The sequence below is a fragment of the Bacillus sp. NSP9.1 genome, from assembly GCF_000465465.2.
In the GTDB taxonomy this organism is placed as follows: domain Bacteria; phylum Bacillota; class Bacilli; order Bacillales; family Bacillaceae; genus Bacillus; species Bacillus sonorensis_A.
Map to the genome: position 1 here is coordinate 1608256 of NZ_CP048273.1, position 115343 is coordinate 1723598.

Consider the following 115343-nt stretch of genomic DNA (forward strand, 5'->3'; position numbering starts at 1 on the left):
TGGCGATGCCGGCCGGAATGGAGATGGCGTGGCGCACCACGGGGATGAACCGGGCTGAAAAGACAACGCCGCCGCCGTATTTTTCAAACCATTTTTCCGCTGTTTCGATATGATGCTTTTGGATGAATAAGTATTTTCCGTATCTATATAAAAACGGACGTCCTCCGTAGTAGCCGAGCCAATAAAGAAACAATTGGGCAATCGTTCCCCCGATGACGCCGGCGATCACGGCTCCGGTGATGGTGATCGTTCCGTTTGAGACCATGTATCCTCCGTAAGCGAGCACGATTTCACTGGGGATGATCTCGATCATTAAACCGATTGCAATCCCGAGGTATCCGAGATCGGTCAGCCACATTAAAATATCATTCACTATGCTTCCCATTTTCTTTTTTTCACCCTGCCTTTACACTTTCATCAGCCGAACTTTCAGGCCAGCTGCAGAAATGCCTGCCGCTAATGACGGAAACAAGCGAATGTTAAAACCCGCTCGGATGAGCTTTATGCCATTCCCAAGCGCTTTGAATAATGGTTTCTAAATCGCTGTATTTCGGCTTCCACCCGAGCTGTTCCTGCAATTTCCCGCTGTCTGCCACAAGCACAGGCGGATCTCCCGCTCTCCGCCCGTCCGTTTTTTTCGCAATGATTCGTTCTGTTATCGTTTCCGCAGTTTCAATGATTTCTTTTACGGAATGTCCGGCTCCTGTCCCTACATTATAAACATTTTGTTTCAGTCTGTCTTCATATATCCCGGAAAGAGCTGAAAGATGGGCCGAAGCTAAGTCCAAAACATGAATATAGTCCCTGATGCACGTCCCGTCCGGTGTCGGATAATCATCACCGAAGATGGAGATGGCCGCCCGCCGGCCCAGGGCTGTTTGCAGAACGAGCGGGATGAGGTGGCTTTCCGGATTGTGGTCTTCGCCGATGGCTCCGTTTAAGGCGGCGCCTGCCGCATTGAAATAGCGGAGGGCGGCCCACTTCACACCGTGCTTTTTGCCGACCCAATGGAGATACTTTTCAATCATCAGCTTTGATTCGCCATAAGGATTGACCGGTGCGAGCGGATCGGTTTCTTTAATCGGTTTGTTTCCGGTTATACCGTAGACGGCAGCGGTTGAAGAAAACACGATGTTTTTGATACCTGCACCGATAATCGTTTCAAAAAATGCACATGATTTCATCGTATTTTCCCTAAAGTAGTGCTCCGGCTTTTCGATTGATTCTGATACAAGGCTCTTTGCGGCGAAATGGATGACAGCATCGACCTCATGCCGCCTGATCATCGCTTTGACCAATTCGCTGTCGCTGATATCGCCTTCGTAAAAGTGGGGGGCATGAACAGCTTCCCTGTGCCCTGTAGACAGATTGTCAAGAACGACAGCGGCTATGTTTTGTTTTTTGAGTTCGAGAACGGTGTGGCTGCCGATATATCCGGCACCACCGGTGACCAGCACTGTTTTCATCGCAAAGCTCCTTTCTGCATCTCCCTTTTTAAGACGCTTTCCAAGTAGGCTAACAGGTTTGGCCGCATTTCCTCGCGCATCAGGCCGATCTCCGTGCTCGCTTTAAAACAGCCGAGTTTGTCACCGATATCGAAACGGCTTCCTTCCAATTGCCGGGCATAAATGTTTCGTGTTCTGCAGATTTCCCTGAGTGCGTCGGTCAATTGGATTTCGTTTCCCGCGCCCCTTTTCGTATGTTCGAGCACCGGGAAGATCGCAGGGTCCAAAATATAGCGGCCCATCACCGCAATATTGGAAGGCGCTTCTTTGACCGAAGGTTTTTCGACGAGATCCTGAATATCATAGACTTTATTTTTTTGCACGGTCGTCTGGATGATCCCGTATTTGCTGACATCTGCCGGTTCAACCGTCTGAACGCCGATGACTTCTGTCTGGTATTGTTCATAGACATCGATGAGCTGCTGGAGAGCCGGCTTTTCCGAAACCATAATGTCATCGCCGAGCAGGACGGCGAACGGTTCATCACCGATGAAGTGACGTGCTGACAACACCGCAGCCCCGAGTCCGAGGGGCTCTTTTTGTCTGATGTAATGGATGTTTGCCATGTCGGCAATGTCCCGTATTTCCTTTAATGTTTCAGTTTTTCCTTTGTTTAATAGACTTTGCTCCAGCTCAACCGACCGGTCAAAATGATCTTCAATCGAGCGCTTATTTCTTCCTGTAATGATCAAAATATCTTCTATTCCTGATTGGACGGCTTCTTCGACAATATATTGTATGGCCGGTTTATCGACAATCGGCAGCATTTCCTTCGGCTGCGCTTTTGTCGCCGGGAGAAATCTTGTTCCCAACCCCGCTGCTGGGATGACGGCTTTTTTTACTTTCATATTCCTTCACTCCTGTTCATTTTTGTTTATCGATTTGTTTCCGGGTCCTGAAACACCCAAAGCCGGTTACCGGCAAAATTGACCGCCATGCCGAGAACAGTTGCTGCTATTTTGCTGATCACAAGGGACAGCCCCCTTTGTTGAAGAGCGTATAGAAGCAGAAAAGTCATGGCTGACGCTGCTAAATTGATGATGATAAATCGGAAAACTTCCTTTCCGTGGGCTTTTTCTTTGACTTGAAACGTCCATGTCCGATTCCAGATATAGCTGTTAGCCACCCCTGCCGAATAGGAGAAAATCTGAGCGATAAGGTAGGGGACATGGAGTGACGTCAGGAGGAAAAATACGCCGAAATCAATGAGTGTGTTTCCGACTCCGACGGTTCCAAAACGAAATAATGTGACGAGCTTCTGTTTGATCATAGCGGCATTCGATTTTGACCTCCCATCGGATTTTTAGCGCTTCCTTCAAAGCTTAAAAACAACTTTAATGGATAATGTTGAATAAACGATAAACAAAAGATGAACAAACTATGAAATGTTTTTCCGGGAAAAGAAAAACCGTTCCAATTTGACTTGGAACGGTTACTTTTTCACCATTTTCACATGGGGAATATTCGCGTCTAAAAATTCCTCTGAAACGACTTTGTAGCCGTGTTTTTCATAAAATGGGACGGCCTGCGTCTGGGCGTTCAGCATAAATTGATGAGCCCCCTGTTTCCGGGCTTCCTGTTCGAGCGCTTCAATGATCAGGTTGCCTATGCCAAGCGAGCGGTGGCTTTTGAGGACGCAGATCCGTTCAAGCTTGCCGAAATCGTCGACAAGGCGGAGACGCCCGGCTCCGATCGGCTCTTTTCCGTCATAGATAACAAGATGTGAAGACTCTTGATCGAGATGATCCATTTCTTCTTCCGGAGATACGTTTTGTTCTTTGATAAATACTTCTTCTCTTACAAAAAATGCGTCTTCCAGCTGTTGTTTATTCTTCGCGATGACGGCTTCCACTGGGACTCATCACTCTCCTAAAATAAAAGTTTCATACACTGTCCACGAGCCGTTGTCCAATTGGTAAAGCAGGTGAAAGCGGTCAACGGTTTCTTCGTGTGACGCATCTCTCATTTTCAGCGAGCCGAGGACATCGGAATGCTCGTCATTTGACAGGTTTTGGGCGATCGTGACATGGGGAACAAACGCATATTCCGGTTTGTCTTCCAAAACGCCGCTGTACATTTTTTCGTGAAGCTCTGTCAGCTCCTCGTTCGGTTCGGCTTTCATGTAGATGACATTGTTCACGGGAGCGAAAGAGCTGAATTTCGTGATTTTGAGCGGGATCGGCTTGAGTTCTTTTGCCAGTTCTCGCAACTGCTGCACGACTTGGCCGATTTTTTCTTCAGACGCTTCAAAAGATGTTCTTAGTGTAAGATGAGGCGGGATTAAAGCGTAATTCGGATCATAGCGTTTTCGATAGGAATTTGCAATATCCTGAAGTTTTTTTGATGGAAATAACACAATACCGTATTTCATTTTGTTCCCTCCTTAAACAATTTATATGGTTTAGTATATCAAAGATAGGCCGATATACGGAGAGCTAGAGCATTTTTTTTAAAGCAGGGGTGATCAGAGGCTGCCAGTACGTCCACTTATGATCACCATCAAATGTTTCAAAGTCATAGTCCGCCTTCTTTTGTTGAAGCAAGTCTTTCAGTTTTTGGTTGGGCTTCGTAAAATCGAGTATTTGCTCATCTGTTGTGTGAACTTCGGTTTCTTTTGTGCCGATTTGGTGGCAGATGGAGATCAGCTGCAGGGAATCGGAGTGCAGCACCTTGTCCAATACATGGTCATCGACATAAGGGGACTGCATGATGACATTGCCGAACATATTCGGGTAATCAAGCGCTGTCATCAAGGAGACCGTCCCGCCGAGCGAATCACCAATCAGGGTCCGCCCTGATCCGACCTGGTATGTCGGATATTCACGGTCTGCGAAAGGAACAAGTTCATGTGCGAGAAAGCGTTTGTAAGCTTCAAACTTCGAGCCCTCCGGATGGTATGTAAGCCGTCTTTCCTGCACGTTTTTGTAAGGAACGCCGATGATGATGGACCGTTCGATTTCACCGTTGTTAAGCAGTTCCTCAAGCTGGCGGCTGATGCGGCCGAGCCGGAAATAGTCGTGCCCGTCCTGGGCGATGATGACATGGTATTTGTAGAGCGGGGAATAGGAGGCGGGCAGATAGACCAAAAGCTCCATTTCTTCGCCGAGCTCTTTTGAAAAAAGCTTTTTTTCCTGAATGACTCCTGTTTTCATAGCCAAGGTGAATTCCTCCAGAAATGATGTTGTGAACGTTTCCATACATTGTAACACGAATTTCACAAAAATTCTCTTGCGAAACGCAATTTTCGCTTATCAAAAAGGCCGCCGGAAATCGGCAGCCTTTCAGCGTTTTTTCTCATACCAGGGGGTGGACGGTCGATCCGCAGGATATCCGTATTGCTCGCGGTATCTTTTTCTTTCTTCTGTGAAATCCCACCAGCTTTTCCCGCTTCCGGGTTTGTTGGCGTAATAGACGATACAGCGCAGCGCATCTTCTGCACAAGGGTCTTCCCAATAGCCTTTTCGCTTTTCGAGGCGGATGATCAAATCCGCACCTGTCTCATCTTTGATGTCAGCGAGCGAATAAAAGCCTAAATCGATGACCTCCTGAGCGATTTTCGGGCCGATGGAAGGAACCGTTTGGAATTGGGCGAGCGCTTTGATGTATTTGGCCCGCGCCATAGTTGAACCGAGCGCTTGAGCAAGGCTTTTCACTTCCATTTCCGCTGTGTCTTTTACTTTGACCTTGGCGGCTCTTAACCCGGAGCGTTCTTTGTCTGTAAGAGGAAGCTTCATATCAAAATCACCTTCATTCAAATATAGAGATCGAACATGCTGACTTGATAACCAAGCTGTTTTAAATAGTTGAACAGCTGGGCGCGGTGGTGGAAGATATGGGTGAGTGTTTCCGCCAGCCAGCGGCTTTGGGTCATGCCTTCTTCAAGATAAAACGGTGTTGTTTTCTTTGTTAACAATGCTTGATCTGACATGGAGACGAAATAGGTTTTCAATTGTTCAAAGCCTGTTTTCATGGCTTGCGTCATGTCATCCGCAGATTGGAAGTCCCCATAGCGGTTTTCAATGACAGCGATATCGCTTTGCTTTTTTTCCTGCATAATCGCCAGGTCTGATTCCGGTATGGCGGCAAGGTGGCAAGCGAGCTCTTTCAGACTGCGCATGTTGTCGGCGGGGCGGTAGGACCAGTCAGATTCCTTCACCTTTTCGAAAAGAAGGCATGTCGATCGCACCCCCGTTTCCATTTCGTGCAAGAGAACATCTCGCATTGTGTGAACAGCATTCATCAGCGTCACCCTTTCTACGTGAATATACCTTGATCTTACCACGCAATCCTGACAGCTTTTGTCATGGTTCGAAAAAATCAGCTGTAGCGCACCAAAAGCTCAGCCGCTTTTTGTTTTAGGCGCTCTTTGATTTCCGCCGGTTTGATCACAACAGCTTCAGCGCCTAAATTCCATAATAGGTCAGCAATATAGTCCATTTCCGCTGTTGGAATATCTGTATTGATCGAGCCGCTTCCGTCTTCATTCATGGCAACGATTTTCGCCAAATCAAGGTCAGACATCGCCTGTCTTACGCCGGCCGGCGTCAATTGTGCACATAAACGAACGGGGTCCGGACACTTGCTTTCAGAAGTCTGAATCCAGCTGAGAACGGATTGATATGGAAGAGAGAGGGCTTGTTCGTCTGTTGTTTTTTCCGCTTTGACAATGCGGTCTGCGCGAAACAGCCGGAAAGCCCGCCTTTTAAAACAGTATGCCGGCAAATACCAGAAACCATTCCAGCTGTATAAGCCGATCGGCTGTATTGATCTTTTCGTTTCTGCCGCTCCCTCATAATGGATGGTTAAAACGGATTGCTCTACAGCGGCATCCAGCAATGTGATTAAATGCTCTGCCGCCTTTGGACGATGCGGATTCCAGAAGACGATCCTGTCCTTCATCGCATCGATCCGCTTTTGCGTGTTTTCCGGGAGGTGATGATAAAATTTTTTTAAAACCGTCCTCGTTTCCGTTTCGAAGGGCAGCGAGCCAAAAAACTGCAAAGATTGATAGGCGAAAAACATGGCGGCTGCCTCAGATTCTGTGAAAAAAAGCGGGGGCAGCATCGGCTCATTCAGCAAATAATAGCCTCCATTGGCGCCTGTTTCGGAATAGATGGGGACACCGAGCGCGCTCAGCTCGTCCAAGTCCCGGAGAATGGTGCGGTAGGAAACCCCGAATTCGGCTGCAAGCTCCCCGGCGGTGAATTTTCGCTTTGTTTGAATGGTCATCATCAATTCGATTAATCGCTGTGTTTTAGGCATCGCTTCCTCCCACTGGCCGTTTTTTTCATCATACCACTATGTAGGCGGTCGAAAGGTAAAAAAAAGACCCTTGAAAAATGTCCTGAATTAGTTTAAAGTAAAGAACAATCAGAAAATTAAACAGATTTCTTATCACGAGAGGTGGAGGGACTGGCCCTTTGAAACCTCAGCAACCGGTCTGCACTGAACTTTGTCCAGTGTACCAAGGTGCTAAATCCAGCAAGCGAATGCTTGGGAGATAAGAAGAAGCGCATAATCCCCCTTCTTCTTATGAAGAAGGGGTTTTTACTTTTTAAAGGATGGTGTCATATGACTGAACATGTACAAACAACATTGGCGCAAATCGGAAACCGCAGTGATGAAATAACGGGAACCGTCAACCCCCCCGTTTATTTCTCGTCCGCCTACAGGCATAAAGGAATCGGGGAATCAACCGGATTTGACTATATCCGCACAAAAAATCCAACAAGACAGCTTGTGGAAGATGCGATCGCGAAACTCGAAGGGGGGACGCGCGGCTTTGCGTTCAGTTCGGGTATGGCCGCCATTCAGACGATCATGGCTCTGTTTCAAAGCGGAGATGAGCTGATTGTTTCCTCGGATTTATACGGAGGAACATACCGTCTGTTTGAAAATGAATGGAAGAAATACGGTCTGCGCTTTTTGTATGATGATTTTGCAGATGAAGACTGTATCAAATCAAAGATCACGGCGAACACAAAAGCGCTTTTTGTGGAAACCCCGACTAACCCGCTGATGCAGGAAACCGATATTCAAAAAGTCGCTGGAATCGCCAAAGCCCATGATTTACTTCTGATTGTCGACAATACGTTTTACACCCCGGTGCTGCAAAAGCCGATTGAACTGGGAGCTGACCTTGTTATCCATAGTGCGACAAAGTATTTGGGCGGCCATAACGACCTTTTGGCAGGGCTTGTCGTCGCCAAAGACGAAGAGCTGGCAGAAGAGATGTTTCAGCATCAAAACGCCATCGGCGCAGTATTGTCACCGTTTGACTCCTGGCTTTTGATGAGAGGCATGAAGACGCTGGCCCTCAGAATGAAGCAGCACGAGGAAAACGCGCGTGAGCTCGCGGCCTTTTTAAAAGAGCAGGAGGAAATTGCCGATGTTCTTTATCCGGGAAAAGGCGGCATGCTGTCATTCCGTGTCCAAAAGGAGGAATGGGTCAACCCGTTTCTTCAAAACCTAAAAACAATCTGCTTCGCCGAAAGCCTTGGAGGTGTTGAAAGCTTCATCACCTATCCGGCGACACAGACCCATATGGATATACCGGAAGAAATCCGCATCGCCGGCGGCGTCTGCAACAGGCTCCTTCGTTTTTCGGTCGGAATTGAGCATGCAGCGGATTTGAAGGATGACCTCAAGCAGGCATTGCAGAAAGTGAAAGAGGAGGCGGTTGGCCGATGAGTAAGGGAAATTGGACACTCGAGACAAAGCTTGTCCACAATCAGCATAAAACCGATGGAACAACAGGAGCCGTCAGCGTACCGATCCAGCATGCCTCCACCTTTCATCAAAGCTCATTTGACCAGTTTGGCGAATATGACTACAGCCGTTCAGGAACGCCGACAAGGAAGGCGCTTGAAGACGCGATCGCCGAGCTGGAAGGGGGGACGCGCGGCTTTGCGTTTTCTTCGGGAATGGCCGCCATTTCCACCGCTTTTCTGCTTTTGTCCAAAGGGGATCATGTCCTGGTCACAAAGGATGTCTACGGCGGAACGTACCGGATGATTACAGACGTGCTGAGCCGCTTCGGGATTGAGCACACATTCGTCGATATGACGGATTTAAATGAAATTGCTTTAAACATCAAGGAAAACACAAAAGTCATCTACTTAGAAACACCGTCAAATCCGACGCTCGGCATTACCGATATCACCGGCGTCGTCAAGCTGGCGAAAGCGCACGGCTGCCTGACGTTTCTCGATAACACGTTCATGACCCCGGCGCTTCAGCGTCCGCTTGAGCTCGGCGTTGATGTCGTGCTCCACAGCGCAACGAAATTTTTAAGCGGCCACAGCGACGTTTTATCAGGGCTTGCCGTCGTCAAAGACGAAAAGCTCGGGGAAGACCTTTATAAACTGCAAAATTCGTTTGGCGCGGTCCTCGGTGTTCAGGACTGCTGGCTTGTGCTGAGAGGGCTGAAAACGCTCCAGGTGCGGCTTGAAAAAGCGAGCAGGACGGCTCAGCAGCTCGCCGAGTTTTTCGTGAACCATCCTGCCGTCAAACAAGTGTATTATCCGGGACTGTCTTCACATCCGGGCGCTTCGGTTCACAAACAGCAGGCGAACGGCGCCGGCGCGGTGCTTTCCTTTGAGCTGGAGGATGCGGAAGCCGTCAAACAGGTTGTGGAACATGTCTCTCTCCCCGTCTTTGCCGTCAGTCTTGGAGCGGTAGAATCGATTCTCTCCTATCCGGCGAAAATGTCGCATGCCGCCATGCCGAAAGAGGAGCGCGCAAAACGGGGCATTACCGACGGACTTTTGCGACTGAGCGTCGGTGTCGAACATGCCGATGATTTACAGGCGGACTTCGCACAAGCCTTAGAAACCGTAACGGAGACGCTCTTCCGCACGTAGGAGACGAAAAAGCCGGGGATTCCCCGGCTTTTTTGCATCACAGAAGTGATGAAAACCATGTTCCAAGCATTGTTCCGACATAATTGCCGATCAGATAGCCGAACGTGCCGACGAGCATGATCGGGGCGATGAGCTCCCGCCAGCCTTTTGCAATTGCCATTGCAGCCGCCGTCGTCGGACCGCCGACAGAGGCGTTCGTCGCAAGCAAAACTTCTTCAAGCCGAAAACGGAGGATTTTTCCCGCTGCCAGCGAGACGAGCAGATTGGACATGGCAATGATAAAGACAAACGCTAAAAGGAGCGGAGCATTCATGAGGATGATCCGCAAGTCTGCGGGGATGCCGATCACCACAAAAAATAAATAAATCAAATAAGTGCCGATTTCCTGAGTACCCTTTAGCTTTTCAAACCAGCGCGGAAAGGCGAAGGTTAAGAAAAGCGTCAGCGTTGTCAAAAGCAGATACTGATCGCCGAGAATGCCGGAGATGAACTGGGCGAAAAACGACCCGCCGTCGGAAGCGAGCCGTTCTTTAAAATAAGCCGCCGCTTTCACGGAAACGACAACGATCGCAAAAGCAGCTCCCAGTCCTAAGGCGATATCCTGCAATGAGATTTCTTTTCGTTTCCAATAGGCTTCCGCCTCGTTTTGTCTCGGCGCCGCCGCTTTCCCTCCGGCAAAGCGATTTTGAAACCATTTCACCGCCGGTATGCCCATTAAAATGAAAAAGAGCAGCGCCATCATGAAGTTATCAGCGACAACTGTCGATGAAACAAATTCTCCAGGAGGGGAAAATTTCGCCGCCATCGCCGCGAAATTCACCCCTCCTCCAATATAGGAAGCACTGATCATTCCGCCGATTTTGTCAAGGTGTGGAATCTGCTCTTTAAAAAGAAAAAATGCGAAAATGCTTCCGATCATTGTACCGATCGCACTGATGCAAAACATAAACAGAAGCCGGCCGCTTTCCCGGAGAATTTTCCGGAGGTTGATTTGAAAAAGCAGCAATGGAATCGCCAGCGGAACGACATATGTCCAAACCGCGTCATAAACAGGCGATTCGGTCGGCAGGATCCCCACATTCGTAAACAGCATCGCCCCGGCAAGCGCCAGCACCGCGCCTGACACCGCCGCCGCCCAGCGAAACCGCTGCTCCAAATAAATGCTCACCGCCGCCCAAACCGCAATAAATCCCCAAAGCATCCACACATCATCCGCTGAAATGACTGAATTCATAAAACCCCTCCTGTCTTTATTTTGAATTATCTGATAATTATAAGTTGGAAGGCAGATTTGATCAATAGGGAACAGAAGAACACTGAGAGAACGATCCCATTAAGAATTGAAAGTTTGTGTTCAACCTCATTTTAGGTCTAAAGTATCTTTTTGAATTTCTCGAATTGTGAATCGATATGATCATTCCTGTCGTTTAGAGATTTGGAATGGACAAGAAGTTAATCGTTTTGGATCATTTTTATTTGCAGAAAAATTTGTATACTAAGTTCATGAAAGGAGGGTGAGAAAAACGGTTACAGTTGTTTTGTCTTAATGCAAATAGAGATGAATTGCAGAAATACATAAGTTAACGATGACGTTTTAGATGATGTTGGTGTCCAGGCAATCTTCAATGCAATTATCAATATCCTTCTGTAAAATGAATGGAAAGGAAGTTGAGAATGAAGAAAATCGCATATGTGCTTTTTTTGTCTGTTTTGGCTTTTGTCGGCTTAACACCATCAGCAAACGCAGCGGTCATCGATCATGACAAAGTGATAGGCTTCAAAGAAGTAACACCTGTTACCGTTACGCAAAAAGCGGCGAAACGCTTTCAGCCATATTTAAAGGTGGCCAGCGGATGTGTGCCCTTTCCCGCAGTAGACGCGCAGGGCAATACGAGCGGGGGATTAGAGCCTACCGGAGCGCCGGAAGGCCACTGCAGCAAAAGCGTCGGACAAGTATATTCGCGATCTGCGTGGTACAACGGGGTATGGGCCATCATGTATGCTTGGTATTTTCCGAAAGATTCACCGATCGCCTTAAAGCCATTTGGCCATCGACATGACTGGGAAGGCATCGTCGTATGGATTGACAACCCGGCCAATCAAAATCCGAAGGTACTGTCAATCGCCTATTCACAACACGGCAAATTTGCAAAAACAGCTCCAAACAGTCATATCATGGATGGCGATCATCCTAAGATCAGATATGACGCTCCTCAATCACCGATCAATCACAGCTTATACGTTGACAGCGCAAAAGGCGGAATGCAGCCTTTAATCGGCTGGGAAGACTTAACACCTGCTGCAAGAAACGCATTGAATACAGCGGATTTTGGAAGTGCAAACGTTCCTTTTAATGATCCAAACTTTATGAATCATTTAGGGAAGGCTTGGTTTAGATAAAGAAATTTATTAGCCGGTTGGACAAACAGCTCATATCCATCCTTCAAAGACAAGATGTATTCTTGTCTTTTTTTAGTTGAAACCTTTAATTTCCATATGTGTATAAAAAGAAAGGAGGTGAAGAAGTGAAACAGAAAAAAAGAGAACAGCTTGTCCATCTGTTTCGTGTGTTGAATAAAAGAAGTCCTATCAATGCGGCAGTGTTAGTTGCTGAAGACGGTGACATTCTCTATCAAAACGCCTTCGGCTATGCAAACCTGGCAGATAAGCGTTTGTTACAGGAACATTCCTTATTTGAATTAGCATCGCTATCCAAGCCGTTCACCGCCTTGGGGATCCTTCAATTAGCACAGCAAGGGGCATTGAATATCGAGGATCCCATAGAACGGTGGATGACGGGATTCCCCTATCAGGGCGTAACGATTCACCATTTATTGACACATACGTCAGGGCTGCCCGATTATATGGAATGGTTTCTGCAACATTGGGATCACAACAAGATTGCTGTTAACCAAGATATCGTTGATATGCTGGTGAATCATCAGCCGCAACGCTATTTTGCCCCGGGTGAAGGTTGGCTGTACAGCAATACGGGATATGTGCTGCTTGCGGTTATCATTGAAAAGGCATCAGGTCTGAGTTTTGCCGAATATATGAAAAAAAGTATCTTTGAACCGGTGGAAATGCGGAACTCAAGGGTGTATAACAGAAGGCTTCAGCCTGAAACCATTGAGAACTATGCGTATGGATATGTGTATGACGTGCATACAGAACAGTACGTTCTGCCTGATGACCTTGAAGAAACAAAATATGTCTGCTATCTTGACGGGATTCAGGGGGACGGAACCGTAAACTCAACCATTCATGATTTATATTTGTTCGACCAGGCTTTATATACAGACCATTTAATCAATCAAGCCTCAAAAGAGCTTGCTTTTCCCCCGCTTTTCTGAAAAACGGAGAGTCTGTAGATTACGGGTGCGGCTGGGTGCTTCGGGACAGTCCTGAAACAGGGCGAATTGTCGGTCACAGCGGAGGCTGGCCAGGCTATTCAACCGTAATGATCCGATATATCGATCAACGAAAAACCTTCATTTATTTGAGCAATGTGGAACAGGATGATGAATATGAACAGGCCATCTTTGAAGCCGTTGAAAATATCCTGTTTGACAAGGCCTGCAAAATCCCTGATCGCCCTGCCGATCAAAAGAAAAAAGAGATCGATCCGGCCATTTACAAAAGATATGTCGGAAGTTATTCACTTCAGGATGGCGCCGCCGCTCATGTGACAGTTGATAAGGACCGGCTTTATATGCAAATCACCGGACAGATCCGTTTTGAATGATTTCCAGCCTCGGAAACGCGCTTTTTCCTCAGGTCATTGTCTGTTGAAGTGGTATTTATTCTGGAGGATGGTGTGGTAACTCGCTTGATTATTTATCAAAATGGTGCAGAGGAAGAAGCGGTGCGGATAGTGGAATCAAACAGCAAGATATGACCGTTTTGCTTGAGCGTTTGGCGGCCTGGCTCTGTTGTCTGTCAGGAGGAAATTTATCGTTGGAGGTTGATTATGCAATATGGAGATATCTGTCCGTGATGAGCATCTTTCGGATATTCATGGTAAAGGTGCACCACTCTAAGGAGGTTCATGAGGCTGAACAAATTTAATTTTATAAAAAATAGTCATCATGAGTTTTATGAGCTAAAAGAAAACGATCTAATAAAAGCGGAAGATAGACTTGGTTTTCTATTTCCTAAAGAGCTCAGAGAATTTTATTTAGAGATTGGGTACGGGTTTATAAATGGGAATAATAATGCAATAAACAGATTTTTAGACCCCGCTACTATCGCAGATATCACTTTAAGGGAAGATATTTACGAATTTGACCCTGATTTAGATGGTATATATGAAGATGAAGACAAGCTTGTTTTTTATGAGGTAAATGAAGGTGTATATTTAACGCTTGATTTAAATGATCCCGATAAGTCTCCAGTATTCTTTTTTGATAAAAAAACAGCTGACTCTCTAGAGGAATTTATTAAAAAAGTTGATCAAAATGATCGATATTTTGAAGATATGGCGGATTAAATATTTTTTTGCCTTTCAAGACTTTCTTCCAAAAAGGAAAATGGGGGCACTTTTATGCTCGGTTTTGTTATACGTATATGTAGGAGCTGTTGTTTGGTACCTGAATGGCGGCTCTTTTTTATTCATAACGAGCCCTGGATGATGAATGTAGTGGCATGATCATTTTGAATGAATCGTTTATATAGCTACTGCTAAAATAACAGTAAAAACCAAGCAGAAAACATCTGCTCGGTTTAAAAACTAATACTTCGGCCAGCCTTTGGAATCCCAGTATAAATCATTGATCAGCAGCTTAGGCGCTCCATTGTCAAGCGCATCATAACCATGTCTGACGATGATGTTGCCGTTCACGATATCCGCGCCGCCTGGGCCCTTCCATTGGTCGTTTCCGGAGTCGAGGATTGTGCCTCCGCCTTCCGTCATTTTCTTGCCGCTTTTGTCATAGTAAGGTCCCGTAATTTTTGTTGAGCGGCCGTAAGCGATCTTATACGTGCTGTTCACACCTTGACAGCATTTATCGAACGAAACGAATAAATAATAGTAGCCGTTTTTATATGTGATAGACGGCGCTTCAACCGCTCCGCCATGGCTCGGCCTTGATGCGATGGAATAAACCTTCCCTGTAGGTTTCATCGTTTTTTTATCAAGCTTTGTCAGCTTGATGCCGCTCCAAAACGAGCCGAAGGACAGCCACGGATTTCCTTCTTTATCAATGACTAACTCAGGGTCGATCGCATTATAATTGTTAGCGGTCGTCGTCCGGGTGACAAGTCCGTCATCGCGCCAATTCCCGGAAGAGATTCGGTCTGTTGAAGCCAGTCCGATCGCCGAAGTATTCGAGCCGAACGCGGATACCGCATAATAAAGCCAATAGCGACCATTATAATAGCTGATATCAGGCGCCCATTGGTTTTTTTCATGGTTTGGCACGTACTGTTTCCACCATGATAATGGAGTTGTAAAAATACTTGGTGCTGCGCTCCACGTTTTTCCATCTGTCGATTTAATGACGCGGATTCCATTGCCGATACCAGTACCGAATGTATACCATGTATTTCCTTCTTTAATCATGGAAGGATCATGAATAATGTTGTCTCCTTTTGTATTCCAAAAAGCCGCTGATGTTGGTTCAGCTGCCGAAAAAATAAGCAGAAAAAATAAAATAAAACCAGAAATGATAGACTTAGCCACAATTGTTCTCCTTTCAAATTTCGATGTCCTTTAACAATCGGCCCTCCCTTTTAGAGAAATATTTCCCAACAACACGCATTTTATTTTAGCAGGGGTTCGCCCTCCCTCAATCAGACAAAGGACTTGTTTTTTAGTCCTGAAATAAAACTTAAAAACAAAAAAACAACTGTTGTTAAAAATCAATCAGTCAAATGTTATTTAATTACATAAACGTTACAGGATTAACATAATCGTTTTGGCCTAAGTTTAGAATGTTACGGATGGGGAGGAACTGGAACTTTTCAATTTCTTTGAGGAAAATGCAGGGGAAAACAATTAGAGATCAATTCATAGCCCTCCAGATGCCGGTTGAAGAAACGGCACTGGAACAGTGACCTTCTGCAAATTCAGACTTATTCGCAGGATTTTATATCCTAATGTAGATAAAGATTAAATGATGTGGGGCTTTTGGAAATAGTTCCACTGACATCATGTTGAACTAACTATTTCAGCACCAATACGAAAAAAGGTTATAAGAACATAAATTGAGGTTTTCCAAAAGTCCGTTGACAGACAGAACCACTATAATATTATCAATATATTATCAATAGCTATAAAAAAATATTTTTTGTACAATTATAATAAATCAAAATAATGTGCTGGCACATCTTATGGGGAAATACTGAAAAGATAAGAAGAGGAATCGCGAATGAAATATAGAGAATTAATCCAAGACATGACGTTAGAAGAAAAAGCATCATTAATGTCGGGAAAAGATTTCTGGCAAACTCAGAACATAGATCGTCTAGGTATCAGAAGCATGCTTCTGGCAGACGGCCCCCATGGGATTCGGAAGCAGGCAGTCGGATCAGAACAACCTGGGCTCAATGCCGGGGATCCTGCAACTTGTTTTCCAACAGCTGCAACGATAGCAAATAGTTGGAATGAAGATCTGGCCGAAAAGATGGGGGAGTATCTCGGAAAGGAAGCGGTTACGCAAAATGTGAATGTCTTATTGGGACCTGGTATTAATATAAAGAGAAATCCTTTATGCGGCAGAAACTTTGAATATTTCAGTGAAGATCCGTATCTAGCCGGAAAACTTGCCGCAGGTATGATTAAAGGTATTCAATCACAAGGAATCTCCGCTTGTGTGAAACATTTTGCGGTAAACAACCAAGAAGAAAGACGTATGACGATTGATGCAATTGTCGATGAAAGAACCCTTAGGGAAATCTATCTTACCGCCTTCGAAATTGCGGTCAAAGAAGGTAAGACTAAGTCAATCATGACGTCGTATAATCGGTTAAACGGAACTTACACGAATGAACATTTACATTTAATGCAGGGTATCTTGCGTAGCGAATGGGATTTTAAGGGGGTTGTTGTCACCGATTGGGGAGGAAGCAATGACCGAATTGCAGGATTGATTGCTGGAAATGAGTTGGAAATGCCGACTACTGCAGGAGAGACCGACCGGGAAATTCTCCAAGCAGTCAGAAGCGGTAAGATGAAAGAAGAAGTGTTAGACGAATGTGTTGATCGATTACTAGAGCTTATTTTTACTACAAATGAGGTATTTAATAAACCTCACTCCGAATTTAATGTGGAAAAGCATCACAGGGTTTCGCAGAAGGCTGCCGAAGAATCAATAGTCCTTCTTAAAAATGAAGACCATATCTTACCCATCCGGTTTGGCAGAAAAGTTGCCGTAATTGGGGATTTTGCCAAAGATGCCCGTTACCAGGGAGCAGGGTCATCTATCGTTAATCCAACAATACTGGATCACACTCTCAACTGTTTCGAGGAGTCTGGAATTGTCAGTATCGGCTTTGAAACCGGCTTTGAACGATACGGGAAGAGAGATCAGAAGAAAATCGAAAAAGCATGTGAACTCGCCAAAAAAGCGGATGTTGTTCTTCTGTATATTGGTCTGGATGAAGTGACAGAGGCTGAAGGTTTGGATAGGCATTGTATGAAGATCCCAAAAAACCAGATCGATTTATTGAACGCGTTAAATGAAGTAAATCCGAACATTGTGGCCGTTCTTTCTTGCGGTTCTGTGGTGGAAATGCCATGGATTAATAAAGTAAAAGGCCTTGTACATGGCTATTTAGGCGGACAGGCGGGAGCAAGATCCATCCTTAGAGTGTTGTCAGGTGATGTGAATCCTTCCGGGAAATTGGCTGAAACCTATCCAATTCGCTATGAGGATACACCTTCCTACCATTTTCCAGGAAAGGAAGTGAGCGTTGAATATCGAGAAGGTCCATTTATTGGCTACCGTTATTATGATACAGCTGAGCTTAATGTTCTATTCCCTTTTGGATTTGGGCTTAGTTATACAACCTTTGAGTATTCCGATATTCAGGTTAATCATGAGGGTGTCAGTTTTAAAATAACAAATACCGGGAAAATTGCCGGGATGGAGATTGCACAACTCTATGTGGGGTGCAAATCCAAGGATATTTTCAGACCGAAAAAGGAATTAAAGGGGTTTTCCAAGATTTTCATCAATGCAGGTGAAACAAAAACAGTAACGATCCCTTTTGATGATAAAACATTCCGGTATTTTAATATTAAGACGAATAACTGGGAAATCGAAGAAGCCGAATACGACATTATGGTTGGCGCATCGTGTACCGATATCCGATTAGCGGATACCCTTTTTGTAGAAGGTACAGGCGCGCCTCTTCCATACGACAAGGAGGAACTGCCAACCTATTACTCCGCAAATGTACATAATATCAGTCTGGAAGAATTTGAAACCCTGTTGGGAGGGAAGGCTCCCAACCCGAAATGGGACCGGACAAAACCGTTGGGCTACAACGATACTATAGAACAGTGCCAATATGCAAAAGGGGTTTCAGGAAGACTTATTTATTTTGCGATCATTTTTGTTCATTGGTTTTTGCGAAAAATAGGAAAAAGAAGTATTGCCAATTTGATTATGATGTCATTCTATCACATGCCATTCAGGGGAATTGCCAGAATGACAGGCGGGATCGTAAATATGCCGATGCTGGATGGGATCTTAATGATGGTAAATGGTCGTTTTCTTAAAGGGCTTGTTCATATATTGAAAGAAAGAAGCAAGATGAAAAAGAGCCGTAAGACAGGAAATATAGGGAAGAGAAAATTATGAATAAAGAGGTATTAGAATATTTCATCAAAGTCTATGAAAAGAAAAGTATTACTGCTGCCGCTAAAGACTTATTTATTACCCCACAAGGGCTCAGTAAGACGATTAAACAACTTGAAATGGATTTGGAGGCAAAATTGTTTATTAGAGGGTCGCATGGAATGGAAGCGACAGAATGCGGTGAATTATTGTTTGCCCGAGCTAAACATATCTGTTATTTAATGGATGACTTGGTGAAAGAGATTAGTATAATGAGCGGTAAAGATGGCATATTAAATGTCGTGGTTACCTTCTCAACAACGATAATGGTTCCTGCAGAAATTCTGTTTGCCTTTTCGAATCAGTATCCCGATATCCAGATGAAATTAAGAGAGCTGCCGGATGAATATCCTTTAGGTGACTTGTTTCAAGAAGAAGCAGAAGTAGGCTTAATCATGGGCAGTGAAGAAATTGAAAATTGCGACTGCGATTTGATCGGAACCGGAGAAGTTGTAATCCTTGTTTCTAAAAGGCATCCCCTGGCAGCTAAAGACGTGATCTCCATAACTGATTTACAAAATGAAACGTTAGTGATTAAATCTGTTGAAAAGGGGAAGGAGCACAGCTTGATCGATAAATGTTTGGAACATGGCTTCACTCCGCATATTGTTCATGAGTTTGGAAATATTAAAACGGCTCACTCCCTTTGTGAGGCAAACGGATATGTTGCAGTATCCGTGGACTTTGTTGAAGAGGCGCATCATGACGATAGGCTTAAACTCGTTCGATTGAAGGAAAAAATCCCTCAGAATATTTACCTGGTCAGCAGGAAAAGAGACATAGAATCAAAGTCCGTATCTTTATTCAAAAATTATATAAAGGATTATTGCAAAGATAAAGTTGAGCGGTTTTGATGGGCGAACAGCCAGTTAAAACGGCTTTTTTTTATAATCAACGAAAAGTTTATGCCCCGGAACTTTTCGTTGATATGCACCGTTTGATCTATATGGTAAATTCAAGTAAAGCAATTAATTTAAGCGCGCCCACAATTAAATGCTAAGTATGTAAGCGTATTCAGTTTGAGTAGCTAAATTGACATAGTCCATATAGTCCGCTTACTAAGTTTAATTAAATGGTGGAGGAAAAACATGAAAAAAACGAAAAAAATATCAAAGCCCGCAGCCATTATTTTATATATAGTAAGTGCGGTGCTGATTATAGGGGTTATTGTAGGGGATATTTATGCCAAAAATTATTCGCAGATTATCTCAATCTATTTAAGTCATCCGACCAGCAAAATTGTCACTGATGATAAAGATAAGGAAGACAATGAATATTATAAGAGTTCGTTTGCTTCTGCAGACAAACAGAAAGCTCGCGCAGAAGAGGTAGTGCAGAAACTTGTAGAAGAGGGCATTGTGCTGTTGAAGAATGAAAACAATGCATTGCCGCTTAAGTCTAAGGGAAAAATTACTGTTCTTGGTCAGAACTCAATTGACCTCGTTTATGGAGGCGGCGGTTCCGGTTCTGTTGAAACTGCAAAAGTACCGGATTTGAAGGCTGTGCTTGCACAATCCGGATTCGAAGTCAATAAAACGCTTTGGGATTTCTATCAGACCGGCGCAGGTTCTTCTTATCGAAAGAAAACACCGGACATAGAAGGGAAGGGATCTTTTGAGGTAAATGAAGTTCCGCGGAGTGTGTATACCGATAAGGAAATCAATAGCTTCAAAGATTACAATGACGCTGCACTGGTTGTGATCGGCCGATCCGGTGGAGAGCACTCTGATCTTGCAACCGACAAGCTTTCTACAGGATATCATTATCTTGAAATTGACAACAATGAAAAAGACATGCTTAAGCTTGCAAAAGAAAACTTTGAAACTGTTGTGGTTCTAATCAATTCATCTAACCCTATACAATTAGGCTTTTTAGATGAATATAACATTGATGCTGCTATTTCGGTCGGTGCTCTGGGACAGACCGGTGCATATGCAATCGGTGAGGTATTGAATGGAAGCGTCAATCCATCGGGAAATTTAGTTGATACCTATGCGTATGATGCATTTAGCTCTCCTGCAATGGCTAATTTCGGGAATTACAAAATAGCTAACAGTCAAGTTGATAAGGGCAATTCATACATGGTTTACGGTGAAGGCATTTATGTCGGATATAAGTATTATGAGACTCGATATGAGGATGTAGTCCTAGGTAACGAAAAGGAAATCGATTACAATTATTCCGAGCAGGTTCAGTTCCCATTCGGATATGGTCTTTCATATTCGCAATTTAAGTGGTCCGATTATCGAGTAAAGGAAAAAGATGATAAATATGAAGTTTCTTTAAAAGTGATGAACACGGGTTCTGTTCCGGGAAAAGACGTTGTTCAGATTTATATGCAATCCCCTTATACAAAATATGACAAAGATAACGGCATTGAAAAGGCGTCTGTTGAGTTGGTAGGATTTGCAAAAACTTCGGAAATGAAAGCAGGCAAGTCAGAAACCGTTACGATTGAAGTGGATAAAGAAGAAATGAAAACATACGATGCCAACGGCAAAGGGACATACATTGTGGATGCTGGAGATTATTATTTCACAGCAGGTGAAAACGCACATGATGCCTTGAATAACATACTCGCAGCAAAGGGTAAAACTACTAAAGACGGTATGGATTATGATGGTAATCCGGCATTAGTACAGAATTTTACTGTTGATACTCTTGATTCTACAACTTATGCGGAGTCTGCAGTAACGGGTAATAAAATATCCAATCAGTTTGATGATGTTGACATCAAACATTATGATTCTTCTTTTAAATATCTTTCCAGAAAGGATTGGAAAGGTACATGGCCTTCCACCTATGAGGATGGTTCCTTAACCGCATCAAAGGAATTGCTTGACGATCTTGCCATCTCATACACCGAAGACAAGGATGCTGTCATGCCTGAAACAGGTGTCATTAGTAAAGAATTTGGAGAATTAAATGCTGCCATGTTTATAGGACGTGATTATGACGATAAACTTTGGGATGTCTTGCTGAATCAACTGACTGTTGATGAAATGACTAAACTTGTCAGAATGGGCGGGTATGCCACTGTACCGATTAAATCAATCAACCTACCCGGAACGTCAAATTTGGATGGCCCTGCAGGAATCTCCAATACGCTTGTGGGCGGAAATAAACAGGGGATGGCTTATCCGGCGGAAGTCGTAATGGCTTCGACATGGAATGTGAAACTCATTAAAAAAATGGGAGAATCAGTCGGGGAAGATGGCATTAGAAATGAGGTTGCAGGTTGGTATGCTCCAGGTGTTAACACTCACCGCACCCCATTTGGTGGAAGAAATTTTGAATACTTCTCTGAAGACGGCTTTCTATCAGGTAAGTTAAGTGCAAGTGAAGTTAAAGGTGTTCAATCAAAAGGCACTTTTGTATATATGAAACATTTTGCACTGAATGATCAGGAAACGAATCGTCTAGGCGGCGCCATGTTTGCAAATGAACAGGCGATGCGCGAAATCTATTTAAAACCCTTTGAAACCACTGTCCGTGAAGGAGATGCTCGCGGTGCTATGGCAGCCATGAATAGAATTGGGGCTCGTTGGGCAGGCGGCCATAAAGGCCTTATGACGGAAACTCTTCGAAATGAGTGGGGCTTTAAAGGTACTGTCGTAACCGATCAGGCATCCCTCTCTCACTTCGCCTACCAGGATCTGAGAGAAGGAATTGAAGCTGGAACCAACCTCTGGTTGAACACAGATTCCAAACTGTGGAAGCTGAGTAATGATCAGTTAACTCCTGCAGTGGTCAATCATTTAAGAGAATCTGTTCACAATATTCTCTATTCCATTGTCAACAGCAACGCTATGAATGGAATATCTACAAGTTCCAGAATTGTTGAAATTACGCCTTTATGGCAGTACTGGCTGATTGCTGCAAATGTTGTCATTCTACTTGCAGCTCTTGCGATCATTGTATTCGTCACTAGAAAACTGAAAAAGCAGAATAAAGTCAATATTTCAGCCTGAAAACGTTTGAATATAAGTTTCATTAAAAAATAGACTGATGAATTGTACGATCAAAAACAATGTTTCGGCAGTACTTCCTGGTACTGCCGAAACTGCAAATGAGGAATCGAGATGAAACATAAAGATTTAATTAGAAAGATGACATTAGAAGAAAAAGCATCTTTAATGTCAGGCAAAAATTTTTGGCAAACCCAGAACATCAATCGCCTAGGCATTAATAGTATGTTTCTTGCCGATGGCCCCCATGGAATTCGCAAACAGGCAGCAGCTGCCGACCATTTAGGGCTGAATCCCAGTATTCCGGCGACTTGCTTTCCAACGGCTGCAACGATTGCAAATAGCTGGAATGTGGAGCTGGGAGAGAAGATGGGTGAATATCTGGGGGAAGAAGCTGCAGCCCAGAAAGTGAATGTCCTTCTTGGGCCTGGGGTCAACATGAAGAGAAGCCCATTGGCAGGAAGAAACTTTGAGTATTTCAGTGAAGGTCCGTATCTGGCCGGGAAACTGGCCGCGGGAATGATTAAAGGTATTCAATCAAAAGGGGTAGCAGCTTGTGTGAAGCACTTTGCGGCAAACAATCAGGAAGAAAGACGTATGGCGATCGACACTATCGTCGATGAAAGGACGCTAAGGGAAATCTATTTGACCGCATTTGAAATCGCTATTAAAGAAGGTAAAGCAAAGACCATGATGTCTTCCTATAATCTGTTAAATGGTGCTTATACGAATGAGAACATCCATTTGATGAGGGATATCCTCCGGGATGAATGGGATTTTCAAGGGGTTGTTGTGACCGATTGGGGCGGAAGCAATGACCGGGTTGCCGGATTACTTGCCGGTAATGAGCTGGAAATGCCATCGACTTCAGGGGAGACCAATGGGGAAATTGTCAAGGCTGTTGAGGCGGGGAAGATTAAAGAAGAAGTTCTAGACGGATGTGTAGACAGGTTATTGGACCTTATTTTTACGACAGAGGCGGTTTTTGAAGCAGAGTATAAAGAGATTGATGTGGAAAAGCATCACAGAATGGCGCAGCAGGTTGCAGAAGAGTCGATAGTTCTATTGAAGAACGAGGATCACATATTACCGCTGAAAAAAGGAAAAAGAGTGGCTGTGATCGGAGACTTCGCGAAGGAAGCGCGATACCAAGGCGCCGGCTCCTCAATTATTAATCCTACTAAACTAGACAGAACACTAGATTTTCTAGATCAATCAGGAATTGACAGTATCGGATTCGAACCTGGCTTTGAGCGCTATGGAAAGAAGAATAAGAAAAAAATAAATAAAGCGTGTGACCTTGCAAAAGAGGCGGATGTTGTTCTTTTATATATTGGTCTTGATGAAGTAACAGAAGCCGAAGGACTTGATAGGCAAAACATGAAGATTCCAGAGAACCAGATTGAGCTATTACATGCATTATATAAAGTAAACGCAAATATTGTTGCCGTTCTGTCTTGCGGTTCCGTGGTGGAAATGCCATGGATTGATAAAGTAAAAGGGTTGGTCCATGGGTATTTAAGTGGGCAGGCTGGTGCTAGTGCCATATTGCGGGTATTGACTGGTGAGGTCAACCCGTCCGGTAAATTGGCGGAAACCTATCCGATTCGCTATGAGGATACGCCTTCCTTTTATCATTTCCCTGGTAAAGAGATTAGCGTTGAATATCGGGAAGGTCCCTATATCGGCTATCGCTATTATGATACGGCGGGAGTGAAGGTTCTTTTTCCATTTGGATATGGGTTGAGCTATACATCATTTGAATACACGGATATTGAGGTTGGTAACGAAAGTGTGGTGTTTAAAATAACAAATACCGGTCATATCGCCGGAATGGAGATCGCACAACTGTATGTAGCATGTAAATCCAAGGCGATATTCAGACCGAAAAAGGAATTAAAGGGATTTGCAAAAATATTGTTACAACCCGGAGAAACCAAAACCGTAACCATTCCTTTTGATGATAAAACCTTCCGCTATTTTAATGTGAAAACAAATAAATGGGAAATTGAACAAGCCGATTATGAAATTTTGATCGGTGCATCAAGTATAGATATCCGTTTAAGAGACACTATTTTTGTGGAAGGTACAGGTGCCCCCATTCCATATGACAATGAGAAACTTCCTTCCTATTATTCAGGTCATGCAAACAATGTCAGTGAAGAAGAATTTGAAAACTTGCTTGGATATAAAGTTCCTGAATCCAAATGGGATCGAACAAAACGACTGGGGTACAACGATACCATTGCACAGTGCCAGTATGCCAGGGGGGCATTTGGGAAATTGGCGTTTTACTCGATTATCTTTACCCACTGGTTTCTACGAAAAATAGGAAAAAGAAGCACTGCAAATCTCATGATGATGTCTATATATCATTTGCCGTTCAGGGGAATTGCCAGAATGTCAGGAGGAATCGTCAATATGCCAATGGTCGATGGTATCTTGATGATGGTGAATGGCCGATTTTTTAAGGGGGCCAGTCATGTGTTAAAGGAAAGAAAAAAGGTGGTAAAGTCCGCTAAATAAATAACCCCAGCAGAAACAGCGGCAAAGGAGATGTAAAATTGAATGGGTAACACCGATACAAAAAATAAAAAATTAGTTGCAGGAACCGCAGGTTTTTGGAATTCTTATAAAGAAAGGCATCCAAATATTGCCCAATTCCTTTTGTTTTTTATGATAAGTAATGGTGTGACTTTACTGCAGCTTGTTTTGATGCCTATTTTTAAAAGTTTATTCGAACATACGTCATTGGTTTCAATTAGTTTTAAAGTGTTGCAGTTTGGTCATAACTTTGATGGAACGCCTTATTATGTATTTGACTATGCAGCCGGCTCGCTTACCGCAGGCGGCGGGGGCGGGCTTGCCTATTTCCTTGCAGTCCAAATCACAATTGCGATAGCGCAGATTATCAACTTTTTTGTCCAAAGAAATATTACATTTAAATCAAACAGCAACATTTGGAGAGCGGCGTTTTGGTATCTTGTCGCATACATTGTCATCACGATAGGTGCGGCGGCGGCCCAAGGCTTCTATAAAGCGCCGATATATCATATGTTTATGAATACATGGGGCTCAACCGGTGAAACAGCAGCTGATATTATTACAATGATAATTAACAGCGGAATATCTTTTTTGGTATTCTTCCCGATTTTTAAAATTATTTTTAAACAAGAACCTGAAAAATAGGCAAAGAAAAGGTAGTGAATGTAATGAAATTATTATCAGTAGTTATTCCTTGCTATAATTCACAAGAATATATGAGGTATTGCATCGAGTCTCTATTGCCCGGGGGCGATGACGTAGAGCTACTGATAGTTAATGACGGCTCCTCAGATCAAACAGCAGACATTGCCAATGAATATGCAAAAAAATATCCAACCATCATCAAAGCAATTCATCAGGAAAACGGAGGACATGGAGAAGCCGTAAATACGGGTATCCGAAATGCTTCCGGATACTACTTAAAGGTAGTGGACAGTGATGACTGGGTAGATACTCGGGCATATCTAAAAATACTTGAAAAGATACACGACTTTATAACAAGAGAAAAATCAGTGGATATGATGATTAGCAATTTTGTTTATGAAAAAGAAGGCACAAAATACAAGAAGGTTATGAAATATGAAAATGTCCTGCCGGAAGGAACCATTTTCACTTGGAATGATATAGGGCAATTCCGAAAAGGACAGTATCTTTTAATGCATTCTGTTATTTACAGAACGCAGCTGCTGAAAGAATGCGGTCTTGAACTGCCTAAGCATACGTTTTATGTGGATAATTTATTTGTATACAGACCACTTGAACATGTACAGAAAATCTACTATATCAACGTTGATTTTTATCGGTATTTGATCGGCAGGGAAGACCAGTCGGTGAATGAGCGTGTCATGATTCAAAGGGTTGACCAACAGATTAAAGTTAACAAGCTTATGATAGAACAAGTGAATCTGGAAAACGTGACAAGTCAAAAGCTCCGAGAGTATATGCTTCACCATCTGGAAATCGTTACGATCGTTTCTGCCATTTTATTAATACGTTCAGGAACAGCAGAGAATCTGAAAAAGAAAAAAGAATTATGGGAGTATATTAAAGAGAAGGATATAAATTTTTATTACCATCTCAAATACGGGATTTTGGGTCGGACCATTAACTTACCCGGCCGGGTTGGACGAGGGATTTCCGTGTCGGTATACAAAATCTCGCAAAGATTGGTCGGATTTAATTAATTGAAGAATGAAAACAGCTTATAAGAAATAAAAATCATAGAAAGTCATTTTTGTAATAAAAAAAATCAATGAAAAAACTCTTAGGAGATCGACTTTTATGAAACCGAAATATGATTTTTTGATTGTAGGCGCGGGTCTATATGGAGCCGTATTTGCCCACGAAGTAAAAAAAGCCGGAAAATCATGTCTCATAATTGATAAACGCGGCCATATTGCTGGCAATATTTATACGGAGAAAGTGGAAGATATACAGGTGCATAAATATGGGGCCCATATTTTCCATACAAGCAATAAAAAAATCTGGGATTATGTTAACCGGTTTACCGAATTCAACAGATATATCAATAGTCCAATCGCTAATTATCATGGTGAAATTTATAATCTGCCGTTTAACATGAACACGTTTAACAAGATGTGGGGCGTTGTAACACCAGATGAAGCAAAGGAAAAAATCCGACAGCAATGCAAAGACCACTATGTGGAAGATCCGCAAAACTTGGAAGAACAAGCTATTAATCTCGTTGGACCGGATATTTATGAAAAACTCATTCGCGGTTACACCGAAAAGCAGTGGGGGCGTCCATGCACAGAACTTCCTGCCTTTATCATTCGCAGGATACCGGTAAGGTTTACATATGACAATAATTACTTTTACGATACCTATCAGGGAATACCAACTGACGGGTATACGGCTATGGTTGAGCGAATGATAGAAGGAATTGAGGTAAAGCTCCATACGGATTATTTGGAGGATAAAAGCTATTGGAACAGTGTTGCAGAAAAAGTAGTTTATAGCGGACCTATTGATGCTTATTTTGATTATAAATACGGTGTTTTGGGATACAGAAGCTTGCGGTTTGAAACTGAGGTGTTGGAAATGCCTGACTACCAAGGAAATGCGGTCGTTAATTATACAGACCGAGAAACTCCTTTCACACGTATCATTGAACATAAGCACTTTGAATTTGGAACACAGCCTAAAACCATCATAAGCAAGGAATATGGTATGAAATGGCAAATAGGAGATGAACCTTATTATCCGATCAATGATCGTAAGAACAGTGGATTGTATCAAAAATATAAAGCGTTAACCGAATCAGAAAACAATGTCATCTTCGGCGGCCGTTTAGGTGAATACAAATATTACGATATGGACAAAGTTGTCGGGGTTGCTTTGAGAAAAGTAAGAGAAGTCTTAGGCTAATGTTTCCAGACCGCTCTTTTTGTTAAAGAAGAAGGAATATGTATTCAGTTCCGCTATTGTCGAATGGTGAAAAAAACAAAGCCTGCAACAGATAAATCATAACATCTTAAACTTAATCAAGGAAACGATTGGCTTTGTGAATAAGGAAGGAAAAAAGATGAAAAAATTAATCGGAATTGATTTAGGCGGCACTACCGTAAAATTTGCTATTCTCACGGCAGAAGGGGGGATTCAACAAAAGTGGAGCATGGAAACAGATGTTCAAAATAAAGGGGAGAATATTATTCCCGAGATTATTCATTCCATTAATCACCGGTTAAATTTATACGGTCTGTCGGCTGATGATTTTTTAGGTATCGGTATGGGTTCACCTGGAGCCGTCGATATCGAAAAAGGAACTGTTAGTGGGGCATTTAATTTAGGCTGGAAAACGCTGCAGCCAGTTAAAGAAAAGGTTGAAGCTGGAACCGGAATTCCTTTCTGCATCGATAATGATGCGAATGTCGCCGCATTAGGAGAGCGTTGGAAGGGGGCGGGTGAAGGTTGTGCCAATTTAGTCTTTATTACGCTTGGCACAGGTGTTGGCGGAGGTGTGATTGTTGAAGGCCACTTAATTCATGGAAAAGGGGCTGCAGGAGAAATAGGCCATATGATTGTGGATCATGATGGTTATCCATGTACATGCGGCAATCGCGGTTGTTTGGAAACCGTAGCTAGTGGAACAGGTGTGGTTCGATTAGCGCGGGATTTATCAGAAGAATTTGCTGGTGAATCAAAGCTGAAATGGTTAATTGATGACGGTCAGGAAGTAACGGCTAAGATTGTTTTTGACCAAGCAAAACAAGATGACAAATTAGCACTCATGGCAGTAAATAAATTTTATTTTTACTTAGGATTTGCTTGCGGGAACATCGGGAACTTGTTGAATCCTGATGCAATTGTGATTGGAGGCGGCGTATCCGCTGTAGGAGAAACCCTTCTAAAGGGAATAGAGGAATACTTCCATGAATTTTCCTATCCACATGTCCGAACCAGTACAAAAATTAAACTAGCGCAGTTAGGAAATGATGCAGGAGTCATAGGGGCAGCCTCGTTAGTCAAAACTCGGAAGACTAAGAAAACAATAGCAGGCAAAGCTAAATAACAATGTACCCTCATTGTTATTTATTTTATGATTCAGAGCTGCAATTGCTGTTGTTTAAAAATCCCCAAAATAAAACGTCAGTTTCGCGAAAAAAACTTTGACGAGATTTTTGGAAATGTTGAAAGAAGGAGCACCTTGTGGGAGAATTCGAATTGGTTTTAAAGGTTTTATTCATGAAACTAGTTTATAGTTGATTTAGTGGGTTAAAATTGCTAATATGAATTTGAATATAGACGATTTATAATCTTCCGCGGCGTGATGCATTTCAAAATGAAAAGCGCGCCAGATGTATTTCTCCTTTAAGAAATGCATAAAATAAAAAAGACCCGACTGCGCCAACAGTCGAGTCGCGTGTACAAAGCGGCCCAACAAGGGCTTGGCTCAGTCATTTTAAAATAGACTTTCCCTATGAACTTTACCAGGGCTCAAGGGAAGTCTATTTTTCTTTCTTCGACAACACGGCAATTAACATGCCAAAAGCAATCATTAACGAGATTGTTTCGTATGTTGTCATAAGCATCACCCCCTTTCATAGGGGATGAGCCAGCTTCCCTTGAGTGAGCCCAAACTTTGTACAAAGAATATTTTACCATAACTCTTTCAAACACTGAGGCTGTTTTTTGTTAGAATGATGAGGTGGGATAGAGGAGTATTGAAGAAAAAATTAAACGCAAAAACGGCAGAAAACCCGTTGAAACTCAACGTTTTCCTGCCGTTTCGATTCGGTATGATTCCGACTGGGCTCGAACCAGCGACCTCTACCCTGTCAAGGTATCCGACTATAGTCCGATAAGTCAACAGTAAGTCAAACGTTGGTATATTAACGATAAGTCATGCGGTAATGACCGTATTCTTATAAACGCTCTTATTCTATTAATTCCGATTATAGACTACAACACCTTTACCCCGCAAGAACTTTCGTGAGAGTTTAACGAAAAAGGGTGCCGATCAAGCAATCTGCTTTAAACTTGTTTTTCTTTTCTGAGGCGACCTTTCGTCCTCTTTATTTTGTTTAAATGTCGAGAATCGTATTGTTTTACAAAATGATCAAAGGCTTCTATAAAACACACACAAGCAACTACTACATGTAATTGGAGGTGTTCCGTTACCGTAAGTAATCCATTTGCAACGTACCAAATACCTTTTACTATGCTAGAGTAATGAAAACCCGCCGTCCGTTCCAATAATCGAAATATAGGGTAGAACAGAGCACTAAACGGCGTTAGAAATAAGCCTAAATCCATACCATAGTTTGCAAATCTCATAATTATTTCTTCCATCTCTTTCACCCGATTCACTTTTTATATAACCCCTGTATTTAATAGAACATCTATAACAATCGACATGTCTCGTTCTTTCTTGTATATTTCATCCTTCGGTGTTCTGTTTAAAAAAGGGCGCCGTCACTGGCGCCTTCATCTCGTCTTAAACCCGTTCACAAAGCTTTCTCCGTCCTGCTCCGTGTTAATAAGCTGCTGGGCGCTTTGGCTGATCCGTTGTGCCAGCGCCTGCTGCGCTTTCCCTTTGAAACTGTAGAGAAGCGATGAATAGACGCTGTTCATTTCTTTCTGAATCTCGTCTACTTTAAATTTCGGTCTGAGGGTATTTCGCACGGATTCGAGCTTGGCTCCTGCCGTGCCTCTCATACCGGATTTCAGCATATTAAGCTGCCTTCGCTTTTCCATTGGGTCGTTTTGCTTTTGAATGAAGTTATCTAATGTATCCATTTATTCCACTCCTAAAGTTTTAGCCAGTTAGCGAGCATTTTATCTTTTGCTTTAAAATCCTTTGCGATTTGCGCAAGGTAGCCGCTGATGTCTTCCAAATCGGAAATCGTATTTTGCAATGAAGCAATGTATGCTTTTTCAGCATGGACATCGTAAAACAGCGGATTTCCTTTTTTGTCAAACGACTGTGCCAGATCATTCAGCGTATTGTTTACGTCATCGAGCGTAAGCTGATCGTATAAACCGTGCCCGACCTGGCGATAGGTCTCGTGTTTCAGATCGTTTATCGAGGCGTCGTGCTCCTGATAAGCGTTTTCCGCTTCTCTTTTCATTGTGCGCAGGTCATTGATGATCGCGTTTACCTTTTCCGCGAGCTGCTTCGCGACTTCAGGCGTGACTTTAATCGCGTCGCTTCCAGAAGTAACCTCCGGTGGAAGCATCGCTTTTAAATTTTTGTCATACACAAGTTCATCGCCTTCTATATTTTGAATGTTGCCGCTTTCGTCGAAGGTAAAGTTTGAGTTATTGATGCCGTGTGTGTCCGGATTTTGAAAGATGAGCGTATTAGCGAAATATAGGAGATTTCTTCCTACCTGTTGAAGCTTGTTACCGTCGAGTCTTTCTTCGCGATTTGCTTCAGCGAGAGAAGGGTCTTTTGTGTAAATAGTGGTACCGTTATGGCGGTCATACTCATCCCACCAGCCGGAACCGACCATGTCGTCCGGATTGATGATCGATTTCACATATGAATTATAATTGCCGTTATTGATCTCCTTCTGTTTTTCCTCGGAATGCAGATGAACGATTGAAGGACTGTTGAAAGCAACGGCGTAAATATCATTGTTGACCGCGCTGTATTCCGCCTCTGCGCCGCCGAGGGAGTGCCCCGTCGTAGAAACAATCGTCGATGTTCCTTTATACTTTTGTTTGACTTCTTTAACTAACCGATCAGCCTGATCGATTTGAGTCGTCTTTGTAATGACTTTATAGTTTCCGGATTCCATCATCTGAAGTTGTTCCATCGATCGTGTATACACACCGAGCGTTTTGGACGTATCTTTTGCGTCTTTTTCGATTATATATTCAGTTTCCTGTTTAGGATCTAACCCAACAACGACATTTTCAAGATCTGCTTTTGCTCCGTCTGCTTCCAGATTTTTTCCGAGATCAGTTCCTGCGAAGGATACGACAACATTTTTTGGATTATCGGATTTTACCCATTTGCCGTTTTTATTTTCGGCTTGTGACAGAACAACCGCATCAAGTCCGGTGTCATCGTCTGTTTTAATTTTATCAACATACCAGTAGGTGGCTCCGGAAACAGATGAATTAATCCGTATGTACTCTTTGTTTTTTAATTTTTTTCTGAGATAATCATAGTTGTAAGATCGCTGGCTTATACGATAATAAGTCTCATCAGTAAGATTTGACTTTTTTATTTTGTTACTCACGATACACAACACCTTCCGTGTAATGGTAAAATAATAATAGGAAAGGAATGAATTTCATTTGAAAAAATACATTATTATCCTACTATTGTTAATTATAGCAGGTGGAGGGTTGTTTATGAAGCACCAATATGATGTCAAAAAAGAAGAGGCTGCACTTTTTGAGAAAGCAAAAACTAAGATGACTGAATATCTACATAATGAGTATAAAGGTATAGAAAAGATTGCTTATTATGATGATTATTTTATTGATCCAACCGGAGCTATCACCGTTGAAGGGTATTTAAATGGTGATAAGTCTAAAGAGTTCGATGGTTTATATGATCCGGCGAGTGATAAAATAGGAAGCTCGTCTGTAGACGCAGAAGAAAAATAGAAATAGCCCGCTCGACAGAGTCGGGCTTTTTTGTATACTTATTCGTACGTAACCACCGTGTTTTCTACGCGTTCAACTGGACGATCTCTTCGATCGGGCAATCCAAGTATTCGTATATTTGCGCGATCACCTTCAAGGCAACAAACTCTCCGCCAGTCATCTTCGCCAATGTTGACGACGATATACCCAAGTCGTTTCTAAGATCCGTTTTATTCTTCTACCTCAACTAAACTTATAATTTCACTGATTTCTTTAATGTTAAAAGTGTTAGCGATTCGCTCAATATGTCCAAAATTGATATTTTGTCTCTTCCCATTCATTAATTCACTAAGCGCAGCGTGTCTTATCCCGCATTTATCAGCAAGACCCCTAAGTGAAAGATTTTCTTTTTCCATAATAGACCCGATATTCACACTGACTTTTTTCATTTTTGCCCTCCAGTTGCATTTTTTTTTCTTGACTTTACGTAATAGCGTACCATATAATCCTAACTAAGGTGGTACTCGAAAGCGTAACAAAATCTCGAGGAGGAATACAAATGCAAATTCGTTATGTTCGAACTGTTGTGGGATGGTGGAATGTCTATCCCGCAGGATCAGACGATCAATTCGTTAACTTAAATCCGGAGGAATTCGCTGAACTCTTGCCGCAAGTGTCCCGGAGAGCATTCGCAGGCTGCGCCGAAATCGGCGTCACGGCAGCGCGAGAACTATTCGGTGAGGAGGTTTGGACGGCATGATGGCTAAATTTCAACCGCAGGCAGTAAAGCTGCATTATCATGGTGAAACGTTCGATACAAAACAAGAAATACACGAAATCTCGGACGCCTGGTTAATCGCGGCCGACGTCGTTGGAATGTATTCAGATGACGGACTGGTGTTTTACGATACTGACCGATTAGAAAAAAGGAGCGATGGATACCACCTTTACGAAAATAACTATCCTCGGTTTTTTATGGTAGACACGTCAAAGGTCGACGCAGACCTCCGCAAAATCGATGTTTCTGAGCTCGCAAATATGTCGTTTACTGATTTCGTTCGGATTGGCTTTAAATTGGGGAGGGAAAACTATGGAGAAATTTAACGTTTCTAAAGCGGCAGTTAAAAAAGCAACGGTACGCCTCGGCCTTTCAAAAACGCAGGCACAAAACGTACTGCCAAAATATGCTCAAGGTGCCTCGTTCGTCTGGTCACTCGAATCAACTAGCGGCAGCCAGTCCGTTTATGATAATCCTCGCGAACAGGTGCGCCTGGTCATTGCGGAAAATGGAACGGTTTTAGATGTTTTCCCAGCGGACTATGCGCTTCAGTCTCCGCACGCTTTGTCCGATCACGTCTTACAGTCGTTGAAAGAAGCGACACGTAACGCCTTAATTGCGAAAAGGGACGAAGTTCATCGCAAATGGTGCGAGGTAGAGGTCGAATTTCATTCGAATAGCTACGAGATTGCTAGGCGGCGGCTGGCTTTAATAGAGGCGGCCGGTGACGATGAGCTGCGAATAAAAAGACGCCTGGCCCAGCTTTGTGCCGAAAACAAACGGCTGCACAACGAAAGGTCTGCGTTGAGGAAGGAAAGGACCGAGTTGGAACGCGCGCTTGTGCCTTATATCTAAAATGTGCCAATCCGGAAGTGTATTTGTAGTTAATAATGAGGGGGTAATTGCCGATGTTTAGAGTAGGCGAAAAAGTACGTTATTGGGGAACGCGATCTGACGGATTGACGTGGCTTTCGTCAAAGGCGATGGTTGGCCGGATTAAAGGACGCAGCCGAAACGACTACATTATAGAAGGGCGATCCGGGGCTACGCATGTAGTTCCGGTTAGTCTTATCGATGGTATGACGCTGAGAAGTAAGGCCTAGCGTCCAACTTCGCCACTTAAACCGTGGCTCCGTTGTCCGCGGATATTCATTTATTTTCTATCGCGATTAATATCTTTTAAAAAATAATGGCGCGTCCGAATGAGCGTAAGCGAATGAGGGCGCTAGGGTTTGAATTTCTATCCGTATCCTCTTGTTGCGATTTAGTTTTAAAGATATGATATGACTGATATACATATCCTAAACCAAAGGAAAATGGCTGAAATCGTTGGCGCTCTAAGGATTCTGAATGGTTATGTCCACACCGAAAAAGCAGGGTAAATAGCCAAAAAAACACCGAAAAAGCAGGGCATTTAAGAGGGGGAATAAAATGTCGGAGTTCATAAATAAAATCAGAGTATTTCAAAGTTCAGATGATAAGAGAATTATCCAAGATATTTTAGATAAATTCGATACAAACTTCATGGAAGATCCGAGCCGTCATAGAGTTAAGGACGGTACACCGTCTGGAGGAATACGAATCAATTTAAAAGATCCGGAATCCTATATAGCTTACTCAATAAAAGCAATATACACCTTAATATCGCGGCATATTAAGTCTGAAAAACCGATTACCAAGAACGAAACAGATTCTTTTAATCGATTTTTATCGATACTAAAATATGATGTCTGCATAGATTTCGAAGCGAATGTAGAGTCGGGCGGCGATTCATATGTAAGCTATTTTGAAATAACGGAGAGTCTTTTTCTACAACTAGAACCTCTTCTTGATGAAATTCTTTTACGCTTAGAGGAATTTTGTAGTTTATCAGATAGGTTGTATTTCGAAGAATTATACCACAAGCATAAACAAGCGACAGCCGATATCGAGCCTCAAAAAGAACAATTAAAAAAAGAAATTCTTGAGATTGCAGCGAAAGCTATTGAGTATGCATTGGTAAGGGTTGATACTTCTCGAAGTGAACGCGAAATAATTAAGTATATTAACAGAGCTATTCGTAGTAAATTGATTGATGCCGAAATAAAAAGGAATGGTATGCGGCGCATACGTAGGAAAATCAACGGAGATCTTGAGAGTTTTAGTTTAAAACCATACTTTCCAGATGATGAGTATCTCATAGAGACAATATTAGGTTTAGATTTTAGTGATTGCAGAGATCAACTAACAAAAGGTGAAAATGAGTTTATCGATCAGATTTTGGAGGTAGTCAAAGAAGATAAAGCAGTGGGGAATGTCGCCCCATATACGTGTAACATCTATGGAGAGATCAGGATAATAAAAAAATATATAGCAGAAAAACTGGATGTAAGCCATGAAGTTGTTAGAAAAAGATTATCGAGAATAAGAAAAAAGGTCACAAAGTGACAGTATTTATAAAAGAGTGAGGAGGTATTTATCCTCTATTATTAGATGTCTATTATATAACATTTGTATTTTCATGTGAAGGAAGCACGGCACAAAAGAGAGCAAGGGGGATGTTCGAAGATGGGAAGTCTGCTGGATGAACAAAGAGCTTGGAAAGGGCTAACACCGAGGTCAAAAAAACGTTTTTTTGACTTGAAAGAGAACGGAAAGCTCGAAGATGGGAGAATTTACGATAGAGAAGGGAACGACGTCTCGGATTACTTTGAGGTGGCCCCTAAAACATCAGGACGCTCGAATGAGGGCTATAGAATTACAAGAAATGCGGGAGGGCATGACGCTGAGAATGGCGGCTTTACGTGGGCTTTTTACAAAACGTGCAAATCGTTCCTAGACGATTATACAACTGTCAAAGAACCGGACCTTGCGCGCCTGATGTTCATCGCTACATTTGTCGGGTTTGAGAATCAGCAACTTTCTCATGACAACGGACGTAAGATCGATAAGTCCGGCCTCCGAAAGATTCTCGGCTTGAGCGCTAATAATTTTCGGGATTTTTATAAGAGGATGACGGCGGCCGAGATTCTTAAAGAAAACGAAGAAGGCGTTATCGAGTTGACTCCTTTTCTATTCCATCGCGGGAAAGTCCGAGGAAAGCCTGCGGAAACTTCCCGAATAAAGTTATACCGAAAGACAATCCGAGAGCTATACGAGAATTATAGCGGCCGAGCGGCAAAAAAGTTATCTATTGTCTATATGGTTCTGCCGTTTTTGAATCTGAAAACAAATATCGTATGTTTTAATCCAGATGAGACGGACACGGAACGACTTAACAAAATGCACTTAGATAAACTATCCGCCTTACTTGATTATAAAGATTCCAATAAACTAAGACAGACCTTAGAGAGTGTTAATCTGAATGGTAAGCCGGTTTTTTGGTTGCCGCCCGATCCTAACGACAAAAGAAAAAAGATTGTGGTTGTAAATCCTAACGTTGTTTTTGGTGGTCCAGCTAAAGAGCTAGACTCCATAAAGGTACTGTTCAAATAAAATCTTGCATTAGTCACTTTGGCTAATGCTTTTTTTATGCCTTTTTTTCGGCGCCTTGAATTCTACCAAAATACGGAGGTTGTGAAATGAATCAGCGAAAGATTAACTCGACACGAAGCAAGCTCGGTCGCCTAGCCCGAAATCATTGCGCCAACTATAAAAGTGGCGGCGCCTGCGATCTTCAGCGTTGCGGTTTGTGTACCGTTGAAATTAAAACGGATTCAATGCCGGGGAATATTTGTCCGTACTTTATGCAAAACGTTCTGCCCGCAGATCCGGCTTTAATGCGGGAGTATCTCAAATACTTACCGGCCGATCATCCGTTACGGAACAAGTCGAACGGGGTGGGGAAATGCAAACGTTGCGGCCGGCGGTTCGAACGCAGGAGCAACCGGCAACAATACTGCGCTGGATGTGCGGTTGAAAATGAAAAGGAAAATAGCCGGCGAAGGAATCGTGATTATCGTGATAGACAAAGAAAAAGAATGACGATTTAGACGTCCGTAAACGTTGATATGACGGGCTTTATAAATGCAAAAAACGGCGCCCGGCTATATTACTATTAGAATTCGATTTTTGCATCGGAAGGGGAGTTAGTTTTGTATGACGTTCTGATATACGTTAGGCCTGCCGAAGCTCTTACGGTAGACGCCGAAACCGGGGAGATCCTGCGTCGATCGTCCGGCCGCATCCGTGACCTAAACATCTCGCGGGCGGTGCTAGAATGTCGGACGTACGAAGAAGAAGCGAAAATCGTATACGAAAAGGAGGCGCATAGATGTTCTGCGTTGTAACCGAAACTGAATACTACGGGTCATACGGACCGGCCGGTGTTTCCTATCTTCGCGAAAGCAAAGACGGGGAGCAGCGGTCTTTTTTGTTCCCAGGCGGGGGTGCGAGCATAAAACTCGATTGTGCCGCCGGCAGATACGAAATACGCAACATAGACGGCGAATTGTTGTTTCTTGCAACGGTCAAAAACGTGTACTCTTCTGAAATTGGGTACGTCCGAGAGCTTTTCAACCGTGCAATGGACTGCGCTGTCGAATATGGTGCAAAAAATGCAATGATTGAATGCGGAAAAGACGTCATGGACGCAGATGAATTCGAAAAAGAATTATCGGCTAATGAGAAGGCCGCAAGAACTGAAAAACAGGGGGAATATTGAATGACTAAATTCGAAGAGATGCAAGCAAGTCATGAAGAGATGGAAACTGTCCGAAATAGAGCCAAAGATATCGTGTTAGAGGCAAAAACGAGATATCGGGATGAGTTATACAAAATTAGAAATGACAGAATGCTTTCAGAAGAAGGCAAACAGCAAGCGAAGGAAGAGTTACGCCTAAAATATCAAGATGCGTTTTTAGGTGCAATGCTGGAGATTCAGGATAAAGCAAAGGCCGCAGCCGAAAGAACTATTGATCTTGCGACAAAAATTCTCCTAGAAGATCCAGCGCAGCCGGAAGAAACAGAGCTTGCAGTGTTCAATCAAAAGTTGTCGGATCTAAAAACATCACTTCTGCTCGCACCTAATCCAGAACGAGGTGTAGAAAGATTGAAAGCGTTCGTTGAGGAAACGTCGGACCCGTACCTTGCGAAACAGCTACAGTCTGAATTTTACGATATGGCCGCCTCTATTGTGAAAGATGGATCGGTCTCCGAGAAAGTCAAGTTGAACGACTTGTACACTCGCCTTAAATCGAAATCTATGACTGACGAACAGAAACGTGCTGAAACACTTCAAGGACTTGCCAAGGCTGGAAGAGACAGCGACCTGTTACTGGAAGGCGGCGTTCACCATAACGCGATTAAGGAATTGCTTGGACCAGAGACGGCCATGTACGCCAATAAGCCGCATCAGTATTTTGACAGAATGATAAACGAACAAAACTGAATACGATTCTTGCGATGATGAACGGTTTTTTGACATGGCCGTTTCGGAGCAAATTCCCTCATTTTTTGGGCGCCAATTAACGGCGCCTTTTTTTATTTCGACAAAAAGGAGCGATTAGATGGTTAAAGTAAAAACACCGTTCAAAACAGAGGATGAAGCGAACGAAGTTGCCGAAGCAATTGGAGTAATTAATTATGTGAGTGAAAAAGTACTTAATGGAGATCTTGGCTTCACGAAAAAACAAGAGAAAAAGATAAAAGACGCGACCGAGACCTTGAATCGATATAGCCCACAAGAGGTTCTCCTCTTCATCTATTGGTCACAGGTAGGCGATAAAGCATGAGTGCGGCAACAGTCGGAGAAATACGCGCCCGTTTGATTCTTGATATGTCCGCTTGGTCACGAAGCCGAGATCAGGCTCGGAACGACATGACGCAGATGGGTCGGTCATCCGAAAATCTATCGAAGCAAATGGGGCTCGTTCAGAAGGCGTCGCTGGCCGTTGGCGGTGCGGTAGCGGCCGGTATCGGAGCATCCGTTAAGACTGCGGCAGACTTCGAAGCGGCCATGTCGAACGTTAAAGCGATTAGCGGCGCGACCGGCGACGAATTCGAAGCGCTAAAGAACATCGCGGCCAAGATGGGTGCCGAAACGAAATTTACAGCGGTAGAGGCGGCGGAAGGTCTGCAATACCTTGCGGCAAGCTGCATTAAAATTGTGACATCTTGAGCCAGTCCAATGTTGCCTGCATAAACGACATTAAACATTGAGTCGCCGTCTCTTTTCTTCAGTATCGTCTCTTTTTTTCTGGCAGCATTCGGCAGGAATATCAGCTTTTTTGTTAAACCCTCGGATTTATTTTTAAAATGGTTTATAAATCCCTCACTGTTGATAATGATATGGTCCGCTTTTTTGTATAAAGCAGATTCCATTTTTTCAAATAACCAAATGATATAAGAACGATTAAATACGCCAACACCTTTCAGTGATTCCGGCCATAAATCTCTGACATCCAACAGCAGTTTCGCATTGTAACGATTTTTAGCGATTAAACCGACAAATGCTACAAAAATAGGCGGAGAAGTAACAAACACAATATCATATTTATTTTTATCCTTCTTCACGTAAAAAAACATTTTCAACATGATCTCAAGATAATAGAACAGGCGGTCAAAAAGTACAATCTCGAATTGGATGACGCAAACGGAAATCTGAAGCCGTTGCCGGAGCTGATCGGATATATTTCGAAGAATCTCGAAGGAATGTCCGATGCTCAGAAGACCGCGACGGCGGCGCAGTTGGTCGGAACGGAGGCAGCGTCCGGATTCGTTACTTTGCTTAATGTCGGCGAGAAGGGATTGCGTGATTATTCCGACGAACTCAAGAACGCTGGTGGTACGGCCGATCGCGTAGCCAAGACGCAAATGGATAACCTGAACGGCTCCTTCGAAGAATTTAAAAGCGCGTTAGACGGTCTCGGTATCAAGATCGGTAACGAATTCTTGCCTACTTTCCGAAAAATTGTCGAAACAGGGACGAAGATTCTCGGTTTTCTCAACGAGCTAAATCCGGGGATCATTACGACAGGGCTCGAAATGGCCGGCACAGCCGCAGCAATTGCGCTCGTAGCATCATCGATTGTTAAACTCGGAATTGCGCTGAAAGGATTGAATATGACGCCGGTTGGTGCGGCGATAACAGCTCTTTCACTTCTCGGCGGCCTATTAGTCGGCGTAAAGAAAGGTTATGACGAAATGAACACCGTCAGTTTAGAGACGGCAGAGGCGAAGCAGAAGGAGATCGAAGCACTCGATAAGACTGCGGCCGAGTTCGATAAACTTCAGTCAAAAACGAAATTGACCGCGGATGAATTCGCGCATTACCTCGATCTCAACGACCGGTTAAAGACGGAGACGGATCCAGACGCTATCAAGCGGATCAAAGACGAGCAGGCGGATTTACAAGAACGATCCGGCTTGACGAATGAGGAGTTCCGCCGATTCTTAAAGCTTAACGGGGAAATCGTTGAGAAGGCACCGGAAACGAACGCGGCGATTAGCGAACAAGGGAACGCCTTCGCGAAAAATACGGATGCAGTTAAAAAATTGACTGAGGCTAAGGCGGAAGATCTTCGTACTGAATTAGAAAAGCAAAAGGCTATAGCTCAGAGCAAAGAAGCTGAATACCTTCAAAAACAGCAAAACCTTAAAACGGATATAAAAAAATTAGATGGAGAGCGAGCAGAACTAGAAGGGAAGATTGCTGATCAAACGCAAAAAGTAAAGGACAAAACTGACGAGCTTAACGCAGCAAAAGAAGACGGTAACGAAAAAGCGCAGTACCAAGCTGAAATTGATTTAGCTGCCGAAGAAGCGACGCTCAAGAAATTACGCGATCAGCTCGTCGCAAACCTCGATAACCTTCAGGCAAAGCGAAAAAGCCTGGGCGAAGTAAAAAAGGAACTCGGCAAACTAGACGAGATTAACCAGAAGATGGTCGATCTTGAACTTCGTCAGGTCGGTTTGAACGCGAAAAAAGGCGAAGGCGTGAAGGTCATCAACAAGGAGATTGCCCGTTTGAAAGACGCGAAGGCCAATCTTAAAACCAACACTTCGGCCGCGGACAAAAAGACGAAGGAATATCGTGATTCAGTTAAAGCGATCGACACTGAAATTTCGCGGCTACAGAGCGCCAAGAAGAAGGTTCAGGACATCACGAACTCAGCCGAAGATATGAACAAAAAGTTAGCTCGCCGGATCAACAAAAAAATCCACGTCACCTACAGCATGGACGGAACTGAGATCGAAGAGAGTGCGGAGACGTTCAAGAAGACGCACGGTAAAGGCGGACGTGAAGTGCCGTTCCACGTCGGCGGCATCGTCGGCCGCGGCCAAATCAACAAGCTCCATACCGGAGGGCTTGCGTCTAAGTTCGAAAACGCTCCGATGAGCCACGAGGTTGACATCCGGGCGCTACGGAATGAAATGGTCCTGACAGAAGCGCAACAGGCGAATTTAATGCGGATGATTGACGCTGGACATACGGCGGCGATCGAAGGAAATCCGGGACTATCAAGCGAGGTCATCGGTATATTGCGTTCGATTGACCAAGGCGTCAGACAAAATCGCAATGTAGCCGTTCAAGTTGACGGTCAATCGATTGCTTCCGCAACTTATCCGTATGTTAATCAGAAAATGACGGGCGATTTAAAAAGCGAGCTTCGAAGCATGGGAGTGAAGGAATGAAGTGCGGCTCCTTTCGTTCGACAATTTCCGCGAATAGTTCAAAATTCCCATCGTTTAACCGATAATAGGATACGGACTAATCAAATATGAAGGCGGGATATCAATGAAAGAAAAATTTCCGAAAATATTGTTTGTTCTCAGCTGGATCGTAATTGTGGCCGGCATATTGACGAACATCGAAAGTACGCTGTATCTTAACGCGAATCAATACGTAGCTGACGGAGAATCACCAAAGCCGGTTAGAATGATGGAGATTGTTTCCGATATCATTCATCCGTTATATCAAGGCGGCATACTGATCGCACTGTCGTATCTATTAACCTACGTCAAAGGCTTCGGAAAAAAAGAATAGATCGTCTAGCCCTGTCCTTAATCGGATGGGGCGTTTTTTTAGTGCGGCGAAAAACAGAACCACAACCGTTCTCCGTGACGATTTAGACGCTAAGAAACGCTGATTTAGCGGGCTTTTGAAATGCAGAATCGAAGGGGTCGCTATATTCATATTCAATCGTTGATTTTGACGTCCTAAACCGTCACGACCCTCCGAGTTGAAAATTTTGCGCGCAAGTTCAGAACGGCAGATGAGGCGGTTTTGTCCGGGCGGCCTGGGGGTCGGCCGCCTCCAAAAAAAATCCGACTGAATACTTCATTCATTGTTTTGTATATCGAATGTAACACAAACGATTTTTGTTACATTCGGCAAACGTATGAAACGTTGATACAACAGCGTTTATCGGTCGTTGTCCATCGCACTGAATTGACCCTACTTTATGCACGTTTTAAACCGCATTAAATCAACGATCAGGATTGCGTCTGATGCCGGTAGGTATGTATAAGATTGTGCATATAGGATCGGTATTGTTGCCGTTGGTCAGGCAAGTCGATGCAACATCGTTTCTACTTCCGATGAGTCTGACGGCCATAGATGCGCCATGCAACGGCGATGCACAAAGCGTTGCGTCTGATCGCAGGCTATCGATATACGTTGCGTAGTGTAGTGCCGCACCCCCTGAGTTACGGACGCCGCCCCCCGCCCGGCATGTCTCGCTGATGGATGCGGCCGCCCCTGCCGCTATACCTCGATCGACTCATATGCCGCCTCTATCTCATCCGCAGTAATCCCGATATATTTTAACGTATCGCGCTCGCTTGAGTGGTTAAGTATCGACATAATGCGCGAGACATCAACGCCGTTCTCGTACAGGCGGTATCCGAATGTCTTGCGGAGCGTATGCGTACCGATGCCGCCAATCTTATCGTAAATGCCGGCTCGTTTGGCTGCATCGTTTAGGATGCGATAAGCCTGAACGCGGGTGATCGGCTCGCCGCCTTTGCGGCTGGCAAATACGTAGTCATCGTCATCACCTTCGAGTTGGGATACGATCTTGAGAACGGAAGGGCTGAACGTGATCACGCGTTTTTTCTTCCGTTTCTTTTCTCGGAGTGTGATCGACTTCTGGCCGCGAAGCTCTCCGATTTTAAACAGCAACAAGTCGCTGATACGTAGGCCGAACGCCGTGCCTAATTGCGCCAGCCACTGATCACGGCCCGGCTTGAGCGCTTTTATGAACTTGTTATAATCGCGTTTTGATTTTATCGGGAATACTTCGTTTGCCATGTAAAACACCTCGTTTTTCTGATTGTCGGGATGACTTCGTGCGTGATCCACCTTTTGAATTGTTTGGCCTCTGGTTTGCGGCTGCCGAGAATCAAAGTGTAAAGCCCTGCTTCATTGACAGCTTGCATCATAATTGTTTTTGACGGTGATTGAGGGTGTGTCATTTCAAATGACATACCTTCATCATCATCTAATCGCGCTAAAGCTTGGCGGCTATTTCCGATTTCGAGGACATTACAGACATCCTTTGCAACAAACCAAGGTTCACCGTCCTTAACGACAGTTCTCACCTGTCAATTTGACAGACATGATTTCATCGCTATCAAGATGCCATGTGCATCGATACGAAGGTCGTCGCACTGATGCGTTTGATTGTCGCACGGTGCGACGTTCAATCTATTCCGCCTCAAGGAACGTTTCGAACTCCGCCAATAGTCCAACGTTTTTCATGCGATTTTCACGGGCTTTTAGCGTCCATGCGGCTTGTCGGAAGCTAGCGTATAGGTAGTCGTCACAAATTGTGACGAGAAGAAGACGCGATTGTGTTCGTCCGAAATTCGGACAATCAAAATAAAAATCGTGCGTACCGCCAATCGTCCACAAAGTGGACAATAGGATCAACCTCCGCCTCTTTTTGTTTGTGCCAATTTGGCACGATCACACGTCCTCCAACGCAACCCACACGATCTCCTTAAACGGAATGTCAACGCATTTTACGAATCGTCTCAAATTGGGACGATTAAACTACGCCTGAAGGAACGTCTACCGACTAATACAACGCTATGAATTAATTGTCGCATCGTGCGACGAACGGGCGTCTCTACTCGAAGACCTCCCCGTCTCACTAACGTATGAAATCGCACGCCCATCCGCAGAGTCAACCGAACCGAAACGACGTCCTGTCCTTCTGTTTACCGTAAATTTCGGTAATCAAAGCGAATCGAATCTTGTCTCGTAAAGACGATCTAACACCCGGTCCAGCACGCCGTTATAATAGCCAGCAAGATTCAGAATACGCTTTCGTTTCATTGCTATGAACGTTTGACGTACCGCATATAGGCCGATTTCTTCGAGTATATCGGAATCATATGCGCCCTTTAAATACGACGTATGCGCAAGGTAAATACCGTATATCCGGTTCGTCAGCTTCCGATCGCTTACAAACGATTCGACCGCAACTTTGAACGCACTATACGTATTACGTAGTAATTTATTTACGCTTTTAGGAATAACAGCTTCGCCCGTACTTTTCGGTGTTTTAGCCGTTGTCTCCGTTGACTTGTCCGATGTCGAACGGGGTTGCATTTGCGGAGTAGCATCGTTGTTGTCAGCCGGTATATTCGGGTTCACAGCGCTATTATCAGCCGGCAAAATCACGTACATATTAGCGCCGTTGCCGCCGGAAATCGGCCGGAACTTTGTTTCCTTGCGAATGATGCCACAGTCTACTAGGCGCTTGATTGCCCGGATAACTGTTGTACGATGCCGGCCGATTAGATCCGCGATCGATTGCAGCTTCAAATACGCGACGCCCGGAGTTTTGCAGGCATGACGCGACAACACCTTGAGAACCTCGATTGCGGCCGGTGTTAGGTCGGATTTATTGCGGTAGATATGCGTGCGGATGGCGTCGTTAAGCTCGTCCACAGAACGGAAAGACACCATTTTAGCGGATTCTTTCGTGTACATTCGGTTTTCTCTCCTCGGAGACATACCGACCCATGTTGGAAAATTAGGCGCACTCAAATAAACGTTGACTAGAACGCTTTTTTTCGATAAGATAGACGTAGGTGAGGACGTGCTATCTATCGGATTTTTTCCGACGGGTGGTCGTCTTTTTTTGTTTATCTCTTTATTTTTCTTGTACGAGCTTGAGCCCGTATTACATAGTTCATTACAGTATGCTTTGCATGTGCTTTGGAGACGGCCTTATCGGCAACGTGGGTATACCTCTGGATCATCCGTAAATCTAAATGGCCAAGGATTTTTTGAAGCATCCGGCTATCCCCACCGTCCTCCAAAAACTTTGTTGCAGCCGTATGTCTAAATAAATGTGGATGTACTTTCCGTTTTATTTTCGCTCTCGCCGCATATTCAATTAGTCTTTTTCTGAAATGGTCCCTGTTTAATCGTCCTCCATAGTTAGTTAAGAAAACATAATCACTGTTAAAATCAAGTTCATTTTCCGCAATTAATTCTTGTACCAACCTACAAGTGGTCGGAAGTAGTGGTACATATCTCGTTTTTCTGTTTTTCGCGATAGATGCTCGTATCGTCAAAACATTTGCTTTAAAGTCGAAGTCAGACTTCTCTACACGAGTTATTTCCCCAATACGCATCATCCCGTCAAGCAATACATTCATTAATACGAAGTCGCGAAAGTCAGCAAAATTCTTTTTATTTGGTGCTTTGAGGAGCCGTTCCAATTCTTCAGGTTGTAAAATTATTATTGGTTCTTCAATCTCTTCTACATTTTTTATCCCCTGCATGATGTTATTATCTATAAGTCCCTCGTTTTCTAAAGTGTTATAGATGACGCGCAAGGTCTTAAGACGGGTGTTAATTGTGCTGTCCGCAAGTCCACGTTTTTTATCTTCATCTGCTTTATACTTGTCGCCTTTAAACTGAACCCAATCGTCGCGCATGTAATTAACATAATGACGTATTGTATCGCGGTCGATGGCGTTTGGGTTCCTGGGTATATCGAATTCGTCCAGAAACGTTGTAAAAGCCTTATAATTATCGTGATACTGCTGCAAGGTGCCCTTTGCTTTACCTTCCGCAGTTTTTATCGTTACGAAAGTTTTAAAAAGGGCGTCTAGGTCAGCGAGATCCCTGAAACTACGCCTACGTGTACGCTTTATTGGTTTCCCTTTACGAATATCGTCCATAAAAAAACGCCTCCTATTCCGTTTAATAGAATAAGAAGCGTTCATTAAAAATACGGTAGCAGTAGACCGCAACCCTGCGCAAGCCATCGCCTAAGTCAGCGATAAGTCAACGAAACGCAAAAACGGCAGGAAATCCGTTGAAACTCAACGTTTTCCTGCCGTTTCGATTCGGTATGATTCCGACTGGGCTCGAACCAGCGACCTCTACCCTGTCAAGGTAGTTGATGGCTTCTGAACTAGTATGTGCGATTCTGATATGTTCCTTTATTTCAAGGGTTGTTGAATCTCGTATCCGATAATATCTGAAAGAAAATGATGTTTGTTGGCAGTGTTGGACAACAATTCGCCAACAGTTTTCCATAGAATTGTATATGATGGCGAAGAAAAAACCCCCTTGAATTAAGGGGGATCCGGGCAGGGATTGATACCATTGCACATTTAAAATAGCTTAGCATTTTGATTATTAAAGCAACGTTTCAATCCTTTTTAGGATTAAATTGATTAAAATATTCAGCAGTTTTATTTTCGAGTTCTTCTGTGACATGACCATAAATATTAGAGGTAATTTGTGGACTTGCATGACCAGCTCTTTTTTGAATTGCACTCATATTTTCTCCAGCTTCAATAAGTAATGCTACCATAGTGTGCCGAAGATCATGCAAACGTATATTCTTCACATCATATTTCTTTTTAAATTTTGACCACTTATTTGTAGGTGTAGTGTAGTAGTATGGTTTTCCTTTCCCGTTATGAAAGATGTATTGATGATCTTCGCCTTCCCAAGCATCTCCAAGTATATCTTTTTCTTTTTGCCACATTCGATAATATGCTGCCAATTCTTTCATGTAAAAATCGGGCATTTTCACAAAACGTTTTGAACTCCATGATTTTGGGTCTTTTACGAGGGGATTCCCATTAATTGTTTTTGGAATTGATCGATTTACACGAAAACCACCTTTCTCCCAATCTACATCTAAATGCCATTCAAAGGCTGTTCCTTCACCACGTCTAAAACCGCCGATCATAGCTCCTAAAAAATATAATCGCCATTTCATTTCTATTTTATAAAGAGCCGCAATGCACTGTTTTGCTTCATGGGCTTCGAAGTATTTCATTTCTTTTTTTTGTACTTCGGGAGGGGTCAATCCTTCCAAAGGGTTAACACTTATTAATTTCCATTGCTTTACTGCGACATTAAACATCGATTTTAATACTTTGTATATGTCTCGTCGTGTGGAATCTGCAAGACCTCCTGTTTTTCCATCTATTCGAATACCGTCTTTTTCTAAGCTATCCATAAATTCAACAATATGCATGGTTCTTATTTGATCAAGTTTAAGATGGCCAAGGGCAGGTACTATATAATTTTTTAAATGGGATAGATGCATTTCAGATGTTCTATATGCATATTTTTTAAATAAAGTTTTTTCTATATATTTATTGGCGAATGATTCAAATGTTGTCTTCTCAGGTTTGATATATTCACCAGCTTCTACTTCAATTTTAAATTTGTAAAGCTGATCATCAAGGTGGTTTTTAAGTTTTCTCTTTGTTTTTAACAAAGCATCTTCTACTCGAATTGTTTTTGTAAATCGTTCTCGTTTCTTTTTTATTGGATTGAATCCTGTTTCAACAACAAGTAACCAAGAATTCTTACCTCTTTGCTGATAATGAGCCACACTAATTCCTCCTACGAATTGAAACGTATGTTCTGTTTTCGATGAAAATAAAAAGCCCAAAAAGGGCATTTTTATTTTGTTTTGAAATACATTTCTCCTGGTTCGTATAAACTTTTATAACCAATAAGGAAATCATCACCTTGCTTCACCTGCTGCACAATAAAGCCTTCCTTTGAAGTTCCTGCGTAAATGTTTCCTTCTAATCCATTGGAGATATAAGGCTTTTCTGCATTATAAATTTGGCCATCATGAGATACAAAATCAAAACTAAATTCTTGAGCAATTGTAATCGGATATTTTTCGTTTTCGATTTTATCTAATCCGAATTTTACTTTGACAAGTGCCCACTCATAACCCTCTTCAGCTTTAGAGTTTGTGCTACTCTCTTCTTTTAAAATTTCATATGCTTTTTTTCCTCTAATCACCTCTTCAACAGTGATACTTATTTCAGCTTCATATTTTTTACCGTCATCCCCAAGAACAGAATCGATAATTACCTCGGAGTCTTTAAATTTAAAGGGATTCTTTATGCTACCAAGTTCAGCAGTTTCGCTCTCTTGCTCCGAGGCTTCATTGTCAGCTTTATTGCTTGTGGTGTTATTGCAAGCGGCCAATGAAAGAAACAATATCAAACTTACAGTAAAAATAATTGATCGATTTTTCATATGTATTTCCCCTTTTATATGAATATTTACCCTATCGATTGATATGACATATGATTCAAATTTCCTATTGTGTGTCAAAATTTTTTTAGGTGACATAACTCTTTCGGAACGCCATAGATTCCGGCAATTTCTATCAGTGATAAATTAGTATCTTTATAGCTCAAAATATATTCATCAGGTAAAAGCATTTCAACTGTGAACTTGTTAGCTTCGACTTCTATTTTTTCAGATGCATAAAAGGTTCTGCTCTTTAGAAAGGGAGCATTTGAGTTAGGGTGAAGTACGGCATGTCCTAATTCATGACAACAAACAGGCCGATGATACGTTTCATCAAGCCGGTTGTTAATATGAATAAACTGATATCGTTTATAAGAGCTGTAGTACCCTAACGCTTTTCCTAAGTCTTCAAATAAGATCATGATATTGAGTCTTTCCGCAATTTCAAATGGATCATTGGTATTGAATCTCTTAATAAGTTCATTGACCTTCCCTTTTATAAAGTGCATTACTCTTTCTCACTCCTACTTTCTATATTTTTTCGGGGTGAATTTTTGTTTTGCCATCCGTTTAGCTAAGCGCATAGAGTTCTTTAGCGACTCGATCAAAAGCTCTTTGTCTTCTGGATCCATATCATCAATAGTTTGACCATCGTAATGAGAGTATCCATTTTCACTTTCGAGGTTATTTATTATTTTTTCTAAGTCTCGGGCAATGTCTTTCTCATCTTTCTCTGTGAGCTCAGGGAGTGTTGAATTCCAATCTGCTCCATCTTTTTTATCTATATAACCAGCGGCTCTTAAAAGTTCCTCATAAGGATAGTCATATGCCTTCGCAAATCTTTTTAATGTCTCGGGGGAGGGTTTTACAGGTGTCTTTGTTCCGTGTTTAACTCCTTTTTCAACATCAGCAATATATGTATGACTTAATCCCGTTAATTCAGCTGCTTTTCTAAGTGAAAGTTTTCCACGTAAGCTCCTGAGCAGGCTACCCAATTCATTCATAATTATTTCTCCTTATGTTGCCTTTATATAACATATTGTAAACCAAAACTGACAAATAAAAAAATAGGAAACATAAACTTTTTTGTTGTATTTAGTTGACAGTTTGTTGCCTTGGGTGTACAATTTGTATCGTAAACAACAGGCAACAAAAAGTGAGGTGAGTCCATATTGAAAAATAGAGTTAAATACCTTCGCAAAAGTGAAGAGTTTGATTTAACGCAAGCACAGCTGGCTAAAGAAATTGGTGTATCTAGATACACTATTGCTGCTATCGAGAAAGGTTCAAATACTTCAGGTGAAATTGTGATTAAAATCGGAAACTTTTTTGATAGAGATCCAAGAGAAATTTTTTTTGTAGATGATGTTGCCTACAGTTTACAAAATGGAAGCAGATTTGATTCAGCTTAGGAGGTTAAATATGACACGCAATACTTTAACTGTACAAGAAGCTGCTGAATATTTGGGAGTACACCATGACACCATCTACACAATGGTTAGAGAAAATCAGATACCTCATTTTCGTGTTAGGAAGCGCATCTTTTTTACAAGGCCTAGTATTGATGCCTGGATTAATGCTCAAGAAAACAAAATTATTGAGAAGGCATGTGAGTCACTCTAACCAATGTTGTCCTTCCCCAAATAAAGCTTACATCCATTAATTGTATATAAAAATAAGGGATTCTATACAAATACTAGGGAGGAATGGAAAATGTCAGTGATTAGCCGTTCAATACGTCATCTTCTTGAAACTGAGAAGATGACCGGGAGTCAATTAGCTGATGACTTGAATGTGTCTGAACAAATGGTCAGCCATATGAAAAATGATCGCAGAAAAATGCCTATTGATATTGCGGAAATCGCATTAAAGAAATTTGATCAACCGTTTTTTGCGATGGGCATCATGCATCACTTTTCGGATGGATGTGCGCCGCCTGTTTTTTCAGGAGATAGTGTTGAAAGACATCGTCTGGCTTTTGAAGAAATCATGGTCAATGAGGCACAAGAAATCGTTAAAACCCTTCATGAAGTCAGCTTTGTAAAGAACCCAAAAATTGTGACTGCAGAAGAAAAAGAGCGTGTGATAGAAGCTATAAAAGAGCTTCTTGATGTAGAAGCATGGGCTAAAAATTTAGCTGCTTTACTTTGTAAAGAATATGGGATTTCTCTTAAAGAATGTTACCGAAAGCGCCAGATCACTTGGAGAGCGAGAGGATGGATGACGTCGTGAAAATGAATCAGTTTCTTGAATCAGATTTGAGAATGGCAATATTCGAAGTCATTTGCATCGAGGAGTTAGCCAGAATGCTAGTTAGAGCAGTACATGAAGGGGATTCGGAAAGAGCAGAAAATGCGATTCGGGATATTCAAAAATCCCATAACGAGCTTAATAGATTACGAGAAAACAAGCGGAAATTTTCGGATGCTATGAAGATTATGGAACAGTCTCAATCTCCTACTGAATTAATTGAAAAATTGGAAAGGATGTTTTAAATGAAGTTTGTTTTTACTGTAAGCCAGTTAAAGAAAGGCTCAGAGGTTCGTGAAGACTGTAAGAGAATGAGGGAAAATCCAGCTCTTCTTTTACTTGTAGAAGCGGATATCAGAAGGGCATTACAAATGAAAAAGCAGCAAGCCGGCACGCTCACTGCTTCAACCAAAGACGTTGTGAATTCATTATAAAACTTTATCTGAAAATCGGCAAGCCGGCTTGTGCTTGTCGTCATGGCTGGGGGCATATCCATTCCATTTGTATACCCTCCATATACTGTCCCTGGCTGTGACGATGCGCTCAAGCATCAGAAAGAAGGTGAAATTATGGGTGCCACATTTGATTCTGTAGAGGAATTGCTTCATGCAACAAAAGTTGCTGGAGAACTACGTATGGCGATCTGTGTAGCAAAGACCAAAGCTGAGTTGCTATCTGATTCGGACGACATCACTTTGCTTCAGGGTGCATTAGAAGAGATCGCTCGCGAACTTTCCGAGACGTTAGACAAACACAAATTATAAGGAGGAAATCGAATGGATCATCCAATCATCACTCAAATTGAACGTACGGGCTATCCCGCGTCTGTTCCAAAAGAGGATGAGAAAGTCAGGGATTTCTATGGCGAAGAGGTATCGCTGGCTCATGATGATTATGTCTTTGATAAAAATCAAGGCGAAATCATCTTTATCGATAACCTGCCACGCTATTTAAAAGAGGAGCTTGAATTTGAATTTCATTCAGGTAAATAAAAAAGCTCACTTTGCCGAGTGAGCTTCGAAGGTGGTACGAAAATTTGGTTAACAATAGTTTACTGTATCACCTTCCAAAAATCAATCCTGGGAGGTCTTTGACAAATGAATGAGGTTATTTTCTCTGAACCATTTAGTGAGCACCGCCGTGATCAGATTAATCTAGTGACAGTAGGCGGTTCAATTTCATTTGATATAAGAGGCAATGAATGCTTTCTCTTTCCCACTGAAGAGGCACGCAATGAATATCTTGCTCTTAAATCTAAAGGAGAAGAAGGGCGTGTTGGGAAATGAAAAAGGAAATCAAGCTGCTAAGACTAGAGCTTTTGAATTTTAAAGGGATTAACCAATTCACCCTTGATACACGAGGAGAGAACGTGAAGGTCTTTGGTGATAACGCAACCGGAAAAACAACTTTATTTGATGCTTTTATTTGGCTCCTATTCGATAAGGACAGCCAATACAAACAAGATTTTGCGATAAAGACGCTCACCAAAGAAAACGAAGCTATTAGTGGTCTGAATCATACGGTTGCCTGCTTATTTTTGATTGATGGTGTGGAGTTATCTCTAAAAAAGGTTTACTCGGAGAAATGGACAAAAAAGCGGGGAAGCACTGAATCTGTATTTTCTGGCCATACTACTGACTATTTTATTAATGAGGTGCCAGCCAAGAAAAAAGATTTTAATGCTCAGGTCAGTTCAATTATTGCTGAGGATATATTTAAACTCATTACTTCACCATCATTTTTCAATGAACAATTGAAATGGCAAGATAGGCGGAAAATTTTGCTTGAGATTAGCGGTGATATAACAGCTGACGAAGTGTTCAAGGAAAATCCTTCAGTGACTGCTTTAGAAAGTATATTAAAGAAACGTTCTCTTGAAGATCATAGAAAGGTTATTGCCACAAAACAAAGTGAGATAAATAAACAGTTACAGGCCATACCGGTTAGAATCAATGAAATTCAGCAATCAGTCGAGGATACTTCAAACCTTGATGAGCAGGAAATTTATGACGAGATAAATTTTCTTCAAAGTGAAATTGAGACATTGGAAGATGAGGCCCATGCAGCAAGAAATGGCAAAGCGGTATCCGAAAAAAGGACAAAGATTCTCCAACTTGAGAACGAGCTCCAGGTATTAAAAAATGCCCTTAAAGAAAAAGAATTCAGCAAAATCAGTGAGGTCACAGAGAGAATATTTCCTTTGCAAAACAGGCTCAATGAAATCTCTTTGGAAATTAAGTCGCATAAGCGGCAGTTATTACACGAAAAAGAAGAGCTAAATCGGTTAAATACGGAAATCCAGTCGCTGCGCCAGAGTTGGCACGTTAAGAATGCAGAAACGTTTGATCAACATCAAACTGAATGCCCTACATGCGGCCAGGAATTACCGCAAGAACAGATTAATAAGGCTATTGAAAATTTTAATTTGAATAAAAGCCGAGCATTAACTGAAATTAATGAACGAGGCCTAAAGCTAAGTGTTGAAAAAGAGAAATCAGAGGGCACTATCAAGGAGCTAGAGTCAAAGATTACAAATTTACAGGCTTCCTATGAAAGTGAAGAAGAAATTTTTCTATCACTTCAGAATGAATTAGAGTCCGCTCAAAAGGATAAACCAGATATCTCTACCGATCCACATTATCGAAATAAACAAGCTGAAATTGAAGCTGTACGCAAGGAAATTCAGCAATTGGAATCGTCTACGGATGAAGCTGTTCAGTTGATTAAGGATAAGATCAACGGTAAAAAACAAGAGATTTTACTGTTTCAAAAAGATCAGGCAAAAATTTCACACGCTAGGCAGGTTAATGAGCGGATTAAGCAGCTTGAACAGGAACAAAAAGACTTATCAAAGCAATATGAAAAGCTGCAGCATCAACTCTTTTTGATTGAGGAATTTATGCGTACCAAGGTAAATCTACTGGAAGAAAAGATAAACAGTAAGTTCAAATATGCCCGTTTTAAGCTCTTCAAGGATCAGATCAACGGAGGTCTTGAAGAGACATGCGAAACGTTATATGAGGGCGTACCGTATTCATCCGGCTTAAATAATGCCGCACGTATTAATGTTGGTCTGGATATCATTAACACCCTAAATGATTATTATGGAATTTCTGCTCCGATTTTTATAGATAACTCTGAAGCGGTGACATCATTGATTGACACACATTCACAGATTATCAGCTTAAATGTTTCGGAGCAGGACAAGCAGCTTCGGGTTGAAGTTGAGGATAACTCGCTTATCACAGTGGATTGTGAGGTGAGCGTATGAGTGAATTTGTGACTGTAAAAGTAGTTTCGGGCAAAGGCTGGGAAGGGTTTCGCCGTGAGACTTTGTTTATAAACGATATAGAAGTTATGCATGTAGGTCCGCTTTCTGAATGTCCAGAGGACGCAATTTTAGAAAGGGATTTAGTCGGGCCTTCCGACTTCTCTGATCTTCTTAAAAGCTTCTTGATCGAGCACAAGGGTAAGAGAGTGAAATTTGTATATGAAGAAGAGGAGGATTCAGATGAGTGAACAAACTGACTTAATGTCTAAACCGGTAGAGTTTTCGGTAAATGGTGAATCAGTAAAATTAACAGGAAAAACTGTAAAAAACTTTTTGGTACGTGGAAACTCTGATGTTACCGACCAAGAAGCGGCTATGTTTGTAAATCTTTGCAGGTATCAAAAACTCAATCCATTTTTAAATGAGGCATACCTTGTGAAATTTAAAGGATCGCCTGCTCAGATGATTGTCGGTAAAGAAGCGTTTATGAAACGTGCAGAGAACAACGAACAATTTCAGGGCTTTGAAGCGGGAATCATCGTTGAACGGAACGGAGAAATGGTTGATATAGAGGGTGCAATCAAGCTTTCTAAAGACAAACTAATTGGAGGATGGGCGAAAGTTTATCGAGCAGATAGACAAGGGCCTATTTCAGTGAGGATTAGCTTAGAAGAATTTAGCAAAGGGCAATCTACTTGGAAAACGATGCCTTTGAATATGATTCGAAAAACAGCAATTGTGAACGCCTTGCGAGAAGCTTTTCCTAATAGTTTAGGAAACCTATACACAGAGGAAGAGGAACAGGCTAGCGATGATATTCCAGCTGAAGAGCATGTGCGCCGAGAAGTGAACGAGAATGCGAATACTGAGGTTATAGATATGGAGATGCCAATCTCCGAAGAAGCACATCAAAGACAATCTCAACCACAATCAGTAGAAAGTGAAAGCAAACCTTCAGTTTTTGAAGGTGGGCCAGACTTTTGATTGAAATAACGGCTTTGTCATCAAGTAGTAAGGGGAATTGCTACCGGATCACCGATGGTAAAACCCCGCTTCTTTTGGAATGTGGCATCAGCTTTAAACAAATGCAAAAGAGCTTTCAATTTAAAATGTCTCAATTCGCTTGCTGCCTTGTCTCTCATGAGCATGGGGACCACTGCAAAGCAATTAAGGATGTGCTGAAAACCGGCATTGATTGTTATATGTCTCCTGGGACGGCCGGAGCAATTGGTATTTCTCATAACAGAATAAAGTCTGTGCCGGTAAAACAGCCGTTTAAAGTTGGTTCTTGGTCTATTATGCCCTTTGACGTGCAGCACGACGTGGCGGAGCCGTATGGCTATTTATTGGCCAACCAGGACGGAGACAAACTCTTATTTGCAACTGATACCTACTACATTCGCTATAAGTTCTCAGGTTTGACCCATATCATGGTGGAATGCAACTACTCCATCGACATACTGAATGAAAATATTGAAAGTGGCCGTACTCCGGCATTTATGAAAAAACGACTTTTACGGTCGCACTTCAGCTTAGAAAACGTCAAAGAGTTTTTGAAGGCAAATGATCTTCGAAAGGTACAAGAAATATGGTTGCTTCACTTGTCGGATTCTAACAGTGATGAGCAACTATTTAAAAATGAAATTGCCAAACTTACAGGAAGGGTTGTCTATGTCCCATGAGCGATCTCTTTTTAACAAAGTATCCATATTGCTATGTGTCGTTAGCAAAGACAGCGGCTCCACATATGAGAAAAGATGTACTGGTCAATTACGTAAAGGCGTTTATTCGTAAAAATGAGCCGCAAATTGAGCTTGTAGATATAAAAGGTACTTATGCCTTGTGTAAAAGAACATAGACCATTTGAAAAGGAGAAGATGGATATGCAGGGGTGGATTAAGCTTCATCGCAAATTGAGAAATAATCCTGTGTTTAATAACCCCAATTTATTAAGACTTTGGCTTATTTGTTTGACTGAGGCTTCCCATACTTCCAGGAAACAAATGATAGGGAATCAGGTGGTCAATTTATCCCCTGGCCAATTTGTAACCGGCCGTTTTGATATAGCTGAAATGTTTAATGAAGGCCTAAAAAAAAGTGACAGAGTTTCGGGAAAAGCAACGGTCTATAGATGGCTTGAAAAATTACAAGAAATGAATTTTTTGAGCATCAAAAAGACCAACAAATTTTCGATCGTAACCATTAATAATTGGGTGCTTTATCAACAAGAAGGTCTACAAAATGATCATCAAAATGAACATCAAATGAACAACAAAAGATCATCAAATGAACATCAAATGATCACAAACAAGAATGTAAAGAATGAAGAAGAGGAAGAGAACCTCTCAGCTTTCCAACAAATTGAAAACAAATTTTTACAGCGGAAAGGCAGCTTGTTTTTATCGCCTATGGATTCGCAGTCAATCAACAGGCTTCTTAAAGACCAAGTTCCTTTGGAATACATCCTGAAATGGATTGATGAAATATTCAATGAATACAAGCCGAAGCATCGTGCCGACACCATCAAATCTTTTGCTTATTGTGAAAAAGGTATTCTCGATCGATGGGCCAAGCTTCAGCGACAACAATCGAACGTCAAAGAGTTCCCTAATAAGAAAAAACAAAACAGCTTCGATGCATTGGCCGAATACGCCAGAGAGCACGGTATTCAGATGGGGGGATAAACGTGGAAGTGAACCAGGCAATGGAGATCCTGCAAAGAATAGCTGCTGCTTATACAAAGTTTGATTTAACCGGCGATGTTGGTAAAAAGCGAATTGAACTCTGGATTGATCATCTTAGCAAATTGCCATATGAACCGGTTCTCGCGAAAGTGGACGAGCACATTTTAAATAACAGATTTCCACCATCTATTGCTGAGATTAAAGTCAGACAGCCAGAGAAAAACGAATTTTTAGCAAAACAGAAAGAGTGGGAACGCCATGCAAAATATTCTCCAAAACGTTGAGGCTGAACAGGCTCTGCTCGGCTGCATTCTCGTAGAAAGTGACCTGATTAAAGAATTGTCTCTGCAGCCCGAGCATTTTTCTGAAACGAGGCATCAAGTCATTTTTAAGGCCATGCGGGAGGTTGAAAAGCTCGGCAAGTCCGTTGATATGGTTACCACGGTTACAAAATTAGGCGATTCCGTTGAGCAAGTAGGCGGCCTTCAATATTTAACGGACTTAGGCAGCGCAGTGGCCAGCACCGCCAATTTCTTGGCTTATCAGACATTGATTTACGATGCTTATAGATTACGAGAAATGAAAAAGACTGCGATTGAGTTCGCAAACACTCCGACCGACGACGGGATCACGGAGCTGTACAAACGAGCAATGGAACTTCAGGAAATCGGCATTGAAAAAACTCGAACGAAACAGGATGTCCTCATGGAGATTTACAATGACATGCACGAAGAGAAGGAGGACATCACGGGCATCAACACTGGATTAATCGATTTGAACGCTATGACAGGTGGCTGGCAGAATGACGACTTAATTGTGTTAGCCGCCCGCCCATCGATGGGAAAAACCGCTTTTGCATTACACATGGGGAAATCAAATTGTGAGAAAGGCGGAGTGACCGACATATTTTCACTTGAAATGCCGGACAAGCAATTGACTCACCGCCTGCTTAGCAATCTTGGGAACATCGAGGGATCGAAGTGGAAGAACCCACGAAAATTCTTTAGTGATCGCGATTATGAGAATGCAACGAAAGCCATTGGAGAATATGAAAAATGGAATATCAACATTCACGATCAACCTGCTCAAACACTGGCAGATATACGTTCAAAAATTCGAAAGACGAAAAAGGAAAATCCGGATAACAAAAAGCATTTGGTCATCATCGACTATCTGCAGCTCATCAGGGCGATTGGAAAATATGAAAGAAGGGACTTAGAAGTCGGGAGCATTACAGCAGACTTGAAGGAAATGGCCCGGGCATTCAAGATCCCTATCATCCTTCTTTCTCAGTTATCCAGGGCGGTTGAGCAGCGGCAAGATAAGCGGCCGATGATGTCTGATTTAAGGGAATCCGGAAGCATTGAACAAGATGCTGATGTCGTCATGTTTCTGTACCGCGATGATTACTACAACAAAAATTCTGAACTAAAAAACATTATTGAAATTGATCTTGCCAAGCAGCGAAACGGTCCAACTGGCATGATACAAGCAAGCTTTATCAAGGAATACGGGCGATTCATAAACCTTTCCAGGCAGATGGATGCCGGTTTGGTTGGATAAGAAGGGAGAAATGGTTTTTGATTGAAAAATCAACGATAACCGCCGCCAGTGAGCGGCAGGATTATTTGATTCATGAGCTTATTCGATATGGTCAATATGAAGCAGATGATGGCCGTCAGCTCTATGAGCTACCGCTCGCCGAGCTTGAGCGGCTTCACATAAAAGTGAAATGTGATTTTGGCCGTAAAATGTCATGCGAGGCGGGAGATTGATGAGTGTGTTTCAATCACTACGATGTTTAGCATTTATTATTATTCACGCCAGAAGAGAAGATTCAAAGTTTCATAGCTGGCTATCTGATGACGGTAGGTAATGGAAATTGATTGAAGTTGGCGACTGGATTTATATAAATACACGTAAATTCAAAGGAAATGCATTTGTTATAGCTAAAGGGCCAAGAGAACTTTTAGTCCATATTCCCTCCAGCTCTGTATCGCGCGTTTCAATTAATTCTGTAACTAAACTCGATGATCGACTTGGTGACAAGGATTTTCAGATACTCATTGATCTTGCTTTAGATTTGGGGGATGAAAAATGGTTTGACGAACTGACAAAGCGACGCCGGGGGGTCATGAGATAATGCCGAGGTTTTTCCTTGCAATCGTGCTTTTGAATTGGAATATCGGCTGTGAAATTCATTTAGTCAACGGAATGAGGTTGGTCAGATTGACCTTTCTTCCATTCACATTATTTATCAGAATAGGAGAGCCACAGAAATGATTGAATTCACGATTTACGGAGAACCAGTTGCGCAAGGTCGTCCCCGTGCGACGACTATCAACGGAATGGTGCGTATGTATGATCCTAAGAAATCAAGAGATTTCAAGCAGTATGTGAAATTGGCCGCTTCTGATCATCGCCCTCCTAATCTATTCAAAGGGCCGTTGGAGTTAGAAGTAAAGGTTTATAAATCGACTCTTAAGAGTTTTAGCAAGAAAAAGGCTACTGCAGCTGAAAGAGGAGAGCTCCGGCCCAGCAAAAAACCGGACGTTGATAACTATATCAAGGGTATCAAGGACGGCCTTAACAAAGTGCTATGGCAAGATGACAGCCAAATTGTTGATTTGCACGTCAGTAAATTTTATAGCGAGAAACCAAGAATTGAAATTAAAGTCACCCCATTATCCCAGGAGGAGGAACAATTATGTCTTTCATTGATTTCAAAGCAATCGTAAAAAAGGTGAATATGAAACCGAAGGGCTTAACGGAAATTACCTTGGAGGTCAATAGCGCGGATTTAGACGGGAAGATTCAACACCTCTCTGAAATGATTGATCAAAAAGTTGAATCACAACTGGAATCAACACTGGTCAATTATAACGTTGAAATCAATCCAAACACGAACCAACCTACAACCAGCTATAAGGTTGATCAGCATGGAGTAGTATCAGAGGTTGAGCCGCAGCCCGAACAACTTGAGGCTGAGCTTGGACTGCCTAAAGAAAACATTCCAACCAAAAAAGAAAAACGACAGATCGAACGGACCATTATAGAGGAGTTTATCACCAGCGGAATGGCACCTAATTTCGAGGAGTTTCCGAGCGACTTCCCTAACTTCGTGAAGCGCAAAATTGAAGGTGAATCCTATAGCAAATTGGCGTCTGAGCTTGACATCTCTTCGGGCAAAATTGTTGATCTAATGGATCAATATTTCGCGAAAGTTGCGCCGCTTGCTGATACATGGTGGGACTGGAAGCAAGACCAGGACGCAGAAGCGGAGCCACTGTTCAAGCAAGAAAACGATGTGCCTGCAGCAGAAGATTCTCCTGATGAAAACGACAATCAGGATGACCAGGAAGATGAGGAACACGGTGCTGCATGATCAATCGCTGCATAGAGGGGGAAAAGCCGTCCTCCTCTATGACTTTGAAATTAGCCAATAAAAAACCGAAGCAATTTGCCCCAGTGTATAAGAAAATCTCCCAAATAAATTATACAAGGGGGCATCCTACTTGAAAAGAAAAAGAGGGAAAGAAGTAGACGTTAATTCTGATCTAACTTTTACAGAGCAGATTGAAAAAGGAAAAGTGACTCTCCTTGTGCTCGATGGACATAGCGGCAAAGTGAAAAAATATGAGGCTGTGGAACATGGATCCACAGTTGTTGAAACAACAAAAGGTAAGATTTTCAGGGTTAGATTTGATGATTACGAACTTTTTTAAAATGGAGAGATAAAGATTGAAAAAAATAATGATGTTTCTGATCGTTGTTGAAATAACGTTCATTGGATTTTTTGCAACAACCGGAACAGCCGAGGCCGTATGGTCCGGCTGGCAAATTAGAAATGGATATACTGCGCGAGTCTATACGGATGCCAGCACATACACTACCCGTGCTTCAACGGTTGACTGGAAGATTGAAAAGAAAGGCAGCTCAAAGCTTTATTACACAGCCCATATTTATAAATGGATGAACACCGGTTTATACAGCGGGGGAAGTACAGCTGGATATTTTAAATCATTCACCCCTATTAAAAAATTTAGTGTGCCGTCAGTAAGAAGAAAGTTAGGTAGCGGAACCTTTATCGTCCGTGTGTTCTGTTATAAGGATTCTAAAAAGAAAAAGATGATCGGAAGTTTCGACTCAAAGAAAATCGGAATTACAGAAGAGATTTGAATAAGGAAACAGTTCTTTGATTAACCTTTGACACGAATACAGAACCCCATATCCATTTCGAATACGTCACTGTTCATTGTAATCGTGATTTTTTAATTCACCAATTAAAATTTGCGGAGGGAACATTTTGAGACTTAAAGAATTAAAACTACATGTTAGTACAGAAGGTCTAAAAGTTGATATAATGGAAGGCGAGGAAAACTTTGCAATAATAGTAAGTCATGGTGTTGCAAAAATGGTCAAGCTTCCTCTTCATGGTGAGACAAAGATTATCACTCATCAGGGCAAGGTGAAGCGGGTAAAATTTGATGAGGGGGAGAATTTTTGAAACCCAAAATTCCGTTTAGAATTAAAATATTTTTTATTGCATTTGCTGTCATTGCTCTTATAAGTATGGGGGTGGGGTACACTGCTTTATTTGGTGAAAAAACCCAGGATGTAAGCTTGTTCATATCTTCAATAGCATTATTAGGTACAGCTTCTTCGATTCTAGGGCATTATTTGAATTTAAAAAAAGATTTTTTAAATTCGCTTCCAGAAATACTTTTGATCTTTAATGAAGATAGATATAGTGTTGGTCAACTAGAATTTAAAAATGTTGGACATTCAACAGCATACATTACTGATTTAAAATCTAGTGAACCACTATATACCTTTGATAACCCAAAGGAATTTTTAATTAATGACCTTATAAGGGAATGTGTTTTACCTCCAGGTTGCAGTGTGAAATACCCATTTTTACGTCAAAGTGATACTAAAAAAGATGATCGATTTAGAAAAATAACCGGTACGATCCTATATAAGAACAAAGATAACATCGCATTAAAAAATGAAATTTCATTGAACTTAAAACCGCTTAAAAAAACATTAAAGTATTCTAATGAACTTACCAGGGCTTGTTTTGAAGTAAAGAATATATCTGAGTATATGAAAAAAATGACTAATCATATTAAAAGTATATCTAGCGATATAAAAAGATATGCGAATGAAAGAGACAGTGATCAACAATAATCAGTATTTAAAGTTCTACTGGGCATCTGGAGGACACTAATCATAGCAACTTAGTGCTGATTGGTGTCTTTTTTATTTTCAGGAGGGATTGATTTGTTAGCAAAACAATTGGCTTTTCTGCCGCCTATAGATGAAAAAGAAGTCAGAAATACGATTATAAGGGAGCTGAAAAGATATAAAGCTTTGAAGGTCCAGCTTGAAAACCGGAAAGAACGGGAAGAGGCCGGGATGAATAACCTTTTCCCGCAGCTCAGAGACCAGCACTTTTTAAATGAATTGAAAGTTTGTCAGATGGACAGAGCACTCAAACAAAGCCTTGATGATGATGAATTGCAGATCATAAAGGCCAAGTATCTTTCTTCAAAGAAAATCAAGGATATTGAGATTTATATGGAGATGGGGCTGAAAAAGGACAAATATTATCAGATAAAGCGACAGGCCATTAATAATCTTGCGACAGCTCTAGGGATAATCTGAGGGCTGTTAAAACAAAAAAGCAGACTCTTATGAGTCCGCTATTTATTATTTAATTGCTTAAACCATGAGTCTTTCTGCAATATGATAACTGCTTGAGACTACATTCATAAACCCAATTGAAAGCAAAACGGCTGTTACGGCCAAAGATGTTGTTAGTGCTTTAAACTTCAACTTCATATAAACAATCCCCCCGCTGTGTTTGTTTTCGTGCCTCCTCAACTTTTAAAAAGTAGAGAGATGACATTTCAAAACATTTGTTTTCATGATAGTATTTAGCCACATCTAGTGACATATCCTCTACATCAGGGTACATTTTTTTTGATTCCAAATGAAGTAAGCAATGATCAATTTTTTTGTTATCCGGATCCCCCATATAAAGACCCTTTAAAAACTCAAACTTTAAGCCATAAATTGAGTCACCAACCTCATTTGAATGTTCGTATCCCTCATCAAAGAAGAGCTGTGCTTTTTTCTTATTTTTTTGTTTAAATTGAATTTGTGTCATTAAAAAGTATGCTTGCGGGAGGGATTTAATGAAGCCCTCTTCTTTAAAAATTGAAATTGCTTTTTGAAAATTATCAACCGCTTGCTCGTACAAATCTTGATTATAGTAACAAACACCGATGTTATAAAGAGCCCGGGCAATCATTGGTTTGTTTTTTTCTTCTTCAGCCATTTCCAAGGCTTTCTTTAAATGAAGGACTGCTTTTTCATATCTGTTAGCATCGATCCAGTTTCCGGCCATTATTGTATGGCACTGGATAATTCTCAAATTGTATGTTTCTTGTTCTCTATATCTCTCAAGAGCTTTTTGTGCATAATGCATTGAAAAATATGTCTGTTTCATGTAGTAATAGACTTCTGCAATTTTAAAGAAAAACTCCGCTTTTTCCACTTCGTCTTCAACAAGAGCAAGTTTATTCTCTGCCTGTTTATAGTAAGTAATGGCGGATATGTACTCTCTTTTTTCATTTTCATACATACCACGGAAAAAATTATAATAATATTCAAGGATGCCTTTTAAACGAGCCTGTTTGTTGTCTATATTGCGCGACAATTCTGAAATTGTCGGACGCGAGGAAGAATTTTCGCCAGGTGCAATGTATTCAAGCATAATGCGATGCCTAAAGTCCATTAAAGAGTAATACAAAAGCAAATCTTGATCTTCTTCCATTTCTTGAATGTCTCGTTCAATCTCTGCCTTTAATATTTCGGCATCAGGCACACTAAAAGTCCTTATATACCTATACCATTCATTTATCTTCACACCGACAGACGCTGAAGAAATCTTTCCAGTCAAATTGATAACCCCTCCTCAGGATAACCGTTTTCCATTTCCATACTTTCTTGTATTTTACAGAATAGTTGAGTTTTTGACAATCATTTTATGTTGAGGACATTTCAAAATCATCAGGGTGTTTTGACCTAAACACTTTGATTCATTTTCAAGAATAGACAGGATTTATTCACCAATTCTTTTCCGTATAGTGGTAAACTCTATACTGATTGTAACTTTAGTATTAGAGGAGAATGCTATGAAGACTTTGGATGTTCAAGCGTTACGAAATGGAATAGATGATACGCTGGAACAATTAAAAAAACAATCAGATGAAATTACGAAAGTCAAAAAAAACGTTGACGGTATCACATCTCTTGATGATGCTTTAAAAGGAAAAGGCGGGGACGCCATTCGCGCCTTTTACGAAGAATGCCACACCCCGTTTCTGCGATTTTATGAAACTTTTATTGAAGAATACCAATCGGCATTGAAAAATATTAAAAACGCGCTGGATTCCTTGGAACCGAATCACAACGGATATATTTCACAAGCCTTTCTTGAGCACGAATTGGAACAAGGCTTGAACGCGGCCGATCGAACAACGAAACATTTGGTTTCCAAAGCCAACGCCACGATCGCGAAAGTCAGCCATATTGCCGATTTACCTAAATTGGATGACAGTGATTTTCATGAACAGAATCAGAAAGCCAAAAAGGAAATCAGCAGCACGCTCGAAAAACTCCATGCTTTTGACAGGGAGCAAACAAACGCTTTGAAAACCGCTGAACAAGATCTTGAAACGATGCAAAAATATATCACAAGGCTCGAGAAAATGTATACCGGGCCTAAAATTGAAATCACCGGCTATCAAAAAGGCTCGATTTTAAAGCCGGATGAGATGGATGCTCTGAGCGGGAATCAAGAGACAGCGATGGAAGTCATGTTGGATAAGCTTGATAAAAGATCAGAAATTGAAAAAGAAATTAGCGAAGTTAGTGAACATGATGTTAAACTTTATAAGTTGCGAGAAAAGCTTGAAAATGCTTCCGATTCAGAGGAGTATCTTAAGATTGCTAAAGAAATCGGTTATGATAATCTCACACCAGAACAAATGGAGCATGTTAAATCCATTGAGTTCTGGGATGATCCTCTCCAAGCAACAATTGATAATGTTAAAGAGGCCGGCGAGGGCTTTTTAGACGGACTAGTGGACGCAGGGGAAAAATTAGATGAGTCAGGGGAAAAATATTTAGGTCCTGTATATAAATCAGTTAAAGGCAGTGCTGTCGCTGGATATGATCTTGCGAAAGATTTTGTTGACGGCGGAATTGAGTTGGGGTGGAATCTCGGCTGGACAATCGACCATTTACATAAAGACCCGCAAGTTGTTTTTGACACAGTTCTTGGATACGATTATAAAGGCGCTCTTTTGAGTATGGTAGACACGTTGGCGGAAAAATGGGATGAGAAAGTAGTACATGGAGATGCGTATTCAAGGGCGCATTACTTTACTTATTTGATCGGAAGCCTTGCCGGCTTGCGGAGCGGAAAATCCTCTGTTTCAACGGGTTCGAAAGATCTTGCGAAAGCTGGGAAAACCGCGGTTGGCAAGGTGAAGGAAGCTGGTAAGACTGTAAAACAGTCAATTAAGCCACCTAATAATCGTTACACTCCTGCACTGGAAGGGATTCTTCAGGACGCGAGGAATTCTATTAACGTGAAGAATACACCTCTGATACGTGAGCTGGTTGAGGATAAAAAGAAAAGTGTGCTTGTACAAGCTGCTCCGTACACTTATGAAAATTCTTCAGGAGTAACAAAAACGATAAATTTAAGAATGGGCCATCTTAAAAATAAAAAACATCCTGTCACGGGTGTTCCTTACGACAAAGATGGTTTTCCTATTTTCGAATCTAAGTATACTACTAAGCTTGATGAGAGTGATTTAAAAAAAACCAGGGATCAGCACTTCAATAAATTAAACAAGGAGCTTTATAAAGAAATTGAAGAAAACCCGTCCCTTATTAAAAAACTTGAACTATCTGAAGATGACCTATTAGACTTAAGAGATGGTATTACCCCTGAGAAATATACATGGCACCATCATCAAACACCAGGAAAAATGGAACTAGTTGATCGTGAAATTCATTCTAAGACTGGCCATACTGGTGGATATAAAATTTGGGGTAAAGATGAAAAATAAGGAGGTTAATTATGCAAAATGTTAATTGGAGAAAACGGAGCACATTTAAAGAGCCAACTCATGAGCAAATTCATAGTCTTGAAGAAACTCTTAACTTTAAATTTCCATTAGATTATAAAGAATACATAAAAGAATTCAATGGATGCTCTCCAGTAGATAAACGTGTTGTTGTTATTGCGGGATTTAGAGAATCGATTAATAACCTGCTGAGCATTGGAGACCCAGAGAGGCCAATTGATCTTTATAAAACATTCAATAATGTTAAGGATAGATTAATTGACAACATTATTCCCTTTGCAACTGATGCAGGAGGCAACTTATTTTGCTTTGATTATAGAAATTCTGAAACAAGCCCGACTGTGGTTTTTTGGGATCACGAAGAAGCATTTGAGAATCCAGAAGCAGCGGTAACCTATGTCTGTGATAATTTCACTGAATTAATTAACAGTCTAAGAGAGTATGAAGAAGAGGAGTAAAGGGAAGATTTTTTATGGTGAACTTAAATTTTTAGACCATCCTTACGTTGGTATAGCCTTCTGTGGATAGCAGAAATAATTATTAAGCACTTAACTTTGGTTGAGTGCTTTTTTTATGTTCAAATCCGAGAAAAATCCGACAAAAAGGGGGATAAAATGGGGGACTTTTTCTATTCCACTTTGTCATACGATAGAGACAAGAAAAACGAACGTGAATATCGAGTCCAAGACGGAGAGCCTGCGGACACTGATCTTTTGCACACGGATTGTGCAGCTGATTAGTGACCGCTTTTTTAATGGCCAGAATGGGAGACGCACCTTTCCCTTATCAAGTGTGAACTCGGATGTATCGAATGATGATGAAGGTCGTCAGCTTCACAGGAGGAGCGGCTGGAGTCTATGCAGGATTGCGCGCGATAGTCACGGGGAACGCAAGCGGTGAGATCCCGTTTGCACAGGAAGTCATTTTCACATGGCTCCAATAATCTTTGCGTCCTCCTGGAGATTATCCGGAGTCATTTTTAATTTAAAAAAGCGAATAGCGCAAGGTGGTGTTTATTCGGTAAGGAGAAATGAGTATGAAATTAAGAGATCTTTTGTCTATTGAGAATAAAAAGAGGCTTAATGCTTCTGTTGCTAAAAATGAGCAGCTTTCCAGAAAGGATTGGGAAGAGATTATGGGAGTCCAAAGAGACATTTATAAAAGAGTAAATGGTCGGTCCAGACGAAAATAATTTTGGGTTCATATTTTTGGATCCAGTGATACTGTTTTTGCCTATTTCATAAGAAAGATTTAATGGTGAAAAGCCTCTCTCCTATCGGAGAAAGGCGTGCGCAACTACAATCACAAGAGCGACTGCCAAGTTGCGGGAAATTTTAATATGGATCTCCATAACCACACCCCCATCTAGGTGAGGAGGATTTCGGTGTTTTCGGATTTAACCGGGAGCCACCGCCCTCTCCTAGCTACAAAAGCTTGAAATTATTATATTACATTTGTGTTAGGTATTGATGAATTTTTATTCGACAAATTTCGCAAGAGCTTCTATTAAAATTTCAATTGTCCGATAATAGGAGGGGAGGGAAAAATATGAATTTAGAAAAAGCAAAGCAAACTGTAAAAGAATTAAACAATTTTATCAAGCTTACAGAAGAGTGTGATGCAGATACATTTGAAAAGAAAGTCATTAGAGAATATGCTATACACGGGAATGTAAGTAAAGTAGCAAAAGTTTTAAACGATCAAGGGATTAAAGTTGGAAATAGGAAAGTAATCTCTAACGATATTTCTACGGTTATTATGTCTAAACCCCACCTAAATGAATTACATGTGATTGTACAAAAAATATTTACTCGTAATAAAAAAAGAATGCCATATTAATCAAGGTCAAAAAGTGCATTTTTTATAGAGAGGAGAGATATCCAATATTGGGTATCTCATTTTTGTTTGTGTTAATAAGGTTATGATAGCTAATTTGCGCTTCTTTATTAGAGAGGAAAAGGTACCAGTGAAAATTAAAAAAATAAAAATAGAGAAAATCAACCCGGCTCCATATAATCCCCGGATCGATCTGCAGCCAGGAGATCCGGAATACGAAGCACTGAAACAATCTATGAAACGTTTTGGCGCAGTCGAACCATTAGTCTGGAATGAGAGGACTGGGAACCTTGTTGGCGGCCACCAACGTTTTAAGATCCTTATGGAAGAAAAACAAAAGACTCTCCTTGTTTCAGTTGTGAATTTGAATGAAGCTGAGGAAAAAGCACTCAACCTGGCTTTAAATAAGATCAGCGGCGACTGGGATGAGGAAAAGCTCCAGCTGCTTCTTACTGAATTAAATAACACTTTTGATGACATCACATTAACTGGTTTTTCGGGAGAAGAATTAGAGGAGATCCTTTTAGATTTCTCGGGAGATTCAGAGGTTCTTCCTGTTGAGGAAGACGATTTTGATGTACAAGAGGTTTTAGATAATATCAAGGAACCTGAAACTAAATATGGAGATGTATGGCGCCTTGGGCGCCACCTTTTAGTTTGTGGGGATGCTACAAACCTTGAAGATGTCCAAAAGCTAATGCAGGGGACGAAATCAGATCTCGTTGTGACCGATCCCCCTTACAATGTGGCGGTGAAAAGTGACAGCAAGAAATTAAACGATGATGGCCATGCTTCTATTTTGAATGATGAAATGGCAGCTGATCAATTTGATGAATTTTTAAGAGACGTCTTTCAGAATTACTCAAAAGTAATGGAAGATAAGGCCGCGATTTATGTGTTTCATCCTTCTGCCTATCAGATTGCCTTTGAAAATGAGATGAGGAATGCCGGTTTAGACATTCGCACTCAATGTATTTGGGTGAAAAATTCACCTACATTTGGTTGGGCGCAATATCGATACCAACATGAACCCGTTTTTTATGGGTTCAAAAAGAGTTTTTCTCCTGCTTGGTATGGTGACCGGAAACAGACCACGGTTTGGAAGGCAGGATTAGATGAGGAGGAGCCACTTCCAACTTCAGTTTGGGAGGTTTCGCGTGGTGATATTTCAAAGTATGTACATCCAACACAGAAGCCTTTGGAGTTGCTGAACATTCCAATAAGCAATAGCAGTAAAAAAGGAGATATTGTCCTTGATTTCTTTGGGGGCAGCGGTTCCACCTTAATGACTTGTGAACAGACTGACAGGGAGTGCCGGCTCCTTGAACTCGATCCTTATTTCTGTGATGTCATTAAACAACGTTTTGAAACGGCTACGGGAATTAAACCAGTATTATTGAATTGAAATAAAAAAAGAGGGTGCTGACAACACCCTCCCTCATCCAAGGCCATCACCCTGGTAAGAGCGTGATGAAGACGCGGCCGCGTTTCGTGGGAAAATCACGCTCTCATCTCTATTCTATTGGAGGACCAGGCAAATGGCAACAGAAAATACAAACATACGTTCTTATGATGATGATGAAAAAGAAGAACTGCTTCTCCTTCATAGTGCTGAATTGCTTGAAAATATCAGTCAATCTAAAGAGAAATACCGGAAAATTATTCAGGCAGGTATCTCTCAGTGGGTCAAAGATTTTCAAAGCGGCCATATTAAGGTGAACACTGTTGAAGATTTAAAAAAGCTCATCGAGCTGGATATACAGCTTCAGAAAGATGAGGAATTATAAACAATAGACACCAAGTTATACTCTTGGTGTCGTTTGTTCTCTTTAAACTCTGCGACTTTCATAAAAAAGATCGAAGTCTACAGAACTATATAATGACTCACCTAGGCATGCTAATAGCGTGGAGACAAAAGCGGTTTTCATTGCAGGTACTGCGGCTGCCATTCCTGCAGGAGTAAATAGTGTGCCTCCTCCGGCAAGAAGAGCTGCAATAACCGCTTTATCAAAACAATTTTTAGCGGTTGCTTCCATATCTTTTGGATAAGTCAATCTTGCTGCGATCCGATGACGTCTTTTACGAATTCTTGGCCATACAAACTCAGGTAAATCAAAAGAAAGCAATGTTTTTTCTAAAGTTCCTTTTGTTGTCTCATTTTCTGGTGAAACATCATTTCTAGGTAAAGTAGTATTCTCAGGTGAAATATTGTTTTCTTGTGGGTGTAGCGTAGTAGATCCTAAATTTTCCCTAGGTGTTTCGGTAACTTCCTCTAATTTTTCGTTTAAATAAGTAACTTGATACATTATAAAACCTCCATGTTTTTTGTATTGATCATATTATTGTGCAATAACACTTTATTTATGATTAAATTTTTCAAGAAGTATATGGAATTATCAAAACAAACTCAAACTCAATTCAGGTTGCGGAGGTGGGTGAAATGTAATGGCGAGACCGCGTGATCCAAGACGTGACGAAGCGTTCCGTTTATGGAAAGAAAGCAGCGGAACCAAGAAATTAAAAGACATCGCGGATGAATTGGGCGTCTCAAGCAGTACCGTCCGCAAATGGAAAGCAACAGATAAATGGGAAGAAAAATTCAAAGGGAGCGCTCCTAAATCGAATGGGAGCGCTCCTTTTCGTCCCGGCGCTCCAATAGGGAATAAAAACGCCAAAGGAAACAAGGGCGGAAAGGCACCACCTGGAAACGAAAATGCAAAAGGGAATAGGGGCGGTGCTGCTCCAAAAGGGAATAAAAATTCCGTCCGTACCGGCGAATATGAAACGATCATGTGGGACTTTTTAAATGAGGACGAGCGACAGCTATTTGGAGAAATTGAAACCGATCCGCTTTATCAAATTGATTTAACGATCAGGGAGTTGAGTCTTCGGGAGCGGCGGATGATGCAGCGAATAAATAGAATCCAGAACGGTTTATCTGAAAAACAGCGCCGCGTGCTGCAACAAATGCGTAAGGTAAAGGATATCGTTCAGACGCCGGATAAAAATGGACTTGTTAAGCCGGTCCCAGTCATGAATGAGCGTCTTGTCGTAACCGAAATTGAAGAAACCGAGATGAGGGCGATTGATGACATCTTGAACATTGAAGAGGCGCTCACTCGTGTAACAGATAAGCGGCTGAAAGCAATTCGTCAGAAATACGATATGATCCGCTTAATGGATGAGCATGAATTGAAGCTCCGCGGCATCTATCTTTCAAATGAGACAAAGCAAGTTGAACTTGAACGCCTGACTGCCCGCCCTGTGGACAATTCTGTGAATATCACAATTACTCGTAAGGGTGAGGGTAAATGACGGTAAAAGAAAAAGAAGTCAATCCGCATTTCGAAGACTTTCTTTTTGACTGGAATCAAAAATTTCAGCTGCTCGTCGGCGGTTACGGATCATCCAAAAGCTATCACATTGCTCTCAAGCTCATTTTGAAGCTTCTTGAAGAAAAACGGACAGTATTAGTCATTCGTGAAGTGTACGACACTCACCGGGATTCTACATTCTCTCTTTTTGAAGAGATCATCAATGATTTAGAGATTGATCATATCGTAAGGTGTATGACATCCCCGATGCAGGTCAGGTTTCCAAATGGCAGCCGCATCATCTTCAAAGGGCTGGATAAACCGGCTAAACTGAAATCGATCAATAACATCTCAATCATTTGGATTGAGGAATGTTCAGAGGTCAAATATGAAGGCTTTAAAGAGCTTCTCGGCCGTCTACGGCATCCTACGTTGCCGCTTCATATGATTTTTTCCACGAACCCGGTCGGGGAAGACAACTGGACATATAAGCATTTCTTTAAAGACGATCTGAATAATCGATTTGTCCTGGATGATAAAGAGCTGTATGAAAAGCGAACGATCGTTTTAAATGACACATACTATCATCATTCTACTGCTGATGATAATTTGTTTCTGCCGAAAAGCTACGTGAAGCAGCTGGATGAACTGAAAGAATACGATCCAGACCTTTACCGCATCGCCCGGAAAGGTCATTTTGGTGTGAATGGGGTTCGGGTTTTTCCTCAGTTTGAAGAATGGCCACACGATGAAGTAATGCAGGCCGTCTCGAACATTGACTGCCCGATTAAGCGGGTAGGAATGGACTTCGGTTTTGAAGAATCCTATAACGCCGTTGTACGGCTTGCGGTAGACCATAAGAAAAAATATCTCTATGTCTACTGGGAGTATTACAAGCGAGGAATGACCGATGATCGAACGGCAGAGGAACTCCAAGAATTCAAGAAAACCCAGGAGCTTATCAAAGCTGATTCAGCGGAGCCTAAAACGATTCAGTATTTCCGGCAGCAGGGTTTCAATATGGTGGGAGCCCACAAGTACCAGGGTTCACGCCTACAGTATACGAAAAAGATCAAGCGGTTTAAAAAGATCATTTGTTCCGACCAATGCAAGAACACCATTTTTGAACTCAAGCCGCTGACCTATAAAAAGGACAAGCTGGGTAACATCATTGAAGATGAATTCAAGATCGATCCCCACACTCTTTCGGCCATCTGGTATGCCCTCGATGATTACGAGGTCACCGATCTGAAGGAGAAACCGAAAATCCGGCCGCGGCCAAATAGAGAGAGGAGGTAAAGCATGGCTCAACAATCTGTGAAAGCCACCGTGTTCAAAGCGAATGCGTCGAGCGAAACGACTAAACAGATTTATGAAGATCAGTTCACCTATCAAGAAAATGACATCATTGCGCCGCCTTACAATTTGAAGGAACTGAAAAGTATCGCAGAATATTCGACGATTCTGCAGCAATGCATTCATGCCTATAAGACAAATATTCTCGGTTTTGGCTTTGATGTGGAATACACCTTTGATATCAATGGGGATGATGTACAGTCTGAAAAAAAGCAGGCTGCGGAAAATGACTGGACACGGCTTGAGGAATTTATCCGCTACCTTCATTTTGACGAATCGGCCGAAATTGTTGTCGGGTATGCTGTAGAAGACCGGGAGAAAACCGGGAACGGATTTCTAGAAGTCCTCCGCAACGGGGCCGGGAAACCAGCGGGAGTTGAATATCTGGACGTTAAAAACATGAGGGTGTGCCACTATACGGAGCCTATCGAAGTAGAATTCACATTTCGGGAGCACAATGAAATCAAAACGATGAAGCGGAAGAAAAGATTCCGGAAGTATGTTCAGATGGTTGATGGAAAACAGGTCTTCTTCAAGGAATACGGGGATCCGCGAATTATGAATTTGCGGACTGGCAAATATGAAGCCAACACTCCAGAGGAGCTTCAAGCTAACGAAGTCATTCACTTCAAGCTCGGCAGCGGTGCTTATGGCGTTCCCCGTTGGATTGGGCATATCGTAAATCTATACGGGGCCAGAAAAGCGGAAGAACTGAATTACATGTACTTTAAGCAAGGGCGCCATATCCCAGCAGCCATCACAGTCGAAAACGGGATGCTTTCTGAAGCCTCTTATCAACAGCTGCAGGAATACATGAATGATCTTGAAGGCACAGAAAACGCTCATAAATTTCTCCTGCTTGAGGTTGAGGGGATACCAACTGAAAAGGGCATTACCGGGGAAGAGGATGTATCCTCCGTCAAGGTTGATATTAAGTCCCTGGGCGAAATTCTGCAGCAAGATGCCCTATTCCTTGAATATGACGAGAAAAGCAGAAGCTAGCTGCGTTCTGCCTTCCGTCTACCGCCGCTTTATACAGGGGAAGCACACGAGTATAACAAGGCAACCGCGGACACCGCTCGAAAAATCACAGAGGAACAAGTCTTCCAGCCGGAAAGAAAAATTATAACCGGCAAACTGAATAATTTGTTTCTGTCTGATTTGAATATTTATCATGCACAGCTCACTTTAAAAGGCCCGGACTTCCGTGATCCGATGGAGATTGCCAAAGTGTTGGGGCCTTTTATTAATGCCGGCGCAGTATCTCCCAACGATCTCCGGGATCTGGCCGGGCGGGTGCTTGGTAAGACGCTTGAAGAATGGCCAGAGGATGAGTACAGCCGGCCGATTGGCAAGGTACAAAACAATTCTTCTGATCCGCTGCAGGCTCTTTTTCAAAAATCAAAAGATAATCGGTCAGAGGATTTGATTATGCTGCTGAAGGATATGAGGGATGTCCTCGAGGAGCTGAAGCAAAATGAATAAGACCGATCAGCTTTTAAACAGTCTGAACACCTTTATTCAAAAAGCCGAGGAAGATGATGAAAAATCACTCGTGGAGGTTATACCTGATTTCCCCGGCCTTTCTAAAATACCCGGTTATGTTCAGGAATATGAAAAAAAGGTCGCCAGATTGATCAGGCGCCAGCGTAAGAAGTTTTTAAGTGGTCTGAATGATTTTGTAAGCAAAGACTCAAAAGAGACGTTAGAAGCCATTCTGGTGTATTTTACGCAGAATCTATTTGCAGGGGATGACTTCGAGGAGCAATTTCAGGAGCTGACAGAAGGTTTCCTGCAGCAGACCATTGAGGAGCTGGCTACTGTCATCATGGATTCATTGGATCCCGAAGTACCGTTTAAAATTCTTTCGAGTCGTTCAACAAATTGGATCAAAGGCTGGTCCGAAGAGCTGGCCGAGATCATGAAATTAAATACCCATGAAGCGGTAGAAGATGTGCTGACAGAAGCCATCGAGGACGGTGCTTCTATTCAGGACATTGAATTGACTCTCAGGGACTTGCCGCAGTTTGATAGAGGCCGGGCTCGAACAACAGCCATAACTGAAGTGCTTGCCGCTTCCTCTGCGGCGCAGCAGGAGGCTTATTCTCAATCGCCGGCTGTCATTGCGAAAAAGTGGAGGCACAGCGGGGGAAAGAAAAACAATCCACGTGAAAATCATATGGCTCTCGATGGAACGGTCATTGGTGTCAATGAAGAATTTACGATCCCGGGGAGCGGTGAAACTTGTATGCATCCGAGGGATTCAAAGCTGTCAGCCAAAGAGCGGGTTCATTGTCATTGCGTTCTATCACCCGTGGTTGATAACAAAATTTTAGGGTTGTCAGCAAAAGAAAAAGAAGTAATGCGAAAAAAAATCTGGAAATGAATTGCTGAAATCATGGTACAATTATCATACTTTTTATGAAAGTAAGGTGATTGAATTCATGAGAAATCCTTTTTTGGAATGGGTGGAGTCACAGAAGTTTGGTGATGAAGCGAACATTCTCTTTAATGAAAGTATAGAATGTTACAATGCTGCTGCCTACAGGGCATCACTATTATTTTCTTTCTTAGGATTTCAAACGGTATTAAAAGACCGAATACTGGAAGCAAAGAGTCCAGACAATTATAGTGAAAGTGAGTGGAGTACATATCAGAAAAAATTTTTAAATGACGATAATTGGGATAAGGAAGTAATAAAAGCTGTTCAAAATAAAAAGAAGCCGATTTTTAGTCTGAATGACGATCTATATGACCAATATTTTTATTGGAAAAACAGGCGTAATGACTGTGCTCATGCAAAAGGGAATATGATAGGTGGAGCACATGTTGAAGCTTTTTGGTTTTTCTTACAGTCCAACTCATTAAAATTTAGGGTTAATGGAAGTAAGGATTATATGCTAGAACGAATCAAAGACTACTTTGATCCTAGCTTAACTCCTCCTAATACTAGTATTGAACCAATAATATTACAAATACCACAATCTATAGATCAACCAGACTTAATAAGTTTTTTCGAAGACTTAATAAACTTAACTAAGTCGGCTACTTTCAGTGATTATATTGAAGTGGAAGGGAAGAAAACCCCTTTATGGGAAGGTTTGTTGAAATATTTGAACGATGCTTATTTGAAGATCTTAATAAAATTCTTAACTAGAGACGAATTCAGGTCCTTTACTTTAAGTATCTTCAGACAAGCTCCTAATTTGATTAAACATTTCTCGGGAGAAAAAACATTTATTAGATCAACTTGGAAGAGTTTTCGTGATATATCTGATTATAAGATCTTTATTGAACTAGTTAAAAATAATCTCATACCGACAACTGAGATGGAAGAATCTATTTTACACATGTTTCAAAATGTAGATACAGAGATTTTTGATATGGATGTATGGTTTATAGAACCAATTGAAGAACTCGATGTGATGATTCTAAAGGGGATTGGTTTTTTTGAATTGTTTTATAAAAAAGCTTTTGATGATTACAAAATATCCACTTCTTTTGAATGGGGTAACAGAAATAAATATTTAGTATTATACTATCTTAAGAACTTCAATATGGATATTACAGTTGCTAAAGCCATTCAGGCCGCTAGAAAGGCTTTATTTCCTCCCAAACGCTTACTACCTCTAATAAGAGAATTCTTTAACAAGAATCCAGAAAAAGAGGAAGAATATAATAAACTTATTCAGAAGGATGAGAGTTAAAGACAGTGTGTACACTGTCTTATTTTTGAAAGGAGGTGAACTAAAATGCCTCGAGAATTGGTAAACGCAAAAATTACACACGTTTCTTACGTAGACAAGGCTGCTAATCAAAAGCAGTTCTTTTTTATGAAGTCAGAAAAGCAGCCTGACTTTCAGAAAGAAATTAAAGTCCTGACAAAAGCGGAGGATGAAAAAAAGCTTGTATACGGAATCGTATATGAACCAGATACGCCCGACGCACACGGTGACTTCATGACCGCTGATGAAATTGAAAAAGCTGCCCACGGATTCCTGAAGGATGCCAGGGAGATTGATAAGCAACATGATTTTCAAGGCGGCGTCGGTGAAGTGGTGGAATCCTATGTCGCGCCGGCGGACTTTGAGGTCAATGGTGAAACCATAAAAAAAGGATCCTGGGTGCTTGTCACAAAAGCTTCGGATGAGGTTTGGGAACAGATCAAAAAAGGCGACATCACCGGATATTCAATGGCTGGGACCGCCGAAACAATCGAAAAACAAAAAGAGAAGCCTTTTTCTCCTTCTGCCAATGAAGAGAAAGGGCTTTTTAATTTGCTGAAAAACTTCTTTACAAAGGGAGAAGTTCAGGATCGATTTAACTACGGACGGAGCGGCCGCGAATTTTGGGCTGCTCAAGATGCGTTGAACTCAGTTCTGTTTAATTGGGGTTCTCCTAAGGAGATGGAAAACGATCCTGAAAAAATCAGAGAAGCCTTAGAAGACCTTGTGAATATCGCCCAGGAGATATTGATTGCTGATGATATTCAGAAGGCGATCGGGCCAAAGCCAGAAGAACTCCAAAAGGCTGGCCGTAAAATCTCGGCTGCTAACCTACAGGAAATTAAAAGCGCTCATACTGCACTTGGCAATTTGCTGAGTCAGGCAGAAGCAGAAAAGGAGGAAGACGAGTTGAAAAAAGAAGATATTGAGAAATTGCTTGATGACAAATTAAACCCGATCACCAAGCGACTTGATGATATTGAAAAAGAAGCGGAATCTGCAGAGGGCGACGGAGAGGATGAAAAACAAGAACAGTCCGTCATCAAACAAATGGATGAGCTGCTTGAACAAAAGCTCTCACCTATTCAAGAGCGGTTGGAAGCTGTTGAAAAGAGCCGCGGTATTTCAAAACAAGCGGGATCTGATCAAGAATCAGACAAAGAAGAAGTGAAAAAGTCCGTTTGGGACGGGTTACTTTAAAGGAGGAATACGATGAGAAACCAGGAGATTATCAACAAGGCAGAAATGACGCTCGCTTCACTGAAAAGCGGCGGCCTAATGAATCCGACTCAAGCATCAACGTTTATCCGTATGGTGCAAGATACGCCAACAATTTTAAATGATGCCCGCGTCATTCCGATGGACCACGATGCACAGAAATTTGAGAAGATCGGTTTTGGCCAGCGTATTTTGAGGGCAGCAGAGGAAGGAAAGTCACTTTCTTCTGATGAAAGAGCTGTTCCAACTACAAGTACGATCGGTCTGAACGCAAAAGAAGTCATCGCAGAAGTCCACATCACGTATGACACACTCGAAAACAACATCGAAAAAGATGGCCTGCAAAACACCATCATGCAAATGCTGGCTGAGCGTGCGGCAGTGGATATCGAGGAATTGATCATTAACGGGGATTCAAAATCAGATGATTCATTCCTTGCACAAATTGATGGAATTCGTAAGCAAGCCCAATCTCACATTGTGGATGCTGCGGGGGGAGAGTTGTCACGGCAAATTTTCAAACGGGGTTATAAGGCTGTACCGCCTAAATATTTGCGCGTGCCGCAGGAATTCCGTTTCTATACTTCACCAGGTATCGAAGTTGAATGGAAGGATAAGGTGGCCGATCGTCAAACCAATCTGGGGGACGCTGCCGTTCAAGGCGGGCTTTCTTCTGCTTTTGGTGTGCCGATCAAAGGAATCGCAAACATGCAGCCATATTCCACAGGCGAAGGAGAAAAAGCGATCGACGTATCAGACGTCATTTTGACTCATCCGAAAAACATCGTGCTCGGCTTCTCCCGTAATATCCGAATTGAAGTCGATAAAGATATCCGCCGCCGAAAATTCATTATTGTTTTGACAGCAAAACTGGACAGCGTGTTTGAGGAAGAGGACGCGGTAGCCAAAATCATCAAGGTCAAAGAGTAGGTGAAGACGCATGGCAGATACCTATAAAGCGCAACTGATCAAAGGGAAAACTTACGATGTCATGGACCATGTTTTTACCCTGGGTGCAGAGCGAGACGTCAAGAAAACGGTGTATCTCTATCTTAAAGACAATGAACAGTTTGATTGTAAATTAATCAAAGAAAAAGAAGAGAAAGAAGACCCAGAGACTGACGGCAAGTCCAAGGATGATGGTGCAGAAGGTAGCGGCGAATCGAATGAAGAGGAAGCGGCCGCTAATATATCAGCGGCATCGCCTGCTTCGAAAGTATACACAGAATCAGAATTGAGAGGCATGACGAAGGCAGGACAAGAGGACATTATCTCTGACCTTGGCGGCGATCCTGCAGCGTTTAAAAACGCAGATGAAAGGATTGCCTTCATCCTGCAGAAACAAGGGGAGTGATGCGGGATGCTGATCACTCCTGACGAAGTGATTGCCTATTCTGTTTTCGATACGGTAAAGGCTCGGCCTGAGGATTTGCTTCAGCATGATATTTTAGAGGCTGAAACCGAGATTCAAAGCATTGTCGGGCATAATTTTTCTGATGAGAAATATCAGCAGATGCCAGAAAAGGTCAAGCTTGCCTTATTAAAGATGGCGCAATATTTCGCCTTGATCAATTCTGATGAATCTATCGTCAAGGGCTATAAATCTGAAAAAATCGGAGACTATTCCTATACGCTTGGAGACGGTCAGACCATTCAAAAGCCAGATGTCGAAAATCTATTAAAAGATTTTGTTGAGGATCCAAATGTCCCACCTGATGGTAAAGGATCTTTTCTCCTTAGGGTGAGAGCATTATGAGCTACAGTCGGCTCTTAACACACCGCTGTGACATCTACCATCTAAAAGAGGAGCAGCCGGCGGAATCCCGGTATGGTGTTCCGGTTCAGGATGGCCAGCCAGAATTCTCTTATCCCGATGAACCGGATATTTTGGATCAAGCTTGTTACTTTACGGAGAAAAATCAATCCGTTGTGCAGCAGGAACCGAATACATTGATCGTTCACTCTTTTCTGGTTCATTTCCCAGCTTCAGCGGATATTCGACTCAATGACAAAGTGATTTGGGAAGGAACTTCTTATAAGCTGCAGAAGCCAAGAAAAATTAAAAATCATCACATCGAAGTGATGGTAGTCAGGAGTGACGATCTATGAGAATTGACGGCTTGGATGAATTTATTCAGGCTCTCGATGAAGCAATTGACGGAGGGATTCAAAGCCAATATGAGCTTTGGCTTGAGGCGATGGGGTATGAGTTTTTGGATATTGTTCAAGATGAAATTATGAAAACTGAAACCGTCGAAACGCGCCGCCTGTTAAACTCCTTTGAGAAGGGTGACGCAGACAATATTTTCTCTACGACCGCTGGCAGTCTGACATTGGATGTAGGGACCAATTTGGAATACGCTTCTTTTGTAAACGACGGGCACTTTACAATTGATCCATCAAAGAATCTCGACCGCCGGTGGGTTCCTGGGCGATGGAAAGGTGACCGCTTTGAATATGATCCCGCTGCGGAAACCGGAATGCTGCTGAAGTTTCAATGGATTGACGGATCCGGATTCTGGGACAATGCACTGGCGATCTTTGAGCGAATGTTTGAAAAAAGCTTAGACCGCAAGCTTCAGGAATGGCTGGATGAATTCTAAAGGTGGTGATGGCTTGAACGATGAAGTCGGGTCCATTATGAACTTCTTTTATCGGGTGTTTCCCGTCCAAATATATGACCGGGAGATTCCTATTCAAATTAAAACCCCGTCTCTCTATTTCCCGCCGCCTTCTGTAGCGGATGGGAATGACACAGTGTCAACGTATATGAAAGCGTACAGCCTCAATGTGAAGCTGTTTCATAAGGATTCACAACAGGCCCACGATGAAGCTGAGAAGATCGCTGAGGCTGTACGGGAAAGGCGCAGCACGATTCCTCTTGTTGATACTGAAGGAACGGAGACGGGGGAATCTTTGCGAATCAATCGGATAGAATCACGAATATCTGATAAAGGGGTCGCTGTGTTGGTTGTTCAATGGAACAGCCGATATTGGTACAAAAGAGATGAAAAGCCGTCTCTTCAGGATTTTGATTTTACAAGCGGGGTGAAATAAGTGGACACAAAGAAAGCAAAAAATGAAGAGATTGAGGGGCTGAATGCCACGCGCCGCCCAGAATCTCTCTTTCAGATTCAAGACTTACGGGAGCACAGTAAAGAGCTGTTCGGGGTTAAACCGGAAGTTCTGGACGGTGCTCTTTTTGGTTTGAACCAGAAGCAAGTGACTAAATCAGAAGCGAAGAAACGCATTCGTGAATTTCTTCGGAAGGAGGCTAAATAAATGAACGGCGGAACATTCACACCAGGCAAAGAAAAAGAACGTGCCGGCATCTATTTTAATTTTAAAACAACAGCACAGGAACGTGTTTCTCTCGGCGAACGTGGGATTGCAGCTGTACCTGTGAATACAAGCTGGGGAGAAGCAAAAAAATTCATTTCAATCTCAAATATCGAGGATCTGAATAAAAAGGTTGGATTGCCGATAGATGACCCATCCCTGCTTTTATTCAGAGAAGCCAAGAAAAAAGCCCAGACGGTTCTCCTGTATCGCTTGAATGAGGGAAACCGCGCAACTGGAGATATTGGTGAGGGCGTGAAAGCAACCGCCAATTACGGCGGCACAAAAGGAAATGACATCATCATTCAAGTCAGCGAAAATGTCTTGGATTCTTCAAAGTTTGATGTCACCACGTTTTTTAATCAGTCTGAAGTGGATAAACAAACGGTTTCTAAAGCAGAAGAACTGCAAGCCAATCAATATGTCACCTTTACCGGTAAGGGAGAACTGACGATTACGATTCCACTTTCGGGGGCTGAAGGTGATGAAGAAGAAGGAAAACTAAATCCTTCTGCTGGAGTCCGGCTTTCAGGCGGTACAGACAAGACGGCCACGAATGAAGACTATATGGATTTCTTGGAGGCAGCTGAAACAGAATACTTTGACACCATCGCTCTCCCGATAGAAACAAGCGAGCAATTGAAAGCCACATTCGTTTCATTTATTCAGCGTTTACGCGATAAACAAGGGCGCAAGGTCCAAGGTGTCCTTTTCGGATATAAAGGCGATTATGAAGGCATTATCAATGTGACAGAAGGCGTTCTGTTGGAAGACGGTACAGAGATTGCGCCGCATCAGGCTACAGCATGGGTAGCCGGGGCCAGCGCGGGAGCTTCTTTCAATCAATCCTTGACCTTTGTTGAATACGAAGGCGCGGTGGATGTCCTGAACCGCCTTGACGATGACACAGTCATTGAGAAGCTGAACAACGGAGAGTTCTTATTCACATTTGACGCTCGCGATAAATCTGTCAGCGTTGAAAAGGATATTAATTCTCTCACGACTTTTACGGCCGAGAAAAATAAAAAATTCTCGAAAAACAAAATCATCCGGGTACTTGATGCCATCAACAACGATCTCACACGGGAACTGAAAGCACTTATTAAATCCAGAAAAGGAACCGGCAGTGATATCCCGGCTTCCGATGATGGCCTGCAGTATGTCAAAACGCTCATCATTCAATACCTGACGACACTTCAGGACGGAGACGGGATTATAGGCTTTGATTCAGAAAACGATCTGACTATCAAGCTGAATGAGGACCGTGACGGATTCTTGATTGACCTGGCCGTTCAGCCGGTTGACGCAGCTGAAAAATTCTACTTCAATGTGGAGGTGAAGTAAGATGGCTTTTAAAGCTCAAAACACGATTTCAGGAAAAGAAGGCCGTCTGTTTTTGGATGGGGAAGAATTGGCCTTTATCAAAACCTTTGAGGCCAATGTAGAGAAAAACAAAGCAGAGGTCAATGTCATGGGCCGTCGTATGACAGGGCATAAAACAACGGGGGCAAATGGAACGGGAACAGCGACATTCTATAAAGTCACATCACGATTTGTGCAGCTGATGCTGAACTATGTGAAAAAGGGAGAAGATCCATATTTCACATTGCAAGCGGTTCTCGATGACCAATCTTCCGGCCGCGGAACTGAACGGGTCACACTGTTCGACGTGAACTTTGACTCCGCCAAAATCGCGGGGCTCGATGTAGACTCGGAAGCACTGGAAGAGGAAGTGCCGTTCACTTTCGAGGATTTTGATTTGCCTGAGAAGCTGAATGACTCTTTCTAATGTGTTTTACCATCAATTAAAAGTATTGAGGATACAATTTTTATTGCATTATTAATTAGTTTTGTAGATAATGAATGTATACTGAATGTATATCAAAGTCTTCTGATGTTACCAAAATAACTAATAATAATTAGCGGTGAAGGGCGTCAGATGGTTTACATTCTTAACATCTTGCATAAACTAAAAAAGACCCCGGCTGCGCAAACAACCGGGCATACACAAAGCGGGCCCATCAAAAGGGGCTGGCTCAATCGCACTTTGGAAGAGACTTCCCTATGAACTTTGCGAGGGCTCAAGGGAAGTCTCACTTATCTCTCTTCGACAACACGGCAATCAACATGCCAAAAGCAATCATTAAAGAGATTGTCTCATATGTTGTCATAAGCATCCCCCCCTTTCAGGGGATGAGCTAACTTCCCTTGAGTGAGCCGAGCTTTATGTACAATGAATATTTTACCATAACACTCTCAAACACCGAGAGTGTTTTTTTATTGCCCACAAACAAAATGAAAAGGAGCTAATAAACATGAGCGAAAAACAAAATGAAAAAGTATATGATCTTTCCTTCTTTATGCCGGGACAAACAGAGGAAGCGGAAGAAGTAATGGTGCCTATCTCTAAGCGTTTTAAAGACAAAAAGGGGAATGTCATTCCTTTTGTCTTCAAAGCTATCACGACAGAGCGCATCGATGAGCTCGAAAAAGAGAATACAACTTATAAAAATGTGAAAGGCCGGGGCCGCGTGAAAGACCTGGACACTCAACGTTTCTATGCACGGATTGCGGTAGAGTCTACTGTTTATCCGGATTTCTGTTCGAAAGAGTTGAGAGAGGCATATAAAACACCTGATCCAGTTGAGGTTGCTAAGCGTGTCCTGTCCGTCGGCGGCGAATATGCGAACTGGCTTCAGAAAGCTATTGAGATTAATGGGTTTGAAGATGACCCAGAAGATTTAGAAGCAGCTGTAAAAAACTAATCAAGGATGGGAATAAGGAGGCCGTGTATTTGTATTACTGCATGCATGAGCTTCATTATTCTCCATCCCAATTACTAGAGATTTATGAAGCGCCGCGAAATTTCAAGGCGTTTTTATTTGGGCTTATTGGTCACAAACTTGAAGTGCTAGAAAAAGAGGCAAAGAAGGGAGGTAAATAGATTATGGCCAGATTATCCGCACGATTTGATTTGCAGGATCGCATTACCTCTCGTCTGCGTGTTATCCGAGGTGAGATGACTCGTATTAATAGACTAAGACAAAGGACTGAGCAGCGCCCTTTTGTTATTCGTGTAAGAGACAGGGCCAGTCAAACGTTGAGAAGAATTCATATGTTCATTCTCCGGGACATCGGCAGGTCTCATCAGCTTGTGTTGTCTGTGAAGGACTTGGTGACACGATCAATGCAAAAAATCAATCGGTTTATTGCTCGGAGGATGCCGCAGACGCATGAAATTATGATGAGAGTCGTTGACCGGGCAACACCACCGATTCAGCGCCTTAGACGCTATTTGGATCGTCACTTATCCGGCCCACGCCGAATCATTATTGAGGCAAATGATCGGGCGACGGCCGTCATTCGCCGTATCTCCAGATATGCAAGGGATCAGCTGGGAAGAGGCTATAATGTCACGGTTCGTGCGGTAGACATGGTGACGAGAACCGTCAATCGTATTGTCTCAAGCGCAAGGCGTGAAATTCCTGAATACTACAGGTCAAGCATTCAAGCTATTGATCGATTTACGGCACCTGCCCGCCGAATTACTTCTTTTGCAAATGAACATTTAAATCGGACATGGACCACAACAGTTAAGGTGTTAGACCTGGCAACCAAACCTCTGAAGGCGATCGCTTCCGCGGCAACTTCAACTCTCGGAATTCTCGGTGTAGGGGCGGGATCGACAGGCGGAATTGTGGTTCCTTTAAAGATGGTTGCTGATCGTCAAAATATGACGACGGCATTTGAAACCTTGCTCGGAAGCCGAGATGCGGCCAATAAAAGGTTGGACGAGTTAACAACTTTTGCCGGCCAAACTCCGTTTACACGGGATGAAATTTTCGAATCAAGCCGGGTGCTGCAAGTCTTTACCGGAAATGCTCTTTCAACTGCAGAAGGGATGAAACTTGTCGGGGACGTAGCCGCAGGTGTTCAACGACCATTCTCGGAAGTCTCTCTTTGGATGGGTCGCCTATATGATGGCATCAAGTCGGGCCGTCCGATCGGGGATGCTACGGCAGCCCTGCAAGAAATGGGGGCCATTTCTGGTCAGACGAGAAACAAACTTGAGAAGTTAGCGGAGAGCGGAGAGGACATTTCTAAAACTTGGCCGCAGGTAACAAAGGAATTCAGTAAATACAATGACATGATGGTCAAGATGTCTGACAACCTCACTAACTTATTTTTAGGAGTAAAATCATTTATCAATAACTCCATCCTCATGCCATGGGGAAAAGGGCTGGCAGAGGCCTTTCAGCCTGCTCTTGAAGCGTTTAGAGAATGGCGCGGTGAATACTCTTTTGTACTGACAGACCTTACAAATAAAGCTCAGAAGGCAGGAAAGGCTTTTGCAGAAAGCTTCTTGAATCCGACGAAAAATGTATTTGGTTTCATCGGTGAACAGTTCAAAATCCTTTTTCCAGGAGAACTCACAAAAAAACAAAAGAAAGAGTTCGAACTGAAATTTAAAGAAGATCCTGAACTGAAAAAACGGTTTGATCAGCTGCAAAAATACAGGGATATGGATTTTGAAACCCGCTGGCATATTGTTCTCGACAATACGAAGGATGTCTTCGGAGAATGGTGGAGAAAAACAGGCGAACCCGGCTTAATTAAAATGGCGGGCAATCTCGGTAGTACCTACGGCGGTGTTATAAACGGAGTGATAAATGGTCTATTGGGGATCGATGATAAATCATCCGAAAATGGCTTTGTCAATGCAGGAACAAAAGCCGGCCGTCAATTTATTATCAGTTTTGTTGATGCTCTTGATCCGGTTGAACTATCAGTGCGGATTGCAGGAAAGCTGGCCAAATTAAATTGGGATGCGGTCACTGGACAAGGTTCTGTTGGCGGCGCTCTTCTCGCTGATGCCTTCGCTTTAGCTTTTATCGGTAAGGTTGGCCACCTTCTAAAACCTGTTGGGAAGCTTATTTCTGGTGTATTCGCCGGATATAAGTGGTTAAAAAATAGACCTGGTTCCGGCGGAGCAGGTGGGGGACCACTCACATCCTCCGGTAGAAACAGGAGAGGTGGAAGAAGGGGAGAGTACCGAAATCCTTGGTTTGGCCGAGATGAAAGGGTTTCTCCATCTAATCCAAACCAAGCCAGAGGTGGCGGCTTCTTGCGTAGAGCTGGAAGAGGGGCCAAATCAATTGGTAAACGTGTTCCTATCTTGGGAACCGCACTCGCAGCAACTGAGCTAATCGGCATAAATAAGGACAACGCAGGTGAAAAATTAGGCGGTTTTGGCGGCGGTCTTGGAGGATCAGCTGCTGGAGCAAGTGCCGGGGCTTCACTTGGAACTTTAATTGCACCAGGAATCGGAACAGCGGTCGGTGGTGTACTCGGTGGGATCGCTGGCGGCATTGGCGGTTCAGACCTTGGAAATAGCATCGGAAAGTGGTTTGATGACGGCGGCATCATGAAGACATGGGATTCCATTGTAAAAAAATCAGAAAAAACATGGGGGGAAATTCAAAAAACATGGGAGAAGGTGTCTGACTGGTTCACAGATAATGTGTCAGATCCAATCTCTAAAGCTCTTGATGATGCCCTCACCTGGATTCAAGACACATGGTCAAGCGTCACATCTTGGTTCCAGGACAACGTTTGGACTCCTTTGATCAAACCCGTCGTTGATTTTGCCATTCAGGTCTGGGATTGGTTCGTCCAAGCTTGGACTTGGATTCAAAACACTTGGAACGCCGTATCAACCTGGTTTAATGATAACGTTTGGACTCCTTTCTATAATGTCGCTGTAAGAGTCATTAACAATGTCGTTGGTTTCTTTACGGTAGCTTGGTACACCATTCAGCTGGTATGGGGGATTGCTTCATCATGGTTTATGGAATATGTTTGGGATCCAATATTGTCACATGTCGTTCAGTTTGCAATAGATGTGTGGGGGTGGCTTGTCCAAGCATGGAATTGGATTTCTGAAACATGGTCTACAGTCTCAGCATGGTTCATGGATTATGTTTGGAATCCAGTATTGTCACACGTAGTCCAATTTGCAATAGATGTGTGGAATTGGCTCGTTAAAGCATGGAACTGGATTTCTGAAACATGGTCCACCGTTTCAACTTGGTTCGTCGAAAACGTCTGGGACCCCATTCTTGTTCCGGCCATACACACAGCAACCGCCATTTGGGGCTGGCTTGTTAAAGCATGGAATTGGATTCAGGAAACATGGAACACCGTATCAACATGGTTTGTTGAATATGTCTGGGACCCTATTTTAAAACCAGTCATTAAACTGGCTAAACTGATCTGGAACAAGTTTGAAGAGGCTATAGAAAATATTAAAGAAACCTGGAAGGGAATAGATAAGTGGTTTCATAAGCTTTTAGATCCCGTTTTAGACCTCGCCAAAGAAATCGGTACGGCATTTAAAAATGCATTTGGTTGGGCCGGTGACCTCTGGAAAAAAGCACAAGATTTTGGAGGGTCTGTAAAAGATGGCTGGAACAATCTTATATATGGTGACAATGAAACAGCCTTTGAAAAAATCGGTAAAGAAAAGACTGGTTTCGAGCGGAAGAAGAAACCAGATACAAAGGCTACGGGCGGATATATCACCAAACCAACAATCTCCTGGATCGGGGAAGCCGGAAACGAATTTGTCATTCCAACTCAAAACAACCGCGGGCGCGGAAAAATGTTGTTGGCACAGGCAGCAACTCAGCTTGGCATGCAGGTTGTCGATGATATTGGTTCGGCATCCGCTGATGCAGGAACTGTAACACCTATTTCAAGTGCGGCTTCTTATTCTGCCTCTGTCTCACCATCGATGAATGCGGGTGGCGATGTTACGAATCAAGCATCGTCTTTTGGTCAGCAATTCACAGATGGTTTTGATGAAGGATTAAATTCAAACGTTGTCTCAATGGAGGATTGGAAGCAGAAAAATATTCAGAAGCCATTTAATAGTTTGAGTACCCTGTCACCAACCTTTGGCAAAAACGTGGTAACTGGATATGCGGCAGGGCAAAATACGACGGCGACCGGTACGGATGGCCTCCTGCAGTCCAAAGTCAAAGCGCCATTTCAAAATACGGTTAATTCAGCATCTTCTTGGGGTGTGAATACTGTCAAAGGATTCGCGGCTGGCCAGAATTCTACGCCTACAGGTACAAACCAATTTGTCAGCACTCATATCAATAAGCCATTCCTTGATGCGAAACAGTCATCAAGCGGCTGGGGAAATGGCATGATTGGCAACTTTATAACGGGTATGAATTCAAAAGGTAGTGAAGTGAAAGAAGCTGCCAAAGAGCTGGCCAAGAAAGTGGAACAAGCCTTCCGCGATCAATTGGAGATTCATTCTCCATCCCGAGTCATGATGAGTCTCGGGCGTTTTGCGTCTGTCGGAATTGTGAAGGGTCTAAGCTCTGTCGATGTGAAGAGCTTCGCCGAAAAACAAGCTGGCTCTCTAGCTGCAGCTTTCGCAGGAATGGGGTCAGTAGGCGGAAACATAAAAGATTGGCTGCTGAAAGCCCTTATGATTACAGGCACACCGATGAGTTGGCTTGGTCCATTATCTCAAATGGCTATGCATGAATCAGGCGGAAACCCCCGAGCTATTAACCTGTGGGACAGCAACGCCCAACGTGGCACGCCATCCAAAGGGTTAATGCAAACGATTGATCCAACTTTTAACGCTTATAAGATGAAGGGTTTAAATGATATATGGAACCCGATTCATAATGCTGTGGCAGCCATTAATTACATCAAAGCTCGATACGGTTCAATTTTTAACACGCCGGGAATGAGAAGCAAGAGAAATGGCGGCGGCTACAGGGGTTATGCCAATGGTGGCCTCATCACAAACGAACAAATTGCCCGCATTGGTGAAGGCGGAAAACGAGAATGGATCATTCCAGAAGAACGCGGTATTCGTGGTCGTTATCTGCTTTCTCAAGCAGCGCAAGCACTTGGTCTTGATGTATATGATCCGTCAGTTCAGCAGAATGACATATCGTCTGATCAAGTGGACATTGCAACGTCTGGTCAATCTGGGGGAACAGCGGTTATCCCATCCGGAACCAAAGAAATCAATATCAATTTTAACGGCGATCAGCATTTTCATAATGATCAAGATATTGATCGCTTGATTGATAAAATCAAACAGGCCTTAGTTGATGAATTAGAGGAGGACATCAACATTGGAACGAAGGGGAGTGTAGCTTTTGACTAAATCTGTTTATGAATTTTGGTTGTCACAGGGGAAGGACAAGCTGCGCTTCCCCGTTCTTCCTGAAAAAATAGACGTAACCTATAACATGGCGAACGAAACCGTCAAAGTGGCCAACTTTGGCGAGATCACATTCATCAATGATCCGAACGCAAAAACAATCTCCTTTTCATCCTATTTTCCAAAAAAGTATTCCCCTTTGTCTGAATATAAAGGGTTCCCGTCGCCAGAAAACGCCATTGCGACGATTGAGCGGTGGATCAAAAATAAAAAGCCTGTGCGATTTATTGTTACCGGAACAAAGATTAATTTAAACTGCAGCATCGATGCTTTTACTCATCATGAAGGTCAAAAAGACATTGGGGACCGTGATTTTGATATCACATTAAAAGAGTATAAAACAGCGTCTCCGCGAAAGATCAAGCAAAAAAACAAAACGAAGAAGAAACGGCCGTCAAAGTCAGCTCCAAAGGTATACACCGTGAAAAAAGGAGATACGCTCTGGCATATTGCTGGCCGGTTCTACGGAAACAGCCTGAAGTGGCGGAAAATCTGGAATGCAAACAAAAAAGCTATGATCAAGAGGGATAAACGGAACGTACGGCAGCCCGGTCATTGGATTTTCCCTGGTCAGAAATTAAAGATACCTCAATGAGAATAGGTGAGCGGATATGATTGAACTATTTGTGATAACTGAAACGGAGTGGCGGGAGCTTATCACTGAAAGTGTTTCACTTGAAGGACAACGATATCAGGCTCCCCGTTCCATTCAGGCGACAATTGTGATCAAGCAGGGTGATCAAAAATATTACAGTGTGCAAGAAGGCGACACGGTTTTATTTAAATGGAAAGGCAAAGAGTTGTTCCGGGGGATTGTATTTTCCCGGATGCCAGGTGAACATACATTGGTGTTCACCGCCTATGACATGCTGCAGTACCTTGTAAAAAATAAAGATGTCTATGTTTTTTCAAACACGCGGGCAGACCAAATTGTACGCCGGATAGCCAATGATTTTCAAATTCCAAAGACCTCTATCACAAACACAGGGTATACGATTAAATCCCTTGTTTTTAAAAATGATACATCACTTTATGACATCATTTTGAAGGCCTTAAAAGAGACCAAAAAGCAAACGGGAAAAAACTATCAGCTTTATTCATCGAAAGGAAAACTCGGTTTGCGTGAATGGTCGGACCCAACAGAAATCTGGGTGTTGGAGACCGGCGTCAATATTATGGAGTATCAATACAGTACCTCTATAAATGACACAGCGACACGTGTGAAAATGCGCCGACAGAAAGACAAGAAAACCTATACGGCTACCGCAAGCGACAGCTCCGGTATAAAAAAGTATGGGGTTTTGCAGTATGTCGAGACGGTATCGGACAATATCAACCAGGCGCAGCTTCAGCAACGTGCCAATGTTAGGCAGTCACAGAAAAAGGGTGTCCAAAAGGAGCTGAAAGGCATTCTGGCTCTTGGGATTCCAGATCTTCAAAGCGGAATGCCGGTGTATATCTCGATTCCGGAGGCCGGCATTAAACAGAAATATTGGGTGGATAAAGACAAACATGAATTTAAAGGCTCTAAACACACCATGACAATTGATGTCGTATCTAAAAATAATACGCCTGCAGGTGTTTCATCATGAGGTTAAGTGATGCGATTAAAGAATTGGCTCTCGGTGCTGTTGAATCAGAGTCACCTGTCGATGTGCTGCCCGCGGAAGTCGTATCAGCTTCGCCGCTGAGCATTAGAATTCGGGACAATGACAAATTAGTGATTCCTTCGGATTTATTGGTTGTTGCTGAACATTTAACAGAACACACAAGGCAAATAGAGCTGGATGGAGAGAAAAAAACGATTCGTTTTTACAATCAATTGAATAAAGGAGACTATGTGATGATTGCGGCCATGCCAGGCGGGCAATCTTTTTTTGTGATCGATAAGATATAGGAGGTGTCAGACATGGCGCTTTCCCCGGAAGTAGAATTTGAAGATATCGAAGATGACAGTGACGTTATCGAGACCTCAAAAACATACAAAATTGATTTCGAGTCTGGTCGTATAACAAATGAAATGATAACGGGGCTTGATGCCATTGAACAAATGATCTATATAGCCCTTCGAACAGAACGCTATGCTTATCCGATCTATAGTCATGATATCGGGAATGAGCTGCAGGAGGTTCTTTCTGACAATGAAACAACTGACGCCTATAAAGAAATGGAGATCCCGCGGCTGATCGAGGAGACTTTGATTTTCGACGAAAGAATCATGGCCGTAAAAGATTTTGAGATCGAGAAAGTAGAAGACACCTTTCATGTGTCGTTTACGGTTGAAACAGATGAAGGGGTCTTGGAGATCGAGGAGGTGATCGGCGAAGATGTTTGAAGGTCAGACGTTTGATGAGATTATGGAGCGCATGCTTAATCGTGTTCCTGCCGATATTGATAAACGGGAAAACAGTGTCATTTGGAACGCACTGGCACCGGCGGCCGCTGAACTTGCACAATCCTACATCTGGCTGGATACCGTTTTAGAATTGGTCTTCGCCGACACCGCACAAGGTGAATTTTTAGACAGGCGGGCCGCTGAAGCCGGTTTGGAAAGGCAGCCGGCAACAAAAGCGATTAGAGCCGGAACATTCACGAAAGGCGTTCACATACCGGTCGGTTCTCGCTTCTTTGTTGATAATTTATATTTTCAATATACGAAGGATGGAAATTTAGAATGTGAGACGGCTGGAGAAGCCGGGAATGCCAATTTAGATGGCCGTTCTCTGCTTTCACTCGATACGATTCCCGGACTCGAGTCAGCTGTCATGGGGAAACTCTTGGTTCCAGGCAAGGAAGAAGAAACCGATGAAGAATTGTATGCGCGGTATTCCGTTCGGGTCCGAAGGGAAGCCGTAAGCGCAAATAAGATGCATTATAAGCAATGGGCTGAAGAGATAGACGGTGTTGGTCGAGCTAAAATCTTTCCTCTTTGGGACGGAGACGGAACGGTTAAAATCGTCATTACAAATGCCAAGATGGAACCTGCATCGGATACCTTGGTCGATAAGGTAAAAGACTACATCGATCCGGATCCCGGCAAAGGGGAAGGACAGGCCCCAATAGGGGCGACGGTCACCGTAGAAAGTGCGGTATATAAAACGATTGATATTGAAGTCACAGTCGTTCCCGAACCCGATTACTCAATCGAGGATGTCCAAAAAGAAATCGAAGAAAAAGCGCAAAGCTTTTTCAAAGAAATTGCATTTACTGAAAGCATTGTCCGGCTTTCAAAAATCAATAACATTGTGTTTAATGCGGATTCCGTCAGTGATTATTCTGACGTGAAAATTAATGGGGATACGAAGAACTTAGAGCTGAAGGATGAAGAGATTCCGAAGCTTGGGGCGGTGACGATCCTTGAGCAAGATTGAAGAAATGGAAAACTATTTGCCACCGTTTCTCACAAAAATAAGAGAAATGAGTGAGATTCTGCAGGCGGAAGCTCCGGAATTTGAGCAGCAGAACAATGATATTTTTGATCTGACAGATCAGCTGTTTATTACCACCGCAACATGGGGCCTTGATCGATGGGAGGCCCTTTTAAACGTGGCCAAAGAACCTGGAGATTCAATGAAAATCAGGCGCTTAAAGCTGATTTCTAAAACATCTAATATTCCGCCGGCTACTTATCAGGCGATCGAACAAGCTTTGAATCGATTTTTGAAGAATCCTTCGTCTCGAGTCCGGCTGCTTCCGAAGGAGTACCGGTTTAATGTAGATATCGACATTGACGACCTGCAGAATTTGAAAGAGCTCATTGAAACACTGGAAAACATGAAGCCAGCCCATCTCGCCTATACGTTTCGGCCTGGCTTTAATGAGCAACTGAAGATCAAGAATACGTTCATCATGAATCATCGGAGATATCGAAAGATAAAGGAACTCCGGGTCGGTTACTCCGTTACACTCGATAATAATGAGGTGGTTTTAACATGATCACAAAAGATTACAGGGCACGGGTGGCAGCCGATTTGAAGAGTCGGATCAAAAAGGTTTTGTTGAACGGGAAAGAAACCGAGATTGCTGATATCTCTATCAGCGGCACAACGGTTACTGTGCTGACGAAACGTGAGGAAGGTGTCAACCATATAGAAAGCGTCCAGATCATCGACGATCAAGGCAATATTATCACGGAACGAAGCCCTGATCTGGATGTGAGCACCAACCGAACACTCGATTTTCGATTTACACTTGAGGTGGTGGAATAATTGGCATATACAGCAAAAATGGACTGGCTCCCGGATGACCCTGTCAACGAAGATGACGTTAATCGTTGGGAAAAAGGAATTAAAGATGCGCATTCAAATCTGGCATCCCATAAAAATGACCTGAATAACCCGCATGGCACGACAAAGGCCCAAATTGGGTTAGGAGAAGTCGATAATGTCCAGCAGGCATCAAAAGTTGAATTTAATCATCATACTGAAAATAAAACGATTCATATTACAGCAGAAGAAAGAACAGAATGGAATGCCAAGGAAACGCCGGCTGCCGCGCAAGAAAAAGCAAATCGTGCCGAAGAGAATGCGAAGACATATGCAGATCAGACGTTCACAAATGAAAAATTAACTGTTTTGCCGGCTTCAGAAGCTATACGAGATGCACGAACAGCAGGGGATGAATACCCTATCGGCATTACTTTTATGGATATCGGTCAGGAAAATAAAACCGGTTACCCGCTTGATTACGGGTTTGTGAAAAATGAAAATTATTCAACCTATCGATTCACTCAGTATTTTTATGGAACCGGTAATGGATACAAAAACATGGGTGTTTGGGTGCGGCATTGGTATGTCTCATATGGCTGGACATCCTGGGTTAAAACTTCAGGTTTCTTGTATGCTAGAGCCACCATAAATGTCAAACAAAAATTAGATAAAGGGACATATAACAAAATAAAATTCAACAGTAAGATTACTGACAGCCATAATGCTTTTAATACAAGCAACAATCGATTTGTGGCCCCAAATGACGGCATGTTTTTGGTGGAATCCGGTTTGTATATGGAAAATGTTCAAACCTATTCAAATTTCGAACTGACAATATATTTGAATGGCAAACAATATAAAAATATTGCCCATTATAGGCATAAACCTGAGTCCCCAACGACTTCGAAAGAATTTGGAGTGGGTGTTTATGGATCTGGAAGGGTTCCGATGAAAAAGGGTGATTACCTTGAAATGTATATGTATGTTGGGTACGACGATGTGACAAGGCATATTTCTGATCGAAATGAAGCCTATAATTATTTTGAAATTTTTGAGACAGGTGGCATAAATCCATCACTTTTTTAGGGGGAGGTTTTCTTGATTTTGTATGATGCGATTATATGGGCTTATCCTGATGCTATACCAAATAAAGATTTTGTGCTAAGAAATGATGGGGATGGCCCATATATTGAACAATGGAATTTAAGAGCACCGATTCCAACCAAAGAAGAATTGGAGATGTGGTGGAAAGAGTCGCAAAAAGGTCAGTCCTTTGATTCAGTTTAATAACCATGAGAAGCCGCATGCGGGGCTTTTTTATTTTGCCTTTTAGGGGGTGATCTATGGAGGCGTTCTTCATCCATTCGATTAGCCAGATCAAGAAAAATATACAGAAATAGGGGAGGATGAACATTGGCTAAATATAATTTTTTGTTTCCATTAGATGCCGATTCAAGACCAGGAGCTGTCAAACCATTTCGTGAGGGTGAAAATGATTTTGTTGTCCCTAACATGAATGTCAGCGGCGGTGCCGAACTACTTACCAATCTGCCACTGAAAGCCACAGAGGTTTATAATCAGTATGGTCAGGACCGGCTGGGAGATGTACTCATTTCTAAGGTTAGAGGGTATGCTTTTGCTGATAAGGCCGGGTCTTTATATGTTGAAGAAAGCGACGACGGGAATTCCTGGTCCACAGTAAAATCACTTGATGTATCAGAAAATGCATTAGGTGATACAGGTTGGGTTTATTTATCCAAAAGGTACTATCGTTTCCGCTATGTGAATGGCAACCTGGAACAGTCTGACTTTGCCCTTTATCAATCACTTGGATCCGGGGAACAGGATGTCCGTGTTTCAGGAGGATTAGAGACCCCCTCATTAGAGATTCCGGCTGACGGTCTTCCAATTAAAGCACTTAAAACAAATATTTCAGAGAGCTTTTTAGAAGAGGAAATGATCGCAGCAGGCGACTCCATTTATCTAAACATTGACGCAGTCGGTCACCAGCTTGGTCTTGCGGTTTATCTTTATGAAAAAACGAATCTGAGCATTCGGATGACCTACATCATCCCAGGGACAAGCAACTATACATTGAAGGAATATGAAGATGTCATCGTGTTAGAAAATAATGACCGAGACGTTCAGAAGGTTGATTTATTATCTGCTTCCCCTCGGATTATGCTGACAAATAACGGAGAAAAAGATGTAAAAATCAAAAACCTTGTGGTTACTCATTTCTTGTAAAGAGATCACACCGTAAAAAACGGTGCTTTTATTTTGCCTCAGGGGAGGTGAAACCGATGTGAGAACAGGAGGATTATGGGAAATGTCACAAACAAACGAATGCGATGTATTTCAGAAGGAGATCACAGAGATCAAGGCTGATCAAAAAACGCTTGAGAAGCGTGTCAGCACCCTTGAAAGAACATCTGAACGCCACGATCAGCAGATCATTTCAATTAACGAAAAGCTCAACAAAATTGAAGAAAACACAACATGGATTAAGCGCAGCATCACGGGCGCAATCATTACAGCGGTCAGCACCGGCATCATCGGAGGCGCGATCGCTGTTTTTTATAACCTACTTCAAAAATAAGGAGGAAAACATATAATGAAAAACCAAGACAAAGGCACGGTCGTCCGGACGGTGCTTCTTTTTATTGCATTGGTAAACCAAACGATGATCATGTTTGGGAAGACAGCTCTGCCAATCAGCGAGGACCAGGTCAACACGTTGGCGGATGCTCTATACTTAGCCGGCTCCACGGCGTTTACAATTATCACATCGGTTGTTGCTTGGTGGAAACACAACTATGTCACAAGTAAAGGAAAACAACAAAAAGAAGTTCTGAAACAAAAAGGATTAACGAAATGAGGTTGCCGGCTGGCAGCCTTTTATTTATTAAAAGGAGGATCTCTTATGGGAATCAGAGGTATTGACGTATCACACTGGCAAGGGAATATCAATTGGAAGAAGGTTGTAGCGGATGGGATCAAATTTGCCTTTATTAAGGCGACAGAAGGAACAACTCTAAAGGACGAGAAATTTGAAACGAATGTTTCAGGTTCGAACGCCGAGGGGATTAAAACGGGAGCTTACCACTTTGCACGATTCGGTTCCAAGTCAGAAGCATTGGCAGAAGCCGAGTTTTTTCTGTCGGTTGTCAAAAAAGTCAATCTCTCTTATCCGCTTGTACTTGATCTTGAAGTGAATCAGAGGAATGTCAGCAAATCGGTTTTGACGGATGCAGCAGTTGCTTTCTTACGCGAGATTGAAAAATCTGGTTACTTTGCCATGATATACAGCGGTAAGTCTTTCCTTGAGAATTGCCTTGACGAATCCAAGTTGAAGCCATTTGCATTATGGGTTGCCCGTTATAACGACAAACTTGGCCGGGATGCAGATATCTGGCAGTATTCTTCTAGCGGAAAGGTATCAGGCATTTCTGGTAATGTCGATATGAATGTTTGTTATCGAGATGATTTGCGCGCAACAGCATCTTCGAAAACTAAAAAAACAACATCATCCAAACCTGGTTCAAATAAAAAGTCAGAGAAATCCACTACGACTTATACTGTCAAAAAAGGAGACACACTTTCTGAAATTGCACAGAAATACAAAACGACCGTTCAAGCTCTGAAGAGCTTGAACAACATAAAAGACCCTAATAAGATTTATGTTGGCCAGAAATTAAAGATCAGCGGGAGTGCTTCAAAAACGTCGAACAAAAAGCAGTATTACACAATAAAATCTGGTGACACCTTATCTAGAATCTCCAAGAGGTTTAACACGTCAATTAAGACACTGCAGGCTTGGAATGGTATTAAGAATGCGAATAAGATCTATGCTGGGCAAAAGATTCGTGTGAAATAAAAAACAGGCAACATAGGTGGGACTTTAGTTTGACATACGTTTGCCACCTATATGTGAAGAGAAGTAATAGGAATTATAGAAAATGATTGGGAAAAATATTTCCATATTTTCTATTAAGTATTATAATTTATTTAGTTCTCCATTGTTTCCATCTCCCTTTGTCGAAATTTGTCGAACGAAAACTGGCTTATGGCATCTAAAAATTTATGCAAATTGGTATCAATTGATACCGTTTTTGTATATACTTTGTATATAAAATAACCTTTACAATTTATTACACCCACTGGAGGAATGTCTCTGCATCATCAAAACAGCAAATCCTTTCTAAGGGAAGCTAAACGACTCATCTCCAGCGGGAAATATGACTATATACCACGTACTTACGATCATCCAACGGGGAGAGAAGTTAAATGGATAGAAGCCTTATTAGATATAGGGTTGACCAATCCAAAACAAATATGGCAAGAAATTTTAACTTTAAAACCTTGCCATTACTTTTCAGGACCACTAACGGATCATGCAAGGCCAAACGAAGGTAAAGTCATTTGGATCTTCAAGAAAGATATAAATAAAGTTACTGTTTATATCAAATTGAGGATTCGTAAAAAAGGAGACTGTGTCTGTTTATCTTTTCATAAGGATTGGTAAATATAATATACAGAACTACATGATTTGAAAACGGGGGAAATAACAATGGAGGACACTTTGGTAATGACCAAAAAACAATTTTGCGATGCCTGTCAGTGTGATGTTAATACTGTGATTGTTGAGCGTCCTGCCACGTACACTTTTAAAGGAGAATCTTTTGAAATAAACGAACGTGTTCTGCAATGTTCAACTTGCAAGGAAGATTTATATAACGAAATACTTGATGCAGAAACAATGGAGACTTTAACAAGGCAATATACTGAAAGAATGGGACTTCCTTTAGAAGAGATTAAATCAATTAGAAAGCAATATGGGCTTTCAATGGAATTATTTTCTCGAATTTTGGGATGGAGTAAGGCCACCATTGCGAGGTATGAATCCGGTAGATATATTCCAGATTCATCTCATTTAAATATCTTAAAACAATTAAGGGATAGCCCAGGAGTTATTGATGAGTTTTATAAACAAAGAATGCACAAATTTAATGAAAAAGAACAAAAAAAGATAAAAGAGAAGTTGAATTTTGCTGATCAAAATGAGGTTGAAAAAAATTTAATTGAAACTATTCATTTGAATTTTAAAATTCATGAAAAAACAATTGAAACAGGTTACGGTTCGTTTAATTTTGATAAGTTAATCAATTTAGTTCTATACTTTGCTGAACAAGGTGTTCAAAAAACAAAACTAATGAAGTTGTTGTTTTATTCAGACTACCTAAATTTTAAACATAATCTCCTTTCAATTACTGGCCTTCCGTATGTTCGTTTTAAATTTGGCCCAGTTCCAAAAGATTATGAATTACTATTATCAACTTTAGAAAAAAGTGACTTAATTAAGATTAATTATGAGTACCACGGTGATTATGAAGTCAATTTGATAAAAGCAACGAAACCTTTCAATAAAGAATTATTTGATGATGATGAATATGAAGTAATTCAAAGGATTAATGAATTCTTTAAAGAATATGGCTCTAAGGCAATAAGCGAATTCTCTCATAAAGAAGGAGCTTGGAAACAAACTGAGGATAAAGAAATTATCTCCTATGAACATGCGGAGAACTTGTTAATTGATTAAGGGAGAGTAATAACAACTCTCCCTATTAAAACTTTAATCCTGCCCATGAACCAACCTTTGTTTTAGCTCCCCAGGTTTTTCTCCAAACAAATCTTGGTGGAAAACCTTGTATAGTCCTGTGTTGCATTTCTAATTCTACCCAGAGAGTTTTATTCTCAACATATGCAGAGAATACATATCTGGTTACTTCCGGGGTTATAGGCCATATAGCACGTATGCCTGTGTTGGTAGCGCTTAGTGTATAGGTTCCGCCTGTATTTAATCCAGCTATTTTAGGCTTTACTTCAATGGCGCATTCGTAAATTATATATTCCAAATCAAGAACTCTAATACCAACGGTGCCAGAGTCTAACCTTTGACCTTTGCCACCTGTTACAAGACAATCCTGTCTACCACTGGTTTTCTGTAAACTGCTTACTTTATCGGGTATGATTGAATTTTTAGGTATCATGTAATTCTGTGGTATATAGTTTATACTTAGGGATGGTGAAAAACCTAACGGGTAATAGTATAGAGGTTGAAATTGCGAGTATCTATAAACGTTATAAGTAGGTGTGAGAGCAGGATTCGGATAGAATTGGGAAGAAATTCTTCCTTCGTAAATAGGCCGATTGTTCTCATTGTATTTGATCATAAAAAACAACTCCTAATTAGAAAATATATCCAAATTGGATTCGGGTTAGTTATATTCAATTTATGAATTAAATGTTCCTCATATAATAAAAAAACAAGCGAATAAAACAAAAGTGCATTGACTAGAAGTTGGCATAATTAAAACCTTTGTAAATCCCTTAACTAATTAAGGGGTTTTTTCTTTCGGATTCAATAAAAAACAAAAGGGGATTTTTAAATGCATGTATTTCGAAGAAGGGCTTATTTCATTTCCAACCTACAACATCCTCAAATTTAATGTAGTTGGTGTCCCCTTTTGAATCCACAATATGAAAAACCTTACGCAACTGATTTATTTAATGAATTTTTTCTATATAAGTGATCTCTCCGATATTGCACTATTCAAAAAAGGCAGCGGCTTAAATACGGTAAACTGTTGAATTTAGCTCCATCGCTTCACACATGACTCTTTCCATGTCTTCAAATTAGGCGAGGTCGAAAACCGGCCTTTTCACTCTATTGTGATTACTCTCCAATTCGGGGAGCATGCTGACATGTTCCGGCAGCATCATTATCTTTGATTAAAAAAGTTTTTGCCAACAATTCGCCAACAATTCAATTCATCAGGGTGTATTTAAAGTAAAGCATAAAAAAACAAACCCTTGATATAAAAGGGTTTGTTGGTATGATTCCGACTGGGCTCGAACCAGCGACCTCTACCCTGTCAAGGTAGCGCTCTCCCAGCTGAGCTACGGAATCATGGTATGTAACACTGGGTATTTGTCTTACTGACAAGTTCTATTATATGTGGGTTTAATCAATTCGTCAACTGTTTTTTGATTTTTTTGTTCATCCTCTTAAAAAGCTTAAAATCGTAAGCAAACGGCTGGAACTTTTTCAGCCAGCCGGATTTCCGTAAATGATAATGAAAATAACAAGATACAGCAAGCACCAGAGGGGGAGACGATGTTCATCTTTCCAAATGATTGACACGCTTAGCATGCTCTGTTTGGCTATTTTTTTGTTATCAAACTGGTTTGCGAAATCAATGATCAAAAGCGGTTTTCATTCATTTTCATGTTCCTTGTGACGTTGCCAAGTCTATAAATATGTTTTGCGGTTTTGCTTTCTAAGAAAACAGGGCATCCATTCGCGAAAGCAGACGTTTCCTAAATCGGGTCGAAGCAACAGGTCTAAAAAGAATTTTTTTCCTTTTTATCGTTCGTATGATATCTTTATACATAGAGTCTGGAAAACATACAATTTCCGAGGGGATCAATTGTGAGTTTTGGAAGTTGACAAGAAGGTGTCAGCTTTGATGATTGGATGAAAAACAATGCGGAAAAGGATGGATTAAACATGGCAGACAGCCCGTCTACGGTCAAAGGGTTAATTTTTCAAACGCATATCTACAGGTTAAAGGAATTAATGGCAAAAATGCTGGATGGAACAATTTCAAAAGAAGAGCGCCGGGAATTGGTGAGACTTCATGAAGATTGCACCGACATGATGGCCCATCTGTTTGCAGATACAAATTATTCGCTTGAGGGGAAAGAATTGATTCCGGAAGATCAAGCCAGAAAAATAAACGCGCTTTTAAAAAAGCTGTATGACAAGAATGTAAAAGGGTTGTTAGATGAGTAAAAAGAGTCGAAGCCAAGCTCTAAAGATGGTTTTATTTTTGAAAAGAGGGCATAGAGATGAAATCTGAAAAAGAAAAAATGCTGCAAGGAGAGCTTTATCATGCAGCTGATCCAATTCTGGTCAAAGATAGGCAGAACGCCCGCAGAATTACGAACCAGTTCAATCAGCATGCAGAACTGGATGAACATAGAAAGGCGGAGCTGATCAAAGAGCTGTTCGGGTCAACAGGAAGCACGATTCACATCGAACCGTCATTCCGCTGTGATTACGGCTATAACATCCATGTCGGTGAACATTTCTTTGCCAACTTTGACTGTGTATTTCTCGATGTTTGTGAAATCAGAATCGGTGATCACTGTTTAATGGGGCCTGGTGTTCACATCTATACAGCCATGCATCCGCTTGACCCGACTGAAAGAATGAGCGGTGCGGAGTCGGGAAGTCCGGTAGTCATCGGCCATCGCGTATGGATCGGCGGCAGGGCCGTGATCAATCCGGGTGTTACAATCGGTGACAATACCGTTATTGCTTCCGGTGCGGTCGTGACAAAGGATGTGCCGAATGATGCTGTTGTTGGCGGGAATCCGGCAAGAATCATCAAGAAGATTGACGTTTCATAAGGTTTACGGTCAAAACACCGATGAACTCTTCATTGGTGTTTTATGCTGTGCAAGTGATCGGCTTCACTTGTTACAGAGGCAGCAGATCAAACGAAATGATCAGGAGGATCCATCATGACTCAATATTTCGTTAAAAAAGGCATACAATCAAGTTTTGAAAGCGATTCAATTCCTGAATTGCTTTATATCAGCAAAGTTGACGGCACCCACACAAAAATGCCCCGAACGATGCATATGCATCATGATTTGATGGGAATCATTTATATAAAAGAGGGAAGCGGCAGCCACATCATTGGCGACCGGCATTATCATACAAAAAAAGGTGATATTTTAATATATAACAAAGGTGTCCTTCACGATGAGTTTGCCGTTCCGGATACGAATATGAGCACTTTTTGCTGCGGAATCACAAATGTGAAGCTTCCCGGGCTGCCGAGAAATCATCTGATCCCAAAAGACCATTCATATGTGTTGCATAGCAGGGAATATGCTGCACATATAGAGTCATTGCTGGAGATGATGTACTGGCAAATTTCCGAGGAAAAGTCCGGGGCCGAGGAAATTTGCAGCTACCTGCTTCGTACGCTGATCACACTCATTATGCAAATTCCCCAGGAAAATGAAGGTTTATTAAAAACAGAAGATTCGCAATTGGCAAACGCCATCAAAACTTACATTGATGAGCATTACCTCGAAGACATTACACTGCGTCTCCTTTCTGAACAATTTCATGTCAGTTCTTATTATCTGGTTCATGTATTCAAAAATTCGACCGGTTTTTCTCCTATTCAATATATGATCCGGCGCCGAATCGGAGAGGCGCAGTCACTGCTGATCAACACAAGTGATCATATCACAAAAATTGCCGGGATGGTCGGTTATGATAATGCCAGTTATTTTGCGACCCTTTTTTCTAAAATCGTCGGGGTTTCTCCAAAAAAATACCGTCAGCTATGGAGAAAAAAAGAAAGCTAGTCTATTTTTTCTTCAAAACAAGATAGTGAAAGTTTTATGGAATGAAAAAGAAAAAACGGCTGAAATTCAACAAGATTATGAAAGCGCTTTATCACCTCTGAAACTATAATAAAGCATATAGGTGTTGGAGGTGATGAAGCTGTTTTACTTAGCAGGAGCTCCTTGCTGCTGGGGTGTTGATGATCCAACGAACCCCTATAACCCTCCATGGGAAAAAGTGCTGCAGGAAGCATCACAAGCGGGATACGATGGAATCGAATTAGGGCCGTACGGATATATACCGATGGATATCGGGAGAGTGCAGAGAGTGCTTGCCAAACATCATTTGACGATCATCGCGGGTACGATCTTTGACGATCTCGTGTCAGAGTCTAATCTGGAAAAGTTATTGGATCAGGCTGATGAGATCTGTTCCTTTATCACCCAACTGCCCAAACCCCGCTTGAAAGGGAAACGATATTCGCCGCCTTTTTTGGTATTGATTGACTGGGGGCATCGTGAAAGGGATTACCAAGCCGGGCACCCGGATCGGGGGAAAAGGCTGTCCGCACAGGATTGGGACAATATGATGAAACATATTCGGGCCCTTTCAGAACGAGCGTGGAACAAGTATGGTGTAAGACCGGTCATCCATCCGCACGCCGGCGGCTATATCGAATTTGCCGATGAGATCAAGAAGCTGATGGACGACATTCCTTATGAAACAGCAGGACTTTGCCTTGATACGGGACACTTATATTATTCAAAAATGGACCCCGTAAACTGGCTCGGGAAGTTCTTAGACCGATTGGATTACATCCATTTTAAAGACATTGACATCGATGTTTATCAAGAAGTGATGAGGGAGCGCATTCGGTTTTTTGATGCCTGTGCCAAAGGTGTCATGTGCCCGATCGGACAGGGGGTCATTGACTATAAATCGATTTATCGATTATTAAAAGAGTTCGATTACCACGGGTATATCACCATTGAACAGGAGCGCGACCCGAGAAACGCGGATGCGAGTCTGTGCGATGTCAAACAAAGCGTTGACTATTTAAAACGCGCCGGATTCTAAATTTGTTTTAAAAAAGGGGAAATCAAACGATGATAAATGGGGAAAAAAATCTTGAAAAACCGATACGCTGGGCGATGGTCGGCGGCGGACGCGGAAGCCAAATCGGCTACATTCACCGCTCGGCCGCCCTGCGCGATCATCATTTTCAATTGGTTGCCGGATCATTTGACATTGATCCGGACCGGGGGAGAGACTTCGGTGTGAATTTGCACGTTGATCCGAAGCGGTGCTATCCAAATGATCAAACCATGTTTCATGAAGAAGGGAAGCGTGAAGACGGCATTCAAGCTGTGTCCATTGCAACACCCAACAGCACCCATTATGAAATCACAAAAGCGGCTTTAAATGCCGGATTACATGTCATCTGTGAAAAGCCTCTTTGCTTTACGACGCAAGAAGCTATGGAACTGGAAAAACTGGCGAAGGAAAAAGAACGAGTCGTCGGCATTACATATGGCTATTCAGGACACCAGATGATTGAACAGGCGCGCCGAATGATTGAAAATGGCGATTTAGGCGATATTCGCATTGTCAACATGCAATTTGCCCACGGATTCCATTCCGCTCCTGTAGAAAACGATAACGCCAGTACGAAATGGCGGGTGGATCCGAAAGTGGCCGGCCCCAGCTATGTGCTGGGAGATTTAGGAACGCATCCGTTGTTTTTGTCTGAGGTGATGCTTCCAAACTTTAAAATTAAAAAACTGATGTGTTCCCGCCAAAGCTTTGTGAAGAGCCGCTCACCGCTGGAGGACAATGCTTTTACAATCATGGAATATGAAAACGGCGCCATGGCGATGATCTGGTGTTCTTGTGTGAATGCTGGAAGCATGCACGGACAAAAAATTCGCGTCATCGGTTCTAAAGCAAGCATCGAATGGTGGGATGAACATCCTAACCAGCTGAGGTATGAAGTGCAGGGGAGACCGGCGATGACTTTAGACCGGGGGATGGATTACTTGTACTCAGAGGCGCTTCGAGACGACCGGATAGCAGCAGGTCATTCAGAGGGATTGTTTGAATCGTGGTCCAATCTGTATGCCCGCTTTGCAAAGGCCATGGAGAAAGCGGACCGCCGAGAAGCTTTCAACGATGTTTGGTACCCGGGAATTGAGGCGGGAGTTGAAGGCGTTCGCTGGGTGGAGAACTGTGTGCGGTCAGCAGACCAGGGGGCAGTCTGGGTTGACTATCAATAAATGCTTTTTCCGAACCTGGAGAATAGGATCCCTATTGAACCCGATGAAGCCATCGGGTTCAATTTTCGTTAATCTTTAACTTTTAATGGATTATCCTCTAAAGATAAACGCCATCATGAAGGTGTCGACAATCATGATCGAAAACAAGAGACAAAAATAAACGAGCGAATATTGAAACATGCTTTTGGACCACTTGATATCGTTCTCCGCTTTGAACCCCTGGCAGCTTTTATAAATCCAGATAAAGCCGAGGATTAGAGCGGATATAAAATAAAGCGGGCTCAGGCGGTCAAGGCCGACGTAGAAATACAATAAAAGCGTGACAGGCACAAGCAGAATGATGTATCTGATCATGCTCACTTTTGTCATATGGTTGCCTTTGACGACCGGAAGAAGCGGCACTCCCGCTGCTCGGTATTCTTCCTTGCGGGTAATGCCGATCGCCCAAAAGTGCGGAGGCTGCCATAAAAACATAATGGCATATAAAATAAGCGCTGTCATGTCAACATGTCCCACAGCGGCGCAATATCCCATTAAAGGCGGTGCCGCTCCGGGAAAACTGCCGACAAATGTGCTCCATACCGATGACCTTTTAAACCAGACCGTATAGATCACCGCGTACAAAATAAAGGCGGTGAATCCGAGAAGAGCGGTCAATACATTGAGCGTACATAACAATGTGAGTCCTGCGACCCCCAGCAGGGTGCCGTATGCCAGGATCGAGCGCGGGGACAATCTGCCGGCTGCAGATGCACGACTTTTCGTGCGCTCCATTTTGGCATCGATATGCCTGTCAAAGTAATTGTTATACACGGTCCCGGCCGCCATGACAAGCGCCGTTCCCGCCATCGCCGAAAGCATGGCCATAAAAAACGCGCCTCCGGCTAACGCTTTTTCTGAACTGATACATGCGATCCAAAATCCGCCGAATGCGGCGATGGAATTGGAAATGATGATTCCGGGTTTGACCAGGCTGATATAGTTTTTCAGTGAAATCATGCCGTCCTCCTGTTTTTCAAATCGTGCCTGAGAAAACGTTGCCAATCAAGTCTTTCTATACCCAACAGTTCGACATCAATCATCATTTCCCTGCTGAATCTTTAGTGATCTGAGAGCAATGAAGAAGCAGCCAGCCATTGGGGCAAACTGCTTCAATACATCCTCCTATTCCATATGTGTTCTTTTATTGAGCGCATTGATAAAAATCTTCACATTTTTCTTATCCTGCATGATGGGAGAGTATATATATGAAAGCGTTCTGTTAAAGGTTTGGTTTTTCAGCTTGATCACCGAAAGATTTCCGTGCTGCACGTCTCTTTCAATGACGCTTTGCGACAAGAGGGAAAGCCCGATGCCCGTCATCAGCGTTTCTTTGATTCCTTGATTGCTGCTGATCGTCAGAAACGACTTCACTTTTAAGCCGTTTGAACGGATCACATGGTTCAGGTATTCGCGCGTGCCAGAACCGACTTCCCGCGTCACCCATGTCTGGTTTTGGAGATCGGCCATTGTCACTTCTTCTTTACCGGCAAGGGGGTGGCTGCTTGACGCAGCGATGAACAGTTCATCCTGCATAAAGGCGTTTACAGACAGCTCTTTGTCGTTTGTCTGTCCCTCGATTAAACCGATGTCCACTTTGTACATACGGACGGATTGCACGACTTCTTCCGTGTTGCCGATGACCGCCTTAAGCTCGAGCTCGGGATATTCTTTTTGCAGATCAAAAAGAAGCGACGGCAGAATATACTCTCCGATTGTGAAGCTTGCGCCGATCTTCAGCTCGCCTTTAACGGAATTGTGGTGGTCAAGGATATCCTGTCTCGTTTGTTCATAAATCGTAATCATTTGTTTGGCGCGGTCGTATAAAATTTCACCTGTCGGGGTGATCTTCAAATATTTCGGCGACCGTTCAAATAGTTTTGTCTGGAATTCTTTCTCCAGGTTTTTGATGTGCATGCTGACGCTCGGTTGTGACATGAGGAGAATCTCGGCCGTTTTCGTAAAGTTTTTCACTTCTGCCAGAGTGACAAATGTTTTGAGCGCGTCATAATACAAAATCATCCCCGCCTTATTATTAAAAATATTAATAGCTGTAATAATTAATATATATTTTACTAATGTTGAGTATTCCAGTAAACTTTAAATTAGAATCTTTTTTAGCGAATGTACAGTTTTCCAGCTGGATCATGACACGCGGCAAAGAGGGAGCGGGGAGTGAGCGCTTACAATTCTTTTGAAATCAAAAAACGGCAAATGCAGTTGAATTGCGTCACGAAAACCGATTTGATTTATCGGAATAGTCGATATATGATAAGGATAATCCTTTTTCCGCTTTAGAAATCAGTCATCATTTTAATCCTTAGTGAGGTGGATATCGTTGCAACTTCAGGTATTAAACAGTCCTTTTAACCAGGAGCAGGCAGAGCTCCTTAACCGCCTTCTGCCAACTTTGACAGCATCGCAAAAAGCTTGGCTGAGCGGATATTTGGCGGCTACTCAGACAAACGATGCAGCGGCGGCGCTGGAAACACTTCCGGCTGAAGCCCCGGCCCCAAGTACGGCGCAGCCCGTTTCAAAAGAAGTGACCATTCTGTACGGATCACAGACAGGCAATGCCCAGGGGGTTGCGGAAAATGCGGGCAAATCGCTTGAAGGACGAGGTTTTCAAGTCACTGTCTCCTCCATGAGCGACTTTAAGCCAAATCAATTGAAAAAACTGAAAAATCTGTTGATTGTCGTCAGTACACACGGGGAAGGCGAGCCGCCTGACAACGCGCTGTCATTCCATGAATTTCTTCATGGGAGACGGGCTCCGAAGCTTGATGATCTCCGCTTTTCCGTATTGGCGCTTGGAGACAGCTCATATGAGTTTTTCTGCCAGACCGGCAAGGAATTTGATCAGCGGCTGGCTGAGCTCGGCGGAACGAGAATTTCTCCGCGCGTCGATTGTGATGTTGATTTTGATGAAGCTGCAGCTCAATGGCTCGAAGGCGTTTTTAACGGCTTAAGCGAAGCGCAGGGCCAGGCCGAAAGCGCCGCACCGGTCCAGACAGCGCCTGCACCGCAGGCGGGAGAAACGGTTTATTCAAGAAAACATCCGTTTCGAGCTGAGGTTCTGGAAAATCTGAATTTAAACGGCCGCGGCTCGAATAAAGAGACGCGCCATCTCGAATTATCGCTTGAAGGCTCAGGCCTCACATATGAACCTGGCGATGCGCTCGGCATCTTTCCTGAAAATGACCCTGAGCTTGTTGACATGCTGCTCAGCGAACTGAATTGGGATCCGAATGAAACGGTCACGGTTGACAAACAGGGGGAAAGCCTGCCGCTCAAAGAAGCGTTGACTTCATCCTTTGAGATTACAGTATTAACGAAGAAATTTATTCAGCAGGCGGCTGAACTTTTAGGACATGAAAAACTGCGCGAGCTGGCCGCAGCGGAACATGCAGACAAATTAAAAGCGTATATCGATGGCCGCGATCTGCTTGATTTTGTCCGCGATTTCGGTCCGATCGGCGCGCCTCCGCAGGAATTTGTTTCGATTTTGCGGAAAATGCCGCCGCGCCTTTATTCGATCGCATCTAGCTTAGCGGCGAATCCGGATGAAGTGCATCTGACAATCGGCGCGGTCCGCTACAATACGCACGGCAGAGACCGAAAAGGGGTCTGCTCGATTTTATGTGCAGAGCGCCTGCAGCCTGGCGATACACTGCCGATTTTTATTCAGCCAAACAAAAACTTTAAGCTGCCTGAGAATCCGGAGACACCGATCATCATGGTTGGCCCTGGTACAGGTGTCGCACCGTTCCGCTCGTTTATGCAGGAGCGCGAAGAGACCGGAACAGCAGGAAAATCGTGGATGTTCTTCGGCGACCAGCATTTCGTCACCGATTTCCTCTATCAGACAGAATGGCAAAAGTGGCTGAAAGACGGAGTGCTGACGAAAATGGATGTCGCATTCTCGCGCGATACCGACGAAAAAGTATATGTACAGCACCGGATGCTTGAGCACAGCAAGGAATTGTTTGAATGGCTTCAAGAAGGAGCGGCATTCTACATTTGCGGCGATAAAAACAACATGGCAAAAGACGTGCACAGCGCACTTCTCGACATTATCGAAAAAGAAGGCGGTATGAGCCGCGAAGAGGCGGAAGCTTACCTTGCCGAGATGAAAAAGCAAAAACGTTATCAGCGCGATGTATACTGATTTTGATTGAAAGGGGTTTTTTCAACATGGGGAACGAAATATTAAAGGCACCGGAAGGCCCTCCAAGCGATGTAGAGCGCATTAAGGAAGAAAGCAACTATTTGCGCGGCACCCTGAAGGAATCAATGCTTGAGCCGATCAGCTCCGGAATTTCCGATGACGACAACCGTCTGATGAAACACCACGGCAGCTATTTGCAGGATGACCGTGACCTCCGCAATGAGAGGCAAAAGCAAAAGCTTGAGCCTGCCTATCAGTTCATGCTGCGCGTGCGGATGCCGGGCGGTGTAGCGACACCTGAGCAATGGCTGGTCATGGATGAGCTTGCCAATCAGTACGGCAACGGAACATTGAAGCTGACGACAAGGGAAACCTTCCAAATGCACGGCATTTTAAAATGGAATATGAAAAAAACGATCCAGAAGATTAATTCGGTTCTGCTGGATACGATTGCAGCATGCGGGGACGTCAACCGTAATGTGATGTGCGCTTCAAATCCGTATCAATCCGAGATCCATGCCGAAGTGTATGAATGGTCGAAAAAATTGAGCGATGATTTGCTGCCGCGCACACGGGCGTACCATGAAATTTGGCTTGATGAAGAAAAAGTCGCCGGAACGCCTGAGACAGAAGTCGAGCCAATGTACGGACCGCTATATCTGCCGCGGAAATTCAAAATCGGAATCGCCGTTCCGCCGTCAAATGATATCGATGTCTTTTCACAGGATCTCGGCTTTATCGCGATTGTTGAAGACGGCAAATTGATCGGCTTCAACGTGGCGATCGGCGGCGGCATGGGCATGACCCATGGAGACAAGGCGACATATCCGCAGCTTGCTAAAGTGATCGGTTTCTGCAAGCCTGAACAATTGTATGATGTCGCCGAAAAAACGATAACGATCCAGCGCGACTACGGAAACCGCTCCGTCCGCAAAAACGCCCGCTTCAAGTACACCGTTGACCGCCTCGGGTTGGATACGGTCAAAAACGAGCTGGAAAACCGCCTCGGCTGGAGCCTTGGAGAAGCAAAGCCGTATCAATTCGATCATAACGGCGACCGCTACGGCTGGGTGAAAGGTGTCAAAGGAAAGTGGCACTTTACCATGTTTATCGAAGGCGGCCGTGTCACCGATTATGAAGATTACAAGCTGATGACCGGCTTGCGGGAGATCGCCAAAATCCATACAGGCGATATCCGTCTGACCGCCAATCAAAACTTGATCATTGCCAACGTATCAAGCCAAAAGAAGAAAAAGATCAACGAATTGATCGAACAATACGGTTTGACCGACGGCAAGCATTATACAGCACTGAGACGCAGTTCCATCGCGTGTGTCGCACTGCCGACGTGCGGACTGGCGATGGCTGAAGCGGAACGCTACTTGCCGACATTGATCGATAAGATCGATGAGATCATCGAAGAAAACGGACTGCAAAATGAAGAGATCACGATCCGCATGACAGGCTGCCCGAACGGCTGTGCCCGCCATGCCCTCGGTGAGATCGGGTTTATCGGAAAAGCTCCGGGCAAGTACAACATGTATCTCGGCGCCGCTTTTGACGGCAGCCGTCTGAGCAAGATGTACCGCGAAAACATCGGAGAAGAAGACATTTTAAAAGAACTGCGCACGATTCTTCCGCGCTATGCAAAAGAGCGCGAGGAAGGGGAGCATTTCGGAGATTTCGTCATCCGCGCCGGCATTATTAAAGAAACGACCGACGGCACGAATTTTCATGATTGAATCCTTTCAAAATCGCCTTAGCATGCTAAGGCGATTTTGTTTTTGCAAAGCAGCCGACTTCGCTCAGGACTTGCGTGAACTGCTGCGCCGCCGGTGTCAGCTCGGCAAATGCATGGGCAATGATGCCGATATCGCGGCTGATTCGAGGGGTAATGTCTTTTACGGCCAGGTCATGGGATACAGAAGAAAGCGTAAAGTTTGATATAATCCCTATTCCCAGATTGTTTTTGACCATTTTCATTAATGTGTCGGCGTGTTGTACCGTTAAATTCTCTTTTACGTCAAGCCCGTGCTGTTGAAATGTTTTCGACAGGGCGATCTCATGGCCGCCTTTACAAAAAATGATGTCATGCTCGTATTTTTTTAAGTCAATATATTGTTCTTTTGTTAATTTCGCATATGCTTCAGGAATGACGGCTACCATATAATCGCTCAACAGCAATTGATGTTCAAACGGTTCAAACGGAGATGCCGCAATTCCGAAATCCACCGATCGATCCCCCACCCATTCTTTTATTTGCGCAGATGTTCCTTCAACTAATTCAATATCAATCAGCGGATATTTTGATCTGAACAAAGCGATGGTCTCAGGCAAAATATTGGTTGACACGGCAGGGAACGAACCGATTTTGACTTTGCCGCTTAACAGCTTTTGTTTCTGATCGGCGGTTTGATAGATTTTACTTTCAATCCCGATCATTTGTCTTGCCAGCACCAAAATGTCCTTTCCCGTTTCAGTCAGCATTAAGCCATTCTGTTTATCTCTCATAAATAATTTCAAATGAAGTGAATCTTCCAGGTTTTTAACCGCTTTGCTTACGGCAGGCTGAGAAATAAACAATTCTCTCGAAGCTTCGGTAAAATTCATCTTCTCTGCGACCTTCACAAATATGTGAAGATGATTCATGTTCATAACCAATAGGTTATACCTCCGATAATTAAAATGTATTTCAGTTATATAAAAAGATAGCATATGATGAAAGCGAGCACCAGTACATCGTAAGGAAGGAGGCTGAATGATTTGTTCAAGGTCATCTTGGGAATCATCTCAGTAACATTGATTTGGGGCTATACGTGGGTAACGATGAAAATCGCAATCCATGATATTCCCCCCGTTTTGTTTTCGGCGCTGCGTTTACTCATCGGTGCGGTTCCGTTGTTTATCATTCTCGTTATCAAAGGGAAAAAGCGAGCGATCGGAAAAGAGAATCTCAAAAACTATTTTGTCATGGGCCTCTTGATGGGTTTAGGGTATATGGGGGTGCTGACATATGGCATGCAGTTTGTCGATTCCGGCAAAACGTCAGTTCTCGTGTATACGATGCCGATCTTTGTAACGGTTATCAGTCATTTTAGATTAAACGAGAAAATCAACGGTTATAAAATGATTGGTTTAATATCCGGTTTTATCGGACTTTTATTTATTTTTGGCACAGAGATTCTTCATTTCGAAAAAAACGTCATATTCGGGGAGCTGTGCGTTCTCATAGCTGCACTCAGCTGGGCTGTTGCCAATGTTTTCAGCAAACTGAGATTTCACAATACGGATATGATTCATATGAATGCCTGGCAGCTGCTCATCGGGACGGTCTTCCTGTTGATTTTCTCTTTCATTCTGGAGCCGACTCACTCGCTTCACTGGTCAAATGCAGCCGTCTTATCTTTATTATTTAACGGGTTGTTTTCCACGGCCTTTACATTTGTTATCTGGTTTTGGGTTCTCAACCAAATCGAAGCGTCAAAAGCATCGATGGCGCTCATGTTTGTTCCTGTTTTAGGCCTTTTCTTCGGCTGGCTGCAATTGCGCGAACCGATCACATACAACATCATGGCCGGCGCTTTTTTAATCTGTATCGGGATTTTCATGAATACTTACAGATTTAAAAAATCATAGAGGGTGTTCATATATGGTAATATCAAGTGGGAGGGAAGGGAAAATGAACATTGAACATATCGCAATCTGGACGAGGAATTTAGAAGAAATGAAAGCATTCTACACGGAATTTTTTCACGGAACGGCAAGCGACAAATACATCAATCCAAAAAAGCAGTTTGAATCGTATTTCATCCGCTTTCAATCGGGCACGCGTCTGGAACTGATGAGGCGTCCGGACTTGGCCGAGGGGGAAGAGACGGCTTCTGGCTATGCCCATATGGCATTCTCTTTGGGATCGCGCGAAAAGGTTGACGAGATGACGGAACGTTTTGCAGAAAGCGGGTTTCAGGTTGTCGGGAAGCCGCGCGTCACCGGTGACGGATATTATGAAAGCGTCATTAAAGACCCGGATGGAAATCTTGTTGAATTGACAGTGTAACAGACCGGAAAAAGCCAATGTCTGGATTTTAGACATTGGCTTTTTTTCTAAATGGCAGCATCAAACTGATCGACTTTCCACTTGTTATGTTCTTTGACGAATGTAATCTTTCTTTTTGCCGTCACTGAACCGTCAAGCGCGGGCACGGCAAACTCATATGTGCGGACATTGGCTTTTTTGGAAACGAGCTTGATTTTAGATTTCTCCCATCCTAAAAGGTTGCTTCCATCGCCGACAGGGACGGCCATTTTTCCTTTATAAGAGATGATGTTGTATTTTTCAAAGCCTTTGGCAATCGCGTCTTTTGTAAAGATCTGTGTCAAGTAGTCCGTTAATTTTGCCTTTGTGCTGAATTCGCTGCACATGTACGTATAAGGAATGCCGCGGTATTCAAATATTTTTGTCTCACAGGTTGAGTTTTGAGCCTCAGGGTTATGACCGCTCATCGCATTCCAAAAATGCTCCCGGGCCTCGAGCGCCATCGTCAATACCTCTTGATTTGTTAACTCTCCTGATGTTTGTTTTTTCGCTGCAATCGTTGTACCGACGGGCAAGATTAATAAAGCAGCCAATAAACAAAGCAAAAACTTTTTCATTGTTCTTCTCTCCTTCAACGTTTCTCTTATGTTACAAATGTTACAATAATTACAGATAGATTACAAGTAGTTTGCGAGAAAATTTTTCCTTCGCCTTAAAGAACACGCCATTCAGAGGGAGAAATCTTACGAAATAGAAGCTTCTTTAGTATCTTTCCCTTTTTTGACGATAAAAAAACATCATCCTTTAGGCTGAAACTGGGCGGGGAGCAGAAGAGATGTAGAGGGTGTAATAAACCGAATTTTACAAAAAATAAAACTATTTCAGTAAACAAACTGTAATCAAATTCATATCAATCTGTCATGGGGATGACATTTTGCTATGTTACGATTTTCCCTGTTAGTTTCAAAAGAGCTAACAAGGGAGGATTTAAACTTATGAAGAAGACAATCATGTCCTTGGCTGCAGCCGCAGCGGTGTCTGTGACTGCATTCGGAGCAAATGCCTCGGCAAAAGAAATCGAAGTTGAAAAAGGGGACACGCTCTGGGGGATATCTCAAGAGAACGGGATGAACCTCAAGGACTTAAAAAAATGGAATCAGCTTTCAACAGACCTCATTGTTCCAGGTCAAAAGCTGAACATTACTTCTCAAGAAGTAAAATCTGATCAGAAACAGTACACTGTCAAATCCGGTGATACACTCTCACGCATTGCTCAAGCTTTTGGTGTTGCTGTAAATGATCTGCGTGAGTGGAACAATATCAAATCAGATTTGATTTTTGCCGGTGATACGATTGCCATAAACGGAAAAAGCACCGCTCTTCAAACACCGGTGAAGCAAGAAGCTGCAGAACAGCAGCCTGAGCAGACGAATAAAGAACTGACTGTTACGGCGACAGCCTATACGGCAAACGACGGCGGGATCTCGGGCATCACCAAAACGGGAGTCGACTTGAATGCCAACCAGGATGCGAAAGTGATTGCGGTCGATCCGGACGTCATTCCGCTTGGTACCAAAGTATATGTAGAAGGATATGGCGAAGCGACGGCTGAAGATACCGGAGGCGCCATTAACGGAAATAAGATAGATGTATTTATTCCAAATAAACAAGACGCAATGAAATGGGGCGTCAAAACCGTTAAGGTTCAAATTTTAGATTAATAAAAAAGACGCAGAGAGGCAGACACGCCTTCTGCGTTTTTTTTACATCGCACGGCTTTCTTTATGGCTTTCGCTTTTCACAAGTAGAGAAATAAGAAGCGCCACAACCGCAAAACCGATGGCGACGAAATAAACCGTATGAACGCCTGACGTCATTCCCTGCATTTGCAGTTCCTGTTTGTTTGTGATGGAGGACTGCTCCATGTAACGGTTTGAAACAGTTGTCAGGATCGTTGTATACAAAGCCGGTCCAATTGCGCCTGATACTTGGTTGACCGTGTTCATGATCGCCGAACCGTGCGGATATAAAGGTTTCGGGACCTGGTTTAAGCCAAGCGTCATGATCGGTGCCATCGTCAGGCCGACGCCGAGTGTAAACCCTGCGTAAAGCATCATTCCCGCTGCCATCGAGGTATCGCTTGAAATGTTCGTAAACAGCCAAAGCACGGCCATCACAATGATTAAGCCTGTGAATAAAAGCGGCTTAAATCCGAGCTGATCGAACAGGCGTCCTGCCACAAGAGAGGT

At 42.5% G+C, this 115343-nt stretch carries 133 protein-coding genes, 1 tRNA gene, 4 pseudogenes and 1 riboswitch (2 of these 139 only partly in view); of the genes and pseudogenes, 100 read left to right on the top strand and 38 right to left on the bottom strand.

Features of this window, described 5'->3' with window-relative positions; genetic code table 11:
- From M654_RS08265 to M654_RS08310, 10 genes are all read right to left on the bottom strand, one after another.
- Positions 1-385 carry the 5' portion of an undecaprenyl phosphate transporter UptA gene (locus tag M654_RS08265; RefSeq protein ID WP_026586450.1) on the bottom strand. 203 nt of this gene lie to the left of the window's left edge, so the window shows 385 of its 588 coding nt (coding positions 1-385); its start codon is at positions 383-385; the stop codon falls past the left edge of the window.
- A 94-nt stretch (positions 386-479) separates the two neighbouring features.
- The gene (gene galE, locus M654_RS08270; protein WP_026586451.1) at positions 480-1466 is read right to left on the bottom strand and encodes a UDP-glucose 4-epimerase GalE; all 987 of its coding nucleotides are present in this window, start codon (positions 1464-1466) and stop codon (positions 480-482) included.
- On the bottom strand, positions 1463-2353 hold the full coding sequence (galU, locus tag M654_RS08275) for a UTP--glucose-1-phosphate uridylyltransferase GalU (protein WP_026586452.1): 891 nt from the start codon (positions 2351-2353) through the stop codon (positions 1463-1465). Before galU ends, galE begins: the two co-directional genes overlap by 4 nt.
- A gap of 26 nt (positions 2354-2379) precedes the next feature.
- Positions 2380-2775, bottom strand: a complete 396-nt coding sequence (locus M654_RS08280; protein WP_026586453.1) for a GtrA family protein — start codon at positions 2773-2775, stop codon at positions 2380-2382.
- Between the two features lie 162 nt (positions 2776-2937).
- On the bottom strand, positions 2938-3357 hold the full coding sequence (locus M654_RS08285) for a GNAT family N-acetyltransferase (RefSeq protein WP_026586454.1): 420 nt from the start codon (positions 3355-3357) through the stop codon (positions 2938-2940).
- Positions 3358-3366: 9 nt separating this feature from the next.
- Positions 3367-3876 (bottom strand): YjcG family protein, encoded by a 510-nt coding sequence (locus tag M654_RS08290; protein WP_026586455.1) that lies wholly within the window; start codon positions 3874-3876, stop codon positions 3367-3369.
- Between the two features lie 64 nt (positions 3877-3940).
- Positions 3941-4663, bottom strand: a complete 723-nt coding sequence (locus M654_RS08295) for an esterase family protein (RefSeq protein WP_026586456.1) — start codon at positions 4661-4663, stop codon at positions 3941-3943.
- Positions 4664-4786: 123 nt separating this feature from the next.
- Positions 4787-5239, bottom strand: a complete 453-nt coding sequence (locus tag M654_RS08300; protein ID WP_026586457.1) for a helix-hairpin-helix domain-containing protein — start codon at positions 5237-5239, stop codon at positions 4787-4789.
- Between the two features lie 17 nt (positions 5240-5256).
- A complete protein-coding gene (locus M654_RS08305; RefSeq protein ID WP_026586458.1) occupies positions 5257-5745 on the bottom strand; it encodes a DinB family protein in 489 nt (162 codons plus the stop codon).
- A 77-nt stretch (positions 5746-5822) separates the two neighbouring features.
- Positions 5823-6767 (bottom strand): helix-turn-helix transcriptional regulator, encoded by a 945-nt coding sequence (locus tag M654_RS08310; protein WP_026586459.1) that lies wholly within the window; start codon positions 6765-6767, stop codon positions 5823-5825.
- 126 nt (positions 6768-6893) lie between these two features.
- Positions 6894-7012, top strand: a riboswitch (SAM riboswitch).
- Between the two features lie 64 nt (positions 7013-7076).
- On the opposite strand from M654_RS08310, the gene M654_RS08315 reads away from it, so the two are divergent.
- Both M654_RS08315 and metC read left to right on the top strand, forming a co-directional pair.
- On the top strand, positions 7077-8195 hold the full coding sequence (locus tag M654_RS08315) for a methionine biosynthesis PLP-dependent protein (protein ID WP_026586460.1): 1119 nt from the start codon (positions 7077-7079) through the stop codon (positions 8193-8195).
- Entirely contained in the window at positions 8192-9367 is a 1176-nt protein-coding gene (gene metC / locus M654_RS08320; protein WP_026586461.1) for a cystathionine beta-lyase, read from the top strand. Before M654_RS08315 ends, metC begins: the two co-directional genes overlap by 4 nt.
- A gap of 37 nt (positions 9368-9404) precedes the next feature.
- Here the strand turns inward: metC and M654_RS08325 are convergent, their stop codons facing one another.
- A complete protein-coding gene (locus tag M654_RS08325) occupies positions 9405-10601 on the bottom strand; it encodes a DUF819 family protein (protein ID WP_026586462.1) in 1197 nt (398 codons plus the stop codon).
- A 440-nt stretch (positions 10602-11041) separates the two neighbouring features.
- On the opposite strand from M654_RS08325, the gene M654_RS08330 reads away from it, so the two are divergent.
- From M654_RS08330 to M654_RS08340, 3 genes and pseudogenes are all read left to right on the top strand, one after another.
- Positions 11042-11767, top strand: coding sequence for an NPP1 family protein (locus M654_RS08330; protein ID WP_026586463.1), 726 nt, complete (start codon positions 11042-11044; stop codon positions 11765-11767).
- Between the two features lie 125 nt (positions 11768-11892).
- A pseudogene (locus M654_RS08335) lies at positions 11893-13265 on the top strand (serine hydrolase).
- Between the two features lie 156 nt (positions 13266-13421).
- The gene (locus M654_RS08340; RefSeq protein ID WP_026586464.1) at positions 13422-13856 is read left to right on the top strand and encodes an SMI1/KNR4 family protein; all 435 of its coding nucleotides are present in this window, start codon (positions 13422-13424) and stop codon (positions 13854-13856) included.
- Between the two features lie 240 nt (positions 13857-14096).
- Here the strand turns inward: M654_RS08340 and M654_RS08345 are convergent, their stop codons facing one another.
- Positions 14097-15050 carry an arabinan endo-1,5-alpha-L-arabinosidase AbnA gene (locus tag M654_RS08345; protein WP_051290348.1) on the bottom strand — a complete coding sequence of 318 codons (954 nt, stop codon included), beginning with the start codon at positions 15048-15050 and terminating at the stop codon, positions 14097-14099.
- A 685-nt stretch (positions 15051-15735) separates the two neighbouring features.
- On the opposite strand from M654_RS08345, the gene M654_RS08350 reads away from it, so the two are divergent.
- The 8 genes from M654_RS08350 (at position 15736) to M654_RS08385 (ending at position 28752) form a co-directional block, all read left to right on the top strand.
- Positions 15736-18171 carry a beta-glucosidase gene (locus M654_RS08350; protein ID WP_026586466.1) on the top strand — a complete coding sequence of 812 codons (2436 nt, stop codon included), beginning with the start codon at positions 15736-15738 and terminating at the stop codon, positions 18169-18171.
- Positions 18168-19061 (top strand): LysR family transcriptional regulator, encoded by an 894-nt coding sequence (locus M654_RS08355; protein ID WP_026586467.1) that lies wholly within the window; start codon positions 18168-18170, stop codon positions 19059-19061. The genes M654_RS08350 and M654_RS08355 overlap by 4 nt, the downstream gene beginning before the upstream one ends.
- 234 nt (positions 19062-19295) lie before the next feature.
- The gene (locus M654_RS08360) at positions 19296-22178 is read left to right on the top strand and encodes a glycoside hydrolase family 3 protein (protein WP_051290349.1); all 2883 of its coding nucleotides are present in this window, start codon (positions 19296-19298) and stop codon (positions 22176-22178) included.
- 111 nt (positions 22179-22289) lie between these two features.
- Positions 22290-24701 (top strand): beta-glucosidase, encoded by a 2412-nt coding sequence (locus M654_RS08365; protein ID WP_026586469.1) that lies wholly within the window; start codon positions 22290-22292, stop codon positions 24699-24701.
- 42 nt (positions 24702-24743) lie between these two features.
- The gene (locus M654_RS08370; RefSeq protein ID WP_026586470.1) at positions 24744-25364 is read left to right on the top strand and encodes a hypothetical protein; all 621 of its coding nucleotides are present in this window, start codon (positions 24744-24746) and stop codon (positions 25362-25364) included.
- Between the two features lie 23 nt (positions 25365-25387).
- Positions 25388-26404, top strand: a complete 1017-nt coding sequence (locus tag M654_RS08375; RefSeq protein ID WP_026586471.1) for a glycosyltransferase family 2 protein — start codon at positions 25388-25390, stop codon at positions 26402-26404.
- A 97-nt stretch (positions 26405-26501) separates the two neighbouring features.
- Entirely contained in the window at positions 26502-27608 is a 1107-nt protein-coding gene (glf, locus tag M654_RS08380; protein ID WP_026586472.1) for a UDP-galactopyranose mutase, read from the top strand.
- Positions 27609-27765: 157 nt separating this feature from the next.
- A complete protein-coding gene (locus tag M654_RS08385) occupies positions 27766-28752 on the top strand; it encodes an ROK family glucokinase (protein ID WP_051290350.1) in 987 nt (328 codons plus the stop codon).
- A gap of 436 nt (positions 28753-29188) precedes the next feature.
- On the opposite strand, the gene M654_RS23845 is transcribed toward M654_RS08385, so the two are convergent.
- From M654_RS23845 to M654_RS08405, 4 genes are all read right to left on the bottom strand, one after another.
- On the bottom strand, positions 29189-29272 hold the full coding sequence (locus tag M654_RS23845) for a putative holin-like toxin (protein WP_016886607.1): 84 nt from the start codon (positions 29270-29272) through the stop codon (positions 29189-29191).
- A 442-nt stretch (positions 29273-29714) separates the two neighbouring features.
- Positions 29715-30050 carry a hypothetical protein gene (locus M654_RS08395; protein WP_026586473.1) on the bottom strand — a complete coding sequence of 112 codons (336 nt, stop codon included), beginning with the start codon at positions 30048-30050 and terminating at the stop codon, positions 29715-29717.
- A gap of 117 nt (positions 30051-30167) precedes the next feature.
- Positions 30168-30479, bottom strand: coding sequence for a hypothetical protein (locus tag M654_RS08400; protein ID WP_026586474.1), 312 nt, complete (start codon positions 30477-30479; stop codon positions 30168-30170).
- A gap of 11 nt (positions 30480-30490) precedes the next feature.
- Positions 30491-31930, bottom strand: a complete 1440-nt coding sequence (locus tag M654_RS08405; protein ID WP_026586475.1) for a lipase — start codon at positions 31928-31930, stop codon at positions 30491-30493.
- Between the two features lie 58 nt (positions 31931-31988).
- Here M654_RS08405 and M654_RS08410 point away from each other — a divergent pair, with 58 nt between their 5' ends.
- Entirely contained in the window at positions 31989-32303 is a 315-nt protein-coding gene (locus M654_RS08410; protein WP_026586476.1) for a DUF1433 domain-containing protein, read from the top strand.
- Between the two features lie 64 nt (positions 32304-32367).
- Here the strand turns inward: M654_RS08410 and M654_RS08415 are convergent, their stop codons facing one another.
- Both M654_RS08415 and M654_RS08420 read right to left on the bottom strand, forming a co-directional pair.
- On the bottom strand, positions 32368-32493 hold the full coding sequence (locus tag M654_RS08415) for a helix-turn-helix domain-containing protein (RefSeq protein WP_081692821.1): 126 nt from the start codon (positions 32491-32493) through the stop codon (positions 32368-32370).
- Positions 32494-32512: 19 nt separating this feature from the next.
- Positions 32513-32731, bottom strand: coding sequence for a helix-turn-helix domain-containing protein (locus tag M654_RS08420; RefSeq protein WP_026586477.1), 219 nt, complete (start codon positions 32729-32731; stop codon positions 32513-32515).
- 110 nt (positions 32732-32841) lie between these two features.
- Between M654_RS08420 and M654_RS08425 the strand changes: the two genes are divergently transcribed.
- From M654_RS08425 to M654_RS08480, 12 genes are all read left to right on the top strand, one after another.
- Positions 32842-33042, top strand: coding sequence for a hypothetical protein (locus M654_RS08425; protein ID WP_026586478.1), 201 nt, complete (start codon positions 32842-32844; stop codon positions 33040-33042).
- Positions 33042-33386 carry a hypothetical protein gene (locus M654_RS08430; protein ID WP_236251217.1) on the top strand — a complete coding sequence of 115 codons (345 nt, stop codon included), beginning with the start codon at positions 33042-33044 and terminating at the stop codon, positions 33384-33386. The genes M654_RS08425 and M654_RS08430 overlap by 1 nt, the downstream gene beginning before the upstream one ends.
- Complete coding sequence (locus M654_RS08435; protein WP_026586480.1) at positions 33373-33915, top strand: hypothetical protein; 543 nt, start codon at positions 33373-33375, stop codon at positions 33913-33915. Before M654_RS08430 ends, M654_RS08435 begins: the two co-directional genes overlap by 14 nt.
- 576 nt (positions 33916-34491) lie before the next feature.
- Positions 34492-35487, top strand: coding sequence for a hypothetical protein (locus M654_RS08440; RefSeq protein WP_026586481.1), 996 nt, complete (start codon positions 34492-34494; stop codon positions 35485-35487).
- Between the two features lie 120 nt (positions 35488-35607).
- The gene (locus tag M654_RS08445; RefSeq protein WP_026586482.1) at positions 35608-36534 is read left to right on the top strand and encodes a hypothetical protein; all 927 of its coding nucleotides are present in this window, start codon (positions 35608-35610) and stop codon (positions 36532-36534) included.
- Between the two features lie 86 nt (positions 36535-36620).
- Positions 36621-37031, top strand: coding sequence for a cysteine-rich VLP protein (locus tag M654_RS08450; protein WP_152520958.1), 411 nt, complete (start codon positions 36621-36623; stop codon positions 37029-37031).
- A 281-nt stretch (positions 37032-37312) separates the two neighbouring features.
- Positions 37313-37702, top strand: coding sequence for a hypothetical protein (locus tag M654_RS08455; RefSeq protein WP_026586484.1), 390 nt, complete (start codon positions 37313-37315; stop codon positions 37700-37702).
- The gene (locus M654_RS08460) at positions 37703-38428 is read left to right on the top strand and encodes a hypothetical protein (protein WP_026586485.1); all 726 of its coding nucleotides are present in this window, start codon (positions 37703-37705) and stop codon (positions 38426-38428) included. It abuts the gene before it with no gap.
- A 118-nt stretch (positions 38429-38546) separates the two neighbouring features.
- Positions 38547-38771 (top strand): hypothetical protein, encoded by a 225-nt coding sequence (locus M654_RS08465; protein ID WP_026586486.1) that lies wholly within the window; start codon positions 38547-38549, stop codon positions 38769-38771.
- Entirely contained in the window at positions 38768-39157 is a 390-nt protein-coding gene (locus tag M654_RS08470; RefSeq protein ID WP_236251218.1) for a phage tail tape measure protein, read from the top strand. Before M654_RS08465 ends, M654_RS08470 begins: the two co-directional genes overlap by 4 nt.
- 491 nt (positions 39158-39648) lie before the next feature.
- Positions 39649-41673: a phage tail tape measure protein gene (locus M654_RS08475; protein ID WP_236251219.1), complete on the top strand. Its 2025-nt coding sequence runs from the start codon at positions 39649-39651 to the stop codon at positions 41671-41673.
- A 103-nt stretch (positions 41674-41776) separates the two neighbouring features.
- A complete protein-coding gene (locus M654_RS08480) occupies positions 41777-42025 on the top strand; it encodes a hypothetical protein (RefSeq protein WP_026586488.1) in 249 nt (82 codons plus the stop codon).
- Between the two features lie 720 nt (positions 42026-42745).
- On the opposite strand, the gene M654_RS08485 is transcribed toward M654_RS08480, so the two are convergent.
- The 9 genes and pseudogenes from M654_RS08485 to M654_RS08525 form a co-directional block, all read right to left on the bottom strand.
- Positions 42746-43291 carry a tyrosine-type recombinase/integrase gene (locus M654_RS08485; RefSeq protein WP_026586489.1) on the bottom strand — a complete coding sequence of 182 codons (546 nt, stop codon included), beginning with the start codon at positions 43289-43291 and terminating at the stop codon, positions 42746-42748.
- 11 nt (positions 43292-43302) lie between these two features.
- Positions 43303-43581 (bottom strand): annotated as a pseudogene (locus M654_RS08490) (BRO-N domain-containing protein); the annotation flags it as partial.
- 106 nt (positions 43582-43687) lie between these two features.
- Positions 43688-43903 (bottom strand): hypothetical protein, encoded by a 216-nt coding sequence (locus M654_RS23850; protein WP_236251220.1) that lies wholly within the window; start codon positions 43901-43903, stop codon positions 43688-43690.
- A 318-nt stretch (positions 43904-44221) separates the two neighbouring features.
- Entirely contained in the window at positions 44222-44980 is a 759-nt protein-coding gene (locus tag M654_RS08500) for a helix-turn-helix domain-containing protein (protein WP_026586491.1), read from the bottom strand.
- Positions 44981-45135: 155 nt separating this feature from the next.
- The gene (locus M654_RS08505) at positions 45136-46182 is read right to left on the bottom strand and encodes a tyrosine-type recombinase/integrase (RefSeq protein WP_026586492.1); all 1047 of its coding nucleotides are present in this window, start codon (positions 46180-46182) and stop codon (positions 45136-45138) included.
- Positions 46183-46658: 476 nt separating this feature from the next.
- A complete protein-coding gene (locus M654_RS08510; RefSeq protein WP_026586493.1) occupies positions 46659-47861 on the bottom strand; it encodes a tyrosine-type recombinase/integrase in 1203 nt (400 codons plus the stop codon).
- A gap of 71 nt (positions 47862-47932) precedes the next feature.
- Positions 47933-48526 (bottom strand): DUF4352 domain-containing protein, encoded by a 594-nt coding sequence (locus tag M654_RS08515; RefSeq protein ID WP_026586494.1) that lies wholly within the window; start codon positions 48524-48526, stop codon positions 47933-47935.
- A 74-nt stretch (positions 48527-48600) separates the two neighbouring features.
- Positions 48601-49032, bottom strand: a complete 432-nt coding sequence (locus tag M654_RS08520) for an ImmA/IrrE family metallo-endopeptidase (protein ID WP_026586495.1) — start codon at positions 49030-49032, stop codon at positions 48601-48603.
- A 15-nt stretch (positions 49033-49047) separates the two neighbouring features.
- Positions 49048-49527 (bottom strand): helix-turn-helix domain-containing protein, encoded by a 480-nt coding sequence (locus M654_RS08525; RefSeq protein WP_026586496.1) that lies wholly within the window; start codon positions 49525-49527, stop codon positions 49048-49050.
- Between the two features lie 168 nt (positions 49528-49695).
- Between M654_RS08525 and M654_RS08530 the strand changes: the two genes are divergently transcribed.
- The 24 genes from M654_RS08530 (at position 49696) to M654_RS08645 (ending at position 62395) form a co-directional block, all read left to right on the top strand.
- Positions 49696-49935, top strand: coding sequence for a helix-turn-helix transcriptional regulator (locus M654_RS08530; RefSeq protein WP_026586497.1), 240 nt, complete (start codon positions 49696-49698; stop codon positions 49933-49935).
- Positions 49936-49945: 10 nt separating this feature from the next.
- Positions 49946-50146, top strand: a complete 201-nt coding sequence (locus tag M654_RS08535) for a helix-turn-helix domain-containing protein (protein ID WP_026586498.1) — start codon at positions 49946-49948, stop codon at positions 50144-50146.
- 90 nt (positions 50147-50236) lie between these two features.
- The gene (locus M654_RS08540; protein WP_026586499.1) at positions 50237-50755 is read left to right on the top strand and encodes a helix-turn-helix domain-containing protein; all 519 of its coding nucleotides are present in this window, start codon (positions 50237-50239) and stop codon (positions 50753-50755) included.
- Positions 50752-51018, top strand: coding sequence for a hypothetical protein (locus M654_RS08545; protein ID WP_152520959.1), 267 nt, complete (start codon positions 50752-50754; stop codon positions 51016-51018). Before M654_RS08540 ends, M654_RS08545 begins: the two co-directional genes overlap by 4 nt.
- Positions 51019-51207 (top strand): hypothetical protein, encoded by a 189-nt coding sequence (locus M654_RS08550; protein WP_026586501.1) that lies wholly within the window; start codon positions 51019-51021, stop codon positions 51205-51207. It begins immediately after the preceding gene.
- Between the two features lie 135 nt (positions 51208-51342).
- On the top strand, positions 51343-51537 hold the full coding sequence (locus M654_RS08555) for a hypothetical protein (RefSeq protein WP_026586502.1): 195 nt from the start codon (positions 51343-51345) through the stop codon (positions 51535-51537).
- Positions 51538-51549: 12 nt separating this feature from the next.
- Positions 51550-51765 (top strand): YqaI family protein, encoded by a 216-nt coding sequence (locus tag M654_RS08560; protein ID WP_026586503.1) that lies wholly within the window; start codon positions 51550-51552, stop codon positions 51763-51765.
- A 105-nt stretch (positions 51766-51870) separates the two neighbouring features.
- A complete protein-coding gene (locus tag M654_RS08565) occupies positions 51871-52059 on the top strand; it encodes a hypothetical protein (protein ID WP_026586504.1) in 189 nt (62 codons plus the stop codon).
- The gene (locus tag M654_RS08570) at positions 52056-54044 is read left to right on the top strand and encodes a hypothetical protein (RefSeq protein ID WP_026586505.1); all 1989 of its coding nucleotides are present in this window, start codon (positions 52056-52058) and stop codon (positions 54042-54044) included. Before M654_RS08565 ends, M654_RS08570 begins: the two co-directional genes overlap by 4 nt.
- Positions 54041-54292 (top strand): hypothetical protein, encoded by a 252-nt coding sequence (locus tag M654_RS08575; RefSeq protein WP_026586506.1) that lies wholly within the window; start codon positions 54041-54043, stop codon positions 54290-54292. Before M654_RS08570 ends, M654_RS08575 begins: the two co-directional genes overlap by 4 nt.
- Positions 54285-55028, top strand: coding sequence for a phage recombination protein Bet (bet, locus tag M654_RS08580; protein WP_026586507.1), 744 nt, complete (start codon positions 54285-54287; stop codon positions 55026-55028). Before M654_RS08575 ends, bet begins: the two co-directional genes overlap by 8 nt.
- Entirely contained in the window at positions 55025-55726 is a 702-nt protein-coding gene (locus tag M654_RS08585) for an MBL fold metallo-hydrolase (RefSeq protein WP_026586508.1), read from the top strand. The genes bet and M654_RS08585 overlap by 4 nt, the downstream gene beginning before the upstream one ends.
- A 201-nt stretch (positions 55727-55927) precedes the next feature.
- Complete coding sequence (locus tag M654_RS08590) at positions 55928-56728, top strand: hypothetical protein (protein ID WP_026586510.1); 801 nt, start codon at positions 55928-55930, stop codon at positions 56726-56728.
- 2 nt (positions 56729-56730) lie between these two features.
- Positions 56731-57012, top strand: a complete 282-nt coding sequence (locus M654_RS08595) for a replicative helicase loader/inhibitor (protein ID WP_017474951.1) — start codon at positions 56731-56733, stop codon at positions 57010-57012.
- Positions 56987-58291 (top strand): replicative DNA helicase, encoded by a 1305-nt coding sequence (gene dnaB / locus M654_RS08600; protein WP_026586511.1) that lies wholly within the window; start codon positions 56987-56989, stop codon positions 58289-58291. Before M654_RS08595 ends, dnaB begins: the two co-directional genes overlap by 26 nt.
- A 17-nt stretch (positions 58292-58308) precedes the next feature.
- A complete protein-coding gene (locus tag M654_RS08605) occupies positions 58309-58503 on the top strand; it encodes a Fur-regulated basic protein FbpA (protein WP_026586512.1) in 195 nt (64 codons plus the stop codon).
- A gap of 107 nt (positions 58504-58610) precedes the next feature.
- The gene (locus tag M654_RS08610; RefSeq protein ID WP_026586513.1) at positions 58611-58871 is read left to right on the top strand and encodes an IDEAL domain-containing protein; all 261 of its coding nucleotides are present in this window, start codon (positions 58611-58613) and stop codon (positions 58869-58871) included.
- Between the two features lie 136 nt (positions 58872-59007).
- Positions 59008-59466, top strand: a complete 459-nt coding sequence (locus M654_RS08615) for a RusA family crossover junction endodeoxyribonuclease (protein ID WP_026588402.1) — start codon at positions 59008-59010, stop codon at positions 59464-59466.
- Positions 59436-60113 carry a hypothetical protein gene (locus tag M654_RS08620; protein ID WP_026586514.1) on the top strand — a complete coding sequence of 226 codons (678 nt, stop codon included), beginning with the start codon at positions 59436-59438 and terminating at the stop codon, positions 60111-60113. The genes M654_RS08615 and M654_RS08620 overlap by 31 nt, the downstream gene beginning before the upstream one ends.
- Positions 60114-60243: 130 nt before the next feature.
- Positions 60244-60453 carry an XtrA/YqaO family protein gene (locus M654_RS08625; RefSeq protein ID WP_026586515.1) on the top strand — a complete coding sequence of 70 codons (210 nt, stop codon included), beginning with the start codon at positions 60244-60246 and terminating at the stop codon, positions 60451-60453.
- A gap of 16 nt (positions 60454-60469) precedes the next feature.
- Positions 60470-60907: a hypothetical protein gene (locus tag M654_RS08630; RefSeq protein WP_026586516.1), complete on the top strand. Its 438-nt coding sequence runs from the start codon at positions 60470-60472 to the stop codon at positions 60905-60907.
- Between the two features lie 127 nt (positions 60908-61034).
- On the top strand, positions 61035-61235 hold the full coding sequence (locus M654_RS08635; protein ID WP_026586517.1) for an XtrA/YqaO family protein: 201 nt from the start codon (positions 61035-61037) through the stop codon (positions 61233-61235).
- Complete coding sequence (locus tag M654_RS08640) at positions 61232-61918, top strand: hypothetical protein (protein ID WP_026586518.1); 687 nt, start codon at positions 61232-61234, stop codon at positions 61916-61918. The genes M654_RS08635 and M654_RS08640 overlap by 4 nt, the downstream gene beginning before the upstream one ends.
- 93 nt (positions 61919-62011) lie before the next feature.
- Entirely contained in the window at positions 62012-62395 is a 384-nt protein-coding gene (locus M654_RS08645; protein WP_026586519.1) for an ArpU family phage packaging/lysis transcriptional regulator, read from the top strand.
- A gap of 160 nt (positions 62396-62555) precedes the next feature.
- Here the strand turns inward: M654_RS08645 and M654_RS08650 are convergent, their stop codons facing one another.
- Entirely contained in the window at positions 62556-63695 is a 1140-nt protein-coding gene (locus M654_RS08650) for a response regulator aspartate phosphatase (RefSeq protein WP_026586520.1), read from the bottom strand.
- Between the two features lie 235 nt (positions 63696-63930).
- Here M654_RS08650 and M654_RS08655 point away from each other — a divergent pair, with 235 nt between their 5' ends.
- From M654_RS08655 to M654_RS08675, 7 genes are all read left to right on the top strand, one after another.
- On the top strand, positions 63931-65877 hold the full coding sequence (locus tag M654_RS08655; RefSeq protein WP_035428007.1) for a T7SS effector LXG polymorphic toxin: 1947 nt from the start codon (positions 63931-63933) through the stop codon (positions 65875-65877).
- A gap of 11 nt (positions 65878-65888) precedes the next feature.
- Entirely contained in the window at positions 65889-66353 is a 465-nt protein-coding gene (locus M654_RS08660) for an SMI1/KNR4 family protein (RefSeq protein ID WP_026586521.1), read from the top strand.
- A 353-nt stretch (positions 66354-66706) separates the two neighbouring features.
- The gene (locus M654_RS24100) at positions 66707-66838 is read left to right on the top strand and encodes a hypothetical protein (protein WP_268884414.1); all 132 of its coding nucleotides are present in this window, start codon (positions 66707-66709) and stop codon (positions 66836-66838) included.
- Between the two features lie 93 nt (positions 66839-66931).
- A complete protein-coding gene (locus M654_RS23530; RefSeq protein ID WP_026586522.1) occupies positions 66932-67087 on the top strand; it encodes a hypothetical protein in 156 nt (51 codons plus the stop codon).
- Between the two features lie 356 nt (positions 67088-67443).
- Complete coding sequence (locus M654_RS08665; protein ID WP_026586523.1) at positions 67444-67734, top strand: hypothetical protein; 291 nt, start codon at positions 67444-67446, stop codon at positions 67732-67734.
- A 127-nt stretch (positions 67735-67861) separates the two neighbouring features.
- Positions 67862-69136, top strand: a complete 1275-nt coding sequence (locus M654_RS08670; protein WP_026586524.1) for a site-specific DNA-methyltransferase — start codon at positions 67862-67864, stop codon at positions 69134-69136.
- Between the two features lie 133 nt (positions 69137-69269).
- The gene (locus tag M654_RS08675) at positions 69270-69518 is read left to right on the top strand and encodes a hypothetical protein (protein ID WP_026586525.1); all 249 of its coding nucleotides are present in this window, start codon (positions 69270-69272) and stop codon (positions 69516-69518) included.
- A 42-nt stretch (positions 69519-69560) separates the two neighbouring features.
- Here the strand turns inward: M654_RS08675 and M654_RS08680 are convergent, their stop codons facing one another.
- Complete coding sequence (locus M654_RS08680; RefSeq protein ID WP_026586526.1) at positions 69561-70037, bottom strand: hypothetical protein; 477 nt, start codon at positions 70035-70037, stop codon at positions 69561-69563.
- A 139-nt stretch (positions 70038-70176) separates the two neighbouring features.
- Here M654_RS08680 and terS point away from each other — a divergent pair, with 139 nt between their 5' ends.
- The 15 genes and pseudogenes from terS to M654_RS08755 all read left to right on the top strand — a co-directional run bounded on the left by terS (position 70177) and on the right by M654_RS08755 (position 82472).
- Positions 70177-71046, top strand: a complete 870-nt coding sequence (terS, locus tag M654_RS08685) for a phage terminase small subunit (protein ID WP_026586527.1) — start codon at positions 70177-70179, stop codon at positions 71044-71046.
- The gene (locus M654_RS08690) at positions 71043-72344 is read left to right on the top strand and encodes a PBSX family phage terminase large subunit (protein ID WP_026586528.1); all 1302 of its coding nucleotides are present in this window, start codon (positions 71043-71045) and stop codon (positions 72342-72344) included. Before terS ends, M654_RS08690 begins: the two co-directional genes overlap by 4 nt.
- Before the next feature lie 3 nt (positions 72345-72347).
- Positions 72348-73886: pseudogene (locus M654_RS08695) on the top strand (phage portal protein).
- The gene (locus M654_RS08700; protein ID WP_026586529.1) at positions 73879-74787 is read left to right on the top strand and encodes a phage minor head protein; all 909 of its coding nucleotides are present in this window, start codon (positions 73879-73881) and stop codon (positions 74785-74787) included. The pseudogene M654_RS08695 and the gene M654_RS08700 overlap by 8 nt, the downstream one beginning before the upstream one ends.
- A 58-nt stretch (positions 74788-74845) precedes the next feature.
- Entirely contained in the window at positions 74846-76108 is a 1263-nt protein-coding gene (locus M654_RS08705) for a hypothetical protein (RefSeq protein WP_026586530.1), read from the top strand.
- A gap of 45 nt (positions 76109-76153) precedes the next feature.
- Positions 76154-77326, top strand: coding sequence for an XkdF-like putative serine protease domain-containing protein (locus M654_RS08710; protein ID WP_026586531.1), 1173 nt, complete (start codon positions 76154-76156; stop codon positions 77324-77326).
- Positions 77327-77338: 12 nt separating this feature from the next.
- A complete protein-coding gene (locus M654_RS08715; RefSeq protein WP_026586532.1) occupies positions 77339-78274 on the top strand; it encodes a phage major capsid protein in 936 nt (311 codons plus the stop codon).
- Between the two features lie 10 nt (positions 78275-78284).
- Complete coding sequence (locus M654_RS08720; protein WP_026586533.1) at positions 78285-78698, top strand: YqbF domain-containing protein; 414 nt, start codon at positions 78285-78287, stop codon at positions 78696-78698.
- Between the two features lie 6 nt (positions 78699-78704).
- A complete protein-coding gene (yqbG, locus tag M654_RS08725; RefSeq protein WP_026586534.1) occupies positions 78705-79100 on the top strand; it encodes a protein YqbG in 396 nt (131 codons plus the stop codon).
- Complete coding sequence (locus M654_RS08730) at positions 79097-79453, top strand: DUF3599 family protein (RefSeq protein ID WP_026586535.1); 357 nt, start codon at positions 79097-79099, stop codon at positions 79451-79453. Before yqbG ends, M654_RS08730 begins: the two co-directional genes overlap by 4 nt.
- Positions 79450-79947 (top strand): HK97 gp10 family phage protein, encoded by a 498-nt coding sequence (locus M654_RS08735; RefSeq protein ID WP_026586536.1) that lies wholly within the window; start codon positions 79450-79452, stop codon positions 79945-79947. Before M654_RS08730 ends, M654_RS08735 begins: the two co-directional genes overlap by 4 nt.
- 13 nt (positions 79948-79960) lie before the next feature.
- Positions 79961-80401 carry a phage tail terminator family protein gene (locus tag M654_RS08740; RefSeq protein WP_026586537.1) on the top strand — a complete coding sequence of 147 codons (441 nt, stop codon included), beginning with the start codon at positions 79961-79963 and terminating at the stop codon, positions 80399-80401.
- The gene (locus M654_RS08745) at positions 80402-80626 is read left to right on the top strand and encodes a YqzN/YkzM domain-containing protein (protein ID WP_051290353.1); all 225 of its coding nucleotides are present in this window, start codon (positions 80402-80404) and stop codon (positions 80624-80626) included.
- Positions 80627-82027, top strand: a complete 1401-nt coding sequence (locus M654_RS08750) for a phage tail sheath family protein (RefSeq protein WP_026586539.1) — start codon at positions 80627-80629, stop codon at positions 82025-82027.
- A 1-nt stretch (position 82028) separates the two neighbouring features.
- A complete protein-coding gene (locus tag M654_RS08755; protein WP_026586540.1) occupies positions 82029-82472 on the top strand; it encodes a phage tail tube protein in 444 nt (147 codons plus the stop codon).
- A gap of 304 nt (positions 82473-82776) precedes the next feature.
- Here the strand turns inward: M654_RS08755 and M654_RS23855 are convergent, their stop codons facing one another.
- On the bottom strand, positions 82777-82860 hold the full coding sequence (locus M654_RS23855; RefSeq protein WP_152520987.1) for a putative holin-like toxin: 84 nt from the start codon (positions 82858-82860) through the stop codon (positions 82777-82779).
- Positions 82861-82998: 138 nt separating this feature from the next.
- Here M654_RS23855 and M654_RS08760 point away from each other — a divergent pair, with 138 nt between their 5' ends.
- The 18 genes from M654_RS08760 (at position 82999) to M654_RS08845 (ending at position 98747) form a co-directional block, all read left to right on the top strand.
- Positions 82999-83448, top strand: coding sequence for a phage tail assembly chaperone (locus M654_RS08760; protein WP_026586541.1), 450 nt, complete (start codon positions 82999-83001; stop codon positions 83446-83448).
- Positions 83449-83477: 29 nt separating this feature from the next.
- Complete coding sequence (locus M654_RS08765; protein ID WP_094777351.1) at positions 83478-83627, top strand: hypothetical protein; 150 nt, start codon at positions 83478-83480, stop codon at positions 83625-83627.
- A gap of 3 nt (positions 83628-83630) precedes the next feature.
- A complete protein-coding gene (locus M654_RS08770; RefSeq protein WP_026586542.1) occupies positions 83631-88883 on the top strand; it encodes a transglycosylase SLT domain-containing protein in 5253 nt (1750 codons plus the stop codon).
- A complete protein-coding gene (locus tag M654_RS08775; protein ID WP_026586543.1) occupies positions 88876-89535 on the top strand; it encodes a LysM peptidoglycan-binding domain-containing protein in 660 nt (219 codons plus the stop codon). Before M654_RS08770 ends, M654_RS08775 begins: the two co-directional genes overlap by 8 nt.
- A 16-nt stretch (positions 89536-89551) precedes the next feature.
- A complete protein-coding gene (locus M654_RS08780) occupies positions 89552-90532 on the top strand; it encodes an XkdQ/YqbQ family protein (protein ID WP_026586544.1) in 981 nt (326 codons plus the stop codon).
- A complete protein-coding gene (locus tag M654_RS08785) occupies positions 90529-90837 on the top strand; it encodes a DUF2577 domain-containing protein (protein ID WP_026586545.1) in 309 nt (102 codons plus the stop codon). The genes M654_RS08780 and M654_RS08785 overlap by 4 nt, the downstream gene beginning before the upstream one ends.
- A gap of 12 nt (positions 90838-90849) precedes the next feature.
- Positions 90850-91275, top strand: a complete 426-nt coding sequence (locus M654_RS08790) for a DUF2634 domain-containing protein (RefSeq protein WP_026586546.1) — start codon at positions 90850-90852, stop codon at positions 91273-91275.
- The gene (locus M654_RS08795) at positions 91268-92311 is read left to right on the top strand and encodes a baseplate J/gp47 family protein (RefSeq protein WP_026586547.1); all 1044 of its coding nucleotides are present in this window, start codon (positions 91268-91270) and stop codon (positions 92309-92311) included. Before M654_RS08790 ends, M654_RS08795 begins: the two co-directional genes overlap by 8 nt.
- Positions 92298-92876 (top strand): putative phage tail protein, encoded by a 579-nt coding sequence (locus tag M654_RS08800; RefSeq protein WP_026586548.1) that lies wholly within the window; start codon positions 92298-92300, stop codon positions 92874-92876. The genes M654_RS08795 and M654_RS08800 overlap by 14 nt, the downstream gene beginning before the upstream one ends.
- Positions 92873-93148: a hypothetical protein gene (locus tag M654_RS08805; protein WP_026586549.1), complete on the top strand. Its 276-nt coding sequence runs from the start codon at positions 92873-92875 to the stop codon at positions 93146-93148. Before M654_RS08800 ends, M654_RS08805 begins: the two co-directional genes overlap by 4 nt.
- Positions 93149-94234, top strand: a complete 1086-nt coding sequence (locus tag M654_RS08810; RefSeq protein ID WP_026586550.1) for a hypothetical protein — start codon at positions 93149-93151, stop codon at positions 94232-94234.
- A 12-nt stretch (positions 94235-94246) separates the two neighbouring features.
- Positions 94247-94435: an XkdW family protein gene (locus tag M654_RS08815; protein WP_051290354.1), complete on the top strand. Its 189-nt coding sequence runs from the start codon at positions 94247-94249 to the stop codon at positions 94433-94435.
- Positions 94436-94561: 126 nt separating this feature from the next.
- A complete protein-coding gene (locus M654_RS08820) occupies positions 94562-95395 on the top strand; it encodes a hypothetical protein (RefSeq protein WP_026586551.1) in 834 nt (277 codons plus the stop codon).
- Between the two features lie 82 nt (positions 95396-95477).
- Positions 95478-95747 carry a hemolysin XhlA family protein gene (locus M654_RS08825; protein WP_026586552.1) on the top strand — a complete coding sequence of 90 codons (270 nt, stop codon included), beginning with the start codon at positions 95478-95480 and terminating at the stop codon, positions 95745-95747.
- A 15-nt stretch (positions 95748-95762) separates the two neighbouring features.
- Positions 95763-96026 (top strand): phage holin, encoded by a 264-nt coding sequence (locus M654_RS08830; protein ID WP_026586553.1) that lies wholly within the window; start codon positions 95763-95765, stop codon positions 96024-96026.
- A gap of 45 nt (positions 96027-96071) precedes the next feature.
- Positions 96072-97025 (top strand): glycoside hydrolase family 25 protein, encoded by a 954-nt coding sequence (locus M654_RS08835; protein ID WP_026586554.1) that lies wholly within the window; start codon positions 96072-96074, stop codon positions 97023-97025.
- A 291-nt stretch (positions 97026-97316) separates the two neighbouring features.
- A complete protein-coding gene (locus M654_RS08840; RefSeq protein WP_026586555.1) occupies positions 97317-97673 on the top strand; it encodes a type II toxin-antitoxin system MqsR family toxin in 357 nt (118 codons plus the stop codon).
- Between the two features lie 45 nt (positions 97674-97718).
- On the top strand, positions 97719-98747 hold the full coding sequence (locus tag M654_RS08845) for a type II TA system antitoxin MqsA family protein (protein ID WP_026586556.1): 1029 nt from the start codon (positions 97719-97721) through the stop codon (positions 98745-98747).
- A gap of 25 nt (positions 98748-98772) precedes the next feature.
- Here M654_RS08845 and M654_RS08850 read toward each other — a convergent pair whose 3' ends face one another.
- The 3 genes and pseudogenes from M654_RS08850 to M654_RS08855 all read right to left on the bottom strand — a co-directional run bounded on the left by M654_RS08850 (position 98773) and on the right by M654_RS08855 (position 100118).
- Positions 98773-99381, bottom strand: coding sequence for a hypothetical protein (locus M654_RS08850; RefSeq protein WP_051290355.1), 609 nt, complete (start codon positions 99379-99381; stop codon positions 98773-98775).
- Between the two features lie 244 nt (positions 99382-99625).
- Positions 99626-99931: pseudogene (locus M654_RS23860) on the bottom strand (YolD-like family protein).
- Positions 99932-100045: 114 nt separating this feature from the next.
- Positions 100046-100118 (bottom strand) — tRNA-Val (locus M654_RS08855).
- Between the two features lie 600 nt (positions 100119-100718).
- Between M654_RS08855 and M654_RS08860 the strand changes: the two genes are divergently transcribed.
- The 5 genes from M654_RS08860 (at position 100719) to M654_RS08880 (ending at position 104851) form a co-directional block, all read left to right on the top strand.
- Positions 100719-101003, top strand: a complete 285-nt coding sequence (locus M654_RS08860; RefSeq protein ID WP_026586558.1) for a hypothetical protein — start codon at positions 100719-100721, stop codon at positions 101001-101003.
- Between the two features lie 56 nt (positions 101004-101059).
- Entirely contained in the window at positions 101060-101623 is a 564-nt protein-coding gene (locus M654_RS08865; RefSeq protein ID WP_026586559.1) for a sugar O-acetyltransferase, read from the top strand.
- A 114-nt stretch (positions 101624-101737) separates the two neighbouring features.
- Positions 101738-102598 carry a helix-turn-helix domain-containing protein gene (locus M654_RS08870; protein ID WP_026586560.1) on the top strand — a complete coding sequence of 287 codons (861 nt, stop codon included), beginning with the start codon at positions 101738-101740 and terminating at the stop codon, positions 102596-102598.
- A gap of 133 nt (positions 102599-102731) precedes the next feature.
- Positions 102732-103655 (top strand): sugar phosphate isomerase/epimerase family protein, encoded by a 924-nt coding sequence (locus tag M654_RS08875; RefSeq protein ID WP_035428011.1) that lies wholly within the window; start codon positions 102732-102734, stop codon positions 103653-103655.
- A 29-nt stretch (positions 103656-103684) separates the two neighbouring features.
- Positions 103685-104851, top strand: coding sequence for a Gfo/Idh/MocA family protein (locus M654_RS08880; RefSeq protein ID WP_026586562.1), 1167 nt, complete (start codon positions 103685-103687; stop codon positions 104849-104851).
- Between the two features lie 90 nt (positions 104852-104941).
- Here the strand turns inward: M654_RS08880 and cyoE are convergent, their stop codons facing one another.
- Positions 104942-105850, bottom strand: a complete 909-nt coding sequence (gene cyoE / locus M654_RS08885) for a heme o synthase (protein ID WP_077737017.1) — start codon at positions 105848-105850, stop codon at positions 104942-104944.
- A 165-nt stretch (positions 105851-106015) separates the two neighbouring features.
- Positions 106016-106906, bottom strand: a complete 891-nt coding sequence (locus M654_RS08890; protein ID WP_026586564.1) for a LysR family transcriptional regulator — start codon at positions 106904-106906, stop codon at positions 106016-106018.
- A gap of 322 nt (positions 106907-107228) precedes the next feature.
- Here M654_RS08890 and M654_RS08895 point away from each other — a divergent pair, with 322 nt between their 5' ends.
- Positions 107229-109058, top strand: a complete 1830-nt coding sequence (locus tag M654_RS08895; protein ID WP_026586565.1) for an assimilatory sulfite reductase (NADPH) flavoprotein subunit — start codon at positions 107229-107231, stop codon at positions 109056-109058.
- 26 nt (positions 109059-109084) lie between these two features.
- The gene (gene cysI / locus M654_RS08900) at positions 109085-110800 is read left to right on the top strand and encodes an assimilatory sulfite reductase (NADPH) hemoprotein subunit (RefSeq protein WP_026586566.1); all 1716 of its coding nucleotides are present in this window, start codon (positions 109085-109087) and stop codon (positions 110798-110800) included.
- A gap of 25 nt (positions 110801-110825) precedes the next feature.
- On the opposite strand, the gene M654_RS08905 is transcribed toward cysI, so the two are convergent.
- The gene (locus M654_RS08905; RefSeq protein ID WP_026586567.1) at positions 110826-111719 is read right to left on the bottom strand and encodes a LysR family transcriptional regulator; all 894 of its coding nucleotides are present in this window, start codon (positions 111717-111719) and stop codon (positions 110826-110828) included.
- A gap of 102 nt (positions 111720-111821) precedes the next feature.
- Here M654_RS08905 and M654_RS08910 point away from each other — a divergent pair, with 102 nt between their 5' ends.
- Entirely contained in the window at positions 111822-112694 is an 873-nt protein-coding gene (locus tag M654_RS08910) for a DMT family transporter (protein WP_026586568.1), read from the top strand.
- Between the two features lie 43 nt (positions 112695-112737).
- On the top strand, positions 112738-113115 hold the full coding sequence (locus M654_RS08915; protein ID WP_026586569.1) for a VOC family protein: 378 nt from the start codon (positions 112738-112740) through the stop codon (positions 113113-113115).
- A 47-nt stretch (positions 113116-113162) separates the two neighbouring features.
- Here the strand turns inward: M654_RS08915 and M654_RS08920 are convergent, their stop codons facing one another.
- Positions 113163-113711: an IseA DL-endopeptidase inhibitor family protein gene (locus M654_RS08920; protein WP_026586570.1), complete on the bottom strand. Its 549-nt coding sequence runs from the start codon at positions 113709-113711 to the stop codon at positions 113163-113165.
- Positions 113712-114089: 378 nt separating this feature from the next.
- On the opposite strand from M654_RS08920, the gene M654_RS08925 reads away from it, so the two are divergent.
- On the top strand, positions 114090-114815 hold the full coding sequence (locus M654_RS08925; protein ID WP_026586571.1) for a LysM peptidoglycan-binding and 3D domain-containing protein: 726 nt from the start codon (positions 114090-114092) through the stop codon (positions 114813-114815).
- Positions 114816-114857: 42 nt separating this feature from the next.
- Here the strand turns inward: M654_RS08925 and M654_RS08930 are convergent, their stop codons facing one another.
- Positions 114858-115343: the final stretch of an MDR family MFS transporter gene (locus M654_RS08930; RefSeq protein ID WP_026586572.1), read on the bottom strand. Its footprint extends 942 nt past the window's final position; 486 of the gene's 1428 nt are visible here — the last part of the coding sequence; its start codon lies off the right edge, out of view; the stop codon is at positions 114858-114860.

What these genes read in the sequence shown, in the direction of transcription:
- galE (WP_026586451.1), bottom strand. Translation starts at nt 1,466, where the DNA reads ATGAAAACAGTGCTGGTCACCGGTGGTGCCGGATATATCGGCAGCCAC.
- galU (WP_026586452.1), bottom strand. Translation starts at nt 2,353, where the DNA reads ATGAAAGTAAAAAAAGCCGTCATCCCAGCAGCGGGGTTGGGAACAAGA.
- M654_RS08280 (WP_026586453.1), bottom strand. Translation starts at nt 2,775, where the DNA reads ATGATCAAACAGAAGCTCGTCACATTATTTCGTTTTGGAACCGTCGGA.
- M654_RS08290 (WP_026586455.1), bottom strand. Translation starts at nt 3,876, where the DNA reads ATGAAATACGGTATTGTGTTATTTCCATCAAAAAAACTTCAGGATATT.
- M654_RS08300 (WP_026586457.1), bottom strand. Translation starts at nt 5,239, where the DNA reads ATGAAGCTTCCTCTTACAGACAAAGAACGCTCCGGGTTAAGAGCCGCC.
- M654_RS08305 (WP_026586458.1), bottom strand. Translation starts at nt 5,745, where the DNA reads ATGAATGCTGTTCACACAATGCGAGATGTTCTCTTGCACGAAATGGAA.
- M654_RS08310 (WP_026586459.1), bottom strand. Translation starts at nt 6,767, where the DNA reads ATGCCTAAAACACAGCGATTAATCGAATTGATGATGACCATTCAAACA.
- M654_RS08315 (WP_026586460.1), top strand. Translation starts at nt 7,077, where the DNA reads ATGACTGAACATGTACAAACAACATTGGCGCAAATCGGAAACCGCAGT.
- metC (WP_026586461.1), top strand. Translation starts at nt 8,192, where the DNA reads ATGAGTAAGGGAAATTGGACACTCGAGACAAAGCTTGTCCACAATCAG.
- M654_RS08325 (WP_026586462.1), bottom strand. Translation starts at nt 10,601, where the DNA reads ATGAATTCAGTCATTTCAGCGGATGATGTGTGGATGCTTTGGGGATTT.
- M654_RS08330 (WP_026586463.1), top strand. Translation starts at nt 11,042, where the DNA reads ATGAAGAAAATCGCATATGTGCTTTTTTTGTCTGTTTTGGCTTTTGTC.
- M654_RS08350 (WP_026586466.1), top strand. Translation starts at nt 15,736, where the DNA reads ATGAAATATAGAGAATTAATCCAAGACATGACGTTAGAAGAAAAAGCA.
- M654_RS08355 (WP_026586467.1), top strand. Translation starts at nt 18,168, where the DNA reads ATGAATAAAGAGGTATTAGAATATTTCATCAAAGTCTATGAAAAGAAA.
- M654_RS08360 (WP_051290349.1), top strand. Translation starts at nt 19,296, where the DNA reads ATGAAAAAAACGAAAAAAATATCAAAGCCCGCAGCCATTATTTTATAT.
- M654_RS08365 (WP_026586469.1), top strand. Translation starts at nt 22,290, where the DNA reads ATGAAACATAAAGATTTAATTAGAAAGATGACATTAGAAGAAAAAGCA.
- M654_RS08370 (WP_026586470.1), top strand. Translation starts at nt 24,744, where the DNA reads ATGGGTAACACCGATACAAAAAATAAAAAATTAGTTGCAGGAACCGCA.
- M654_RS08375 (WP_026586471.1), top strand. Translation starts at nt 25,388, where the DNA reads ATGAAATTATTATCAGTAGTTATTCCTTGCTATAATTCACAAGAATAT.
- glf (WP_026586472.1), top strand. Translation starts at nt 26,502, where the DNA reads ATGAAACCGAAATATGATTTTTTGATTGTAGGCGCGGGTCTATATGGA.
- M654_RS08385 (WP_051290350.1), top strand. Translation starts at nt 27,766, where the DNA reads ATGAAAAAATTAATCGGAATTGATTTAGGCGGCACTACCGTAAAATTT.
- M654_RS23845 (WP_016886607.1), bottom strand. Translation starts at nt 29,272, where the DNA reads ATGCTTATGACAACATACGAAACAATCTCGTTAATGATTGCTTTTGGC.
- M654_RS08400 (WP_026586474.1), bottom strand. Translation starts at nt 30,479, where the DNA reads ATGGATACATTAGATAACTTCATTCAAAAGCAAAACGACCCAATGGAA.
- M654_RS08420 (WP_026586477.1), bottom strand. Translation starts at nt 32,731, where the DNA reads ATGAAAAAAGTCAGTGTGAATATCGGGTCTATTATGGAAAAAGAAAAT.
- M654_RS08425 (WP_026586478.1), top strand. Translation starts at nt 32,842, where the DNA reads ATGCAAATTCGTTATGTTCGAACTGTTGTGGGATGGTGGAATGTCTAT.
- M654_RS08430 (WP_236251217.1), top strand. Translation starts at nt 33,042, where the DNA reads ATGGCTAAATTTCAACCGCAGGCAGTAAAGCTGCATTATCATGGTGAA.
- M654_RS08435 (WP_026586480.1), top strand. Translation starts at nt 33,373, where the DNA reads ATGGAGAAATTTAACGTTTCTAAAGCGGCAGTTAAAAAAGCAACGGTA.
- M654_RS08440 (WP_026586481.1), top strand. Translation starts at nt 34,492, where the DNA reads ATGTCGGAGTTCATAAATAAAATCAGAGTATTTCAAAGTTCAGATGAT.
- M654_RS08445 (WP_026586482.1), top strand. Translation starts at nt 35,608, where the DNA reads ATGGGAAGTCTGCTGGATGAACAAAGAGCTTGGAAAGGGCTAACACCG.
- M654_RS08450 (WP_152520958.1), top strand. Translation starts at nt 36,621, where the DNA reads ATGAATCAGCGAAAGATTAACTCGACACGAAGCAAGCTCGGTCGCCTA.
- M654_RS08455 (WP_026586484.1), top strand. Translation starts at nt 37,313, where the DNA reads ATGTTCTGCGTTGTAACCGAAACTGAATACTACGGGTCATACGGACCG.
- M654_RS08460 (WP_026586485.1), top strand. Translation starts at nt 37,703, where the DNA reads ATGACTAAATTCGAAGAGATGCAAGCAAGTCATGAAGAGATGGAAACT.
- M654_RS08465 (WP_026586486.1), top strand. Translation starts at nt 38,547, where the DNA reads ATGGTTAAAGTAAAAACACCGTTCAAAACAGAGGATGAAGCGAACGAA.
- M654_RS08470 (WP_236251218.1), top strand. Translation starts at nt 38,768, where the DNA reads ATGAGTGCGGCAACAGTCGGAGAAATACGCGCCCGTTTGATTCTTGAT.
- M654_RS08480 (WP_026586488.1), top strand. Translation starts at nt 41,777, where the DNA reads ATGAAAGAAAAATTTCCGAAAATATTGTTTGTTCTCAGCTGGATCGTA.
- M654_RS08485 (WP_026586489.1), bottom strand. Translation starts at nt 43,291, where the DNA reads ATGGCAAACGAAGTATTCCCGATAAAATCAAAACGCGATTATAACAAG.
- M654_RS08500 (WP_026586491.1), bottom strand. Translation starts at nt 44,980, where the DNA reads ATGTACACGAAAGAATCCGCTAAAATGGTGTCTTTCCGTTCTGTGGAC.
- M654_RS08505 (WP_026586492.1), bottom strand. Translation starts at nt 46,182, where the DNA reads ATGGACGATATTCGTAAAGGGAAACCAATAAAGCGTACACGTAGGCGT.
- M654_RS08515 (WP_026586494.1), bottom strand. Translation starts at nt 48,526, where the DNA reads ATGAAAAATCGATCAATTATTTTTACTGTAAGTTTGATATTGTTTCTT.
- M654_RS08520 (WP_026586495.1), bottom strand. Translation starts at nt 49,032, where the DNA reads ATGCACTTTATAAAAGGGAAGGTCAATGAACTTATTAAGAGATTCAAT.
- M654_RS08525 (WP_026586496.1), bottom strand. Translation starts at nt 49,527, where the DNA reads ATGAATGAATTGGGTAGCCTGCTCAGGAGCTTACGTGGAAAACTTTCA.
- M654_RS08535 (WP_026586498.1), top strand. Translation starts at nt 49,946, where the DNA reads ATGACACGCAATACTTTAACTGTACAAGAAGCTGCTGAATATTTGGGA.
- M654_RS08540 (WP_026586499.1), top strand. Translation starts at nt 50,237, where the DNA reads ATGTCAGTGATTAGCCGTTCAATACGTCATCTTCTTGAAACTGAGAAG.
- M654_RS08550 (WP_026586501.1), top strand. Translation starts at nt 51,019, where the DNA reads ATGAAGTTTGTTTTTACTGTAAGCCAGTTAAAGAAAGGCTCAGAGGTT.
- M654_RS08555 (WP_026586502.1), top strand. Translation starts at nt 51,343, where the DNA reads ATGGGTGCCACATTTGATTCTGTAGAGGAATTGCTTCATGCAACAAAA.
- M654_RS08560 (WP_026586503.1), top strand. Translation starts at nt 51,550, where the DNA reads ATGGATCATCCAATCATCACTCAAATTGAACGTACGGGCTATCCCGCG.
- M654_RS08565 (WP_026586504.1), top strand. Translation starts at nt 51,871, where the DNA reads ATGAATGAGGTTATTTTCTCTGAACCATTTAGTGAGCACCGCCGTGAT.
- M654_RS08570 (WP_026586505.1), top strand. Translation starts at nt 52,056, where the DNA reads ATGAAAAAGGAAATCAAGCTGCTAAGACTAGAGCTTTTGAATTTTAAA.
- M654_RS08575 (WP_026586506.1), top strand. Translation starts at nt 54,041, where the DNA reads ATGAGTGAATTTGTGACTGTAAAAGTAGTTTCGGGCAAAGGCTGGGAA.
- bet (WP_026586507.1), top strand. Translation starts at nt 54,285, where the DNA reads ATGAGTGAACAAACTGACTTAATGTCTAAACCGGTAGAGTTTTCGGTA.
- M654_RS08590 (WP_026586510.1), top strand. Translation starts at nt 55,928, where the DNA reads ATGCAGGGGTGGATTAAGCTTCATCGCAAATTGAGAAATAATCCTGTG.
- dnaB (WP_026586511.1), top strand. Translation starts at nt 56,987, where the DNA reads ATGCAAAATATTCTCCAAAACGTTGAGGCTGAACAGGCTCTGCTCGGC.
- M654_RS08615 (WP_026588402.1), top strand. Translation starts at nt 59,008, where the DNA reads ATGATTGAATTCACGATTTACGGAGAACCAGTTGCGCAAGGTCGTCCC.
- M654_RS08620 (WP_026586514.1), top strand. Translation starts at nt 59,436, where the DNA reads ATGTCTTTCATTGATTTCAAAGCAATCGTAAAAAAGGTGAATATGAAA.
- M654_RS08655 (WP_035428007.1), top strand. Translation starts at nt 63,931, where the DNA reads ATGAAGACTTTGGATGTTCAAGCGTTACGAAATGGAATAGATGATACG.
- M654_RS08660 (WP_026586521.1), top strand. Translation starts at nt 65,889, where the DNA reads ATGCAAAATGTTAATTGGAGAAAACGGAGCACATTTAAAGAGCCAACT.
- M654_RS24100 (WP_268884414.1), top strand. Translation starts at nt 66,707, where the DNA reads ATGATGATGAAGGTCGTCAGCTTCACAGGAGGAGCGGCTGGAGTCTAT.
- M654_RS23530 (WP_026586522.1), top strand. Translation starts at nt 66,932, where the DNA reads ATGAAATTAAGAGATCTTTTGTCTATTGAGAATAAAAAGAGGCTTAAT.
- M654_RS08665 (WP_026586523.1), top strand. Translation starts at nt 67,444, where the DNA reads ATGAATTTAGAAAAAGCAAAGCAAACTGTAAAAGAATTAAACAATTTT.
- M654_RS08675 (WP_026586525.1), top strand. Translation starts at nt 69,270, where the DNA reads ATGGCAACAGAAAATACAAACATACGTTCTTATGATGATGATGAAAAA.
- M654_RS08680 (WP_026586526.1), bottom strand. Translation starts at nt 70,037, where the DNA reads ATGTATCAAGTTACTTATTTAAACGAAAAATTAGAGGAAGTTACCGAA.
- terS (WP_026586527.1), top strand. Translation starts at nt 70,177, where the DNA reads ATGGCGAGACCGCGTGATCCAAGACGTGACGAAGCGTTCCGTTTATGG.
- M654_RS08690 (WP_026586528.1), top strand. Translation starts at nt 71,043, where the DNA reads ATGACGGTAAAAGAAAAAGAAGTCAATCCGCATTTCGAAGACTTTCTT.
- M654_RS08700 (WP_026586529.1), top strand. Translation starts at nt 73,879, where the DNA reads ATGAATAAGACCGATCAGCTTTTAAACAGTCTGAACACCTTTATTCAA.
- M654_RS08705 (WP_026586530.1), top strand. Translation starts at nt 74,846, where the DNA reads ATGAGAAATCCTTTTTTGGAATGGGTGGAGTCACAGAAGTTTGGTGAT.
- M654_RS08710 (WP_026586531.1), top strand. Translation starts at nt 76,154, where the DNA reads ATGCCTCGAGAATTGGTAAACGCAAAAATTACACACGTTTCTTACGTA.
- M654_RS08715 (WP_026586532.1), top strand. Translation starts at nt 77,339, where the DNA reads ATGAGAAACCAGGAGATTATCAACAAGGCAGAAATGACGCTCGCTTCA.
- M654_RS08720 (WP_026586533.1), top strand. Translation starts at nt 78,285, where the DNA reads ATGGCAGATACCTATAAAGCGCAACTGATCAAAGGGAAAACTTACGAT.
- yqbG (WP_026586534.1), top strand. Translation starts at nt 78,705, where the DNA reads ATGCTGATCACTCCTGACGAAGTGATTGCCTATTCTGTTTTCGATACG.
- M654_RS08730 (WP_026586535.1), top strand. Translation starts at nt 79,097, where the DNA reads ATGAGCTACAGTCGGCTCTTAACACACCGCTGTGACATCTACCATCTA.
- M654_RS08735 (WP_026586536.1), top strand. Translation starts at nt 79,450, where the DNA reads ATGAGAATTGACGGCTTGGATGAATTTATTCAGGCTCTCGATGAAGCA.
- M654_RS08750 (WP_026586539.1), top strand. Translation starts at nt 80,627, where the DNA reads ATGAACGGCGGAACATTCACACCAGGCAAAGAAAAAGAACGTGCCGGC.
- M654_RS08755 (WP_026586540.1), top strand. Translation starts at nt 82,029, where the DNA reads ATGGCTTTTAAAGCTCAAAACACGATTTCAGGAAAAGAAGGCCGTCTG.
- M654_RS23855 (WP_152520987.1), bottom strand. Translation starts at nt 82,860, where the DNA reads ATGCTTATGACAACATATGAGACAATCTCTTTAATGATTGCTTTTGGC.
- M654_RS08760 (WP_026586541.1), top strand. Translation starts at nt 82,999, where the DNA reads ATGAGCGAAAAACAAAATGAAAAAGTATATGATCTTTCCTTCTTTATG.
- M654_RS08770 (WP_026586542.1), top strand. Translation starts at nt 83,631, where the DNA reads ATGGCCAGATTATCCGCACGATTTGATTTGCAGGATCGCATTACCTCT.
- M654_RS08780 (WP_026586544.1), top strand. Translation starts at nt 89,552, where the DNA reads ATGATTGAACTATTTGTGATAACTGAAACGGAGTGGCGGGAGCTTATC.
- M654_RS08785 (WP_026586545.1), top strand. Translation starts at nt 90,529, where the DNA reads ATGAGGTTAAGTGATGCGATTAAAGAATTGGCTCTCGGTGCTGTTGAA.
- M654_RS08790 (WP_026586546.1), top strand. Translation starts at nt 90,850, where the DNA reads ATGGCGCTTTCCCCGGAAGTAGAATTTGAAGATATCGAAGATGACAGT.
- M654_RS08795 (WP_026586547.1), top strand. Translation starts at nt 91,268, where the DNA reads ATGTTTGAAGGTCAGACGTTTGATGAGATTATGGAGCGCATGCTTAAT.
- M654_RS08805 (WP_026586549.1), top strand. Translation starts at nt 92,873, where the DNA reads ATGATCACAAAAGATTACAGGGCACGGGTGGCAGCCGATTTGAAGAGT.
- M654_RS08825 (WP_026586552.1), top strand. Translation starts at nt 95,478, where the DNA reads ATGTCACAAACAAACGAATGCGATGTATTTCAGAAGGAGATCACAGAG.
- M654_RS08830 (WP_026586553.1), top strand. Translation starts at nt 95,763, where the DNA reads ATGAAAAACCAAGACAAAGGCACGGTCGTCCGGACGGTGCTTCTTTTT.
- M654_RS08835 (WP_026586554.1), top strand. Translation starts at nt 96,072, where the DNA reads ATGGGAATCAGAGGTATTGACGTATCACACTGGCAAGGGAATATCAAT.
- M654_RS08840 (WP_026586555.1), top strand. Translation starts at nt 97,317, where the DNA reads ATGTCTCTGCATCATCAAAACAGCAAATCCTTTCTAAGGGAAGCTAAA.
- M654_RS08845 (WP_026586556.1), top strand. Translation starts at nt 97,719, where the DNA reads ATGGAGGACACTTTGGTAATGACCAAAAAACAATTTTGCGATGCCTGT.
- M654_RS08850 (WP_051290355.1), bottom strand. Translation starts at nt 99,381, where the DNA reads ATGATCAAATACAATGAGAACAATCGGCCTATTTACGAAGGAAGAATT.
- M654_RS08860 (WP_026586558.1), top strand. Translation starts at nt 100,719, where the DNA reads ATGGCAGACAGCCCGTCTACGGTCAAAGGGTTAATTTTTCAAACGCAT.
- M654_RS08865 (WP_026586559.1), top strand. Translation starts at nt 101,060, where the DNA reads ATGAAATCTGAAAAAGAAAAAATGCTGCAAGGAGAGCTTTATCATGCA.
- M654_RS08870 (WP_026586560.1), top strand. Translation starts at nt 101,738, where the DNA reads ATGACTCAATATTTCGTTAAAAAAGGCATACAATCAAGTTTTGAAAGC.
- M654_RS08875 (WP_035428011.1), top strand. Translation starts at nt 102,732, where the DNA reads ATGAAGCTGTTTTACTTAGCAGGAGCTCCTTGCTGCTGGGGTGTTGAT.
- M654_RS08880 (WP_026586562.1), top strand. Translation starts at nt 103,685, where the DNA reads ATGATAAATGGGGAAAAAAATCTTGAAAAACCGATACGCTGGGCGATG.
- cyoE (WP_077737017.1), bottom strand. Translation starts at nt 105,850, where the DNA reads ATGATTTCACTGAAAAACTATATCAGCCTGGTCAAACCCGGAATCATC.
- cysI (WP_026586566.1), top strand. Translation starts at nt 109,085, where the DNA reads ATGGGGAACGAAATATTAAAGGCACCGGAAGGCCCTCCAAGCGATGTA.
- M654_RS08915 (WP_026586569.1), top strand. Translation starts at nt 112,738, where the DNA reads ATGAACATTGAACATATCGCAATCTGGACGAGGAATTTAGAAGAAATG.
- M654_RS08920 (WP_026586570.1), bottom strand. Translation starts at nt 113,711, where the DNA reads ATGAAAAAGTTTTTGCTTTGTTTATTGGCTGCTTTATTAATCTTGCCC.
- M654_RS08925 (WP_026586571.1), top strand. Translation starts at nt 114,090, where the DNA reads ATGAAGAAGACAATCATGTCCTTGGCTGCAGCCGCAGCGGTGTCTGTG.